This is a genomic window from Prochlorococcus sp. RS04 (assembly GCF_001989455.1).
Lineage (GTDB): Bacteria > Cyanobacteriota > Cyanobacteriia > PCC-6307 > Cyanobiaceae > Prochlorococcus_A.
In genome coordinates, this window is record NZ_CP018346.1 from 1367578 (window position 1) to 1481334 (window position 113757).

At 31.2% G+C, this 113757-nt stretch carries 135 protein-coding genes, 3 tRNA genes and 1 pseudogene (2 of these 139 cut by a window edge); 72 read left to right on the forward strand and 67 right to left on the reverse strand.

Annotation, left to right across the window (positions count from 1 at the left end):
- Both polA and BS621_RS07520 read right to left on the reverse strand, forming a co-directional pair.
- Window positions 1-954: the start of a DNA polymerase I gene (polA, locus tag BS621_RS07515; RefSeq protein ID WP_077142376.1), read on the reverse strand. The gene continues 1977 nt to the left of window position 1, outside the view; only the first 954 of its 2931 coding nucleotides appear in the window; its start codon is at window positions 952-954; the stop codon falls past the left edge of the window.
- Window positions 951-2012, reverse strand: coding sequence for an efflux RND transporter periplasmic adaptor subunit (locus tag BS621_RS07520; protein WP_025970337.1), 1062 nt, complete (start codon window positions 2010-2012; stop codon window positions 951-953). Before BS621_RS07520 ends, polA begins: the two co-directional genes overlap by 4 nt.
- Before the next feature lie 144 nt (window positions 2013-2156).
- On the opposite strand from BS621_RS07520, the gene ychF reads away from it, so the two are divergent.
- Window positions 2157-3248 carry a redox-regulated ATPase YchF gene (gene ychF / locus BS621_RS07525; protein ID WP_025941865.1) on the forward strand — a complete coding sequence of 364 codons (1092 nt, stop codon included), beginning with the start codon at window positions 2157-2159 and terminating at the stop codon, window positions 3246-3248.
- Between the two features lie 166 nt (window positions 3249-3414).
- Here ychF and BS621_RS09260 read toward each other — a convergent pair whose 3' ends face one another.
- Complete coding sequence (locus tag BS621_RS09260) at window positions 3415-3576, reverse strand: hypothetical protein (RefSeq protein WP_156858209.1); 162 nt, start codon at window positions 3574-3576, stop codon at window positions 3415-3417.
- Between the two features lie 144 nt (window positions 3577-3720).
- Here BS621_RS09260 and BS621_RS07530 point away from each other — a divergent pair, with 144 nt between their 5' ends.
- Window positions 3721-4005 (forward strand): cytochrome B, encoded by a 285-nt coding sequence (locus tag BS621_RS07530; protein ID WP_077142377.1) that lies wholly within the window; start codon window positions 3721-3723, stop codon window positions 4003-4005.
- A gap of 790 nt (window positions 4006-4795) precedes the next feature.
- Here BS621_RS07530 and BS621_RS07545 read toward each other — a convergent pair.
- The 4 genes and pseudogenes from BS621_RS07545 to BS621_RS07560 form a co-directional block, all read right to left on the reverse strand.
- Window positions 4796-4975, reverse strand: a complete 180-nt coding sequence (locus BS621_RS07545) for a hypothetical protein (protein ID WP_077142380.1) — start codon at window positions 4973-4975, stop codon at window positions 4796-4798.
- A 1-nt stretch (window position 4976) separates the two neighbouring features.
- Window positions 4977-5087 (reverse strand): annotated as a pseudogene (locus tag BS621_RS07550) (chlorophyll a/b-binding protein); the annotation flags it as partial.
- 53 nt (window positions 5088-5140) lie between these two features.
- Window positions 5141-5401: a chlorophyll a/b-binding protein gene (locus BS621_RS07555; protein ID WP_002805301.1), complete on the reverse strand. Its 261-nt coding sequence runs from the start codon at window positions 5399-5401 to the stop codon at window positions 5141-5143.
- The gene (locus BS621_RS07560) at window positions 5401-5607 is read right to left on the reverse strand and encodes a high light inducible protein (protein ID WP_011376777.1); all 207 of its coding nucleotides are present in this window, start codon (window positions 5605-5607) and stop codon (window positions 5401-5403) included. Before BS621_RS07560 ends, BS621_RS07555 begins: the two co-directional genes overlap by 1 nt.
- Before the next feature lie 304 nt (window positions 5608-5911).
- Between BS621_RS07560 and BS621_RS07565 the strand changes: the two genes are divergently transcribed.
- On the forward strand, window positions 5912-6040 hold the full coding sequence (locus BS621_RS07565; RefSeq protein WP_011863249.1) for a high light inducible protein: 129 nt from the start codon (window positions 5912-5914) through the stop codon (window positions 6038-6040).
- Between the two features lie 65 nt (window positions 6041-6105).
- On the opposite strand, the gene BS621_RS07570 is transcribed toward BS621_RS07565, so the two are convergent.
- From BS621_RS07570 to BS621_RS07580, 3 genes are all read right to left on the reverse strand, one after another.
- Window positions 6106-6843 (reverse strand): type 1 glutamine amidotransferase, encoded by a 738-nt coding sequence (locus BS621_RS07570; RefSeq protein WP_083703271.1) that lies wholly within the window; start codon window positions 6841-6843, stop codon window positions 6106-6108.
- Window positions 6840-7136, reverse strand: a complete 297-nt coding sequence (locus BS621_RS07575) for a heat-labile enterotoxin alpha chain (RefSeq protein ID WP_077142381.1) — start codon at window positions 7134-7136, stop codon at window positions 6840-6842. Before BS621_RS07575 ends, BS621_RS07570 begins: the two co-directional genes overlap by 4 nt.
- A gap of 121 nt (window positions 7137-7257) precedes the next feature.
- Window positions 7258-7527, reverse strand: a complete 270-nt coding sequence (locus BS621_RS07580; protein WP_025935229.1) for a DUF1651 domain-containing protein — start codon at window positions 7525-7527, stop codon at window positions 7258-7260.
- Window positions 7528-7676: 149 nt separating this feature from the next.
- On the opposite strand from BS621_RS07580, the gene BS621_RS07585 reads away from it, so the two are divergent.
- The 3 genes from BS621_RS07585 (at window position 7677) to BS621_RS07590 (ending at window position 8570) form a co-directional block, all read left to right on the forward strand.
- The gene (locus tag BS621_RS07585) at window positions 7677-7859 is read left to right on the forward strand and encodes a hypothetical protein (protein WP_025935228.1); all 183 of its coding nucleotides are present in this window, start codon (window positions 7677-7679) and stop codon (window positions 7857-7859) included.
- Window positions 7860-7932: 73 nt separating this feature from the next.
- Window positions 7933-8094, forward strand: a complete 162-nt coding sequence (locus BS621_RS09545) for a hypothetical protein (RefSeq protein ID WP_187151046.1) — start codon at window positions 7933-7935, stop codon at window positions 8092-8094.
- Window positions 8095-8147: 53 nt separating this feature from the next.
- Window positions 8148-8570, forward strand: coding sequence for a cupin domain-containing protein (locus tag BS621_RS07590; protein ID WP_077142382.1), 423 nt, complete (start codon window positions 8148-8150; stop codon window positions 8568-8570).
- A gap of 42 nt (window positions 8571-8612) precedes the next feature.
- On the opposite strand, the gene BS621_RS07595 is transcribed toward BS621_RS07590, so the two are convergent.
- Both BS621_RS07595 and BS621_RS07600 read right to left on the reverse strand, forming a co-directional pair.
- Complete coding sequence (locus BS621_RS07595) at window positions 8613-10316, reverse strand: protein adenylyltransferase SelO family protein (protein ID WP_077142383.1); 1704 nt, start codon at window positions 10314-10316, stop codon at window positions 8613-8615.
- Between the two features lie 380 nt (window positions 10317-10696).
- The gene (locus BS621_RS07600) at window positions 10697-12040 is read right to left on the reverse strand and encodes a sodium-dependent transporter (RefSeq protein WP_077142384.1); all 1344 of its coding nucleotides are present in this window, start codon (window positions 12038-12040) and stop codon (window positions 10697-10699) included.
- 134 nt (window positions 12041-12174) lie between these two features.
- Here BS621_RS07600 and BS621_RS07605 point away from each other — a divergent pair, with 134 nt between their 5' ends.
- The 4 genes from BS621_RS07605 to BS621_RS07620 all read left to right on the forward strand — a co-directional run bounded on the left by BS621_RS07605 (window position 12175) and on the right by BS621_RS07620 (window position 14873).
- Window positions 12175-12456 (forward strand): DUF3764 family protein, encoded by a 282-nt coding sequence (locus BS621_RS07605; protein WP_077142385.1) that lies wholly within the window; start codon window positions 12175-12177, stop codon window positions 12454-12456.
- 15 nt (window positions 12457-12471) lie between these two features.
- Window positions 12472-12771: a hypothetical protein gene (locus BS621_RS07610; RefSeq protein WP_077142386.1), complete on the forward strand. Its 300-nt coding sequence runs from the start codon at window positions 12472-12474 to the stop codon at window positions 12769-12771.
- Window positions 12772-12848: 77 nt separating this feature from the next.
- Window positions 12849-13205 carry a hypothetical protein gene (locus BS621_RS07615; RefSeq protein ID WP_077142387.1) on the forward strand — a complete coding sequence of 119 codons (357 nt, stop codon included), beginning with the start codon at window positions 12849-12851 and terminating at the stop codon, window positions 13203-13205.
- A 363-nt stretch (window positions 13206-13568) separates the two neighbouring features.
- Window positions 13569-14873 carry an NRAMP family divalent metal transporter gene (locus BS621_RS07620; RefSeq protein WP_077142388.1) on the forward strand — a complete coding sequence of 435 codons (1305 nt, stop codon included), beginning with the start codon at window positions 13569-13571 and terminating at the stop codon, window positions 14871-14873.
- A gap of 226 nt (window positions 14874-15099) precedes the next feature.
- On the opposite strand, the gene BS621_RS07625 is transcribed toward BS621_RS07620, so the two are convergent.
- A complete protein-coding gene (locus tag BS621_RS07625) occupies window positions 15100-15297 on the reverse strand; it encodes a hypothetical protein (RefSeq protein WP_011818716.1) in 198 nt (65 codons plus the stop codon).
- Window positions 15298-15376: 79 nt separating this feature from the next.
- Between BS621_RS07625 and BS621_RS07630 the strand changes: the two genes are divergently transcribed.
- From BS621_RS07630 to BS621_RS07655, 6 genes are all read left to right on the forward strand, one after another.
- Complete coding sequence (locus BS621_RS07630) at window positions 15377-15607, forward strand: hypothetical protein (protein WP_077142389.1); 231 nt, start codon at window positions 15377-15379, stop codon at window positions 15605-15607.
- On the forward strand, window positions 15583-15825 hold the full coding sequence (locus BS621_RS07635) for a DUF2839 family protein (RefSeq protein WP_011818714.1): 243 nt from the start codon (window positions 15583-15585) through the stop codon (window positions 15823-15825). The genes BS621_RS07630 and BS621_RS07635 overlap by 25 nt, the downstream gene beginning before the upstream one ends.
- 683 nt (window positions 15826-16508) lie before the next feature.
- A complete protein-coding gene (locus tag BS621_RS07640) occupies window positions 16509-16784 on the forward strand; it encodes a hypothetical protein (protein WP_077142390.1) in 276 nt (91 codons plus the stop codon).
- A 189-nt stretch (window positions 16785-16973) separates the two neighbouring features.
- Complete coding sequence (locus BS621_RS09550) at window positions 16974-17144, forward strand: hypothetical protein (protein WP_198025633.1); 171 nt, start codon at window positions 16974-16976, stop codon at window positions 17142-17144.
- 192 nt (window positions 17145-17336) lie between these two features.
- Window positions 17337-17669: a hypothetical protein gene (locus BS621_RS07645; RefSeq protein WP_077142391.1), complete on the forward strand. Its 333-nt coding sequence runs from the start codon at window positions 17337-17339 to the stop codon at window positions 17667-17669.
- Between the two features lie 365 nt (window positions 17670-18034).
- Window positions 18035-18235, forward strand: coding sequence for a DUF2839 family protein (locus tag BS621_RS07655; RefSeq protein ID WP_025924650.1), 201 nt, complete (start codon window positions 18035-18037; stop codon window positions 18233-18235).
- Window positions 18236-18271: 36 nt separating this feature from the next.
- Here BS621_RS07655 and BS621_RS07660 read toward each other — a convergent pair whose 3' ends face one another.
- From BS621_RS07660 to BS621_RS07690, 8 genes are all read right to left on the reverse strand, one after another.
- Window positions 18272-18532, reverse strand: coding sequence for a hypothetical protein (locus BS621_RS07660; protein WP_025928568.1), 261 nt, complete (start codon window positions 18530-18532; stop codon window positions 18272-18274).
- Entirely contained in the window at window positions 18533-18670 is a 138-nt protein-coding gene (locus BS621_RS07665) for a DUF3721 domain-containing protein (protein ID WP_025893438.1), read from the reverse strand.
- A gap of 105 nt (window positions 18671-18775) precedes the next feature.
- Entirely contained in the window at window positions 18776-19294 is a 519-nt protein-coding gene (locus tag BS621_RS07670; protein ID WP_077142393.1) for a DUF411 domain-containing protein, read from the reverse strand.
- Window positions 19295-19355: 61 nt separating this feature from the next.
- Complete coding sequence (locus BS621_RS07675) at window positions 19356-19808, reverse strand: MauE/DoxX family redox-associated membrane protein (protein WP_077142394.1); 453 nt, start codon at window positions 19806-19808, stop codon at window positions 19356-19358.
- A 2-nt stretch (window positions 19809-19810) separates the two neighbouring features.
- Window positions 19811-20041: a hypothetical protein gene (locus tag BS621_RS07680; protein ID WP_077142395.1), complete on the reverse strand. Its 231-nt coding sequence runs from the start codon at window positions 20039-20041 to the stop codon at window positions 19811-19813.
- A 112-nt stretch (window positions 20042-20153) separates the two neighbouring features.
- On the reverse strand, window positions 20154-20297 hold the full coding sequence (locus BS621_RS09555; protein ID WP_011818700.1) for a hypothetical protein: 144 nt from the start codon (window positions 20295-20297) through the stop codon (window positions 20154-20156).
- Between the two features lie 692 nt (window positions 20298-20989).
- Window positions 20990-21157 (reverse strand): hypothetical protein, encoded by a 168-nt coding sequence (locus tag BS621_RS09560; RefSeq protein ID WP_198025632.1) that lies wholly within the window; start codon window positions 21155-21157, stop codon window positions 20990-20992.
- A gap of 83 nt (window positions 21158-21240) precedes the next feature.
- Window positions 21241-21489 (reverse strand): DUF1651 domain-containing protein, encoded by a 249-nt coding sequence (locus BS621_RS07690; protein ID WP_077142397.1) that lies wholly within the window; start codon window positions 21487-21489, stop codon window positions 21241-21243.
- 292 nt (window positions 21490-21781) lie between these two features.
- Here BS621_RS07690 and BS621_RS07695 point away from each other — a divergent pair, with 292 nt between their 5' ends.
- Both BS621_RS07695 and BS621_RS07700 read left to right on the forward strand, forming a co-directional pair.
- Window positions 21782-22093 carry a DUF3303 domain-containing protein gene (locus tag BS621_RS07695; protein WP_011818695.1) on the forward strand — a complete coding sequence of 104 codons (312 nt, stop codon included), beginning with the start codon at window positions 21782-21784 and terminating at the stop codon, window positions 22091-22093.
- A gap of 60 nt (window positions 22094-22153) precedes the next feature.
- Window positions 22154-22321, forward strand: a complete 168-nt coding sequence (locus BS621_RS07700) for a chorismate-binding protein (RefSeq protein WP_077142398.1) — start codon at window positions 22154-22156, stop codon at window positions 22319-22321.
- A gap of 59 nt (window positions 22322-22380) precedes the next feature.
- Here the strand turns inward: BS621_RS07700 and BS621_RS09565 are convergent, their stop codons facing one another.
- The 3 genes from BS621_RS09565 to BS621_RS09570 all read right to left on the reverse strand — a co-directional run bounded on the left by BS621_RS09565 (window position 22381) and on the right by BS621_RS09570 (window position 23132).
- Window positions 22381-22545: a hypothetical protein gene (locus BS621_RS09565; protein WP_198025631.1), complete on the reverse strand. Its 165-nt coding sequence runs from the start codon at window positions 22543-22545 to the stop codon at window positions 22381-22383.
- Window positions 22546-22556: 11 nt separating this feature from the next.
- On the reverse strand, window positions 22557-22742 hold the full coding sequence (locus tag BS621_RS07705) for a hypothetical protein (RefSeq protein WP_025891023.1): 186 nt from the start codon (window positions 22740-22742) through the stop codon (window positions 22557-22559).
- Between the two features lie 246 nt (window positions 22743-22988).
- Window positions 22989-23132, reverse strand: a complete 144-nt coding sequence (locus BS621_RS09570) for a hypothetical protein (RefSeq protein ID WP_198025630.1) — start codon at window positions 23130-23132, stop codon at window positions 22989-22991.
- Between the two features lie 145 nt (window positions 23133-23277).
- Here BS621_RS09570 and BS621_RS07710 point away from each other — a divergent pair, with 145 nt between their 5' ends.
- The 3 genes from BS621_RS07710 to rluF all read left to right on the forward strand — a co-directional run bounded on the left by BS621_RS07710 (window position 23278) and on the right by rluF (window position 25067).
- Window positions 23278-23916 (forward strand): SOS response-associated peptidase, encoded by a 639-nt coding sequence (locus BS621_RS07710; protein WP_077142399.1) that lies wholly within the window; start codon window positions 23278-23280, stop codon window positions 23914-23916.
- Between the two features lie 32 nt (window positions 23917-23948).
- The gene (locus tag BS621_RS07715; RefSeq protein ID WP_077142400.1) at window positions 23949-24194 is read left to right on the forward strand and encodes a DUF1651 domain-containing protein; all 246 of its coding nucleotides are present in this window, start codon (window positions 23949-23951) and stop codon (window positions 24192-24194) included.
- A 150-nt stretch (window positions 24195-24344) separates the two neighbouring features.
- The gene (gene rluF / locus BS621_RS07720; protein WP_077142401.1) at window positions 24345-25067 is read left to right on the forward strand and encodes a 23S rRNA pseudouridine(2604) synthase RluF; all 723 of its coding nucleotides are present in this window, start codon (window positions 24345-24347) and stop codon (window positions 25065-25067) included.
- Between the two features lie 434 nt (window positions 25068-25501).
- Here the strand turns inward: rluF and BS621_RS07730 are convergent, their stop codons facing one another.
- Window positions 25502-25729 (reverse strand): hypothetical protein, encoded by a 228-nt coding sequence (locus BS621_RS07730; RefSeq protein WP_077142402.1) that lies wholly within the window; start codon window positions 25727-25729, stop codon window positions 25502-25504.
- A complete protein-coding gene (locus BS621_RS09575; RefSeq protein WP_077142403.1) occupies window positions 25730-25984 on the reverse strand; it encodes a high light inducible protein in 255 nt (84 codons plus the stop codon).
- Between the two features lie 461 nt (window positions 25985-26445).
- Here BS621_RS09575 and BS621_RS07740 point away from each other — a divergent pair, with 461 nt between their 5' ends.
- Window positions 26446-27246: a sulfotransferase domain-containing protein gene (locus tag BS621_RS07740; RefSeq protein ID WP_077142404.1), complete on the forward strand. Its 801-nt coding sequence runs from the start codon at window positions 26446-26448 to the stop codon at window positions 27244-27246.
- Between the two features lie 27 nt (window positions 27247-27273).
- Here BS621_RS07740 and BS621_RS07745 read toward each other — a convergent pair whose 3' ends face one another.
- On the reverse strand, window positions 27274-27675 hold the full coding sequence (locus BS621_RS07745; RefSeq protein ID WP_077142405.1) for a DUF6165 family protein: 402 nt from the start codon (window positions 27673-27675) through the stop codon (window positions 27274-27276).
- Between the two features lie 2 nt (window positions 27676-27677).
- Window positions 27678-29471, reverse strand: a complete 1794-nt coding sequence (locus tag BS621_RS07750; RefSeq protein ID WP_077142406.1) for a tetratricopeptide repeat protein — start codon at window positions 29469-29471, stop codon at window positions 27678-27680.
- A 198-nt stretch (window positions 29472-29669) separates the two neighbouring features.
- On the opposite strand from BS621_RS07750, the gene BS621_RS07755 reads away from it, so the two are divergent.
- From BS621_RS07755 to BS621_RS07770, 5 genes are all read left to right on the forward strand, one after another.
- Window positions 29670-29810, forward strand: coding sequence for a hypothetical protein (locus BS621_RS07755; protein WP_225866692.1), 141 nt, complete (start codon window positions 29670-29672; stop codon window positions 29808-29810).
- Between the two features lie 52 nt (window positions 29811-29862).
- A complete protein-coding gene (locus BS621_RS09580; protein ID WP_198025629.1) occupies window positions 29863-30012 on the forward strand; it encodes a hypothetical protein in 150 nt (49 codons plus the stop codon).
- Window positions 30013-30198, forward strand: coding sequence for a hypothetical protein (locus BS621_RS07760; protein ID WP_077142408.1), 186 nt, complete (start codon window positions 30013-30015; stop codon window positions 30196-30198). It abuts the gene before it with no gap.
- A 129-nt stretch (window positions 30199-30327) separates the two neighbouring features.
- On the forward strand, window positions 30328-30531 hold the full coding sequence (locus tag BS621_RS07765; protein ID WP_077142409.1) for a hypothetical protein: 204 nt from the start codon (window positions 30328-30330) through the stop codon (window positions 30529-30531).
- A 51-nt stretch (window positions 30532-30582) separates the two neighbouring features.
- Window positions 30583-30807: a hypothetical protein gene (locus BS621_RS07770; RefSeq protein ID WP_077142410.1), complete on the forward strand. Its 225-nt coding sequence runs from the start codon at window positions 30583-30585 to the stop codon at window positions 30805-30807.
- A 12-nt stretch (window positions 30808-30819) separates the two neighbouring features.
- Here BS621_RS07770 and BS621_RS07775 read toward each other — a convergent pair whose 3' ends face one another.
- The 11 genes from BS621_RS07775 to BS621_RS07820 all read right to left on the reverse strand — a co-directional run bounded on the left by BS621_RS07775 (window position 30820) and on the right by BS621_RS07820 (window position 43169).
- Window positions 30820-31083: a hypothetical protein gene (locus BS621_RS07775; protein ID WP_025932116.1), complete on the reverse strand. Its 264-nt coding sequence runs from the start codon at window positions 31081-31083 to the stop codon at window positions 30820-30822.
- A 49-nt stretch (window positions 31084-31132) separates the two neighbouring features.
- Window positions 31133-31255, reverse strand: a complete 123-nt coding sequence (locus tag BS621_RS09730; protein WP_257471681.1) for a hypothetical protein — start codon at window positions 31253-31255, stop codon at window positions 31133-31135.
- 71 nt (window positions 31256-31326) lie between these two features.
- Window positions 31327-31602, reverse strand: coding sequence for a hypothetical protein (locus BS621_RS07780; RefSeq protein WP_077142411.1), 276 nt, complete (start codon window positions 31600-31602; stop codon window positions 31327-31329).
- A 300-nt stretch (window positions 31603-31902) separates the two neighbouring features.
- Window positions 31903-32325 carry a hypothetical protein gene (locus tag BS621_RS07785; RefSeq protein ID WP_025947413.1) on the reverse strand — a complete coding sequence of 141 codons (423 nt, stop codon included), beginning with the start codon at window positions 32323-32325 and terminating at the stop codon, window positions 31903-31905.
- A gap of 233 nt (window positions 32326-32558) precedes the next feature.
- Complete coding sequence (locus tag BS621_RS07790; RefSeq protein WP_198025794.1) at window positions 32559-35498, reverse strand: M10 family metallopeptidase C-terminal domain-containing protein; 2940 nt, start codon at window positions 35496-35498, stop codon at window positions 32559-32561.
- A gap of 132 nt (window positions 35499-35630) precedes the next feature.
- Complete coding sequence (locus tag BS621_RS07795; protein ID WP_077142413.1) at window positions 35631-36641, reverse strand: HlyD family secretion protein; 1011 nt, start codon at window positions 36639-36641, stop codon at window positions 35631-35633.
- Entirely contained in the window at window positions 36638-39592 is a 2955-nt protein-coding gene (locus BS621_RS07800; RefSeq protein WP_077142414.1) for a peptidase domain-containing ABC transporter, read from the reverse strand. Before BS621_RS07800 ends, BS621_RS07795 begins: the two co-directional genes overlap by 4 nt.
- Before the next feature lie 10 nt (window positions 39593-39602).
- On the reverse strand, window positions 39603-40313 hold the full coding sequence (locus BS621_RS07805; RefSeq protein WP_077142415.1) for a peptidylprolyl isomerase: 711 nt from the start codon (window positions 40311-40313) through the stop codon (window positions 39603-39605).
- A 598-nt stretch (window positions 40314-40911) separates the two neighbouring features.
- Window positions 40912-41784, reverse strand: a complete 873-nt coding sequence (locus BS621_RS07810) for a hypothetical protein (RefSeq protein WP_077142416.1) — start codon at window positions 41782-41784, stop codon at window positions 40912-40914.
- A gap of 42 nt (window positions 41785-41826) precedes the next feature.
- On the reverse strand, window positions 41827-42942 hold the full coding sequence (locus BS621_RS07815; protein ID WP_077142417.1) for an inverse autotransporter beta domain-containing protein: 1116 nt from the start codon (window positions 42940-42942) through the stop codon (window positions 41827-41829).
- A gap of 155 nt (window positions 42943-43097) precedes the next feature.
- A tRNA-Pro gene (locus BS621_RS07820) sits at window positions 43098-43169 on the reverse strand.
- A 219-nt stretch (window positions 43170-43388) separates the two neighbouring features.
- Between BS621_RS07820 and BS621_RS07825 the strand changes: the two genes are divergently transcribed.
- The 9 genes from BS621_RS07825 (at window position 43389) to BS621_RS07865 (ending at window position 49434) form a co-directional block, all read left to right on the forward strand.
- Window positions 43389-44075 carry a hypothetical protein gene (locus BS621_RS07825; RefSeq protein ID WP_077142418.1) on the forward strand — a complete coding sequence of 229 codons (687 nt, stop codon included), beginning with the start codon at window positions 43389-43391 and terminating at the stop codon, window positions 44073-44075.
- Complete coding sequence (locus tag BS621_RS07830; protein WP_077142419.1) at window positions 44075-44815, forward strand: hypothetical protein; 741 nt, start codon at window positions 44075-44077, stop codon at window positions 44813-44815. The genes BS621_RS07825 and BS621_RS07830 overlap by 1 nt, the downstream gene beginning before the upstream one ends.
- Entirely contained in the window at window positions 44816-45265 is a 450-nt protein-coding gene (locus BS621_RS07835) for a hypothetical protein (protein ID WP_077142420.1), read from the forward strand.
- A gap of 90 nt (window positions 45266-45355) precedes the next feature.
- A complete protein-coding gene (locus BS621_RS07840) occupies window positions 45356-45721 on the forward strand; it encodes a DUF1330 domain-containing protein (protein WP_077142421.1) in 366 nt (121 codons plus the stop codon).
- A gap of 446 nt (window positions 45722-46167) precedes the next feature.
- Window positions 46168-47337 carry a hypothetical protein gene (locus BS621_RS07845; RefSeq protein WP_083703272.1) on the forward strand — a complete coding sequence of 390 codons (1170 nt, stop codon included), beginning with the start codon at window positions 46168-46170 and terminating at the stop codon, window positions 47335-47337.
- On the forward strand, window positions 47334-48089 hold the full coding sequence (locus tag BS621_RS07850; RefSeq protein WP_077142422.1) for an NAD-dependent DNA ligase: 756 nt from the start codon (window positions 47334-47336) through the stop codon (window positions 48087-48089). Before BS621_RS07845 ends, BS621_RS07850 begins: the two co-directional genes overlap by 4 nt.
- A 245-nt stretch (window positions 48090-48334) precedes the next feature.
- Window positions 48335-48640: a DUF3764 family protein gene (locus BS621_RS07855; protein ID WP_077142423.1), complete on the forward strand. Its 306-nt coding sequence runs from the start codon at window positions 48335-48337 to the stop codon at window positions 48638-48640.
- Window positions 48641-48643: 3 nt separating this feature from the next.
- Window positions 48644-49213, forward strand: a complete 570-nt coding sequence (locus tag BS621_RS07860; protein WP_075507834.1) for a S41 family peptidase — start codon at window positions 48644-48646, stop codon at window positions 49211-49213.
- An 8-nt stretch (window positions 49214-49221) separates the two neighbouring features.
- Window positions 49222-49434 carry a hypothetical protein gene (locus BS621_RS07865; RefSeq protein ID WP_075439674.1) on the forward strand — a complete coding sequence of 71 codons (213 nt, stop codon included), beginning with the start codon at window positions 49222-49224 and terminating at the stop codon, window positions 49432-49434.
- Window positions 49435-49473: 39 nt separating this feature from the next.
- Here the strand turns inward: BS621_RS07865 and BS621_RS07870 are convergent, their stop codons facing one another.
- A complete protein-coding gene (locus BS621_RS07870; RefSeq protein WP_077142424.1) occupies window positions 49474-49686 on the reverse strand; it encodes a DUF3721 domain-containing protein in 213 nt (70 codons plus the stop codon).
- 253 nt (window positions 49687-49939) lie between these two features.
- Between BS621_RS07870 and BS621_RS07875 the strand changes: the two genes are divergently transcribed.
- The 7 genes from BS621_RS07875 to BS621_RS09680 all read left to right on the forward strand — a co-directional run bounded on the left by BS621_RS07875 (window position 49940) and on the right by BS621_RS09680 (window position 57611).
- Window positions 49940-50218, forward strand: coding sequence for an RNA recognition motif domain-containing protein (locus BS621_RS07875; RefSeq protein WP_075439666.1), 279 nt, complete (start codon window positions 49940-49942; stop codon window positions 50216-50218).
- 70 nt (window positions 50219-50288) lie between these two features.
- A complete protein-coding gene (gene ggpS, locus BS621_RS07880) occupies window positions 50289-51776 on the forward strand; it encodes a glucosylglycerol-phosphate synthase (RefSeq protein ID WP_077142425.1) in 1488 nt (495 codons plus the stop codon).
- 383 nt (window positions 51777-52159) lie between these two features.
- The gene (locus BS621_RS07885) at window positions 52160-53272 is read left to right on the forward strand and encodes an aspartate/ornithine carbamoyltransferase family protein (protein WP_225866693.1); all 1113 of its coding nucleotides are present in this window, start codon (window positions 52160-52162) and stop codon (window positions 53270-53272) included.
- A gap of 4 nt (window positions 53273-53276) precedes the next feature.
- Window positions 53277-55289: an asparagine synthase (glutamine-hydrolyzing) gene (gene asnB, locus BS621_RS07890; protein ID WP_077142427.1), complete on the forward strand. Its 2013-nt coding sequence runs from the start codon at window positions 53277-53279 to the stop codon at window positions 55287-55289.
- Between the two features lie 94 nt (window positions 55290-55383).
- Window positions 55384-56661, forward strand: coding sequence for a M20 family metallo-hydrolase (locus tag BS621_RS07895; protein WP_077142428.1), 1278 nt, complete (start codon window positions 55384-55386; stop codon window positions 56659-56661).
- Window positions 56662-57348, forward strand: a complete 687-nt coding sequence (locus BS621_RS07900) for a DUF1028 domain-containing protein (protein WP_075507845.1) — start codon at window positions 56662-56664, stop codon at window positions 57346-57348.
- 128 nt (window positions 57349-57476) lie between these two features.
- A complete protein-coding gene (locus BS621_RS09680; RefSeq protein ID WP_075537598.1) occupies window positions 57477-57611 on the forward strand; it encodes a high light inducible protein in 135 nt (44 codons plus the stop codon).
- A 269-nt stretch (window positions 57612-57880) separates the two neighbouring features.
- Here BS621_RS09680 and BS621_RS09270 read toward each other — a convergent pair whose 3' ends face one another.
- Complete coding sequence (locus BS621_RS09270) at window positions 57881-58021, reverse strand: hypothetical protein (RefSeq protein ID WP_156858210.1); 141 nt, start codon at window positions 58019-58021, stop codon at window positions 57881-57883.
- A gap of 133 nt (window positions 58022-58154) precedes the next feature.
- On the opposite strand from BS621_RS09270, the gene BS621_RS07910 reads away from it, so the two are divergent.
- Together BS621_RS07910 and BS621_RS09735 are read left to right on the forward strand one after the other, a co-directional pair.
- Window positions 58155-58562: a hypothetical protein gene (locus BS621_RS07910; protein WP_077142429.1), complete on the forward strand. Its 408-nt coding sequence runs from the start codon at window positions 58155-58157 to the stop codon at window positions 58560-58562.
- A gap of 497 nt (window positions 58563-59059) precedes the next feature.
- Window positions 59060-59194 (forward strand): hypothetical protein, encoded by a 135-nt coding sequence (locus tag BS621_RS09735; protein ID WP_257787465.1) that lies wholly within the window; start codon window positions 59060-59062, stop codon window positions 59192-59194.
- Between the two features lie 92 nt (window positions 59195-59286).
- Here BS621_RS09735 and BS621_RS09275 read toward each other — a convergent pair whose 3' ends face one another.
- Window positions 59287-59433 carry a hypothetical protein gene (locus BS621_RS09275; protein WP_179850519.1) on the reverse strand — a complete coding sequence of 49 codons (147 nt, stop codon included), beginning with the start codon at window positions 59431-59433 and terminating at the stop codon, window positions 59287-59289.
- A gap of 223 nt (window positions 59434-59656) precedes the next feature.
- Between BS621_RS09275 and BS621_RS07915 the strand changes: the two genes are divergently transcribed.
- Window positions 59657-61090, forward strand: a complete 1434-nt coding sequence (locus tag BS621_RS07915) for a glycoside hydrolase family 13 protein (protein WP_077142430.1) — start codon at window positions 59657-59659, stop codon at window positions 61088-61090.
- Window positions 61091-61313: 223 nt separating this feature from the next.
- Here the strand turns inward: BS621_RS07915 and BS621_RS09280 are convergent, their stop codons facing one another.
- On the reverse strand, window positions 61314-61499 hold the full coding sequence (locus BS621_RS09280; RefSeq protein ID WP_156858211.1) for a hypothetical protein: 186 nt from the start codon (window positions 61497-61499) through the stop codon (window positions 61314-61316).
- A gap of 126 nt (window positions 61500-61625) precedes the next feature.
- On the opposite strand from BS621_RS09280, the gene BS621_RS07920 reads away from it, so the two are divergent.
- Window positions 61626-63314 (forward strand): alpha-amylase family protein, encoded by a 1689-nt coding sequence (locus tag BS621_RS07920; protein ID WP_077142431.1) that lies wholly within the window; start codon window positions 61626-61628, stop codon window positions 63312-63314.
- 5 nt (window positions 63315-63319) lie between these two features.
- Here BS621_RS07920 and BS621_RS07925 read toward each other — a convergent pair whose 3' ends face one another.
- The 8 genes from BS621_RS07925 to BS621_RS07955 all read right to left on the reverse strand — a co-directional run bounded on the left by BS621_RS07925 (window position 63320) and on the right by BS621_RS07955 (window position 69549).
- Complete coding sequence (locus BS621_RS07925) at window positions 63320-64951, reverse strand: glycerol-3-phosphate dehydrogenase/oxidase (protein WP_335681538.1); 1632 nt, start codon at window positions 64949-64951, stop codon at window positions 63320-63322.
- Window positions 64878-66383: a glycerol kinase GlpK gene (gene glpK, locus BS621_RS07930; protein WP_077142433.1), complete on the reverse strand. Its 1506-nt coding sequence runs from the start codon at window positions 66381-66383 to the stop codon at window positions 64878-64880. Before glpK ends, BS621_RS07925 begins: the two co-directional genes overlap by 74 nt.
- A 205-nt stretch (window positions 66384-66588) precedes the next feature.
- Window positions 66589-66834 (reverse strand): hypothetical protein, encoded by a 246-nt coding sequence (locus BS621_RS07935; RefSeq protein WP_077142434.1) that lies wholly within the window; start codon window positions 66832-66834, stop codon window positions 66589-66591.
- Window positions 66835-67132: 298 nt separating this feature from the next.
- Window positions 67133-68521 (reverse strand): AAA family ATPase, encoded by a 1389-nt coding sequence (locus BS621_RS07940; protein ID WP_077142435.1) that lies wholly within the window; start codon window positions 68519-68521, stop codon window positions 67133-67135.
- A complete protein-coding gene (locus BS621_RS07945; protein ID WP_077142436.1) occupies window positions 68508-68732 on the reverse strand; it encodes a hypothetical protein in 225 nt (74 codons plus the stop codon). Before BS621_RS07945 ends, BS621_RS07940 begins: the two co-directional genes overlap by 14 nt.
- Window positions 68733-68734: 2 nt before the next feature.
- Window positions 68735-69004 (reverse strand): hypothetical protein, encoded by a 270-nt coding sequence (locus tag BS621_RS07950; RefSeq protein ID WP_077142437.1) that lies wholly within the window; start codon window positions 69002-69004, stop codon window positions 68735-68737.
- Window positions 68973-69209, reverse strand: a complete 237-nt coding sequence (locus tag BS621_RS09285; protein WP_156858212.1) for a hypothetical protein — start codon at window positions 69207-69209, stop codon at window positions 68973-68975. The genes BS621_RS07950 and BS621_RS09285 overlap by 32 nt, the downstream gene beginning before the upstream one ends.
- Before the next feature lie 266 nt (window positions 69210-69475).
- Window positions 69476-69549: transfer RNA gene (locus BS621_RS07955), tRNA-Pro, on the reverse strand.
- A gap of 535 nt (window positions 69550-70084) precedes the next feature.
- On the opposite strand from BS621_RS07955, the gene BS621_RS07960 reads away from it, so the two are divergent.
- Window positions 70085-70597: an adenine phosphoribosyltransferase gene (locus BS621_RS07960; RefSeq protein ID WP_077142694.1), complete on the forward strand. Its 513-nt coding sequence runs from the start codon at window positions 70085-70087 to the stop codon at window positions 70595-70597.
- Between the two features lie 346 nt (window positions 70598-70943).
- Window positions 70944-71108, forward strand: a complete 165-nt coding sequence (locus tag BS621_RS09590) for a hypothetical protein (RefSeq protein WP_198025626.1) — start codon at window positions 70944-70946, stop codon at window positions 71106-71108.
- 107 nt (window positions 71109-71215) lie between these two features.
- Here the strand turns inward: BS621_RS09590 and BS621_RS07965 are convergent, their stop codons facing one another.
- Window positions 71216-73384 carry a tetratricopeptide repeat-containing sulfotransferase family protein gene (locus BS621_RS07965; RefSeq protein WP_077142438.1) on the reverse strand — a complete coding sequence of 723 codons (2169 nt, stop codon included), beginning with the start codon at window positions 73382-73384 and terminating at the stop codon, window positions 71216-71218.
- 353 nt (window positions 73385-73737) lie between these two features.
- Between BS621_RS07965 and BS621_RS07970 the strand changes: the two genes are divergently transcribed.
- The 3 genes from BS621_RS07970 to BS621_RS07980 all read left to right on the forward strand — a co-directional run bounded on the left by BS621_RS07970 (window position 73738) and on the right by BS621_RS07980 (window position 77965).
- Complete coding sequence (locus BS621_RS07970; protein WP_077142439.1) at window positions 73738-74814, forward strand: porin; 1077 nt, start codon at window positions 73738-73740, stop codon at window positions 74812-74814.
- 136 nt (window positions 74815-74950) lie between these two features.
- On the forward strand, window positions 74951-76768 hold the full coding sequence (locus BS621_RS07975) for a tetratricopeptide repeat-containing sulfotransferase family protein (protein WP_077142440.1): 1818 nt from the start codon (window positions 74951-74953) through the stop codon (window positions 76766-76768).
- 81 nt (window positions 76769-76849) lie between these two features.
- Entirely contained in the window at window positions 76850-77965 is a 1116-nt protein-coding gene (locus tag BS621_RS07980) for a porin (protein ID WP_077142441.1), read from the forward strand.
- 601 nt (window positions 77966-78566) lie between these two features.
- Here BS621_RS07980 and BS621_RS07985 read toward each other — a convergent pair.
- Entirely contained in the window at window positions 78567-78674 is a 108-nt protein-coding gene (locus tag BS621_RS07985) for a high light inducible protein (protein WP_011132751.1), read from the reverse strand.
- Window positions 78675-79112: 438 nt separating this feature from the next.
- A tRNA-Lys gene (locus tag BS621_RS07990) sits at window positions 79113-79184 on the reverse strand.
- A gap of 177 nt (window positions 79185-79361) precedes the next feature.
- Here BS621_RS07990 and BS621_RS07995 point away from each other — a divergent pair.
- The 4 genes from BS621_RS07995 to BS621_RS08010 are packed head-to-tail and all read left to right on the forward strand — an operon-like array spanning window position 79362 to window position 82988.
- Window positions 79362-79478 carry a photosystem II protein Y gene (locus BS621_RS07995; protein WP_002807463.1) on the forward strand — a complete coding sequence of 39 codons (117 nt, stop codon included), beginning with the start codon at window positions 79362-79364 and terminating at the stop codon, window positions 79476-79478.
- Window positions 79479-79484: 6 nt separating this feature from the next.
- Window positions 79485-80897 carry a methylenetetrahydrofolate--tRNA-(uracil(54)-C(5))-methyltransferase (FADH(2)-oxidizing) TrmFO gene (gene trmFO, locus BS621_RS08000; protein ID WP_077142442.1) on the forward strand — a complete coding sequence of 471 codons (1413 nt, stop codon included), beginning with the start codon at window positions 79485-79487 and terminating at the stop codon, window positions 80895-80897.
- 24 nt (window positions 80898-80921) lie between these two features.
- Entirely contained in the window at window positions 80922-82466 is a 1545-nt protein-coding gene (crtH, locus tag BS621_RS08005) for a carotenoid isomerase (protein WP_077142443.1), read from the forward strand.
- 15 nt (window positions 82467-82481) lie between these two features.
- On the forward strand, window positions 82482-82988 hold the full coding sequence (locus BS621_RS08010) for a hypothetical protein (protein WP_077142444.1): 507 nt from the start codon (window positions 82482-82484) through the stop codon (window positions 82986-82988).
- Here the strand turns inward: BS621_RS08010 and BS621_RS08015 are convergent.
- Window positions 82985-83722: a response regulator transcription factor gene (locus BS621_RS08015; protein ID WP_025881752.1), complete on the reverse strand. Its 738-nt coding sequence runs from the start codon at window positions 83720-83722 to the stop codon at window positions 82985-82987. The two genes, BS621_RS08010 and BS621_RS08015, sit on opposite strands and share 4 nt — an antisense overlap.
- An 86-nt stretch (window positions 83723-83808) precedes the next feature.
- Here BS621_RS08015 and BS621_RS08020 point away from each other — a divergent pair, with 86 nt between their 5' ends.
- On the forward strand, window positions 83809-84078 hold the full coding sequence (locus BS621_RS08020; protein WP_025932081.1) for a DUF6761 family protein: 270 nt from the start codon (window positions 83809-83811) through the stop codon (window positions 84076-84078).
- A gap of 48 nt (window positions 84079-84126) precedes the next feature.
- Here BS621_RS08020 and grxD read toward each other — a convergent pair whose 3' ends face one another.
- From grxD to BS621_RS08040, 4 genes are read right to left on the reverse strand one after another with little or no spacing between them, the layout of a single operon-like run.
- Window positions 84127-84450, reverse strand: coding sequence for a Grx4 family monothiol glutaredoxin (grxD, locus tag BS621_RS08025; RefSeq protein ID WP_025932080.1), 324 nt, complete (start codon window positions 84448-84450; stop codon window positions 84127-84129).
- A gap of 3 nt (window positions 84451-84453) precedes the next feature.
- A complete protein-coding gene (locus BS621_RS08030; protein ID WP_025932079.1) occupies window positions 84454-84684 on the reverse strand; it encodes a BolA/IbaG family iron-sulfur metabolism protein in 231 nt (76 codons plus the stop codon).
- A gap of 12 nt (window positions 84685-84696) precedes the next feature.
- On the reverse strand, window positions 84697-85212 hold the full coding sequence (locus tag BS621_RS08035; RefSeq protein WP_077142445.1) for a hypothetical protein: 516 nt from the start codon (window positions 85210-85212) through the stop codon (window positions 84697-84699).
- 43 nt (window positions 85213-85255) lie between these two features.
- The gene (locus BS621_RS08040; RefSeq protein WP_077142695.1) at window positions 85256-85870 is read right to left on the reverse strand and encodes a lysophospholipid acyltransferase family protein; all 615 of its coding nucleotides are present in this window, start codon (window positions 85868-85870) and stop codon (window positions 85256-85258) included.
- Between the two features lie 160 nt (window positions 85871-86030).
- Between BS621_RS08040 and BS621_RS08045 the strand changes: the two genes are divergently transcribed.
- The 9 genes from BS621_RS08045 (at window position 86031) to BS621_RS08085 (ending at window position 100102) form a co-directional block, all read left to right on the forward strand.
- Window positions 86031-86747 carry a pyridoxine 5'-phosphate synthase gene (locus tag BS621_RS08045; protein ID WP_077142446.1) on the forward strand — a complete coding sequence of 239 codons (717 nt, stop codon included), beginning with the start codon at window positions 86031-86033 and terminating at the stop codon, window positions 86745-86747.
- Window positions 86748-86756: 9 nt separating this feature from the next.
- Window positions 86757-87074, forward strand: coding sequence for an MgPME-cyclase complex family protein (locus BS621_RS08050; RefSeq protein ID WP_025881740.1), 318 nt, complete (start codon window positions 86757-86759; stop codon window positions 87072-87074).
- 17 nt (window positions 87075-87091) lie between these two features.
- A complete protein-coding gene (locus tag BS621_RS08055; RefSeq protein ID WP_077142447.1) occupies window positions 87092-90274 on the forward strand; it encodes an exodeoxyribonuclease V subunit gamma in 3183 nt (1060 codons plus the stop codon).
- Between the two features lie 3 nt (window positions 90275-90277).
- Window positions 90278-90751 carry a methyltransferase family protein gene (locus BS621_RS08060; RefSeq protein WP_077142448.1) on the forward strand — a complete coding sequence of 158 codons (474 nt, stop codon included), beginning with the start codon at window positions 90278-90280 and terminating at the stop codon, window positions 90749-90751.
- Window positions 90752-90763: 12 nt separating this feature from the next.
- The gene (locus tag BS621_RS08065; RefSeq protein WP_077142449.1) at window positions 90764-94390 is read left to right on the forward strand and encodes a UvrD-helicase domain-containing protein; all 3627 of its coding nucleotides are present in this window, start codon (window positions 90764-90766) and stop codon (window positions 94388-94390) included.
- Window position 94391: 1 nt separating this feature from the next.
- Window positions 94392-96095, forward strand: coding sequence for an AAA family ATPase (locus BS621_RS08070; RefSeq protein ID WP_077142450.1), 1704 nt, complete (start codon window positions 94392-94394; stop codon window positions 96093-96095).
- Between the two features lie 138 nt (window positions 96096-96233).
- On the forward strand, window positions 96234-98015 hold the full coding sequence (locus BS621_RS08075; protein ID WP_077142451.1) for a DEAD/DEAH box helicase: 1782 nt from the start codon (window positions 96234-96236) through the stop codon (window positions 98013-98015).
- A gap of 147 nt (window positions 98016-98162) precedes the next feature.
- A complete protein-coding gene (locus BS621_RS09685; RefSeq protein ID WP_225866694.1) occupies window positions 98163-98318 on the forward strand; it encodes a hypothetical protein in 156 nt (51 codons plus the stop codon).
- A gap of 11 nt (window positions 98319-98329) precedes the next feature.
- A complete protein-coding gene (locus BS621_RS08085; protein WP_077142453.1) occupies window positions 98330-100102 on the forward strand; it encodes an ABC transporter ATP-binding protein in 1773 nt (590 codons plus the stop codon).
- A 14-nt stretch (window positions 100103-100116) separates the two neighbouring features.
- Here BS621_RS08085 and psbP read toward each other — a convergent pair whose 3' ends face one another.
- Window positions 100117-100674 (reverse strand): photosystem II reaction center PsbP, encoded by a 558-nt coding sequence (gene psbP, locus BS621_RS08090; protein ID WP_025933705.1) that lies wholly within the window; start codon window positions 100672-100674, stop codon window positions 100117-100119.
- 103 nt (window positions 100675-100777) lie between these two features.
- Here psbP and recR point away from each other — a divergent pair, with 103 nt between their 5' ends.
- A complete protein-coding gene (gene recR / locus BS621_RS08095) occupies window positions 100778-101377 on the forward strand; it encodes a recombination mediator RecR (RefSeq protein ID WP_032524580.1) in 600 nt (199 codons plus the stop codon).
- A gap of 3 nt (window positions 101378-101380) precedes the next feature.
- Window positions 101381-102280, forward strand: a complete 900-nt coding sequence (lipA, locus tag BS621_RS08100) for a lipoyl synthase (RefSeq protein WP_077142454.1) — start codon at window positions 101381-101383, stop codon at window positions 102278-102280.
- On the opposite strand, the gene BS621_RS08105 is transcribed toward lipA, so the two are convergent.
- From BS621_RS08105 to lysA, 6 genes are read right to left on the reverse strand one after another with little or no spacing between them, the layout of a single operon-like run.
- The gene (locus tag BS621_RS08105) at window positions 102277-102777 is read right to left on the reverse strand and encodes a hypothetical protein (protein ID WP_077142455.1); all 501 of its coding nucleotides are present in this window, start codon (window positions 102775-102777) and stop codon (window positions 102277-102279) included. The genes lipA and BS621_RS08105 overlap by 4 nt on opposite strands.
- 11 nt (window positions 102778-102788) lie before the next feature.
- The gene (gene trhO / locus BS621_RS08110; protein WP_077142456.1) at window positions 102789-103721 is read right to left on the reverse strand and encodes an oxygen-dependent tRNA uridine(34) hydroxylase TrhO; all 933 of its coding nucleotides are present in this window, start codon (window positions 103719-103721) and stop codon (window positions 102789-102791) included.
- Window positions 103718-104725, reverse strand: coding sequence for a biotin synthase BioB (gene bioB, locus BS621_RS08115; RefSeq protein WP_077142457.1), 1008 nt, complete (start codon window positions 104723-104725; stop codon window positions 103718-103720). Before bioB ends, trhO begins: the two co-directional genes overlap by 4 nt.
- Window positions 104726-104730: 5 nt before the next feature.
- Window positions 104731-105534, reverse strand: coding sequence for an isoprenyl transferase (locus tag BS621_RS08120; protein WP_077142458.1), 804 nt, complete (start codon window positions 105532-105534; stop codon window positions 104731-104733).
- Between the two features lie 3 nt (window positions 105535-105537).
- Window positions 105538-106446, reverse strand: a complete 909-nt coding sequence (cdaA, locus tag BS621_RS08125; RefSeq protein ID WP_077142459.1) for a diadenylate cyclase CdaA — start codon at window positions 106444-106446, stop codon at window positions 105538-105540.
- A gap of 28 nt (window positions 106447-106474) precedes the next feature.
- Window positions 106475-107848 (reverse strand): diaminopimelate decarboxylase, encoded by a 1374-nt coding sequence (lysA, locus tag BS621_RS08130; protein WP_077142460.1) that lies wholly within the window; start codon window positions 107846-107848, stop codon window positions 106475-106477.
- Window positions 107849-107935: 87 nt separating this feature from the next.
- Between lysA and rimI the strand changes: the two genes are divergently transcribed.
- The 4 genes from rimI to BS621_RS08150 all read left to right on the forward strand — a co-directional run bounded on the left by rimI (window position 107936) and on the right by BS621_RS08150 (window position 113095).
- Window positions 107936-108376 (forward strand): ribosomal protein S18-alanine N-acetyltransferase, encoded by a 441-nt coding sequence (gene rimI, locus BS621_RS08135; protein ID WP_077142461.1) that lies wholly within the window; start codon window positions 107936-107938, stop codon window positions 108374-108376.
- A 179-nt stretch (window positions 108377-108555) separates the two neighbouring features.
- Window positions 108556-111081: an ATP-dependent Clp protease ATP-binding subunit gene (locus BS621_RS08140; protein ID WP_077142462.1), complete on the forward strand. Its 2526-nt coding sequence runs from the start codon at window positions 108556-108558 to the stop codon at window positions 111079-111081.
- Between the two features lie 15 nt (window positions 111082-111096).
- Window positions 111097-112188: an iron-containing alcohol dehydrogenase gene (locus tag BS621_RS08145; RefSeq protein WP_077142463.1), complete on the forward strand. Its 1092-nt coding sequence runs from the start codon at window positions 111097-111099 to the stop codon at window positions 112186-112188.
- Between the two features lie 7 nt (window positions 112189-112195).
- A complete protein-coding gene (locus BS621_RS08150) occupies window positions 112196-113095 on the forward strand; it encodes an alpha/beta fold hydrolase (protein WP_077142696.1) in 900 nt (299 codons plus the stop codon).
- A 12-nt stretch (window positions 113096-113107) separates the two neighbouring features.
- Here the strand turns inward: BS621_RS08150 and BS621_RS08155 are convergent, their stop codons facing one another.
- Window positions 113108-113757 carry the 3' portion of a phosphatidate cytidylyltransferase gene (locus BS621_RS08155; protein ID WP_077142464.1) on the reverse strand. The gene runs 208 nt beyond the window's last position, so 650 of the gene's 858 nt are visible here — the last part of the coding sequence; its start codon lies beyond the right edge, outside the window; its stop codon occupies window positions 113108-113110.

Here is a 113757-nt window from a genome sequence, read left to right on the forward strand (position 1 = left end):
GAAAATATCAATTTGTCTAAGTAGTGTTGATAGTTCTAATTTTTTCAGTGACTCAGAAAGTAGTTCTTGATTTATATTTTTTAATTCATAACCGTTACTTAAAATTAAAGGTACCTCAGTATTTATTTTTGCTAAATCCCTGGAAAGAAAAGCATTATGTTTATCGTTTCTGAGCTTTTCTATAACTGAACCTTTGATGAATCCTTTATATTTCTTATCGTTGTTCTGCTGAATCTTGTCCAAAGCCTGATAGATTCCATCAAGCGTATCGTTCTCTTTTAGTAGATTAATTGCAGTTTTTGGCCCTACTCCTTTAATACCTGGAATATTATCAGAACTATCACCAGTTAGGGCTTTGAGATCAACTACTCTTTCTGGCGCAACACCTAATTTTTCTTTTACTCCATTTTCATTCATAAGAGTTGGATTTCCACTTTTCGCATATGGACCACCACCCATATAAAGTACATAAATATCTTTTTGATCATCTACTAATTGAAATAAGTCCCTATCTCCAGAAAGAATATTCACGCACCATCCTTTAGAAGAAGCATCATTTGCAATTGTGCCTAGGAGATCATCTGCTTCGTATCCTGGAGATTTAAAAATTGGTAAATTAAGGCTTTCTTCTAAAATGATTTCTAGTTGTTCAATATCCTGAAAAAAAACATCTGGTGCTACATCTCTATTGGCCTTATAATTTGGATCTAATTCATGTCTGAAAGTAGGTTTTTCGGTATCAAACGTAATACAAACACCCTCAGGACTAATATTTTTACAATTATCCAGAAGGCTTTTTAGAAATCCATAAGTGACACTTGTTGGAAATCCCTCTTTGGTAGTTAAACCTCCATCAATCCCTTTGCTAAATGCATAGAAGCTTCTAAATGCAAGTGAGTGGCCATCGACTAAAAGTAAAATTGGTTTTTTAGAGTTTTCAGATTTTAAACTCATTTTCTCTTCTTAGCCCAAGGTGGAATATCAATAAAGATTTGCTCTCCAGGTTCTAATCCATTAATTACTGAAGTTTTATTTCCACTACTAATACCAATTTCGATTTTTTCAAATTTGGGAGAATTGTTTTTATCAACTTTCAAAATTCCTTTTTCACCTTTTTCAGTGACAATAGAAACTGTTGGTACTAAGATTTTTTCTTCATTACCTTCGACTCTAAATTCAAGATCTGCAGTCATTCCAATTTTAATTTCTTCAGAAATATCTTTAAAATTTAAAGTTACTTCGAATGAGGTTACATTATTATCTTTTACAGCTCTTGTAGCTATTTTTTTAACTATTGCACTATATTTTTTTGAGGGATAAGCCTCAATTCTTACTGAGGCTTCTTGACCTATTTTTATTCTGCCAATGTCACTCTCAGGAACTTTAGCAACAATTTCTAGGCCCTCTGATAGTTCAAAAATAAAGTTTTTGGTTTTAGGGTCCGAACTTAAGTTTGTACTTGGTGTGACATAAGATCCTATCTCAGCATATTTTGCAGTTATCTTTCCTCCATAAGGAGCTTTAATTAGATAGAAACTTTTTTCAGCTTTTGCATCATTAAGTTTTGCGCTACTAATGTTGTAGTTATTTTTATAACTTTCATAGTCTTCTTTACTTACTGCGCCTTCTTGATATAAATATTCCCTTCTTAAAAATTCAGATTTTTGTTTTTCTACATTTAATTCAAGTTCTTCAATTTTATAGATAAAATCTTCATCATCAAGAGAAGCTAAAACCTGATCTTTTTTTACAAGATCGCCCTCATCTACTTTGATTTCTTTTATTACGCCTTGCTTCCGAGGCCCAATATTGCTTGTCCTTATTGCTTTTACTTCACCACTAGTATTAATTGAATCTGAGAGGATTCCTTTTTCAACTTGAACTACAAAATCAGAAATATCTTTTGACTTATTTTTCTTGAAGGAATTGGTTATAAAAACGAAAAATATAGCTAGAGAAAGCAATATAATTCCACTTCTTAGATTTATATTTTTTTTTATTAAATCAAACATTTCTTTTTAAAAGCAGAATTAGAGGATATTTAGGAACTAAATAAATAATCAAGACGATTATAATTAACTTATCCAAGATTGGTTAAGTAAATACTATATTACTAGAAGATGTTTTCTTGATAATTTTTCCATAAGTTTTTTCAAATGTTAAAAGCAGGTATTATTGGATTACCAAATGTTGGAAAATCAACTCTATTTAATGCACTTGTAGAAAATGCTAAGGCCCAAGCGGCTAATTTTCCCTTTTGTACTATAGAACCTAATAAAGGCATAGTTTCAGTCCCAGATCAAAGGTTGCAAGAGTTAGGTAATTTAAGTTCTAGCCAAAATATTATCCCAACAAAAATTGAATTTGTAGATATCGCAGGACTAGTAAAAGGAGCTAGTAAAGGCGAAGGTTTGGGAAATAAATTTTTATCAAATATTAGGGAGGTTGATGCAATAGTTCATGTTGTAAGGTGCTTTGAAGATAGTGATGTAATTCATGTTTCTGGAAAGGTAGATCCCCTGGATGACATTGAGATAATTAATCTAGAATTGAATTTAGCTGATTTATCTCAACTCCAAAAAAGAAGAGAAAGAATTAAAAAACAGGTTAGAACTAGTAAAGAGGCAGCTAAAGAAGATACCTTACTAGAAAAAATTGAAGAAGAGCTAGAGAAAGGCCTTTCAGTTAGATCAATATCTTTGAATGAAGAAGAAAATTTAATAATTAAGCAATTAGGCTTCCTTACTGCTAAACCAATTATTTACGCAACTAATTTGAATGAAAATGACTTAGCTGAAGGTAATGATTTTTCATCAAAAGTTCAGAGTTTTGCAAGCAATGAAAATACAGAATGTATAAAAATATCAGCGCAAGTCGAATCTGAATTAATAGAGTTAGAACCAGAAGATAAAAAAGACTACCTTATTGGCTTAGGAGTAGAAGAAGGGGGATTAAGTTCATTAATTAGATCAACATATAAATTATTGGGATTAAAAACTTATTTCACTACCGGAGAAAAGGAGACAAAAGCTTGGACAATAAAAGATGGGATGACTGCGCCACAGGCAGCAGGAGTAATTCATACTGATTTTGAAAAAGGATTTATAAGAGCTCAGACTATTTCGTATCAAAATTTAATTGATTCAGGTTCAATTGCCAATGCAAAAACTAAAGGTCTTTTAAGAAGTGAAGGTAAGGAATATATTGTTAACGAAGGTGATGTAATGGAGTTCTTATTTAACGTTTAGTAAGTCTCTTAAGGCTTACTATTTTGCTTTTTGAATTTAAATTCAAAAAATGAAATTAATAAAATCAAGATACATCCTAAGCAACTTCCTATTAACCCAAAAACAATGGTTGTAAAACCATCATCGTAGCCATATTGTAATTGTGGTAAGTGAGGGGGTATTGGCATTATTTTTCAACAGAATTTTCAATATCTTCCAGTAAATGTTTAGTTGATCTACTAAAACCATTAGTTTTTAAATAGTTTTGAGCCTCCCTAAATTTTTCAGCTACTCTTTTTGCATAAGGAGTGTTCATGGAATTTTGAGTCATGTTCAAAATGCGACTCATTTTATAATCTGATTTAGGTAACCCCTTGATAAGTATTCAAAAATACAAGAATATAAAAATAGGATTTTTTACTCACTAAGAAATTTGTTGTGAAAAGTTCTTGATTCTCCAAAATAAAGTTTTTTCCAATTAGAAAAATTGAAAATGATAAATATACTATTAATTCTTTTTTTTGTAATTTTATTTTTATTATTTTTTTATTCAAAACGAAACAATAAGTCGGCCAAAAAAACAACAATTAGTCAAACTTATGTACCTTTCTTAAAAGAACAAGAATTTAATCCTGACATAAGTACTGATAATTGGGATATACACAAAGTTAGATTAGATAAATTTAAAAGATCACAATATAAGGGACTAACTTTCTTCGTAAGTTCAGAAAATAAAATTTACTATCTTTCGGAAGAAGGGGATAAGGTTTATTGCTAACAGTTGAAATTAATTTTATAAATAAGAAAAGCCGATAGAAATTAATAATATTAATGAAGTATTTTTTTTTATTATCAGAAAAGTTCTATAAGTTTATCGAATGGGAGTGGAATACTTTAAAAAATCTAAGAAGAACAAAAAGAAAGAATTTTTTTCTAAGAGGATCATTTGCGTTATTTAGTTTACTTTCTATTCTTTTTGTAATATTTTCTCCTCCTTTCGCTTTTGGATTGTTATTTGGAGAGGGATTGAAATTTAGTACTTTTTTTATTTGGATATGGATTTTGAATTTGAAGTTTTTTTGAAAATGTATAATTTATTTCCCGAGATTATTTAAAATTAAGAATATAAAAAATTTTTTCTATGCCAAAAATATTCAAAAAAAATAAGTTCGCTTTGTTGGGAGCAAATATATTAATAATTTTACTTTGGGTAACTATATCTTCCTTTTTGATGAATTTATTTCAAAGTGAAAATGCCCCATTTTATATGTATAAAATTTCTTTTTTAATCAGATTTCTTCCTCCTATTTGGGTTACATGGTTCCTTTGGATAAAAAGAGGTGGTTTAAAAAGATAAATTACAAAAGCATTTTTACGGATTTACTATAAAAACAAATCAGTTAAGATCTGAAAGCTTACTTGAAATTTTCATGTAAGAATTAGGTAATTAAGAGATTGTTTTTAGCTAAGAAACAATCTCTTTTTTTTTTTACAAATATTTTTTCTCATAAAAAAGTGTTTGTCAGTATCCTTATTGACAAACACTCATGACGATAATTTTTTAAAAATTAAACAGGCAATCTATTATCAATTTCAACTATTCCAGAATCCATAAGACGGCCGATTTTAATAACTAAAGCCATATCTAGTCTTGAAAATTCAGATTGATGATTAGTTATCCAATCAAGTTCTGAAAGAGTTATAACTCCCAAAGTATTTACTTTAAGAAAAAGTAAGCCTAAATTCATTTTAAAAAATTCCTGGGATTATCCAGCCGAATAAGCCATAATTTACAACTAATGCAAATAAGCCCATCATCGCCATTCTTCCATTAGTTCTCTCGGCGTTTTGCCAGTAAGTTGTTTTTGAATTTTCCATTTTTCAAATTTTTAGAATTAATAAATAGTAGGTTTTTAAACAAAACCAGGAATTATTTGACCTGTTGTTAGGTATGCTCCAACAGCAGCAATTAATCCAAGCATTGCGAATCTGCCGTTAAGAGTTTCTGCAACAACTTTTTCTTTTTCGATTGTTTTGACTTTTGTGTTTGTGTTTTTCATTTGATTAGAAGATGAATAGTTTAAATTTTCGTTTTGAAATTGCTTGGTTAAATAAGCAACGAGGATAGCTGTAAAGAATACAATTACGGCTAAAAAACCTGAAAGTGGACTCATTAAAAAATGCCAGGAATAATTTGTCCAGTTGAAACGTAAGCACCTACTAATGCAACAAGGCCAATCATTGCCCAACGACCATTAACTTTTTCTGCATTTTGTGGGTAGCTATCGTATGAAACAGACTCATCTATGTAAGGACGTGTTTCAGTAGGAAACATATTCTGTCTGCCGCCTGATTCAGTAGTAACGTTTGAATTAGCCATTGAAATTGTGTAATTGTTAACTAATGTAACACTACTATTAACAAATGTAAAGTATAAAGCCCAAATTAAGTTATTTTCAAGATATTTACTACATAACTGCTACAGAACCGTGACATGTATATATTAGTAGTTGTTTTTTAGGCTTGCTACGCTTTACAGAATGGCTCTAAAACTATTGAGAGTTCAATTTGTTGTTTAAGTATTTATTTTTAAATCCTTAGAAATATATTAATTTGGTAGAAAAAACTACATCATTCTGAAATTTGAATAATTAGTTTTTAGATATAATTTATTTCACTTTATTATGGAATTCGCAAAAAAAATCATGACCGAAAAAGCTGAAAAGCTTAATGGTAAAGCAGCAATGCTTGGAATGTTTGCTCTTGTAGGAGCCTACTATTTTACTGGTCAAATTCTTCCAGGTATTTTCTAACAAAAATCCTTTTTAAATTTTTTCAGGGGCTTTATCAAGCCCTTTTTTACTGGATTATGCCCTTTTTAATTATCTAATAATTCAAATAATTTACTTATTAAAAGCTTTCTTTTTGAAAAAGTTTTATCAATATATTTTTTATTCTCTTCTTTTAAAATTTCCTGACCATTTAAGCCTAATCCTTTAAGGACAAACTCTTTATCTTCTTTAATCCAGTTATTTATCATTCCCCCCGTCGTCTCTATATGGAATTGTAATCCGTAAGCAAAATTACCAATCCTAAAAAACTGTTCCTTACAACGTGCACTACTAGCAATGAGTACTGCTTTATTAGGTAACAAAATCCTATCTCCATGCCAATGTAGTACATGAAAAGGATCTTCAAACAGTGCTTTAAAGTCTTTATTCGATTTGTCTATAAAAATTTGAGACCATCCAATTTCTGGTAATGCTTTTGGAGGTGATCCATATTTAAGAATTTCTATATCTCCCCCAGCAGCACTCGCAAGTAACTGAGCACCTAAGCAAACACCGACTATAGGTCTCTCATTTTCTAATTCTTTTTTTATAAAATCTCTTTCTAACTTAAGCCATGGATATTTTCCGCTTCCAATATCTTTAACACCCATTGGTCCACCCATAATTAAAATTAAGTCACCTTTTTTTGTTTGCGGCAGAGCATTTTTATTATCTAAACGAATAATTTCTATTTTTAAATCTCTTTCTTTAGCAAATTGTTCAAAAAGACCAGGCCCCTCTATTTCTAAATGCTGCAAAACTAATAGGCGTTTTATTTCCTTCATTCACTTTCCATTATTTCAGCTGATTCAGAACAGACATTAACGCTAAACCAATTCATTGCCGACCAAGTATCTTCTTGATATGTACCTGCTGCAATACTTACAAAACAATCATTTTCATACCAACTCCGATAACTGGGAGTTACTCCTGTTCCTTTTAATCTATTTTCTAAGCCTTTTCCATATTTTTTAATAACAAGATTTATAGCTTCATTCTCAATTTCTCTTTGATTTTCATCAGCAAAACCTCCTAGTGGAGTAAAAAAAAGAATTGATGCAATAAGTAAACGTATCATTGAAGCTTTTTCTTTATATATAGATAATTTTATCTTGATTATTTATTTTTAAAACCGAATTCTATATTTTAGAAAACTCTTAAGCTCAAAAAACATAAAGGCTTTTTCTTATCTGAATCCTTTATCCGTAATTGTGAGATACTTCTGTCCACCCTTTTTGGTGAAGTTCGTGCCACTTTTCCCAGGCTGAATCTATATTGAGTTTTTCAGAGGATTTGTACCCTCCTGGTTCTCCAAGGTGATTTGTATAGAAAAGATGCGTATAAATTTTAAAATTAGGTTTAGGAGAATTTTTGCATTCTTCGAAAAAGATAATTCTGCTGCCTTCGGGATTTAGTAGGCATCCGTTAGGTTTGCTAGTGCTACAACCAAATGAGTACTTAGGATCCATACTTTACCTTTAATCGGCCGGTTGATTATTGATACGTTTGTACTATAAATTATATCCTCCTTGTTTTGCTGTCAATCCTTTTAAGGTTAAGTACTTATTTACTAATAATTATTTTGTTTTTTAATAAATAAGATAATTTCTTTAAGCTTATGAATTACAGAGAAGATCTAGAAATCAAACTACAAAAAGTAACACTTGCAATGCAGGAAGTTGTAGATGATATCCATAAAACTGATCCTGAGAAGCAAAGAATAATTTCCAAACTTATTGAATTTAAAGAAGCAATCATTTCAAAGGGAATTGAACTTAAAATTGAATTAGAGGCAGCCTAGAAATATTTAATATTTCATGAATGTTTAATAACTTTTAGAATAATGTTATTAACAAAGAAGGGTTATTTATCAAATGCAACCTGGTACTTTTGAATTATTGATCCTAGTATTTATCTTTTTAGGTCTTCAAGCCTGGTGGATTATCCCAATAGTTATAAAGAATAATAAATTAAATAATAGAGGTAAGGATTTAAGAGAGGAAATTAAGCAATTAGAAAAGTTATACAAAAAATAAATTAGTTTATTATTTCTGCAAAGTACCTATTATTAGTAAAACTCAAATATCTAATGAAATTAAAAAAATTTATTCCATTTTGCTTCCTTTTTATTGGGACTTTAGCTTTACCACAACCTTCTCTTGCTGAAGAAAAGATTGAAGTTATACCTATTATTCAAAGTTCAAAAGGACTAAGTGGTAAAAATTTTAATTATCTCGAGGGTAAGCCTGAATTAAGACTCTTAAAAGTAAAAATTCCAGTTGGCTTGAAAACTCCAATTCATACTCATCCTTCCCCAATGTTGATTCATGTCACAAGAGGAAGATTAAAGCATGTGAGGGGTGAAGAAATTAATTTTTTTAGAGCGGGTGATGCATTTATAGAGAGTAACAATGGTGGCGCCCACTATGTTAAAAATGTTGGGAAGAAGCCGGCCATACTTCATGTGGGAGTTATATCAGTAGTTGGAATTCCTACGGCCATAAATAAATAATATTTTTCTGTAATTTGTTCAATCTGCATGAAGATTGAACTTTTATGAAGAACAGCTGTAGTGAGATATTCCTCCATAGTTAAAATACTGGCTTGGTTTTAGTCGATTATATTTTTGATCTATTTCTGAGGGTTGTTCTATATATGGATTGCTAAAAACATCTTGTAACTCTTTTATCTTTTTGTAATTTCCCTTTTCAGCTTCTTCATATGCGGGAACGACCATCCATTCGCGCCAAGTATAGACTGGATTAAGGGATTTCATTGATGTCGATTTTTCTTTAATATTTCCCTCTTTCTTCAAGACTAATTGCCAGTTTTCAAGCCATACTTCCCACCTATTATTGAGCTCATCATTAATTGGTAAATAGAAACTCTCTTTTAAAGAATCTAAGTTATCAGGTATTTCAGAGAGTTTACGGAACAAAATTGTATAGTCTGCTTTTGAAATTGCCATGAGATTAAAAAATTCATTTATTAGAGTTTCGTTGTAATGTTCTAAACCAAGTTTGTTGGCCCACATTTTCATCAATTCCTTATTCATTAATCCAGAAAAGTCTTTTTCGATTTGATTTAACTTTTCTTGATCTTGTTTGCTTTGTGAAAGTAACGGACTAAGAGAGGAACAGAATGTTTTAAAGTTGATTGCCGCTGCAGAAGGCTGATTAAAAAATGAGAAATGTTCACCTCCACCTGTCCATGGTTGAAATCTTGGATCAAATAATTCACAGAATCCAAAGGGGCCATAATCCAAGGTATAACCTCCAGCAGCACAATTATCACTATTGAAATTACCCTGGCAATAACCAACTCTCATCCAGTTGGCTATAAGTGATATAAGTCTTGATCTGTATAAAGAAGCCAGTTTTATTACTTTACTTTCAATTGAAATCTCATATTCAATTTCATCTTTATAATTTCTATCAATTAGATGTTGAACTATCATCTTTAGTTCATTGAGGGCTTCATCATGCGCATTATTACGAACTCGTCTTGCAAAAAGTTCAATCTGGCCTACACGTAAAAAAGATGGAGCGACTCTCGTAGTAATTGCCGCTTGATTATCAATCATGATATCAGGTTCAAAATATCTTGACCCTTTGGAATACCAAGGTCTTCTAACTATTTCTGAACGTGAGACATAAAGTGTTAAAGATCTTGAGGTAGGGATTCCCAAGGCATCCATTAATTCCTGTGCGAGAAATTCTCGTACGCTAGAACGTAGTACAGCCCTGCCATCTGCTCCACGACAGTAGGGAGTTGGACCTCCTCCTTTAAGTTGCATTTCCATTCTTTTCCCATTGAATAAACCTTCAAAAACAGAAATTGCTCTGCCATCGCCATAACCATTGCCGGTGCCAAAGGGACATTGTTGGGTATATTCAGTTCCGTAAATTGATAATGCATAACCTGTTGCCCAACCAACAGTACTCATTGGATAATTAGCAACAGAAATATCACCTGAGAAAAAACGACAAAAATTCTCGTCTTTAGTAAGATCTGAGCTTAGCCCTAGTTCTTTAAAAAGTTTGTTGCTATGAGAAATATATTCTGGTTCTGGAATAGCAGTTGGCACAACTGGTACATAATGACCTGAATATATTGAACGCGGCTTGTGATCATTTCCATCTTTTGTTGATTGAGGATCTGCTTTAAGAGAATTCATAAAAGAATAGTCAGATAGTTGAGAAAATTCAGAAAAATTTTCTGTAAGCTTTCCTTTTAATGAATCAGATTTGGTTGACATCAAATTTGTTATCTATTCTTTTAGGCGCTCTAATTTCTTTAAATTAAACACCTAAATGTATCTTATATAGATTCTATTAGGGATGGTTTTTGGCGATACGTTTGAGATTAAATATAAGTTAAAAGTTAATACTTAATTAAAAAAAAAGGATCCGCGGTAAGTCATTTTTTTGGAAAAAAATTTTTTGGCTTTTAAAAAATAAAAAAGAACTTCTCCAACACATCAACTTTTTAAACAAGAACGACTGCAAATACTAATATATTGACAAGTTTTTTTTTAAGCTTGCTTTCAAATAATGTGCAAAAAGTTTTACGATTTAATTTGTTGATCGACTTATACCACCCCCCTTATTTTCGCACTATATTACTTGTAAAAATTTTCTAACTTACCCAGCCTTTGAGCAAATCAAACACACTAATAAATAGTCCAAAACCAATAATTGGGGGAGCAATCCATCTTGTCATGAATTTCAAATAACGTGTCGTTTTGATTCCAACTTTTGAATCACTAAGTTCTTCATTAAATTTTCCAGGGACTACCCATCCCATAAAGAAAGTAACCAAGAATCCACCAAAGATCAGTAATACGCCACCAAAAATCGAATCAACAGTTCCAAGAATATTTAAATTTAATGCAGAAGGAATGCCTGCTAAGAATAGGAAAAGAGTTATCAACCAAACCGATTTTTCTCTTTTAAAGCCGAATTTATCCATTAAAGAGGAAACTGGAACCTCCAATAATGAAACAGATGAAGTTATGGCTGCGATATAAGCTAGTGCAAAAAATGCAACAGCTACAATTCTTCCTGCTGCACCATATGAACCTAAACCTGTTGGAATTGAGATAAATAAAGCACCAACAGTGGATTCAGAAATAGCATCACTTAAACCGAATGTTAAAACTATTGGGAAAGTTATAAATCCAGCCATTAGTCCAACCAAAGTATCTAATGATGCAACTCCTACACTTAGTTTTGGAAGATTACTTTTTTTATTTAAATAGGATGCGTAGGTAACCATAATTCCAATCCCTAAGCTTAATGAAAAGAATGCTTGTGTAAAAGCGTTTCTTATTGTTTGAGGATTTCTCAATTCATTAAAGTCAAACTTAAGTAGAAATGTTTTATATCCTTCCCATGCCCCTGAAAGTGAAGTAGCCCAAATAGCAAGAATCACAATAATTATGAAAAGGATTGGCATGAAATATCTAGTAACCTTTTCTATACCTTTTTTTATACCTGATGAAACTATTATTGCTGTAAGTACAAGACTTAATAGGTGGCCCAACAAAACACTGCTGCCACTACTAATCGAGCCAAAGAAGGTTTCTGCTTCAGTTAAATTCTTTGGTAATCCAAAAAATAAAGAATGGAACAAGGTATCTGCAGTCCATCCCATGATCACTGAATAATATGATGCTATTCCTAAAGGGGCTATGAAGAAAAGAATTCCTAATGGATACCAATTCTTCCCTGCCAGCTTTACAGGAGCAAGCAATGTGCTTGCCATTGCGTTTCTCCCTAGAGCCATTTCAGCAACAAATACTGGAAGACATACAATTAAAACGATCAATATATATAAAAGTACAAAAGCCGCACCTCCACCCTGAGATGCTCTGTAAGCAAAACCCCAAAGGTTGCCTAGACCTACTGCACTACCAGCAGCTGCGAGAATGAATCCTAGCTTACTAGTCCATTGTTCTCTCTGAGAAATTTTTGAGTCCAAAATTAAAATCGTTTTTTATAGTTGATTTATAACTCATAAATGAAAATTAGTTAACACTTTGCTTAATAAAAACTAATTTTTTTAGATTAATTTTTTTGATAAAGATTTAGAATCAAAAAAGTTTAATTATTATTATGACTATTGAAACGACTATTTTAGATTTTCAACTAAGTAATACCTATGAGGAGTATGAATCACATATGAATGCAAAAGAACAGCAGACGATGTTTAAAGAAATGGGAGTTAAAACATTTTATATTGGTAAATCATTAGATGATCCTCAAAGGGCAACTGTTATTTTTCAAGGGCCAGAAAATGTTTTATATGATATTTTTATGAATCCCGAAACAAAACCTATAGTTGAAGCTTCAGGACATATTTATGAGGGTACAAAAATAACACGCTGGATTTCTTAAAAAAATAATTCTTTAATGAATTACCAACTTTTAATTGAATCATATTCATTTGGTTCAGCCCTTTCTGAGCAAGAAATAGAACTCTTAAGTCTTGAACTTGAAACTCAAATAATGAACATTAATATATCAACAGAATTTGGATGTTTTAAATCTGCTCCCTCTCATATTTGCGAAAGTCTTAATTTAAAAAAAGATACTTATTGGATAATGTGCCTTGCTGAAATATTAGATTTACATCAGCCCCCACAATTTGGGAAAACGAAAAGTGTGGAGGTTTTCGATTTACTTCTTGAAAAAGGACTTGTTATTGGCTAATTAATTATTTATTTGAGTATTAAAAGAATAAGTTGTTTTTTCTTTATGCTGATAAGATTAATTTATAGTTAAAAAAAATGGAAGATTCTGGTGAATTTATATTAGGAAATATTATTAAGCTAACCAGATCAAGCGAAAAGAAATTTAAACTAGGAAATTTTAAAGGAGCTTTAGACGACAAAATTAAAGCTAATGAGATATTGAAATCTAAATCTTGTGATAAAAAAATGATGGAAAAATATAAAGAAGAATTATCTAGTATGTATTCCTCAAAATTCGATCTTATATTTGATCATAAGTTTAAAATTGATGCAATTAAGAGAAATGAAATAGTACAAATGTTGGAACGTAAAAGTGAGGAAAAATTAAAAAATCATGATTACAGAGGTGCAATAAAAGCATTAAGAAGGGCAGAAAAATACATATCAAATTAAAAAAAAACTACAAAAAATTTTAAGAAGTATTGCTTATTGTGTTTTTTTTTGCTTAGTTTAAATTTGAAATAATTAGGCAATAATTTATGCAAAAACAAAATAATAAAAATCTAAAAAATGTTGAAAAAAAAGAATTAGATGTTTTAGATAGGTTTTTGAAGATTTTATGGAGAAAAGAGGTTGAATACAAAATAAATATTTGATAAAAGCATATTTGAAGGATATATCTTATGAAACTTCGAATAGGATTCTTAATTATACTTTTTATTTTTCACTCATTATCTGTTTTTGGGGTTAAAAAAAGAGTATTAAAAAATAAATTTAGAAGGGCTCAAAAAGTAAATTAAATCATTTGATTAAAACATGAATTTAACAAAAGGAATACAAAAAAGTTTAGGTCCAGGAATTGTCCTAGCTGGAGCGGCAATTGGGGGTTCTCATTTATTATCATCCACTACTGCTGGCGCAAGGTTTGGATTCTCATTAGTTGGCCTAATCCTTCTTACTAATCTTTTGAAATATCCATTCTTGTTGGTTGGGACTAGATTTACGGCATCTACTGGTAAATCATTATTAGAAGGTTTTAAAGAGAGGAATTCTTTGTATCTTCCTTTATTTCTAATAGTTAGTCTAATTACAGGTACTTTCACAATAGCTGCTGTAAGTTTTGTCTCTGGTGTCCTTTTAACTAATATTCCCTTTTTCTCAACTTTTCCAGCTATGGATTTGTCGATAGGAATCCTGATTGTTTCTGGAATGATATTAATTCTTGGTAAATATAAAGCCCTTGATAGAATTTCAAAATTTTTAGTATCTCTACTAACTTTATTAACATTATTTGCAGTTTTATCGCTTTTGTTCAAAGGGTCAATAAATGAGTCCTTAAATATGAGTTTTTTTGAACCAGAAATCAGCCCATGGAAGTTAACAAATTTAGCTTTTTTGATCCCTTTAATGGGATGGATGCCTTGCCCAGTAGAGTTATGTGTTTGGCCTTCTTTATGGATGTTTTCTCGAGCGAAAGATTCAAATTATAAGCCAAATATTAGTGAAGCAGAATTTGATTTTAATCTTGGTTACTTAATAACTGTTGTTACGGCTATTTTCTTCCTTACTCTTGGCGCAATAACAATGTATGGTACTGGTGATGGAATGCTTTCCGGAAGTGGAGTCTCCTTCGCTCAAAAGTTAATACTCCTTTACACTAAATCCATCGGGAATTGGGCTAAATGGATCATAATACCTGCAGCATTTGCCGCAATGTTTAGTACTACAATTACTTGTCTAGATGCATATCCAAGAAGTATTTCTGCTATTCAAGGTTTATTGAGAGGCACTGATTTTGGACACCTGGATTCCAAAGCAGAGCGCAATAGATTTCAAATTTGGATGATTGTACATATCTTTGCATCATTAATAGCTTTGCTGATTGCAAGGTCAGGAGGTATAGGAGTAAAAGATTTTGTATTTGCTGCAATGACTGGAAGTTTTCTAACCGCCCCTTTATTTGCTTGGATGGCAATGGATACTATAAATAGCAAATTAGTACCATTTAAAAATAGATATGGATTTTTTCTAAAAACAATAAGTTGGATAGGATTAATTTTTTTAACATTATTTAGTTTATTGTTTATTGCAAATTCATTTTTTGGGCTTGGGATTTATTAATTTGAAAATAAAAAATAATTAAAGGGTTGATTTTTCTTCAGAATTCGTTTTTGTAGAAATGTATTATTTTTGGTACTTATTATGGTTATGCCTCAATCTACTTTAGAGAGCTTATTATTTTTTTTGATACTATCTCTTGTTGCAACTTACATTGTCAATTTAAAGTATTCTTCAAAGTTAAAAATACAGAAGTAGTTTTTTATTTATCTTTTTTTTAGAATTTGATTTATTTCTTGGGATCACTCCAAGTTTCTTTGTATAACCAACTCAAAAAAGTTAGAGTAAGTATATTCCCAAATGCATAAGTAATTCCTAATAATGGGTCATAAATATTGGCAATAATCGTCGACATTATGAAGATTATTAACCCTGAAACAACCAAATCCTGAATAGGCAAATGTTTAAAATCTACCGAATTTATCATTTGATAATTGTTTTTAAAAGATTAAATTAATTATAAAACAAACAAGTTACTTATTTATTTATAAGGCAATACCAATGATATGAATAAATTTAGAATGGCAAAAATAATTATAGTTTTTTCATCATTATCTTATTTGAGTATTTCTTTTTTAAGAAATTATAATTCTCCAGAAAATATAGAAAAAAGATGTATTCTTAAATTCGAAAAAGATTTTAAAAATAATTTGGAAACATCTCATGAAGAATGGAATCAAATTTTAGATTTAGCTGATAACAATTATTTAAAATGTATGGGAATTCCTCAGTATTAATTATGGGTGAGGCAAAGAGAAGAAAAAATTTAGGTATTCCGCCTAGAGAAAAAACTGAAGATATAAAGTTGCCTCAACTTGATAAAAAAGCCATACAACAAAAAGTAAGGACTACATTGTATAAATATCCAATTATCCCTTTTCTTTTTTATGGAGCTGCAATATTGATCCTAATAGGAGGTTTATTTTATGTTTTCAAATCCTTTAATATTGCTTAATTATGATGATTCTTTATTTTGTTATTTATGATTTTTGGCATCATTAATTAAAAAAAACTTGAATGATAATAAATGAACAATTTTTTTGTGCAAATATAATTAAATAAGTAATATATAAGAATTACTTACGATTGACACCATCATATAGTGTTGTAATTTTAAATTAAATTAAAACTATTTATGAAAAAAATAAATAAAAAATATGCTGAAATTATTCGTCAAGCTGATAAGGCAGTTGGAAGAAAAGAAGTAGTAAGTTTATTAAAAAAAAGCTGCAATAATTATGTCTAAATCTGAGGAAAACTTAGCTGCTTAAATTAAAAAAAACTATTTTATTAGGATAAATAAAACACCATAAAGAATGATTGATGAGGATGCAGCCATAATGATAAATGGTAGTATCATGCCTGAGTTTAACCATCTTAAAAGTCTAATTTTTTTGTTAATTACTCTTGGCATCTTTTCTGAATCCCTTTATTGCAACCTAACTAGTAAATAAATGGTGTAAATGATTAATTAATCTTTTTAAATATCATTCTTTAGCTATTTTGGAATTTAATTTTCTAAAGAAAATTATTTTAATTTCGTACGAATTTTTATTTTGAAAGAAATTTTTAGGTAATTAATACCTTGTATTCTTCAAACTTCTTATGCAAGATTTAGAAACATTAGATTTCTAAATAATGATTGAAAATTTTAAAGAGGTCCCTGAAGAATTTAAAGAATATGATTCGGAACTGTTACTTAAAATTCTAAATAAGACATCACTGGAGAATGAAAAAAGTGATGATAAAGAACTTTATGTTGATGAAAATTGGAAAATTAATTCAAAAAATATGAGTAATATAATTCCTTCAGATAATTCAAATTTGAAAAGAATATTATCAAATATTTTCCCAAATAAAAAAATAGTGATTCAGGATAATAATGATGGGTCGCAAACAATTTTCTTATCCTAATTTAGGAAATATTAAAAACTTATTTATACTATCTATTCAATGTTTATTTTTTTGAGAAAAATTTAGTAAAAATTACTCTCGCGGAATTTTTTTAAAGATGTTAATGTTCAATAACGTTCATCCAAGTTTATATCTCTGGACGCATGAAATGGGAGTAGGGAACGGGATTCTCATTAACTGCAAAAGACCATGAATAACCTCTTACAAATAAGAGAAAAAATCAAAAGAGCCAATAGGGTATATGAAGCCCAACTTTTGGCTACTAAAAATGGAGAAGTTACTCCATACAGAAGATCCGTCTTTGAAGAAAGAATCAGGAAAACACAAAAAGAAATGAAATTGAAAGACTCAAAAAATTAAATTCTTTTTTGAAACTGATCAATTGAGAGGGGGTTTTTAGCTCTCTCTTTTTTTTTTCTATAAAAACAAAGTAATAATTAATTTATTTTTTCGATTATCGATTATTAAAAACAACATAATTTTGATGTTTTTACTATTGATTTAATTTATATAAATGGCAAATTTAATTCAGTAATTAAGAGTTAAACAAATATGTTTAAAGAGAAAAATAAACAAATTAAAACCTCACCCAATAAATCAAATTTAGATCAAGTTTTATGGTTTATAGAAAATTATTTGCCCCAAAAGAAAGATCAAGGTGTTCAAAAAAAATTGTATATGGATAATCTAGAGGAAGAGACTATTAATATATTTTCTAAATTAGCCTCTTCACGTTCTAAAACATTATTACCAACTACAAAAAATACTACAATCTCTTTTACCTTTGGTAATTGGGCCTTGCCTTATCTGAAATTGCTGAAGAAAATAGGAATAGCTAAGTATGAAAATTGTAATCCGCTAGAACTAGATTTATCCCGCAAATAAAAATAAATAAAGATTAAAAAGTCTCAAAAAGTTCTTTTTGAAATTTAAGGAGGAATACTTACTTTACATAAAAAATACAATTGCTAAGTTTAAAATAAGATATCTATTGATTATGTTTCTAAATTATCTGCCCAGTGAAATGGTTGAAGTTGTTGGTTTGACAATGATTTTTTCATTTCTAGTTGGAACTATATTAATTTTGTTATTTACATCAGATCAGGCAAATACAAAGAATCTATATTTAAAGAAGGCTAAATAAATTTTAAATAATTTTTTTTTCTATAAAGGACCTCTGTTCTTGATAAAGTTTACTCGCAGGTGTAGAACATAATTTTTAATATTGATAAATAAACAAATTTAAGATTATGGGCGAAGCTAAAAGAAGAGAAGAATTAGGATTACCACCTAGACCAAAAAAAAATGAATTAAATAAATCTGATAGATACCTTTCATGGCTTCCAATTACTAAATCAAGAATTAAGAAATACCCTTATATGGGTGTAGCAACAATGGCACTAGGAGCGATAATTTTCTTAGTAAGTGGGGGAGCAAATAGGATTAATTAATTACTTAATTTAATTTTGGCTTGGCTTAGAATATATCTAAGATTTTTTTTGTAATAGTTTAACGCCAGATATTATTGAGATTATTGAAGTTATACCTAGAAAAATCGAGTAAAAAGGTTGCAAATTAATAATGCCAAAATTACCTGTATGCCATTTTATTAACCAAAAAGCATCTATTCCTAGTGGCTGAAGAATACTATAAATAGTTCCAGATAAAATAGTAATCAGTAATGGGATTGCTGAAATTGCGGTTATTTTTCTGTGAATTTTTCTTTGATTTGCTTTTAATTTTTCCATCTATTTCCTCAAATAGATATGTAATTCTTTTTCGTTTTTGCACGGCATCCATTTATCTTGATTCTTATGTATTCCTTCGCAACCAAGTTCTAAAGATCTATTTTCGGCGTCCTCTTCAGAAAGAAATGTACCCCTCATATGTGCATGCGAATAACTATTGAAATTGAGAGATAAGGAAAATAAAAAAATAAAAAATTTAAAATTTCTAAGAAAAATATGCATTATTTCAAATAAGTATTTGTATTAAGGAGAGATTTTATCAAATATTTTTGTTTTGCCGGTTTTACTAAATGAAACTACTTTGTAGTTCTCATAATCATGAGAGTGCAATTGGTGAGAATGCATTTCCATCCCTGGAGAGCCAATTGGCATGCCCGGAACTGCTATCCCATTAATATTTGGTTTTTCTATAAAAAGTTTGTTGATTGATTCAATCGGGACATGTCCTTCAATCTTATAGTTAGCTATTTGAGCAGAGTGACATGATCTCAGATTATTGGGAATTTGATATTGGTTTTTAATTGCTGAAACATCTTCAACTATATTATCAACAACTTGTAATCCATTATCTCTTAAATGATTGATCCATTTTTTGCAACAACCACATGATGCTGATCTGTAAGAAACAACTTTTGGGATATCTATATTTTCTAACGTTTCTGCACTAATCCTATGAACGTTATTTGTATTTGCAAAAAGCATTCCAGAAGCAATTAGATAATTTAAAAATCTGGTATTTATAAATACTTTATTAATTGCCATACAAATTTAGACGATTAAATTCTATTTTTTAATTAACAATAAATGAAAATTTGTAAAAGTGCTATTTAATCAAAAGCAGGACACTCATAATTGCCATTAAAAGATTTTCGATAAAACTAATAATTCCCAAAGGAGTTTTTGCATATCCACCGATACATGCACAATTTAATTTTAATTTATCCAAATAAACGGCCTTAAATACTGAAATCATTCCAGAAATTCCTAAAACTAGAGCAATAAAAATAATTAGAGAAGGTGGAGAAGAATTAAGAAAACTTATCCCAATTATTAATTCAAAAAAAGGATAAATATATATCCAGCTATCAAATTGAGAGGAAATTAAATCATATTTCTTATAACTTGCTCCAAAAGCTTCAATATCCATAAGCTTAAGCATCGCTAAAAGACAAATTGATATCCCCATAAAAATTTGGAAACTTTTAAGCAATGTAATGGTGATAAGAAATGAAGTGCCAAAGACTGCAATTAAGGGGGTAAATGACTTAATCTTCATTTTTAACTTTTAAGGATAGAGTCACAAATACTAGATGGATTTGCTTGTTTAACTATTTTTAGTCTTTTGATAAGTTTGTCTCGATCTATTTGATGTTTTAAATATTTAATACATAAATTTTTTTCCTGATATACCATTGCTATTGGAGCAATCTTTAAAGCAATAGCAAAAGTACCAATAACTAAAAGAATGTTTGAAGCTAGTCGAATATTTGCTCGAAAATTTGATCTCATTCGTATTCTTTATTTCTGTCAATAACTTCCCTTAAATATATATCTTTTAGCTCGTCATTGTATCCATTTTCTTTTGCGGATTTCTCTAATTCCTTCAACTCTTTTTCTGTCATTAAGCAGATTTGGATATATTGTTTTTCATATCTTCAATTTGGTTGATTAATTCATCTAACCATTCTGTATTATTTTCGGATCTTTTCTGAAAATATGTAATTTTTGGTTGATTTATTTCAAGTGTCTCATAATCTCCACTCATAAATTACCCCTAGATTTATACCTTGCATAATTTATCTAGGGAGATTATGCACATCAATAGGTTCTATTACTTATTAGACATTTACCATGAGTAACAAGTCAATTTTCTATAGTATAAAACAAGAAATTTATTTCTAAAAAATATGGCAACTAATGAAGAACTAGAAAAAAGAATTGAAACTTTAGAAAAAGAAGTACAACATCTTAAAGCTGTTCTGCAATATCAAATGAGAAATAAGAAAAAGTGATTCTTATCACATAGCAATTACTTTGGGTCAGATAAGCATTTTCTTTTAGTTGTTTTAGGTAACTAATGAAAAAAGCTAAATATTAAAAATTAGTCCATAAATAATCACTTTTTGAAAAAATAACTTTAGTCATTGATATTTAGAACATATTTGTTTTTATATATATAAAACTACTTGATATGATTAACTCAATAGCTTTTACATTGTTATTATTAGGCTCTTTAGTCGCTTACAAAAGACTCAAAAGAAAGAAACGGCAATTTCACGCACCACCTACAAATCAGCTTCCTAGTTGAAGATTAAATTCCGTCTTCATCTTCTCCAAAAGGATTGTATCTAATATCCCAGATAAGAACTACTGCTATAGATAAAAGCAATAGACCAAAAATAACTTGAGGAGGTGGGAATAACATCAATGAAATTTAATATTGTTAATAAGCTTTGCTTATGAAAATTTTAAAGGATAATCAATATTCTTTGGTTCTAAATGTTTTACATAACATGCTGTTGTGCAATCTACTCCCTCACTATTGATGCTACAAGAAGTTATACATTCAAAAAAACTTTCCAAAGCATCTGAATCTTTAATATTTGAATAAATTTCATTTTTCATGTTCAATCTTCCATCCTGAAGCTTATCTAGCAATTAATTTTTAATAATGTCAAATTTTAGGTAAAGTACCTATTCACCATTTTTTAAAAAAAACTATTGAATCTATAAGTTTTTTCCCACCCTTGCTCTAAAAGTTTTTTATATTCGTTTCTCGCTTCTTCGATAGATTCAACCCTAGAGCCTTTCATAACTGGCTTACTTGATCGCTTAAAAACGCAACCATAAGAGATTAAAATTGCATTAACCATATAAGAGTTCTTAGAACTATCTTCAAAAGGTTCAAATACTTTAATCCTCGATCTCGCTTTATTGATTAAAGTAAAATTTTCCATAAAAAAAGGGCGTTAGCTTCGCCCTAATCAAAAAGCGGGATAATCCCCATCACCCAGCCTTTTTAAAATCTTAGCACTACATATGGTGTTTGTAAGTATTTAAAATTACCTATTGATGGGGTTGTTTGTTTCTGTTTAATTTGTCATTATAGGAGTCCCCATCACCTAGGCTCGTAAGAGTCTTTTTTTTTGTTTTCTTGCCCTTGGGTTAATGAGTTTTTAATTAGTGTTTAAAGACTTTTTATTTAATTTTTAAATTTGATAATTAATAATTAAAAAAATAATTTTATTCATGCAAACTTACATCGTTCACTGGCAATTTCCAGATCAAGAAAGTCATATGCAAGGGGCTGAAGCTTTTGCGGGTTTTGTGGAAGGAGGATGCGAAGGTGATGAATTTGATGGGTTTAAAGTTCTCAATCGAGTAGTAAATCCTGAGGGAGCTAATGGTTGGGCAATAGTTGAATCTTCAAACCATCAGAATATTTGGAAATGGAGTAGTATCTGGGTCGATAATTTTGGCGTAGAAATTGAAGTTACACCAGTTCTAACAGATAAAGAATTTCTCTCCGTCCATAAAGAAATTGCAGCAGCCTCTAACTAATAAATAATCTTTTTAGTGTTTGACTGTTGATTTAATATAAAAGGGTAGTACATATTTTTTATGGGAAAGTTCTCTTCTGAAGAAATTGAAAGTCAATACAATTTAATAAAAATGCTTTTAGCTGAACCTGAAAAGTATAGAGATGCCATTAATGCAATAAAAAAAGATATTGCATATATGCCTGTAGAGCTTAAAAAAAAACTTGAGGAAGAAAATATTATCTTATGAATGAATCACAAATCATAATCGTTAATTTTTAAAAATTAGTAAATAGCCATTCTCGTAAACTAACCGAGAGAGTCTAAATCTCTACGACGGTGAACTGTATTTGCGTAATCTTGTGGAACTTCCTGTTCTCTCATTAAATCTGCAATTGTTGGATAATCTTTTGGATTATCAAGATCTCTAGCCTTTTTATCTTGAATTGCGAATGGTGATCTTTTTAAATTCATAGTCAATTTCCTCAAAATTTTTGTTGGATTCTGATTACAGATCCTGGATTGTCATGTACGTAAGTGTTGAATTCTCTCGCAAGCATTAGGCAATCGTATGCATCGCGCGCGTAGAAGCCAACTTCATGTGTCTTATTTGTTGAATCTTTGTAACTCAACACATATTTATTACAAGATTTTATTGGTGTTGAAGGCATTTAATTTATCTCCGTTACCACTAAGTTCTAACTAGGGATGCTTATCAATCGACTTATAAAAATGTACGGTTTAAGGCACAAACATATACGGATAGAGGACTAACAACCTAATTTAAAAATTAATATAATAATCATTTAGATCCGCAAAGAAAGAAAATATTATCGTTAAACCTTAAGAACTATTTTCAGTATTACCCTTTTTTTGCAAGAAAGTTTTGAAGATAATGTTTTTTACAAACAAATCAACTATCTCGCTAAATAAGTTTGTTCAAGATTATAAATATATTTTTCTCCATCATCATCATCGTCATCATCATGGAAGGAAGAGATTAATACATAAACTCCTCCGAGTCCTAATAACATAGATAAATAAAGAATAGGGTCTGTCATAACTCAAGTTTGAATCATTCAAATTAAATTTGAGGAAGCTTTTCAATATCTATATTTTCTTTTAATTATTTGAGAAAACGGAAAGTAGCCCTAATATAAGTTTAATTTACTGTTTTGGTGAGTTTTAAAAATATTTTAAAAATCAATGTGCGGAAGATTTGAGCTGAAAACTAAATTTGAGAAGTTGCCAAAGGTTTTGAAACAAGACTATCCAAGTGGACTTGATTCTAAATATGAAACTCAAAGTCTAATAAGACCTAATGATCCTGTTCTTGTAATTAAAAACGAAGGAAAAATTAAAACTACTTTTATGACATGGGGTTTTATTTCTCCTTGGGCGAGAGATCCATTTGATAAAAAGAGACCAAGACCCTTTAATGCAAGATCGGAAACTGTAGAAGAAAAAAAATTATTTTGTGGAAGTTGGAAACATAAAAGGTGCCTAATACCTGCGAGCGGTTTTTTTGAAAAAAAATATCGTGTTCGAAAATCGAATTATGAGACTTTTTGGTTGGGCGGAATTTGGAGTAAGTGGACTTCACCAGATGGAGCAGAACTTGAGAGTTGCTGCGTTTTAACAACTGAACCAAATGATTTAATTAAACCTTTACATCACCGCATGCCTGTTATCGTTCCTAATGGATATGAGGAACAATGGACAGAGCAAGTCAAAGATGCAGATGAATTAAGAGGATTATTTGCAATCATGATGAGTTGGTCTCCTGGTGGTTGGCTAGTAGAGGATGTAAAGAAAAAAGAAACTGATCAAATGAGTTTGTTTTAAATGGAACACTTACTAATTCCAAGGTTAGATTAATGGCTAAATCTTATTGGTTGATTAATTCAAATAGATCAGAAGTTAAAAGATTTATGAAAAACGAGAAGAGTATTGATGGAGTTTTTGAATATATGTTTATAGATACTGGAAAAATAGTGGGGGGATTAGGAAACAAACCACCAGTAATGACAAATACAGTTTCTGTTGAAATAGATTTAGCTAGAGAAATTTATGAAAGATTACTTTCTAAGGGATGGAGGAAAATTAAAAAAAATTGGAATTAAAAAAAGAGTTAGATCTGTGCGGTATAAATTACTGATGAAAATAATCTGAAACTCAATAATGAGAATGTTAACTAAAATTGACACCCGATCTAAAATATTAGGAGATTAGTAAATTATTTTTTTAATGCAGATAAAGATGAAACATATAAAATGGCTACCAGAATAAATAAATATTTAAGTGAAGTAGGTTATTGTTCTAGGAGAGAAGCAGATAGATTAATCCTAGAAGGAAAGGTAACCATTAATGGCAAAATTCCAGAAATAGGAACTAAAGTAGAAAATAGTGACCAAGTTGAAGTTAAAGGTCAAAGAATAGAAAAATCAAAGAGACAAAAAAACATATACATAGCCTTTAATAAACCTGTAGGAATTGTTTGCACAACAGATAGGAAAGTAGAACCCAATAATGTAATAGATTTCATTAAATATCCTAAAAGAATTTTCCCCATAGGAAGATTAGATAAGCTCAGTGAAGGATTGATTTTCTTAACTAATGATGGAGATATCGTAAATAAAATACTCAGGGCAAGAAATAATCATGAAAAAGAATATATTGTAAAAGTTAATCGTCCTATTAATAGCGACTTTATTCATAGTATGAGTAATGGAGTTGAAATATTAGACACAATAACTAAAAAATGTTTCGTAAAACAATTGGGGCCAAGAAATTTTAAAATAATACTCACACAGGGACTTAACCGCCAGATTAGAAGAATGTGTGAGGCCTTAGGATATAGAGTACGATCATTAAAACGTGTAAGAATTATGAATATTAAGCTAGACGTGCCAACAGGAGAATATAGAGAACTTAGTAAAGAAGAACTCTCAGAGTTAAATGGATTACTTGAAAACTCCTCAAAAACATATGACTAATCAAAAATCAATAAAACTAATTAGGAAGTTAAAGTCAATTTTTTAGCAAAAATCCAAGATTTAAACTTTTCGACTTTGGTAGAAATAATTTAAATAGTATGAAACGCTTACTACTTGCACCGCTATTAGTTAGTAATTGAGTATTATTTGATCACCTACTAAGGATTAGCAGTCCTAGCTTTTTTTGTCCAATCTTCCTCGGTTCTTCTCCAACCCTGAGCAATTAATTTTTTCCATTATTCTCTAACTTCTTCTTTCTTAAATTTTTTTCTGGTTTTCATGACAGGTGGTTCTTTGCCCCATGTAGAAGTAACCTTTCCAGAATCAACAAAAATATATTTAAAAATTGATCTTTATTATTTGTATTTTCTATAAGCCTTTTATACTTAATGTTTTTTGAATTGACCAAATAATAAGACCTATTCATTACTTTTTTAAGGATAAAAGTCTACTTTCCAACGCATCAGGCAATAACTTAATGGGTTATATCCATTACAATTCCAGAACTTGAATATTTTTACAGCGAAATGGTGGAAATTAGCATCATTGAAAAATGCCCAACCAAAATAAATAGCAAATGCAGTTACAACAAACGCAGCATATTGAAGCCAATGTGTTCCAGAGTTGTCTACACCATTTTTGTCAAAATTAGAATTACTCATTTAAAGGATTGGATAAGCTATCCATCCAAATAAAGTGTAGTTAATAATAACAGCCATGAAACCTATCATTGCAAGCCTTCCATTTGTTCTTTCCGCAATAAACCAATAGGTATTTGGCCATTCAAAATTTTCACCCATATTGAATTTTTGATCTTCTGAAATTAAGTCCTCTTTAGAAGTATTATCTTGGTCAAGATAATAATTACTATCTGGGTAAAAACTTTCGCTTGAAAAGTTATCTTTAAACTTACTCATTATTATTTGAAAATTAATATCTATATATTAAAAAATAAAAAGGCCAAATAGGTTAAATAAGCATTTCATTATTGAATCGCTATATAATCGCTAAAAAAATTCAAGGGAAAAAATATAGCTACTTGTAATAAACACTATTTAAACGAAAAGCATTTGAATTTATTCGATCAAAAAAACTCCTTAAAAATATTGAAAGTGAATACAAAGAAAATTAATGGTGCAAATTTTTTAATATCTTTTTCAAGAAAAGCTGCTTACTAGAATCTTTGTCTTTATAAGATAGTTCGTTTGCTAAATACAAAAGGAAATGGTTTAAAAGATTGTGATAAGGAATTTAAAGGAGAATTGACGTGACATTATTTAGTGGGCTTTTTATGAATCTAAAGTTGAAATGAAATAGTTTAAATATGATTAATGTATAGACAAAATATTGCTTTTATAGCAGAAGAATTTTTTTTGAAATGGCAAATTACAAGATCAATGGTCCAAGCTTTGTAGTATCTTGTTCTGAGAAAGTAAAGATCCCATTAATGGTATGTTCTCATGAAAGAAGCGGGACTCATTTCATGATGAACTCAATTTCAGAATGTACTGAATACACTGTTAGTCCATTCTTAAACTTTGACTATATGCCTTTAGGTTCTTTTGTTAATTTTTTTTCAAAGGAAAGTATAAATAAATTTCTTTTATCTCTTCAAGACATTAGTAGAAATGAATATAGTACTAATTGTGTTAATAGTATTATAAAGTCCCATTTTCCTTTAAGTCTTTTAGATCATAATAATAATTTATGTAGAGTGATATACATTTATAGAAATCCTGAGGAGGTTTTTATTTCTTATTGGAAGTTTTTGCATAGATGGAATTGGTTGGAAGGCCCAAAGTTAAGTTCACCCTTAGAACTAATTAAAACCAATCCAAAAGGCCAGTCGCAAAGATATCAAATAGAAAATTATACGAATTATTTTGCGAGATGGGCATCACACATAATTGATGCGAAAAACGCATCAAGAAATTCATCGAATATAGTTTTAGTAAATTATTCGGAATTGAAAAATAACTTTGAAAAAACGATTGAATATATATGCCATAAACTCAAGATCAATATGTTCCAGCAACCAATAAAACCAAATAAAGAAAAATTCATTTACGGAAAAGCAATAGAGATTTGTGATCAAGAAAAAATATTAATGAAGAATTTTATTAAAGAAGAAATTAAAAAATTTCCAAATTTGCCAAATGATTTATTAAATTTGTTTTAATATTGCAAACCATATAGGTTTTAGCATTTAGTACTCTGCATATGACTTTTCTTCAGTAATTTCTGAATTAGATAATTGATTTATTCTTTTTTTTATTTCTGCACGTTTATCATTTTTAAAATAAACAGATCTGGCTAATTCAATGAAAATATTGTCGAATTCTTTGTTTTTCTCTTTTATTCTTATTTGGTCCTCAATGTTCCATAATGTTAGGTTTATCTCTTTAAGCTGGGTAAATAAATCATCAGTTATTTCTATTTGATGTTTTTCCATCAATTTTCTCAAAAAAGAAAGTTCTTTTAATACATTTTCCAATTTAGAGTTTTGTAATTTATTTGTTTTGATTTCAAGGATGGTAATTTTGTCTACTAGCTCTCCAATTGAGATTGGTGCATTAATAATTTTTTTTTTAATAGAGGAATTTTTCATATTTAATTATTTAAAAAATTATTTAGTTTTATTGAAACCCTTATCATTACTTCCCGCCAATTATTTCTCTCAATTTGGCGAAATATTTCCATGTTTTCGTACCAGAAGGTATGGTTACCTTTTAAACCCCACCTCCAATCAGGGATTTTCTGAAGTAATAGCCATGTTTTTTTTCCCATGCCAGCAGCTAAGTGAGCAATCGCAGAGTCTGAAGTAATAATTAAATCACAATTAGCAATAATTGATGATGTTTCAACAAAATCCCAGATCTCATTGACATCTTTTTGAAAATCAACAAATTTATTCTTAAATAAGCAATCTTTTAATTGTTCCTCTCCATAACCTTTTTGTAAGGATAAAAATTTGCATTTACTATTTTCAGCTAATGTTGAAAATTCGTTAAGTAATAAAGATCTACCTTTATGAATTCCTTGCTCAGTTTCAGGGTTACCTTGCCAATGAATGCCAATTATTTTCTCTTCATATTGTGAAAATAATAATTTCCATTTATTAATTAAATATTCATCAGAATTGATATAGGGAGCTTTTATTCGTTGATTACTTGGACTAATATTAAGTATTTTTGGAAGTGATAATAATGGAATCCATTTGCCTTCTGAAAATTTATTTGCTTGATTTGGAGACAGTGGATCAAAGTCTATTTTTGAATTTTTGATTACACCGTGAAGCTTTTCTTGAGCACAAAAATAAACCTTTTGATCTTTTTTTCTTAATAAAGGTAAAAATCTCATGAACTGGAGGGTATCTCCTAAACCTTGTTCTGAAACAATTAATAACTTATTAGGCCTCTCTGAATCCTCCCCACTCCAAATAGGAATGTTGGGAGATGCGTGAGGAAGGATTCTTATGTTTGTATGCTTATACCTGTATTCATAATTTTTCAACCCCTCCTTGTAATTTCCTTTAAGTAAAAAGATTTTACTTAAATTTTTTCTAGCTATTGCGTTTTTCGGATTAAGTTTTATTGCCTTAAAAAAACTTGAGGTAGCGGAATCAAAATCCTCTATTTCAAATTGAGCATAACCCAAATTATTGTAAAACTGGACTGAATTTTTATTGAGCTTAATTGCTTTTAAGTAAGATTTAATAGCTGAATGAAAATCTTCTTTTTTTTGTAAGGTTATTCCAATTTCATTGAACACCAAATCAAGGGAATTAACATTTTTGAGCTTTAATATTGTTTCGAAAGTTTCCAAAGCTTTTTCTAAATCACCTTTTTGTTGATAAATTCTTCCTAAATTAAAAAGTGTAGAAAAACTATTTGAATCTATTTTTAAGGCCTTTAAGTAGACTAATTCAGCAGCTTTAAAATTACCTGACTTTGAATATGCAATTGCAAGGTTGTTATAGATTCTCTCGTTATGGGGGGATAATTCTATCGCTTTTAAATAATAATTAATTGATGATTCTATATTTCCTTTTTTAAAAAAAGCTACTCCAAGCATATTTAGAGCATTTGAGTCTTCAGGTCTTATTTTTATTGTGTTTAAGAAAGAATGTGCAGCATTATCAAAATCCCCTTTTTTTAAATAAATAATGCCTAAATTAAAATGTCCTTCGGCGTATTTTGGGTTTAGCTTGGTTGAATACGTTAAGTATTCGAACATTTCTTCAACATTTCCTTTTTTTCCACTTAAAACTGCCAAGCTTCCATAAACAGAATAATTATTAGTTCCACTTGAGATAATTTCTCTAAATAAATTTTCTGCCTCTAGATAGTTGCCTTTTTTTAAGGCTTTAAATGCTAGTATTTCTTTTTTTATTTTCTCTTCCATCTAATATATTTTATTTGCGAAATTTACTAATGGATATAGTTAAATGATAGTAAATGAAAAGATTTTCTTTGACAGTAATTGTAACGATAAGGATTATTTATGGCTCTGGATTATTTTGGTTACTATGGCATTAATAAAGGAATAAATTGAATGACTAATAAATGGAATGACAAATCTTGGCAAAAAGATTTTTTGAACATGAAGTCACATTCTCCTGCTGATGTGAAGCTATTAATGGGATGTGTAAAAGGATTAAAAGATGCCTGGCGTTTAGGTGTTCTTCATGTTGTATACGAAAGAATGAAGAAAAAACAAATGCGACAAGAACAACAGTCTTAGCGTTCGTAAAAGATCCTGTTGGACATAAGATAGAGTTAATTGAAGGAGACTTATGAAGGAATTAGAAGAAAATACTATTGAACAAATAAGAACTCTTCTAAATTATTTAGAGCAAACAGATCTATTAACAAAAAAGGATATACTTAGGTGTTTAGATGTAATAGCAAGAGAGTATGGCGGAGAAGTAGTTGACAAAAATTAAATGGCAAATCCAGATCAAAAAACAATATTGCTAGAACAAGCTTATGACGAACTAAAGGCAATTTGCATCAAGTTCCAAGACGAATCTGGAGCTACAGATATGGAAGTAAAAACTTTACTTAGGGAACTTGCGAGGGTTTATGAGAAAGATATTGATGACAACTATGACATAGATTGGGAAGTTTAAATGAGTTTATTTGATATTCTTTTGCTATAAATTAATTGAGGCCAGACCTCGTCAGCACACTCTACGTTTGCTGCAAGACATAAATTGATTCTATATAGTTGCGAGTCGATTTAATAACCCTTTCAGTAGTTGGAATTTCTGGAAGGGTTTCTTGTTACTGATATTTATTTAGTAATCGGTTATAAATTACCAACAATACAATTACCCCCGCTATTCCATAAATTGCATGGGATGGGTCGTGATGATTCTGCCAAAGCTCTTTTAAAAATCCCTTCAAAACTTCAAGGCCATTGCCTAATGAGAATAACACCCATAAGATTTTTCATAAATTAATTTGCATAATTTCTTACAACTGGTAATTTTAGTGGGCTTCAATAAATTCAAATGCAAGATAAAAAAATTGAAAAGATAGCTGCAGTTGCAGTAAATATAACAAAGGTGCTGGTAATAATTTATTTAGGCTTCGTAGAAGTATTTAAAATTGGCAAATTACTTAGAGAGAAGTTAGATGTTGAATTTGATATTTCTCGAAAATGGGCTTCACAAAATTATTCAATTCTAAAAAAACGACTAGCGGAACGAAAAGTAGCGGGTGTTATAGAAAATTAGTAAGCGTTTTATTTACGCAACAAGTTTGATCGAATATACGGCATCCTTACAATTATTTTTTTTATCCCATTCCTTTGCGAAAGGAGATTCCATCTCTGCACCTAATTTTTCTAAGTCGGTACAGTTCATTAACAAATGAGATTTGTGTTCATTCACTTTTACAAACTCATAATCAGTTACAAACTCCTTACACATTTCATCAAGAAATAAAGTCGTTACATCATTTTTAAATTCTTCAAATGTACAGCTAAAAGTTGAGATTATGAGAGTATTCATTAAAAAAAAGGAGCTAATTACCCCTTATTTTAGATCGACTTTCAATCAATTAGTAATTAATTAATTTTCTTTTTCCATCTCTAGTTTCTACTTTATTTATTCTTAAACCTATAAAAGCAGCCCAAATAACTGCAAATAAAATTGGTAAAAAAATGATTGCAAGTTTCATCATTGTTTTAATCCTGTTATTTGCTCAAAAGAATACCCTTTAAATAAATAGGAAAAAATAGGTACTTTATCTAATTAAGCAGCATCATATTCTTCATCTTCAAGCTCTCTCATAAATCTTTTATCTAATAAGTAAGCGTCTAAAAGCTCTGCTGCCATCAGTATCTCAGGAGCATTTTTAGATACTTCTTGTTGATCTTTGTCTAATAAGTAATTGTCTAAAAGCTCTAGATTGTTATTTTCTTTAATTTCTTTATCGCTGTCTAATAGCTCTCTTATATAGGTATATACAAGCTTTTTGTCGTACCCACTTTCTCTAATTTCTTTTATCATTTCGATTGGAATTTTCATAATCGTCAATCCCTATGTGACAGTCTTTTAGAGGAAAATAAGCCTAAATAAGCCAGTAATAGAGGTATTTAGAGCAAATTAGAGCCCATAGACGCATACTTACGAAAAAATAAGGAAAAAGCAAGAGAATTACCATTAAGCAGAATTGAAGTTGTCCACTATTTGTCCATTTTAGGCGTGGACAAATTTCTCAATAAAAAAGCGAGTCTGGGAAACTCACTAGTAGGATTGGTTTTAAAGAGTCGGGGCGACAGGATTCGAACCTGCGACCTAGTGCTCCCAAAGCACCTGTGGGAAATGCTAAATAAATCTAAAAAGAATATTTTTCATAATTGGGAATAATCTAAAGCCTTTTTTTGTCTTTTCTTTTGGAAGAAGAAAATTCTTGCAATACTTATCACTATCTCCAACAAGCTTTTCTAATTCCAATTTTGATTCTTTATAGCTTTGACTTTTTTTATCACCAAGTTGATAAGTACATAAGAATTTCAATCTTTCATTTCTGATCACTGGTTGTAATTGCCTGATAAGAAAAAATATTGTGAGTGAAAGGCTTATGAAACCAGCAAAAATAATAAATGAGGAAAAAATTGATGAAGAAAAGGAATAATTAGTTTTCTTTTTTACTATCTTTCTAGGCTTGGAATGAACTTTTTTTCTTGTTGGATTTTTTCTTCCCTTAACACCATTCCGAGATAATCCTTTAGTTCTTTTTTTAAACAAACTTCTTAAGGAATATGCACATATGTTTCTTTTATCGTTTAGAAGGTAACAAAACAAGTTATGAACGCATAAAAAGTTTTATAAGGTATTTAAAAACAATTCCTAGTAAAGTTATTTATTTTTCCCAATTTTTTCCCAAGGTGGGTTTTGGCCTTCGCTGAAAAGCCAGTCGGGGCGGGGAGATTCGAACTCCCGACCTAATGCTCCCAAAGCAATTGGGTATTAACATAAAATTAATCTATAATCCCATTTTTATTAAAATCAATATTAAAAATACTTTCATATCCGTTACTTGTTGTCTGTGCATCAGTTAACCAGCCACTCCCAGTTGTCATAACACCAGAAGAATTTGTTGACCATATATAGTTATAGCCTTCTCTATACGAGCCATCGCTACCTTCAAATAAGACATCAAATCCACTGCCAGTCTGTTTTGCAGCAGTGACATCCCATAGAGAAGAACTATCGTCAGAATAAGTTCCACCTTCACTGTTTTTAAGAGTATAGATATCTGAGCTGCCAAATAATTGATAGGCAGATCCTCCAGAAATTAGTCCATCATTATTAAAATCTTTGCCAAATTTATTTTCATAACCACTGGCATGGCTTGCTGTCTGTGCATCAGTTAACCAGCCACTCCCAGTTGTCATAACACCAGAAGAATTTGTTGACCATATATAGTTATAGCCTTCTCTATACGAGCCATCGCTACCTTCAAATAAGACATCAAATCCACTGCCAGTCTGTTTTGCAGCAGTGACATCCCATAGAGAAGAACTATCGTCAGAATAAGTTCCACCTTCACTGTTTTTAAGAGTATAGATATCTGAGCTGCCAAATAATTGATAGGCAGATCCTCCAGAAATTAGTCCATCATTATTAAAATCTTTGCCAAATTTATTTTCATAACCACTGGCATGGCTTGCTGTCTGTGCATCAGTTAACCAGCCACTCCCAGTTGTCATAACACCAGAAGAATTTGTTGACCATATATAGTTATAGCCTTCTCTATACGAGCCATCGCTACCTTCAAATAAGACATCAAATCCACTGCCAGTCTGTTTTGCAGCAGTGACATCCCATAGAGAAGAACTATCGTCAGAATAAGTTCCACCTTCACTGTTTTTAAGAGTATAGATATCAGAGGTACCAATGAGTTTATAGCCATCAGAACTTAGAAAAGCTCCATTTCTTAGATTAGATGCTGTATAAGTAGTTGAGTTAAAAGTTAGATTTTCTATCGTTGTAAGAGAATCGGTTCCATCTCTATTAGAGGTATTATCTGTAATCTTTATAGTCTGATTATCTGCACTTTTCCAAACTGTGTAATTGTATATATCTGCTGAGAATTGAGCAGTATCTGTGCCTGTACCACCAGTTAAAGTATCATCACCAGAACCTCCAATTAAAGTATCGTTTCCAGAACCACCATCTAAAGTATTATTACCAGAATTTCCGGTAAGAGTATTATCTAAAGAATTACCCGTTGCATCTATATTGCTTGATCCCGTGAGAGTTAAATTTTCTACATTATTGGATGCTGTGTAGGTAACAGAAGATTGTATTAAATCTGTTCCTTCTGAAGAATTTTCTGTAACAGTATCGCTGGTACTGTCCACCAAATAAGTATCATTACCAGCTCCTCCAATTAAAGTGTCATCACCAGCGCCTCCATTAAGAAGATTATTATATTCATTCCCAACTAAAGAATCATTATTTGATCCCCCAGTTGCATTTTCGATTATACAGTTTCCTGTTGAATTGAAAGCGATTGTGTAACCAATATTCTGAGTTCCAAGTCTTGAGATAAAACCGCCTCCGCCAAGAGAGTTTTCTAATGTTGCATTTCTTAGATCAATAGTCACTGAATCTGTTTGTCCAGCTGCAGTTATAGTATCTTCACCCCCATTGTCCCAGAGGCAATTCCATCCATTCAAATTAGAGTTATCTAAGGAGTATGTATTATTTCCTGTTGATGCATTAGTATTGGCGCCATAAAGAGCTTGGGTTGCAGCAATATCAAAAGCGCCTAGTGTCTCTAAAAATCCAGATGAAGCAGAATAAGAAGAAGGGTTATAGTCATTACTACCAACTGTGTTATAACTCATAACGGTATAGGGAGACGCACTTAATCCATGATCTCCTGTATCATTACTATTCAATACACCTGGAAATACTGCAGTGTTATCGTGTGGGTGGGCAATTCCCATTGAATGGCCAAGTTCATGCATAGCCAATTCAAGTAGGAAGGTTCCTGGTGAAAATATATCTGATCTATCGGGCACTCCATCGGTAGAATATTCTGTATAATTGACAGTTGTTAAACCAGTGGGTGTGGTGGATGCATAAAGATAAGATCCTGTTGTATCGGGAGGCGAAGCCCAGCCAGCAGCACCAATACTCTCTTCCTTATTAAGAGAAGCCCAAAGAATATGAGATTCACTTGCTGTTCTTCCTTCTGAGAAAGTAATATTGGCTACTGAAGAAAATGCATTCATAGCTGAGATATATCCAGTTCTCTCCTGGGCTAGTAAAGGCCCAGCTTTAAATTGCCCCATAGTTATATCGTCGTCATAAATAAAGAACTTCAAAGCAGTTGTAGTTGTTGTTGGATTTGCACTCCCCCATTTACAACCATTACCCCATTTAAGTCCTTGCATAAATACATTAGTATGATCAATACCAGACCAAATATCCGATAAAGATAAGTCTGCATTTGGAGCAAAATCTCCAAAATCTCTTACTGTAGAGACTATTTCAGGTGTCGAATTAACAGTAGTCGTGAGACGATAACTTCCTGTGGAACTACTTAACCACGGAGCAGATTTTGCCGCCAAGAAGTATGTACCAGTATTTGATGCTGTAAAACTAATTCTTGATTCAAATAATCTTTCTCCTCCATCATCGTCTGACTTTAAAAGAGACGGTGAGTAATCAAACAGTTCGAGATATGGGTCAAATAATGTACCATGTCCAGACCCTCTTCCCGTAAGTTCAAAAGTATAACTAGCTCCTCGAATAAGTCTTATTGCAACAGCATCTTTATCTCCTGAATAGCTTATATTTCCTGAAAAAGTATCTCCTGCCGAAATGGCGTATGGAGTATTTTTACTGTAAGGAGCATCAGAAGTTTCTACAATATTTCTCAGAGAATTTGAACCAATGTAATTCAATCCCTCTTCACTATGAATATTTCGTTCACCATAACTACATAAAACACACAAGTTTCAAATTTTGTAGTAATTTTTTTTATGTTATCTAATTCTTTCTTAAGTATTTAACTAAAATGTTCAATTTTTAATAATTTATTTCCGATCTGACTTTATTCCTCGAAGTGCGTCAAATGCTTTATCAATAGTATCTGTCAATAAAGTTATTAAACGTTTTTTTCTTACGATAAAGTTAACGGAAACACTTTGGCCAGATTTTATTTCATAATTTTTTTTATTTAAATTAAAATATTGCCTTTCTAAGCTTACTAATACAGGAAATCTTGATTGAGGATTTTGTTGATCAGCGGGTAAAACTTCTTCTCCTACTAATTTTAATTTGCCTTTTATTGAACCAAATTCTGTAAAAGGAAAAGCATCAACTCTTATTTCAGCTTTCATATTTGGTGTAAGAAAACCTACATCTTTGTTAGTAAGAAAAACTTTAGCCTCTAAATCACCATCAGGAACAATTTTCAAAAGTACTTCTCCTTCGGTCACTGCATATCCTTTACTAGATGGTATTAAGTTAAATACAACGCCATCCACTGGTGATGACAATCTAGTCCTTGCATCCATCGCTTTTATTTCTTCAATTTTAGAATTAGCTTGATTTAACTTCAATTTGATATCTTGAACAGCAATTTTTTTTTCTAAATAATCTACTTTAGAAATTGCGCCCTCTTTAAAAAGCGTTTCATAGATGTCTAAAATATTTTGACTGATTTTTAGTGATTCATAAAGATTTTCAACATTTAATCTCAATCCTTGAATCTGAGCCTGATATATTGAAGAATCTAATTTGATTAAAATTTCTCCATTTTTAACCTTTTGCCCCTCATTAACTTTAATATTTTTTATGGTTCCTCCTATTGGAGATTTAATTGGTCGTTCTGAACCTTTAGCTTGTAATTCCCCTTTTGCAATTACAACTTCATCTATACGAACAATAGAAGAATATATAAATCCAACACTAACGGTACTAATAATTGACCAAAGAAGTCTTCTGTTCCATCTTTGAGAAGATTCGAATCTTGGTTCTTCATTACTGGAATTACTACTTATCCAAGATTTTAAGTTTTTGAGCTTAAATTCTTTTTTTATCATTTTAGTTCTGACTTTTGCTGTTTAAATAAAGTTGCATAACGACCATTTATTTTTATAAGTTCTTCATGAGTTCCTTGCTCTACTAGTAGACCTTTGTGCAAAACAAGAATTTTATCTGCATGTATTAAATTTGTTAGACGATGAGTAATAAATAATACAGTTTTGTTTTTAAAAAGATTTGCCAATTCATTTGTAACCTGATATTCAGTATCAACATCAAGAGAGCTAGTAGCTTCATCTAATATCAACATTTTTGGTTGTTTTAAAACCATTCTTGCAATAGCAACTCTTTGTCTCTGTCCTCCTGAAAGATTTGATCCTCTTTCACCTACTTTTGTAGAATAGCCGGAAGGTAAATCTTGAATAAAAGAATGAGCACAAGCAACTTTAGCTGCAGTTTGAATTTCTTCAAATGATGCTTCTGGACGAGCCAAAGCAATATTATCCTTAATAGATCCTTCAAATAGTAAAGAATCCTGAGGAACTACACCTATTTGAGATCGTAATGAATAAAGATCTACTTTCGATATGTCTGTTTTATCAATTTCAATAAATCCGCCTTTAGGTTCAAAAAGTCTTATTAGCATTTTTACTAATGTGCTTTTCCCGGAACCACTGCTTCCTACTATTCCAACAAATTCTCCTGGTTGAATTTCAAAATTTATATTTGAAAGTTGAGGAGGACCAGAATTATCAAATCTAAAATTTACACTTTTGTACTTAACTTGGCCTTTTATAGGAGAAAGAGGAGGAAGATTTTGGCCGGCTATCTCAATTTCTTCTTTTTGATCAACTACATCAGATAATCTCTCCAGAGAAATAATTGTTTCTTGAAAGTTTTGCCAAAGACTCACAATTCTCAACATTGGCCCAGTGACGTAACCTGATAGGATCCGAAAAGCGAATAGTTCTCCTATTGTCATTTGACCCTTTAATACGAGAGTTGCACCTGCCCAAATAACTATGAGTCCAGAAACTTGCTGTAGAAAATTACTTGCCGCCCCAGCAGAGGTGCTTGTTATTGTATTTTTAAATCCCTCTTTAATTTGACGTTCATAAAATTTCTCCCATCTCCACTCACTATATAATTCTATACCTTGCCCTTTTATTGTTTCCATTCCTGAGAGAGTTTCAACTAGATGGCTATTAACTTGAGCACTAGCATTAGCTTTTTTACGAAGCTGTTCTTTAATAATGGGAGAAATGAAATAAGAAAGAAGAATGAAAAAAGGAAGAACTGCTAAAGAGAAAAAAGTTAATCTTACAGAGTAAACCAGCATGACTCCCACATAAATTATAGAAAATGTGGCATCTAAAAAAGCTGTTAATGCAGTCCCAGTAAGAAAACCTCTTATTTTTTCTAGCTCATTAATCCTATTACTTACTTCACCAACAGGTCTGGTTGAAAAATAATTTAAAGGTAAACGCAATAAGTGATGAATAATTGTTGAACCTAAGGAAATGTCAATCCTATTAGTAGTATCTGCAAAAAGATAAGTTCTTAATGAAGATATTACTCCTTGAGCAATCGCCATAATTATTAGAAGAATCCCCAATATATTTAGGCTTGTTATGTTGCCTTGATTTATAACTGCGTCAATAATTTGCTGGATTAACAAAGGATTAAAAAGACCTAGTAATTGAGCAAAGAAACTAGCTGCTACTACTTGTAAAAGGCTAAAACGATGCTTATATATAGAAGGTAAGAACCATTTCCAACCAAAACGTACCTTTGGTGAAAAAGATGTGCGTTCAATGTATAAAACTTTAAAATCTTTTTTAGTCTTTAAATTAAAAATCTTCTCATTAGACAACCATTTATTTCCTTCTAAAGGATCACCAATAAATGATTTTGCCCCTGATTGTTCCCATATAACTATAGGTTTATTCTCCATAAAAACTAAACATGGGCAGGGGACTCTTTTTGTTAATTCTTTTTCTTTTGGAGATAGTAATGAGGATTTGAGACCAATAAATTCAGAAATTGCAGCTACCTGATGAAAATCAATTCTCTTATTTTTATTCAATTTAATTTGCTCTGAAATTACTTTCCTTAATAAGTCTTTTCTAAAAGGTAAATCATAAAATTGAGATAACATTCTTAAGCAAGCTAGTGTTTCTTCAAGAAGACCCGTGCCTCTTGAATGTGGATAATTATTATTTTTATTTAGACGGCCATACCAATCTTCAAGAGCCTCAAATTGAGGATTGCTAGCTTCTCTTTCTGAATTTCGTTTCTGATATTCTTCTTCATAAACATTTTGAGTATATTTTTCTTTAAAAGTACTTAATTTTTTTTGTAAATCTAAAGATATGGGAATTAATCTTGCCGGAATTGAGCCCTCTACGTTGTATTGCAGTGGTGAATTCAAAAAATATCCACAATTTAAATTCTCAATATTAGAGCTACTAATCATTAATCTCCCCTGATTTTGATTTAAGTAATTTTCTCCAGGGTCAGCATTTATAATTTTTATTGAATTAGAAAGTTCTTTTTCTAACAACTTTAATAAAGTTTTAGATTCAAATTTTTGAAAATCGCTATTATTTTTTAATGCGCTGTAAAACTCAATTAAATCAACTGTTAAAAAGGAGTTTAAGAAATCTTTTTCTTTTAAGATTAATTTTAAAAATTTATTTGCAGGGAAAAGCCATCCGCTTACATTATCTGAGGCGGCTATGGAATGATCTAAAACGCCTCTTAATAATTGAACCGCTCCAATATATTTACCTTCACTAAATGTTTTTAGAGTAAAAATTTCCCCGCTATTACTTTTAACTAATAAACGTAATTTCCCCTTTAAAATAAAAAATAAACCTGGAACATCTTGATTAAAATCACAGAGTTTTTCACCTGGTTCAAGGCTTAATGGTACCAAATGATCAGAAATCGATTCTAAGATTTCAATTCTTAAATTAAAATAATTTTTTAAAAATTCAGTTTTACTCAAAATTTTATCATTATTGAATATTTGTTCTTAAAGAATTTTTTTTGATGAAACTATCAATAGAATTATTCAAAAAAACTCCTCCAAGTTCTAAAGCTAATTTGTTAATTATTTCATCATTAAGTGAGGTATTTAACAATTTTTCTTTCCTAATAATAACCCACCAGTTATCAATCATTCTTGGAGAGCAGAGTTTACCTTCTTCACTTATTTGAAGTAAATGAGCTAGTAAAGGGTGAGCATTACCTAGAGGAACTGGTCCTATATGTCCATTTGTTTTCTTTTCTATCCCCTCTGAATATTTAGATGCAATATCTTCAAATGTTTCTTCTTCTTCTTTGATTCTTAGAAATAATTCATTCGCTAAATTTTGATTTTTAACTCGAATAATTGAATATTCAATCATGTCTAAATAAGATTTTCTTTCTAAATAATAATTTGATATTTTATCTTCAAAATTGTTGACGCACCAAAATGACCATTGCCATTTTCTTACAATAAAAACTTCCCATTTTTCATCTATTAGCCCATTTAAAATTTTCCAAGAATTTAAAGCTTCTTCCGATTCGATTTTATTGAAACGACACCATTGCTTTACTAAATTATTAAATTCATCTTGATTAGGTAAACGAATAGATGAAATATTTTCATCGATAATCTCTTCTGCTTTTATCTGTCTAAGCAATCCCCAAGATGCAATTTTTTTATAAAAAGAATTTTCCATTTTTAAATAATTGTGGAAAAAGAATTTTTGAATTTTAAACTATATATACTAAGTTAAACTTGTTTTAATAATTTTACTTTGAAACTATTGATTACCTAGATACCTGGGTATGAACAAATAACTAAAGAGTATATTTGTGATTAATTGCTATGGCTATCGGAGCGATAGAATTAGAACCTTCGACCTAGTGCTCCCAAAGGACTCGATCTATCAAATGAGATTCCCTTTAAATCCTAGTAATAGACAAAAATATCTACAGGTAATGGAAGTACTTTGAGACTCAATATAGGTAAATCTTCGAAGATTATAGAAGGTCTTTATAGATTCTAGATCCCCCTAGAGATCCTTTGGCTTATGAGACTGAAAGACAACAAAAAAGCGAGTTGGGAGACTAGTTAGTATAACTTGGTTTTTAAGAGTCGGGGCGACAGGATTCGAACCTGCGACCTAGTGCTCCCAAAGAACACGCACAAACAAGGCTATAATTGAGACTTATTGCTATGTCAAGACTTTAAAGAAATAAAGTGCGGACTAATTTGGACTAATATGTTTTGTTTTGGGTGTGTTTTGGGTGCATTGATATTTAAGTTTAGAAATATTAGAAGGTCTCAAAAACCGGCTTAAATGGCATAGATCCGAAATTATAGGGTTCTCCATTTACAAATTCAATGCCATATCCAATATCAGTAACTGCAAGTTGCATTTCTAAACCATTAGTTGAATTATTTATTACGACTGGGGTACCAGAATTTGTCTCAAAGACACCTATAAGTCTTTCTACTTCACCTGTATTTGTGGCTGTAGTTAAATTTGCATCAGCCGCTGTGAGAAGAGCTGATACTTTACCTCCCCCATCCATTGTCGCAGGAGCAAAGTAGGCACTAAAACTACCATCTCCAAAATCATCAAGAGTCTCAGTATGATCTTGTGCTGTACAGAAACCTGATGCTGCTGTTGTTCCTGCTGTACTATCTCCATTAGTATCTGAGCAATACTTAACTTCGTCTCCTGATCCATTTAGAATACTAACACTACCTCTTAAACCAAAAGTATTCGTAATAATAATGTATGCATGTGTATATGTATTTGATGCGGGTCTTCCATCCATTTCAGGTAAAGAAACAATATTATTAGCCAAATCAGCAGTTACTCCTGTACTTGTCATTGTTACTACACAATCATTTTTGCTAAATGTTCTTGGCGAACCTGTCTGAATTGGTTGAGCAGTACATAATCCTAATTCGTGGATTGTAATTTCAAACCTTTCAGGCGTATCACTGCAAAATGTCATTGAATTACCAATTTGTGCCGCTGTTTTTTGATATTTGCCATCAACTTTTTCCCCAATCGCAGTTGTACATTTTTGGGTGGAACTAGCTTTGGCAACATCTTGAAAAGCTGTAAAACCAAATAACCCAAATCCAATTGCAATTGAGTTGATGTTTTTTAGAAGATTTTGTTTGAATTTCATCGTGATAGTTTTTGTGGATTTTTAAAATTTAGTTTTTAAGGTTTAGACTCCTTTAGCTCTATTCTGGAAACTACCAGTTGATCTTTCTAGAAGAACATCGTACTTCCGTTTTACTGGTTGAGTCATTTGAGTGATCATATTTTTCTTATAATCTTTTTTGCCAAATGCCACTGGACTACCCGTAAGATTCACTCTTAATCCAAAGAATGTTTCATCTGTCCCTGGAAGAGAAGTGTTTACCGTGGTTGATGCAGCAGATATTTCATTGGATACATAAGCTTCTAAGCCAACATGAGGCGTAGCCTGCCAACTAACAGAACCTTCTAATCCAGAATTGTCCTGTGTATTTTTATAGTCCCAGTTGAACCCTCTTACAAAGAAAGCAAGTTGCGGATTATTAGGGAGCCTGTAACCTAGCTCAACATCCCAACCATCAACGACTCTTTCCTTGTAAGAAACACCTTTTACAGTTACATCTTTTTCATTAGTTATGGCCATATACCAGTTATTTCTAAGTTCAAAATCTTTCCAGAGATATTCTCCTCCAAGTCCAAGTCTGCTATGAGCATCACTATAATCTGTCATTCTGTAGTCCCAGAATGCATTCGCTCCTAACATTGATACATCATTGGGACGATGTCTAATCCCTAAACCAAAGTTAGTAGTGGCACCCTCTGCATTAGTTGCAGTTGCTAATCTTGCTTGAGAGAAAGCAAGTGTTTTAATATCACCCTCATCATCTTTTGCCAGTTCTCCAAGTTTCATCAAACTATTTAAAGAGAAACTTGTATCAGATTCTGTTCCTCCTCCAATTCTGACAGAGGTCTGGGCAAAAAATGGAATACTTTGAATCGAATTATTAGCTGTTGAATTTACAAAGTCATATCCGGCATCAGCTAATATTTTTTTACCATCACTAAACATCAAATCAGTATATTGACTGCCTTCTGCTCCTTGGTTCATTAAGGGCACAAACTTAGTTGAATAAGTTGCTGCTTTGATTATGTATTCGTCTAATTTATCTTTGGGTTCATAAATATTTTGCGTGTTTGCAGATTGATCAAATTTGATTTCTTCAAATTTGTATTCGTTAGCAGAAACAGAAAGAATAGAAGCAAAAGCTAAGGGGATAAGAGGTAGAGCTTTAAGTATTTTCACTAATTAAAATTTTTTTAAAAAAAATACCATACTTTGAAACTGATTTTCTACAAAAATATGGAAAATCATAAATGAATATACGTTTTTGGTGCATTTTGGGTGCAACCTTTTTTAGGTTTAATTTATTATAGGCTGAGACTTACTGCTATAACTGATCGGGGCGACAGGATTCGAACCTGCGACCTAGTGCTCCCAAAGCACCCGCTACGCAAAATGCGACAGCCCCCATGAGAAACAAGTGAGGCTATAGCTTATTAGTTGCTATTAAAAGAAAATTGATGAGTCTTAAAAAGTAGCAATATATAGCAAGGTGGTGCATAAATAAGCAAAATCTCGCTCAAATCTCGCTCACAAGCAACCTAGTGCCCTATGAGCACTAGCTCGTAGAATTTAGAAATTATTGATTGACATTCGATCTAAAATAAGGGGCAATTAGCTTTTTTTTTATGGATAAAAAGTGGAAGCAGTCTGAATTAAATAGAATTTACAGAGATCATCCAGAATTAAAACCTTTACCTGTTAAAAGCTTAGATATAGTTGTAATTGAATTTCTTAAATTACATGAAGTTGAGGTTATGCCACCGAAAAATAGTAGAGCAGGTGGAGCAATCGCAGGAGCTATAACTGGTGCATTTGGACCAGATGTTGGTGGAGATGCTTTTTTAATACAAGGACAAAACAAACAAACAAAGTTACAAGAATGGACTTCTTGGAAACAATGGGCTTTAAGTCATAAGGATTTTCCTGAATTTAAGAAGAAATTAACTGGGGGAGCCGTTGAAAAAAATGAAGAAATTGAACGAAATTTATACGAACCAGAATTTGTTAAAAAATGGACAGCTTATTTCAAGGAATATGAAGCTAAAGAATATGAAAGAAAGACTAAAGAAAATAAGAGCAGAAGTGTATCTCTTTTTATATTGTTAGCAATTTTTGTGGGAGTAATCGGCATAGCTCCAGAACTAGAAAGAAATTTCGGAAATAATAGAATGAATGAATATATTAAAAAAAATAAAGGTGATACACCAATAAGAAAAATTGATCCATCATCTTTTAATAACGAAAAAAAAGCAGGTTCCAAAAAGGTTAATTGCAATTCTCCTGTTTGGAAAAAGAAACCTATCTGTAATTAATGAAACGCTTACTACTCCCACTACTAGCAGCCCTCGCTTTACCTACTGCTGTTAATGCAAATGTAGATCCAAAAGTCGCTGAAATGTGTATGAAAGCAGTTGATTTTCAAGGTTGCGTTAATGCAATGACTGGGGTTAATAAAAATGCAAAAAATAAGGAAGAATTATTAAATGAAATTAGAAAACTTCCTTCGAGAATCTCAAATACTTCACTAAGAGATTTATCAGGAGAGACTAGATCATTTAGAGATAAATTAGCACTTAGTTCTCCAGAAGAAGTAGGTTTGGAACTCTTCGAAAATGCTAAAAAGCTTGAATCAGCTATCGATATTCTTTACAGCACATGGCAAAGAAAAATAGAGATTCAAAGTAGTGAATGGCTAAAATGGAGTCCTCAAAAAAACTATGAAACAGGACAAAGATTAAATAGAATTTTTGGAGGGTTAACTTTAGATATAAGATGTACAAGATATGGCTTTGTTATACAAGGTCAAGACATTACTTTTGCTGTAAGACTTTTAATTAATACCATTGCAAAAGAAATGGCTAATTCTGAAGGTAAATATTATATTTCTCAAGAAACCTATAAAATCCCTGCCACAGCTGAAATATTTTGTCCAGGAGATCCTAGAAGACCCGTTAAAGTTAGGAAAGAGGTAGAAGAATCTACTAAGCCCAAAAAACCGAATTGCCCTAATCCTGTATGGAAAGTTTCAGGACAAAAATATGTTTGTGAATAAATGAAACGCTTACTACTTGCACCGCTGCTAATTACTCTCTCAATTCTAAATATAGGATTTATTGGAAAGCCTAAATTGGAAGTTTTATATTGTGATCAAGAAAAATATATGAAAGCAAGTATTGAAGAAATGTGGGAAAATTTTCCTTGGATCTATGACAATAAAAATGGAAAACTTTATAAATATGATTCTTTTTTGAATGAAATAAATTTTATGGAAACCGATAAGGTTGGGGATAGTTTATATACTTTTGAGTCAAGACTTGATGGTAAGATTTTAAAAATTAAAGAAACAGAGACTAGTTACGGATATGTATTAGATGACAGGAGATATATCATTGATATTAAAGAAAAAAAATCAACTCATTACCCTGTAGATAATCCTGAGAGAAAGTATATAAACCGTTGTATTAAATTAGATTTGCCAAAAGGGGTAAAAATAAATTATTAAATGAAACGCTTACTACTTGCACCTTTAATAGTTAATAATTGACAGCCAACTAAAAGAGAATCATCTACTATTAATAAAAATTAAATTTAAATGAAAAAAACTATTTTAATTGGTTTAATTGCTGGCATTGCTGGGCTTGCAATTGGTTATAAAGTCCCAAAAGACAAGAATGCTGGTTATGTAATGATTTCTGGAAGGATTACAAATCCAGAACAAGCAGGTAAATACTTTGCAAAAGTAAATGATGTAGTTGTTAAAGGTTGTGGAGCAAAAACATTAACAGTTGATTATGAAACAGATGTTAGAGAGGGATACGATGGACCGTTTTCAGTACTCGCACAATTTCCAAGCAAAAAGGCAGCACAAGATTGCTATGAAGGTGATTATCAAAATATTATTCCTTTAAGAAAAGGAGCTATAGATATGAACTTTAGAATAGTTGAGAGAAATAGATAAAAAATAAAGCTATTTCTAGTGATACTGAGCGACATGAGGTTGCAAAGTTATGCAAGGTATAGCAAATCCTCGCTCAAAGCTCGCTCAGTCTCATTGTTCTAAAAGCAAACAATAAAAAAGAGAGTCTGGGAAACTCTCTTGTATGACTTGGTTTTTAAATGGTCGGGGCGACAGGATTCGAACCTGCGACCTAGTGCTCCCAAAGCAGTAAGACCCCTCTAGTGAGAGAAAGGGATCTAAGCTATAACTAAAGTCATACTCTGAATAAGACTGCACGAGACTGCACACTTTTGCATTTATAGGTTGTAATTCCACGGATTTCCGCAGAAAATAAAGTAGCACTAGGTTGTTTTACGGCTACTACAGAAAGTTGGGTTAAAGAGTTCAGAAAGGCTATTAAGACCAAAATTGGTTCTGGTTGGCAAGTTTCGAATGATAGAGGAAATATGCGTCTTTTAGTAGGAAATAAAAAAAACGGATTTACTTCAATAAACCTTCCTTTTGCTTGGCAAGAGAATCAATGGGTAGATGCTTATGACTTCATAAGGATTGGTGCGGAAGCATATTTGGAAAGTGATAAGAAACTACCTTTAAAAATTGCTTTTAAATTAACTAAGCAAACTGATAAGGAAATTACACTTGATTGGGAAGGTGCTTTGGTTCGATATAGAAAAACAACAACAAGAACAATAAAAGAAACAACTTGGAAGGATAAGCACTTGCCTGTTTTAGAGGGAGTTATGTTTTATATGAATAAAGCCAAGCACAAGCCACAAAACTCAAAGACACTACATAAGAAAGTTCTTAATGAATATGTTCATGGAAAATATAAACAACTAGAAGGTTGGGAGTTAGGAACAACTCAAAGAAGGCATATGAGAATAGCTTTTAATAAATTTTTGGATTATTGCTGCAACTATGAAGACTTCCCATCATATTGGCGACCTCTAGAACCAAAAGTTGCCGGAGAGAGAGATGATCTTATTGGAGAAAACAAGAGAATAGGCTATCCATTAACAGATGCACAGATTGGAAGATTGGTTGATAACTTTGGAGAGAATGACCAAGCTCAAAGATGGAAATTTGCTGCACAACTTTGTGCGGTTTATGGATTAAGACCAGAAGAAATTAATCATCTAGTTCTTCGAAACAATAAGGCAGAACTTTGGTGTACATATCAGAAGAAAAATTCTAAATTTAAAGAAAGAAAATTATTGCCTTTAGCAGTAAGGGATATTGATGGAAAACCTTTTAGTTGGTGCAAAAACTTGCTGCAAAGGTTAGCAGCGGGAGAAAAATTACCAGAAAATAAAGGGAAAGGAGGTCAGAATCTTGGAGAATACTTAAGAAGAAAAAGTATTAAAAATACTTGGTTGTCTATTTGTGCAGAAGCCGAAGCAGAAGGCTTAGAGTGTGTTCCCTATTCCTTCCGTCATAGATATGCCTATGTTGCTCACACAAGACCACTTAAAAATGGAACTATGAGAACAGTTAAGCAAATTGCTGACATGATGGGGCATGACACTGATACAAACAATAAAAATTACGCTAGATTCCAAACTAAGAATCTAGATATGGCTTCTGACTTGGAAGAATTACAGGAGGAAATAGTATGAGCAGTTATCTAGAAGAGAGAATTAGGTGGTATGACGACAATTATCGTAGTGGTAATGCTCTAATATCTGATGCCCAATTTGATCAATTAGAAAATAACTTAAAAAGAGTTAGTCCTAATTGTGATTACTTCACCAATAAAAAAGCTCTTCCACTTCCTTCACTTCCTAAAGATCAAATACAAGAATTTATAGAAGGATTACTTCCAGATACAAGATTAATTATTGAACCAAAGATTGATGGTTGTGCGATTGCTCTTCAATATAGAGATGGCATTTTAGAAAAAGCTATTAGTAGAAAAGGAACAGATTGCACTAATAAGATTTCTGCTGTTCCTGACGTTCCATCTAATATAAAAATCAAAGGTTTATTCCAAGTTAGAGGAGAACTTTTCAATCCTTCAGAATATGAAAGACCAACTTATTCTCAAAGACAGGCGGGTGGTTATCTTAGGGCTGCTGATAGCAAAAGCGATCATCTTAGCTTTTGTAGTTTCCAGATAATTAATGGAAGATTAAATCAGCATGATTCACTTAAATATTTAAAAAAATTAGGTTTTACGATTCCAGAATATAAGAGTCTAAATTTCACTTCTCAAGTTGAGATGTATAGAAAGCAATGGTCAGATAAAAAACTATTTACTAACTACCCAACAGATGGAATCGTTGTAAAAATAAATTCTAGAAAATTGCAATTAATTAGAGAAAAATCTATTGGTGTTTATCCACATTGGGCAATGGCTATTAAGTACTAAAAAATTAGATAAAGTACCTATATTTTGTTATTTATTTAAACGATATTATTTTGATCAAATAAGAGGATTAAAACAATGATGAAACTTGCAATCATTTTCTTGCCAATATTTTTTGCACTTATATGGGCTCTGTTTATTGGGTTAAGAATAAACAAAGTAGAAACTAGAGATGGAAAAAGAAAATTAATTAATTACTAATTGATTGACAGTCGATCTAAAATTAAGAGGAAACAAGCTCCTTTTTTATGTCTTGTTCAGTTACCTCCGTGTTTACTTTTAAAATTGAAAGCACTTTCGATGAATGGGCTGCAATATTTGATAGTGCAGAAGCAGATAAAAGGCATTCAGAATTTGATATCAAGCCACTTTTTAGAGGAGTAAGTAAGGAAGATCCTCAAAAAGTTATTGTTATTCATCAAGCTCCAGAAGGTAATGTTCAGAAGTTTGTCGAAGCTAATGGTGACTGGATGGCAACCCATAGAGTTGACCTTTCAACAATGGAAGAATCATCTTGGACTTCTTCAGCAAAAACGGAAACTTGTTGTGATTAACAAATGAAAAGACTTCTATTCCCACTAATATCGGCACTAACCTTATCTACTTCTGTTCAGGCTGGAATATCTGATGAATTACATAAAAAATGTTTAGAAGCACGAGATTATGCAGGTTGCGTGAATACTAATAAAAAATTTTCTCGCAAAAAAGATAAAGAAATATCTGGGATAGGAATAAGGCTCTTTCTTAATAGTGATACTGCTGAATTAACTATTCAATCTGTAATAAATGACTCTCCTGCCGCTTCCGCTGACATTCAACCAAATGATGTAATTATCAAAATAGATGGGAAATCAACTAAAGGAATGGGTATTACAGAGGCTGTTTCTCTCATAAAAGGACCAATAGATAAGCCAATTAAATTAGTCTTATTAAGAATTAATGAGTCAGGTAAAAAGGAAAAAATAAATGTTCGATTAGTAAGAGATACTTTTAAAGTCCCCAACAAAGAATATTTATATGAAGGAGATATGAGAAGGAAACTAGAGTTTTTCTTTCCAGAAAATTTAAAAGAAATTTTTCCAGAAAATGAACTTTCCCCAAATCAAAAAAGAGGAACCTCAATTTAAATTTCCGAATGAAACCCATACTCCTAGTTGAGCTTTTATTAGTTTTAATTACCATAATTTTTGTTTCTCTAAACCCAATTTCTAGAATTTATATTGCTGATTATTTAGAAAAGATATCCTTATTTTTATTTAAAACAGTAAGTGATGAAGATTTAAATCAGTGGTATGAGAAAAAAGATAAATATGAATTACTTGAGGAATCAGGAGGAGCTTCTTATTGATTGACAGTCGATCTACAATAAGGGGCATTTAGCTTTTTTTTATTGGTTATGTTTGTGCATATTGCATGGCATCCATTTATCCCCCATTTGATGAGCACCTTCACAATCAAATTTATGAGCTTCTTTTTCAGCCTGTTCTTTTGTATCAAATAACATTGGCATTTTTATTTGTTTTTCGGCTTGTTTATTGGAACAACCCAAAGTAAGAATCATCATGTAAAGAAAAGAAAGAAAAGAAAGAAAACGTTTCAAAATTAATTTATAAATAATGAGAGTTTAGTATTGAATATCTTTGGGAATATTTAAAAAGATTATTCCTTTACAAAGTTTATGAAAATTGAAGGTTAACTATTCAATAAGACGCATATAACTTATTTATTAATGGTGATGTCTTTTTAAATGAATCTCGACTATTAAGAGTTACAATAAGTAAAGTAGTATCTTGTATTGGTTTTCTATCGCTGGTCCTTGCTAACTATTCGAAAATATTACAAAAGGACAAAAAATGACTATTTTTATTGGAAATTTATCTTGGGATACTGAAGTAGAAGATCTTGAATCGCTTTTTAGTAATTATGGAGTAGTCAAGAAATGTTTTTTGCCCCTCGACAGGGAAACAGGAAGAAAAAGAGGTTTTGCATTTGTAGATTTAAATGATCAAAGTTCTGAGAAAATAGCCATTGATGATCTTCAAGATGTTGAATGGATGGGACGAGAGATAAGGGTAAATGAGGGTGAACGAAAAAAATCCCATAAAAGTCATTTCAAGAAAAATAATCTTTAGAAATTAAATACTTAATTAACATAAATTAAATTCCTCCCATGAACTCGATTAATTAAAAAGAATCTACTCAATGATATTAAAAAGAAAAAGCGATTTTATTGTTCTTTATCATAGGTCTCCTTATGACGAATCTAAAGACAAATTGGGTAAAAATAAATGGATAGATCAAAAAAGTCCCAACGGTATTATTCCCACTTTAAGGAATATTTTTAGAGATAAGGTAGATGGTACTTGGATAGCCTGGCGTGAAGTAAAAGATATTGATAATGAAGAAGATGAAATAACTAGAATCAATAAGGAAACATCATTTGACTTAGTAAGAATACCCTTAAATAAAAAAGAAATAAAGAGTTTTTATCATGTAACCTCAAAAGAGTCTTTTTGGCCTATTCTTCATACATTCCCTAAATATTTCGATGTTAACAACGCAGATTGGAAAATATTTGAGGAAGTAAATAAAAGGTTTGCAAAAACTGCTTGTAATCAAGCAGCGAAATCAGCAACAATTTGGATACACGATTACAATTTATGGCTTGCGCCTCTCTATATTCGGGAAATCAGGCCTGACATTAAAATTATTTTTTTTCACCATACTCCATTTCCTGCCAGCGATGTATTTGCGATTCTGCCTTGGAGAAATCAAATATTAGAAAGTTTACTTTCATGCGATGTGGTTGGATTTCATATTCCGAGATATGCAGAAAACTTTGCAAGAGCGGCAAGCTCTCTTTTAGGAGCAAAAAAAGATTCTAAAGAGTCTGTTAGTAAAAAATTTATTTCAGTAGGAAGTGCACTCTCAGAACCATCCTTTACTCCGTATCTACATTATGGTGGCAGAAAGATAAAAATAATCTCTTCCCCAGTTGGGACTTCTCCAGATCTAATAGCTAATCTAATAAAAAGTAAGAATGTAGAGAATCATATACAAAAGATTAAAGAAGGTACAAAAAAAGGACGTAAGCTGATTTTGTCGGCTAGTAGAGTTGACTATACAAAAGGCAATGAAGAATTGCTTTTGGCCTTCGAACGTTTATTGGAGAAAAGAAAAGACTTGCATGGAGAAATTGTATTAATGATTGCATGCGTTTCAGCTGCGAGCGGAATGAAAATATATAAGGAAACCCAAAGGGGAATAGAAGAAATTGTGGGTCGAATTAACGGAAAATTTAGTCTTATTGATTGGGTCCCAATACGCTTATCAACAAGAAGAATTCCCTATGAAGAAATGGTTGCTTGGTTTACTCAAGCAGATATTTGCTGGATTACTCCTCTTCGAGATGGACTAAATCTTGTCGCCAAAGAATATGCGGCAGCAAGAAAAGGTAACCCAGGAGTTCTTGTTTTATCAGAGTTTACAGGAGCATCCGTATTGTTAAATGGGGCAATTCTAACTAACCCTTATTCTCAAAATAAAATGGATGCATCCATTCATGAAGCAATTTCAATGCCGCTGGAAGAACAATTAGAGAGAATGGAGAGGATGACATCAGCAGTAGAATCATACACTGTGCAGGACTGGGCAGAAGAGCAAATCAAGTCTATTGATCTTCATTCGTAAAACTCTATTATCAAAAGAAAGTTCAAAAAATTATCTTTGTCTTCATGACTGAGATAATTAAGATATAAGCTTATTCTCTCGTTAATCGTAAACTCCTAAAAGCCTAAATTATGATTTTAAGTAGGTATACCTTGTCCTCACGAGTATGTGGCTGACATGTTTAGAGATATCGCAGATGCTCTTGAATTTTCTCATCATGAATCTGAAAGTAATTGTTCATGCTGTTAAATTCTGAGCCTAATTAAATATTTTCTGTATTAGTTCTATACAGAAACTGATATTAATTAGATTTTTTCTGAGATTTTTCTTTGAAATTACTTGTCTACATTGATTTTTGTTTATAAAAATGTAGTTATCGAAACAAATTTTGGAACTTTAATATTTTGGGATCATACAAAGTAAAAACCTTATATAAGGAAAAATCATTTTCTTTTTCAAGAATCGGACCTGATATTTACGGCTCCACTCATCCTCAGAATTTATTATCTGAAATAAAGGAAAGAGCAGAATTTCTATATGAGTTATTGGACAGGCATGTAATTTCCATAGACCCCTTCAGTAAAGATTGTCTTCTACAACTTTTCAGGCTGGCGGCAAAATTCGAAAGTAACCCAAACAGATATATTTCCCATAACAGTCCCCTAAAGGGAAAGATACTCATAAATGCCTTCTATGAACCAAGCACCAGAACAAGATTATCGTTTGACAGCGCATGGCACAGGCTGGGCGGCGATTCAATAAATATCACCGATAAAAGTTCCACTGGAATTGCCAAGGGAGAAACCCATCTGGATATTGCTCATATGTTTAATAATTACGGTGACTGCGTTGTCCTCAGAGAAAGTGACAATGAGGCGATCTTTGAAATGACAAAATCATTGAGAATTCCAATAATCAATGCCGGTAACGGAATCGATGAACATCCCACTCAGGCGATGTCTGATCTTTATACGATTTTTAAATGGAGACCGCATCTGGTCAACAAATCAATTGATGATAGTGAAAAAATAACCATTGGTATCATCGGAGTTCCATCACGTATGAGAACAGTCAGATCTCTTTTGAAATTATTCTGCAAGTTTCCATATTTCATAAAAAAAATTATTGTCATTTACGATGATAAATCAATTGATCAGAACGATTTATTTGATGAAGGCCAGCTTGAACAACTTATTGAATCTGATCTGAAGATTGAGCTGGAGACAGATATGGAAAAAGTATTGCCTTCCCTGGACGTTACCTATATAAATGCAATTGCATGGGTGGGAGAAAATTATGAGGTTCATGGAAGTTCATTTAAATTGCACAGTGAGTTACCATTTAAAAAAGATTCCATAATATTGCATCCACTTGCTCGTGGTCCTGAATTGTCAACATCATTGGATCAGACATCGAAAAATTGGTATTTTGCTCAGTCAAGAGGAGCGGTATTTGTAAGAATGGCATTACTTACCTGTCTGATGGATAGAACAACAAGAGTGATGGATGTCGTTTAACTAGATGTGTGGAATAGGCGGGGTTTTTAATAAATCAAAAGAGAAATCTGTTGAACCTCAGATTCTTGTAAATATGGCGGCTATTCAAAGCCATCGTGGACCTGACGGTTTTGGATATAAATTATCAGATGATGCTTCTGTAGGATTCTGTCATGCGAGATTATCGATAATAGATTTAAATGAAAATCGAGCCAGACAGCCTTTTGTCGGTGGTGCTGAAAATCATATTCTGATGGCGCATAATGGTGAATTTTATGACTTTCAGAGAATTAGGGCTAATCTTGTTGCACAGGGCGTAAGCTTTTCTTCAAAAAGTGATTCGGAAATATTGCTTAGGCTTTATGAGAAATATGGCATTGATGAGTCATTATCTTATCTGCGAGGAGAATTTGCCTTTTCATTGTTTGATGCAGAACAGGATTGTCTTTATCTTGTAAGAGATCGTTTTGGGATTAAACCTCAATACTGGATTGAGACTGATGATTCCTTAATATTTGGCTCTGAATTAAAAGTATTATTCGCCCATCCATCAGTTGAAAGAAAATTTACGGGTGAAGGACTGGTTCATCAATTGATGCAGGTAATGGTACCTGGCTCTACAGCATTCGCCGGTGTTAAGCAAGTTAAACCCGGATATATCCTTAAGGTCAAAAGAGTAAATAATAAATTTCAGATAACAGAGGAAAAATTCTGGGATATAAATTTCCCTAAGAAAAACACTTATGAAAGAGATAAAAGTGAAAAATATTTTATTGAAAATATTAGAAAAGAATTGTTGAGAGCCGTTGAATTAAGAATGGTCGCTGATGTTCCTGTCGGCTGTTATTTGTCCGGTGGAATTGATAGTTGCTCAATTTTGGGATTGGCTTCTGCCATAAGTCAAAAATCAGTAAAGGCATTCACGATTGGCTTCAGTGATGAAAGATATGATGAAACTTCGATAGCAAAAGAGATGGCTGATGCCACAAATGCAGATCATGAGATTTTAAAAATAAATGGAGATGATCTGTATGGGAATTTTGAAAAGGTTCTATGGTTTACTGAAAGATCTATTTATAACACCCTTGCAATTGCAAAGTACCTTATGAGTAAAAGAGTGAATGAGCTCAATTATAAGGTCGTTATGACAGGAGAGGGCTCAGATGAATTGTTTGGAGGCTATCCCGCTTTTAGAAAAGATATGTATACCTATGGCGTCGGAATTTCTAATTCAGAATCTGAGAATCTTAAAGAAAACCTGGAAAATTCAAATGATATTTTCAAGGGCGCGATGCTAGCTAATAAAGAAATAAGTAATAAATCTTTCAAGGAATTTTTAGGATTTACGCCAAGTTGCCTTCAACCTTGGCTTGCATGTGAAACTTATGCGAAAAGTCTAGTCTCAAGCAAATATAAAGAGATAACGGAAACTTATGATCCCGGGGCGGCAATTTTTGGAGAACTTGACCTTGAACAGTTAGAAAATAGATATGCAATTGATCAGGCTCAGTATGTTTGGATGAAGACTATGCTTGAGGGTCAAATTCTTACATGGGGTGGAGATAGAGTGGATATGTCAAATTCAATGGAAGCCAGACCTGCATTTTTAGATCATCACCTAGCTGAAGCTGCCGTTGCTGTCCCCCCTGAATTAAGGATTAAAGACAATGTCGAGAAGTATGTTTTAAGAGAAGCCATGTCAGGATTGCTGCCTGAATCACTATATAAACGTGAAAAATTTCCTTTCATGGCTCCCCCTTCCCATGCAGATAAAGATAATTTAAGTTCTATGCAGGAAATTGTGAATGAATTTTTAAGTCCTGAGAGGATAAGAGAATTTGGAATCTTGGATGAAACAGAAGTAAATGATTTGCTGAATAAATTTTTTAGTTCAGAGCTTGATGCCTCAGAAAAAGTACAATTGGATGCAATAATCAATCATCTTTTAAGTGTTCAGATCTTATATAAGATTTTTATAATTGAGGATATCCCTGATAAGGCTCAAAAGATGGCTGATAATTTGGGCTGGAAAGTTTGAATTCGTTTCTTAAATTAATTTCTGAAAAGGTGTAAACCAATACAGGTTTTATTTGAAAAATAAGAGACCTTAAATAGGTTTAAGTAATAGAAGTATGAGTTATAGCGCTGGGTTAAACATCCTAGAGCCACAGGTAATAAATAGGGAGAGAATCCAAGACTTGATAAATTCTTTTTCTTCAATCGGAGCTTCTGAGAATGGTTCTGTTTCAAGAAGAGGTTTTTCTGATGAAGATATATATGCAAGAAATTTTTTTATGAAAACCCTTAAGGAATTAGGTTTGAAAATAAGAATTGATACTGCTGGAAATATTATTGCAAGATTAGATGGGCATGATAATAATCTACCTCCCATTGTTACCGGATCTCATCTCGACACTGTTCCAAAGGGAGGTAAGTATGACGGAACTTTAGGAGTGATTGCAGGAATTGAAATTGCTTTTTTTCTTCAGGAAAATGACATTAAATTAAATAGACCATTTGAAATAATTGTCTTTGCTGATGAAGAATCGACAATGATTGGTTGTAAGGGCTTTACAGGTAATTTATCTGTTAAAGAAGAAGATTTTGTTACCAGTAATTCTTGCTCAATAATTGATAATCTTTCTCGGATTGGTGGAAATTGGCTTGAGATTAAAAGTGCGGCAAGAAGTAAAAAAGATATATTCGCTTTTCTTGAATTACATGTTGAACAGGGAAAGGTACTTGAGGATGGTGGTTTGGATATCGGAATTGTTAATGGAATAGTAGGTCAAAAAAGAATAACCGTTAGGGTTAAAGGTCAGGCAAATCATGCAGGAACTACCCCGATGTCAAATAGAAATGACGCACTTTTGGCCGCCTCTAAAATTATTGTTGGCATTGAACAGATAGCTAAAACTACTTCTGAAAGTGCAGTCGCAACTGTTGGTAAATTGAAACTACATCCCAATGCGGCAAATGTTATTCCAGGAGAGGCAGTATTCACAATAGATATGAGAGATTTGGATAAAGATGTGATTAGGAAAATGAGCTTAAGAATTGAGAATCTATGCTCAGAAATTCAAGAAGGTACTGGATGCGTAGTACAGATAGAACCTCAATTTGAAGTGATCCCCACTAAGTCATGTCCTAAATTAGTGAGCTCTTCATTTCATGAATCTGAAAAGTTGGGATTTAAAACTGGAATCTTACCAAGCAAAGCAAGTCATGACTCACAAGAAATAGGAAGGATCTGTCCTATGGTTATGATCTTTGTTCCAAGCAGAAATGGTCTGAGTCATTCCTATAAGGAATATACTTCTCTTGATCAATGTGCTAATGGTATTGAGGTTTTATTGAATACAATATTTTCCATTGATAAGAATTTTTTAGACAAGCCTCTAACGATATAAATGACATTTTCAATTATTGGTTTTGATCCTTTAAAAAATAGATTTGGTGTTGCAGTTTCTTCTTGCCATATAGCTGTTGGCTCAACAGTTTCATTCGTTAGATCACAGGTTGGTGCTGTTGCAACTCAAGGGCAAACTAATCCTTATTTAGGAATAAGAAGTCTTGAGTCACTCCAATCCTGCTCTGATTCGAAAATAGTTTTGGAAGATTTAATTAAAGAAGATTTTGGCAGGGAAAAAAGACAGGTTCACTTAATTGATAAGTACGGGAGAAGCGCATGCTGGACAGGTCAAGAATGTTTTCAGACAAGCGGACATATTAGTGGAGAAAACTTTTCTGTAGCTGGCAATTTTCTAGAGAATATTGAAGTTCTTGAGGTGATGGCTGATGTTTTCAAACAAAGTGATCCAAATATTAAATTAGGGAAAAGACTACTTGATGCTCTTAATGCAGGAGAAAGTGTAGGTGGAGATAAACGAAGCCTCCGTTCAACCTCAAGCGCTCTAAAAGTTAGTGGAGAACTAGGCTTTCCTCTTTTAGATCTGAGAGTTGATTATCATGATTCCTCTGTAGATGAACTAATTAGAATTTATAAACATAGTCAAAGTGAATGGGCCCAGAAATGGAGAGACTCAATGAATGACCTGCCTGAAATGAATATGAAACAGGAATTTAGAGTCGCGTAAGCTTTAATAAGTTCAGCTTATAGAGAATATGAGAGTAAGTAATTATACTCACACTTATAATTTTTAATTATTAGATTTGTTTCAAGATTGCATTAAGAAGCGTCTTAGCTAAACAACCAACCAAACAAATGAACGAAACAAAAGCTGTTGAGAAGGAAAAAATCGTAGCTGAGAAGCTTAACGGTAGATTTGCGATGATTGGCTTTATTGCGCTTATTGGCGCATATCTAACAACAGGACAAATTATTCCAGGATTTGTATAAATGGATTTTATATCTAAAAGACAAGGATATGTACCCCTTAAGGTGGTTCCATACATATTCTTTTTTGCAGTTGTTTTAAGCATCACAACAACAACTACAATCGTATAGTTTTTAAAAACTTGCATCGTCATGGAAGTCAGTTAGTAGGGATACGGGCTGACTTTTTTAATTGATATTGAATAAGTGATTTGGAAGAATTAAATCAAAACCAACAATTAAAAAATAGAGAATATATAGTTAAAACTTTACTTTTTTGAATCGCTATTAACTTATTTCGAATTAGTATCAAATTCAGGCCTAAATTTAGTAAGTTTAGAAATTTCTAATTCAAGTTCCTCTTCGGAATTAAAACCTAGATCTTCAAAAGATTCTAAACCTAATGAGGTTTCTCTTTTTAAAATTATTTCCATTTAGTATAAATTAATTACTTAATACTAGATTTTTATAATTTAAAGAAAATACTTAGTTGTTGATTCAACACCTTAAACCCATTTAAAGAATTGACAGTAAATATAAAATGAAAAGTAATAAGCTTATTTTAGAATGAAGTTAAAAAATATTTTAAAAACTACTGGGAGTCTTCATATCCTATTGGGATTATTAATTATTTTCCTACTAATTTTTTCTGTGGAAACTATCGCAGGCAATGCTTCAAGTGAAACATTGCTTCTTGTAAGAGGGACTGCAGATGTTGTAGCAGCTAGTAATTTAGGGATAGGATTCTTATTGATTATTTGCAGCTCTATCAAAGATAAAAAATCTTTAAAAAAAGTTTTATCAGGTGAACTAGCTTTAATGGTTTGTTTGTTAGCAGTAGCCTTATTCAATACTTTTAATGCTGGAACAATTGTTGATGGAGGTCCTCCACCTCCCTTTTGGATTGTTTTAATAGCTAATCCTCTTTTATGTATTTACGGATTAAATAAAGCCAACAAATGGAACGCTTACTAATTGCATCGATCCTTTTTTATGCCTCCAGCTCCTCCTCCAATTTAATAAAAATCGCCAACCCTTTATATGTAAGTAATAATACTTAGGTGTTGAATTAAGAACCTTGCCGTAATTAATTGCATATAAGACTTATAAGTTATATATGGATAAAGAACATTTAATTGATTTAATATCAAACAGTATGACCTGTGAGATTAATAATTTGGAAACTTATGAGAACAAATTCAATACCACTAATTACTTAAATAACCTAAACATAAATCAGTTGCGAATTATTTCTAAGGAATTTATTTTGTGATTTATGTTACAATTACCTTATCTCAGGTAGAGATAAGACTAAGCAATATTGACCAGCTAAAGAATTTTTGAAAAAGAATCCCACCTGCAAGAGTCAAATACTTTCTGCTTAACAAATTGTTTTGATCTATTCAATAGAGTAAATCCAAAGAATAAAATCACTTATTAAGCCTGTGTACATAAATTTAAAAAAGTAATTAATGAAAAAACTAAACAAAAAATATGCTGACTTAATGCGCAAAGCTCAACAAGCTACTGGAAGAAAAGAAGCAGTTGGATTAATCCATAAAGCGGCAAAGTTAAAAAGTAAATTTGATCAATATGAGATGATGTAGTTTGATATTGATTGATAGTCGAAATAAGTCGAAAAAAAAAGAATTTAAGTGTATTTGAATGGATTTTTACTTTAAATTACTAGAAATATTATTCAATTTTCACATCTTATTAAGTCTATACAGTTTGGATGATTATTTATATACTTATTAAGTTCCATTGCTAATGTTCTAGCCTCGTAAGCGTCAGAAGCATAAAAACAATTTTCTAATCTTATATTTTGAGAATCACGGTAATGCACTGTATATGGCTTCAACATATCGTTTATTTTAATTTGCTAAAAAGCAAACATTCTACATATCAACCATGCATATATTTATAAATTAAAAGTACATCTTTTGTTGTTATCAAAATATATTCAATTAATTTATGTATTTAAAGATACTTATAAAGCCTTTAAAATTTCACACTGATTATGTTTTGAATCTAATTATTTAGATTTTAAAAATTTATTACATTTAAAAATGCCTTTAAAAGATCACAATAATCCAACTTTAAAACTACCATCGTGGGTTGAAAATGCAGTTGTTTATCAGATTTTTCCAGATCGATTTAAAAGAAGTAAAACATCATATAAAAAGAATAATTTTGAATTTATGAATTGGGAAGATCCCCCAGACTTACAAGGTTTTCGGGGAGGAGATTTATTCGGCGTTATAGAAAGATTAGATTATCTAAAAGGAATTGGAATCAATTGTATTTATCTAAATCCAATTTTTTCTTCAGCAGCTAACCATCGTTACCATACCTATGATTATTTTAAAGTTGATCCTATTTTAGGAGGGGATGAGGCACTTTACTCTCTAATTGATGAGGCGCATAAAAGAGATATTTTTATTGTTTTAGATGGTGTATTTAATCATTGTGGCAGAGGTTTTTGGCCTTTTCACCACATAATTGAGAACGGTAAAAGTTCTCCCTATAAAAATTGGTTTAAGTTACATGAAACTCCATTTAAGGCGTATCCAAAGGAGAATGAAACCTGCGGTTACGATTGTTGGTGGAATGATCCTGCATTACCTAAATTTAATTTTGAAAATAAGGATGTGGAAGATTTTCTTTTATCTGTTGGGAAATACTGGGTTGAAAAAGGTATTGATGGCTGGAGATTAGATGTGGCAGAAGAGATCCCTTTTTCTTTTTGGGATAAATTTAATTATGAAATGAAAAGAATCAATTCAGAAGTTTGGGTTGTAGGAGAAATTTGGGGTGATGCTAGAAAATGGTTAAATAAAAAATATTTTGATGGGGTGATGAATTATCGAGTTGGATGGAGCACTATATCTTGGGTCGCCGATTTTAAGTTAAATTCTCCCTATAAAAATCCTTTTTACCCATTAAAAAATTTAACTTCTAAAGAATACATTAATATTTTAAAGATTACGGAATCTTGGTATTCTAACGAAATTAATAATGGAAATCTCAATTTATTAGATAGTCATGATGTGCCTAGGGCACTAAATACATTAGCTAAAGATATTAAAAGTTTAAAACTAGCACTTTTCTTACTTTTTATAAATAAAGGAGTTCCGTGCATTTATTATGGAACAGAAATTGGTTTATCTGGGGGGGCCGAACCCCATTGTAGAGAAAGTTTTCCTTGTAATAATAAATATAATGATGATATTAGAGAGTTCATAAAATCTATAATTGAATTTAGGAAAACATATAGAATTTTTATAAAAAATGGAATTAAGTGGACATCTCCAGAAAAAGATATTCTTTGCGGAAATTTTAAATCAAAAAAAAATAAAATTACAATTTACGTCAATAGAAGTAGATTGAGCGCATTCAACTTATCAAAAACTGTTTCAAAAATAATTTTCAAATCAGAAGAATTTAATTCAAGAGAAGTTTTACCTCCTCAATCTTTCATATGTTATTTAAATTCAATATAGCGGAACTAATTTTTTTCATCTGTAAAATCTTGCCAAATATTAATTATTACTTAAGAGAAATTATGGAGTAAAGGAAACGCTTATTACTGACCGATATTTTTGAGATTTAATTTCTTCATAAAAATCTGTAGATCCAGATTCGTCTTGGCATTTAGAACAAATTGATTTAACTACTTCATATGTTGGCTTTAGCAATATTTTTTTCTTGATCTGGATTAGCCATTTAATTTCTATCTACTACTTCTCCTCCATACTCCCTAGCTATTACATCTAAACACCTAAGAATATCTTTGTTCTTCAATAGTTCTGTTTGCTCTAAATAATTAAGAAGAGTTCTTATTTGTTCAATGGTATTTTCTTCTAATTCCTTCATTCGTACTTTGTTGTCATCTGCAAATAAGGATAGCAATTGTTCTTTAGCCCATTGATTCCGATCTCTCGATGTTTATTAAATTGAAGATTTTTAAAAACCAAATGGCTGACGAATTTGCAATGCTTGTTTAGCCTTTAAAAAGTGGGTAACGCGATTAGTTTTATGTCTGATAATGGGGCATGGTGGAAAGGTGCAGTTATTTACCAGCTTATCCCTCGCACCTTTGCGGATGGTAATGGAGATGGTGTTGGAGATTTACAGGGTCTGAGTAGCAAATTGAGCTATTTGAGATGGCTTGGAGTTGACGCTATTTGGCTCACACCTATTTTTCCTTCACCCTTGCAAGATGGTGGATATGACATAACAGATTTTAAAAACGTTCATCCAGAGTTGGGAGATCTTTCAGCATTTCACCGGTTTCTGACAACTGCGCATGAACATGGGTTGAAGGTTATTCTTGATTTAGTTTTGAATCACACTAGCTATCTTCATCCTTGGTTCCAAAGAGCACGCTGGGCACCGAAGGGGAGTAAAGAAAGAAATGTTTATGTTTGGACAGATGACCCTTCTCGCTACAGTCTTGCGCCTGTTTTATTTCGTAATTTTGAAGAATCCAATTGGGAGTGGGACGAGGTCGCAGAACAATATTTTTTGCATAGATTTTTGAGATGTCAACCTGATCTCAATTATGAAAATCCTTGGGTTCAGGATGAAATGCTTGGTGTGATTGATTTTTGGCTGGAGAAAGGGGTTGATGGTTTTCGCTTAGATGCTGTCCCTTTTCTATATGAGGAGGAAGGAAGTCGTTGCGAGGGACTCCCTCAGACACATTCTTTTTTGAGGAAAGTACGTAAGCGTGTTGATGCTCATGGACGAGATGTATTGCTATTGGCAGAAGCTATTCAGCCAGTGGATGAGATCTCTCCTTACATTGCAGGAAATAATGAGCTTCATGGTGCCTTTAACTTTGCTCTTACTGCACATTTATTTGCAGCTGTGGCAAGTGGTAGTTCTAAAAATCTTGAACTTTGTTTGAACGAGGCTCAAAACGCTGTTAGTGGGTGTAAATGGGCATTGCCTCTTCGTAACCATGATGAACTTTGGCTTGGTGATGGGCACTTGGTTCCTGATGAGATTATTCAAATAATCCGAACGGGATTGAGTGCTGGCCATGGACATTGGTTGAACTGGGGGATTAATAGAAGATTAGCTCCACTTCTCAAAGGAGATCCCCTTGTGAATAAACTTTTAAATTCTTTGCTTTATAGCCTTCCAGGGATGCCATGTTTGTATTACGGCGATGAGCTCGGGATGGGTGACTGGCCTGGCCTAAAAGATAGGGATCCAAATCGTACTCCTATGGCATGGACGCCTGATAGAAATGGAGGATTCTCTAATGCCCCAGAACCGTTGTTAGTCCTTCCTGCAATTACTACGCCTGGCTATAATTATCGTGTCATCAATGTTGAAGTACAAAAGCAGCTCCCAGGGTCTCTTTTGAACTGGCATCGTCAAATGCTTACTTGTAGACGGTTATTACCTGCTCTGCGGCATGGAGATTTTGAATTATTAGATTCAAACCATCCTAGTGTAATCATCTTTACTAGAAAAATCGATAGCATGACAATTTTAATAGCTGCTAATTTATCTAGTGCTGGAGCTACATTGTCGCAGGATTTGAGTAGGTGGAAAGGTGCTCGTGCTAGGGAGGTTTTATGGGGTTGTGAGTATCCTAACCTTGGACCTGATTGGTTTATTTATTTACCTCCTTACGGTTTTAATTGGTGGCTTATAAGTGAAGTTGAGACAGATGGTCTTGCTGAGGAAAAGATAGAGAAGGTCAACGCTTGAGTTTATTATTTAGACAAGTCCAAATTAGATTTTGGAAGATTTCTTTCTTCTAGTTTCTGCTGAACGATTGGGATTATTCGTTTGGCTTCATTGATGTCAATCATTGCAAGTCTATTCCTGCGGGCCAAAATATCGGTGGTGGTACGGGCATGTTCATTGTCAATTGCATGTTCAATTTCAGCTATACAAACTGGTATTACCTGACTTAGTGGTTTTCTTTTTTCAATAGGAGCTTTCAGAATTACTGAAAGAGCCTCTAGTCCAAAATTTGATTGGAGATGTTCTATTTGTTGCTGTTTACATATTGAATCTGGCAGGAATCTGCTCAATTCTTCTCGGTCTTTGAGTAGTGATAAGCGAGTTTGATGACTATCGCTCTTGCAGCCAATTAGAGGGATCCTTTTTTTATGGGATAACTTAATATCCAAGATTTTTTCAACTTCTTGAAGAGTGTCAAGTGCTATTTTTCGTGATGTAGTCCATTTCCCGCCCATAGCACTAATCAGTCCGCATGAAAGTACCTCTATTTCATGTTCCCTAACAACATCACTGCTATTCATATCATGTTTGGATGGCATTAAAAGAGGTCTGCCTCCTGACCATCGGCTGCTTATGGTTGGTTCCTTAAGATTAGGGAACCAACTATTGATGTGTCTAATTAAATAAGATTCTTCAATAGGAGAAGGCCAATTGGCCTCGTCAATATTACATCTACTATCGGTAGTCCCAATTTGTGTACGCCCAAAAAATGGTAGGACAAATAAAACTCTACCGTCATCAGTGGAAGGAATAAGAAGTCCTATACCTTCAGGACATAAATTTTGTTCGATAACCAAATGCATACCTTTACTAATGAGAATTCTTTGCTCTACATTTGGATCTGCAAGATGTCTTATCTTGTCTGATCCAATACCAGTAGCATTTACGACTGCTTTGCATTCCCATGATTGCTGGCTTCCATCAATACCCTGGCTAATCGCACCACATATTTGTCCATTTTCTCGATATTTAAACTCTAAAACTTTGCTATAGGTTTTGATATGTGCCCCTTCTCTCTCAGATGTCAGCGCTAATAATAAGTTTAATCGTGCATCATCAAAATAACCGTCTTTATATGCAACTCCTCCATCAATACTACCCCTTAATAAAGGTATAGCTTTATTAATTTCTTCTTTAGAAAGTAGCCGACTTGCTCCAATATTCGAGCTTCCTGCAAGTATGTCATATGCTTTAAGACCTAACCCATAGTAGGCCTTGTTAAAACAATTCGGGGTAGGTAAAGCTAGCTCAATACTTCTTGCTAAAAAAGGTACTTCATTCAACCAGAACCCTCTTTCGAGTAGAGCTTCTCTAACAAGCTTAAGTTGTGAAAGGTCTAGAGTCTTAAATGCCAACTCTAAATACCTGACTCCACCATGTAGAAGTTTAGTACTTCTACTACTCGTCCCACCACCAATATCCCCTGCGTCTACAAGACCTACCTTTAGGCCTCTTTGCATAGCTTCGTAAGCTACAGATGCCCCAGTAGCTCCTGCTCCAATTACAAGTAAATCAACATTTATTTTATTCATGCCAGCCAAGACTTCTTTGGACAGCTTCATTCCATTTTGAGAGCCATTTTTCTCTTTCAACCTCATTTATATTAGGCATAAACACTTCTGAATCTTTGTGCCTTTCTTTAATTAGATCTTCGATATTGTCAATTCCACCACAATGAAAGCCTGCGAGCAAGGCCGCTCCTCTTGCGGTACTTTCTAAATTAATCGGCCTTCTCACCGGTAATCCAGTTGAATTTGCTTGTGCTTCTAGCAGTGGATTGGAAGCTGCAGCACCCCCGTCCACTGCAATCTCTTTCAGCTCTTGCCCTAGAGATTTTTCAGCAGCCTTAACTAATGTTGCTACTGAAAGAGCAATTCCTTCGAGAGCAGCGCGGGCAAGATGACCTCTTTGTGTATCTCTTGTTATCCCAAGAACTATGCCACGAGCTTTAGGATCCCAATGAGGCGACCCCCAGCCAGTAAATGCAGGGACAAACATCACACCTGCGGCATTCTCTACTTCATTTGCAAGTGTATTTATTTGATCGGCACTCTTTATGATTTGAAGATTATCTCTAAGCCACTGTACAACCGTCCCAGCATTAAAAAGGCTACCTTCTAAACAGTATGTTGGGTTTCCTTTCTTATCAGTCCACCCCACCGTAGAGAGTAGCCCACATTTAGAACGATGGATTTCCTGCCCTGTATTGACTACCAAAAAGGCTCCAGTCCCATAAGTACACTTGGAACTACCTTTATCTAAACACAACTGACCTAGTGTCGCAGCTTGCTGGTCGCCTAATAAAGCTTGAATTGGCACGCCTCCAAATGGGAAGTGTGATTCAATCCTTCCAAAATCACCCTGACAAGGTACTAGATTTGGTAATGAGTTTTTATTTAAGCCTATTACCTCACAATAAGGTTCCATCCATTCCAATAGCTCAATATCAAGTAATAGAGTTCTACTTGCGTTGCTCATATCAGAAAGATGCTGTTTGCCTCCTGATAGTTGCCATAACATCCAGCTTTCTACAGTACCGAAGCAAAGATCATCCTCAAATAAAGCGGTCTTTGCTTCTTCTTCATTTTGTAAAAGCCAAGAAATTTTGCTTGCACTGAAATATGGATCTAGTACAAGGCCAGTGCTTTTGCACCATTGTTCTTCTAACCCTTCTTTCTGCCATGCTTGACAAATACCTGCTGTACGCCTGTCTTGCCATACAAGGGCAGGAGCACAAGGCTTGCTGCTGCTTCTCCTCCATAGGATAGTTGTTTCTCTCTGATTAGTAATCCCACAACTTATTACAGAACCACGTTGCTCAGGAGTTATTTTTTTCTCTAATAGCTCCATTGCTTTTAGTTGACTATTCCAAATATTATTTGCATCTTGTTCAACCCAGCCATCAGAGGGAAAGTTGATTTCTAAAGGAGAGCTTGCACTAGCTATAATCTCACCACTACAATTAAAAATTACTGCTCTTGAGCTACTAGTTCCTTGATCAAGAGAGAGGATTAGGGGCTTATCTTTCATTGTAAATCTTTTTATTTATTACTTACTATGGGCTGACCAATTCAGTGGAATGCAAAATAAGAATTTAATTCAAGAGAAGTTTTACCTCCTCAATCTTTCATATGTTATTTAAATTCAATATAGCGGAACTAATTTTTTTCATCTGTAAAATCTTGCCAAATATTAATTATTACTTAAGAGAAATTAGGAGTAAAGGAAACGCTTACTACTCGCACCTCTTGATAATATTATTTCTTCTTACTTGAATATTTGCTGCAATTTTTTCCGCTAAAGTTGGACGATTTAGTGGCTCTAATATTAAATAAACTCTTCCTGATTTTTCTAAATAAACATATTCTTCTAATAAATCTCTTTTGAGAAGTCGATAGATTGTTTTTGTGGATTTATATCCTAATTTTTTGGCTGCATAGCTAATAGTAAAGGCTTCAATTTCGAATGATTTTGGTTTCATCTTACAAAATTTACATTAGGTGAGATTAACTGCTATGCAATGATTCTAGTCCATTTACCTGATCAGGAATTTGTAAAAGTGTGTCTAATTTTTTAACCCTTTACCTAGTAGATTTTTGGGCTCCGAAATCACTCACACACTTACTCTGGAAAGGACCCAAAAGTTAATAATATCGTTTTCTTTTTTCATAAATAATTTCGAAAGTTTTTATTAAAGTTGCCTAATGTGTCTATACATCTTATGTGTCTGAAGTGTCCAATGTCTTTTAAGGATTAGACAGTTTAGTCACCTAAGACATCTAGTCAGTTAAGACAGTTGTTGGTGATATTTTAAAAACTACGCATCTACCTTTATCAGTTCTTCTGGTTTCACTAATTAATAAACCCTTTCGTTCTAATGCCCTTAATGACCTAAGAGCAGACCTATCACCAATCTTTAAAGCATTTTTAATATCACCAGAAGTTACTTCTTGAGGTCTTCTATCTTTTACCTCTTCAAACACCTCAGCTTGACTGTCTTGTAATCTTGCGATTTTCTCTTTTTCCTTCTGCTTTTCTATAACATCAGTTGCATTCCCCTCCGTTTCAAAACCATATTGAGTTTGCAAAATTATTGCCTCTAAAGACATTCCTCTACCTTCAGTTTCAAGAAGTATTCTTTTATCCTGACGATTTTCGTCTCTATTAAACCATTTTAAATTTACAACTTGAGATACTGCAGCGGGAAGAGCAGTTGAACCCCTTGAAGCCATCACAGCACCAGACCCTAAACTTTGTTTGCCACTGTGGTGGATGACAATTGTAGTTACTCCAAAAGGAGCGACAACCTCTTGAAGATCTCCAATAGGTCCAGCAAAACTTGCGTCAGCTTCTTTAACTCCAAGAGGTGCAACAACTTTCGAGTAACTATCTATTAACAATAAACATCCTTCATGCTTGCTAACCAATTCTCCAATACGAGATAATCCAGAGTCATCAAGATGCAATGATTCATTTTGAGTAAATAAGCCAACTATTGGATTTAATAATTTCCATTTATCTTTTCCTATTCGTTCTGCGAGTCCAAATCTATTTAGAAGTGGTAACCACCTTGACCTAGGCATGTCAGTCCCCACAATAAAAACTGGAGGACACTTTCCAATGAACTTTTTGCCCAAATAGGAATCTTCAACGCCTCGACTCCATTTGCCAATCAAGTCAACAACTAAAGTAGTTTTTCCAACTTTAGGAGATGCAATAAGAAGGTTTGTATCTGATTTCATTATTAAATCCTCGACTAGCCAAACCTCTTGTGGTGCATTTATTTCCATGTCTGGAGCGAGCATTGTTACAAGTCCTTTAGATCGTTTACGACCTTCCCAAATCTTTGCTCTGATTTCACTATCTCTAAGATTCAAACCAAGATTTTTTGCTTTATCCCTTAAGTAAACTATCCTGTCCTTTGGTTGGATTTCACAATTACCTTTAAAAAAGGTATCTACTTCATCGTCAAATGTATTTAAACTTTCAGTAATTGTTTTTGCTTGAGACTTTATTAAACTTTTTAATTCTTGCTCAAGTTGTTTTTCTGACACAACATAATTACTTTGCAATTTAGCTTTCCAAGCTAGCTCATCATTTTTATCTCCAGCTTCTCTTGCAAGTGCGATCTCACTAAGCAGCTCATCATAGGATTTAGGTTTTGCCATTATTACCCTCTTTCTGATATCGAATTGTTGGTTTCTTGTATCTACTTTTAGGTTTATGGTCCTTCTTATTTTTTGTTTCTTCTACATCACCTGTTATGTTCCTACGATCAGATCGTAGTTTTGGGGTGATACCTGTTCTTATCATGAACATAAGTTCATCAGCTTCAATTTCATACAATTTGTCAGGCTCTTTATAGTTATTCTTTTCCATTTTTAAAGTCCTCTACCTAATACTTCTTTTACTAGAATTTTTCTATACCTAGCTCCCTTTTGCTTCTTAGTTTCTGCGGAATGTTTAAGTAGTGCTTTTCTGCACTCCTCTAATCCATAAACACATTTCCCTTTTTCCTTTCCTTCACCTACTCGATAGAAGTGTTCTCCCGCTACAAATACATTCGCTTTTTTTAACTTATAAACAGTTCTTTCACTGCAATATAGATACTCAACTAACTTAGGAAGCTCTATCCAGTTTGTAGTAGTCATTAACCTTTGAAGGATTATTCTTCAACTCGTTATATGCAGTAAGAACAGAAGGATTCGTCATCACGAGAAATCCATTTACATTCACACCAGATTTCTCAAAGCAAATTAAATCCATTGCAATTCCAACTGAATCGTGATGAGTCAAGTTAGAAGCTTGGAGCTTCTTTCCTTTGAAAAACTTTGGTGGTCTGTTGCGTGTTCTCAATATATATGGAGTTGTTTGTTGATAATCCCCGCACTTATCGAAGGTGCATCAAATAAAGTCGAAGGTCACTACTGTGGGCTGTTTGAAGGTCGCAAATATCTGACAACTTTATTATTGCCGAGATCTGAACTAATTCAACCTAAAGATGCACACATGGTTTCGAAGTTCCGTGGCTTTTTTATTACAAATCCAACATATTCTACGGAAATTCCACGGATACTTTTGAGACTCTATTTTGGTATATCTGAGATCGACTGCTATGACTATCGGGGCGACAGGATTCGAACCTGCGACCTAGTGCTCCCAAAGCACCCGCGCTACCAAGCTGCGCCACGCCCCGTTCATAAGATCTTAGTCCATAACATGCATCTGTTAAAGACCAAATTTTAAAAATATTTATAAAAAAAAGATTTTTTAAGGAAAATTTACTAATCCTCGCTAAATTGTCGCTAATGTTTTTCCTGAATAAAGTAGGAGGCCCGCGCTTTTATTTGATCCTCACTAACTCTTACTAAATAGATTGTAATATTTTACCTTAATCTAGTTATTGCAATGCTTTTGGTTTGTATAATCGGTAACTCCCAAAGTATCCGCGCTACCAAGCTGCGCCACGCCCTGCTCATAAGATCTCAGTTCATAACAGTCATCTATAAAAGAGTAATTTCCTAAATTTTTTATAAAAAATCACTTTTGAGGCAAGAAAATGATTTTTCTAGCTATTTTGTCATTGGATATATAAGTGTTTTGTCGCTACTAGTTGCTATAAATCAGGTCGAAAAGTTTTTAAGTTTTATTTTTATCACCCTATGAAAATATCAGTTTATAAAACTCTTTTGAAGAATTATTATCATAAATAATGTTTGAATTTTGAAGGTATGAAAAATCTAGAAAGTTTGATTAAGACATACAATGATTTCCCCCAAAAAGGTATTGCTTTCAAAGATATTCTTGGAATAATGCATGATCCTGAAGTTTTTAGGGAACTAATCCTTAAGATGTCTTCAAACAAAGTAATAAAAAGTTCTGAGGCGATTATCTCAATAGAAGCAAGAGGTTTTATTTTTGGGTCGGCAATTTCTCTTCAAACATCAAAACCAATGGTAGTAGCTAGAAAGCCTGGAAAACTTCCTGGGGAACTTATAAAAGAAAACTACAACTTAGAATATGGCAAAAGTACCTTATCAATACAAAAGGAGTCTCTTGAGAAATTTAACTCGTATGTAATTATTGATGATTTACTTGCCACTGGTGGAACAATTGAATGTGTAGCTAACTTAATAAGAAAAAGCGGAAAGAAAGTAAATGGTTCAGTTACAGTTGTTGAGCTTGCCGAGCTTCATGGAAGAAGTCGATTCGATTTTCCTATTGAATCTATACTTTGTATATAGAAAAACTTTTAAGTCAAAATTATAAAATTAAATAAATTTAATGAAAATTATTGACTTAAACTATACCTAATGTTCCAGCTGTGAAACCAACTATCAAAAAAAATAAGAATTCCGTTAACTCCCTTGGCATAGAATTAACAAGTAAATTTAATTGAGTCATTTAACCTTGTGCTCCTCAGGTTTATAAATTTTTTAAAATATAACTGAATAATTTTTTTATCGAGGTAATATCAAGTATTTTTTTCTTTTTTCTAAAGATTTCCTATTTAATTTATAAAATGTTTATTGTATTAAGTATTTATTATGTATTTTGTTGTTATCATAAGGAGTATTATATTATTTATTGATGGAATATAAGAAAAAGACATTAGCAAATCTTGATATAAAAAAAGATTATGAAGAGATAGATACACGTTTAGCTTCTGGTTGGTACGTTGATGATATTTCAAAAAAGAAAATTTATAAAACAAATAAAACTTCTTTCAGAATTTCTAAAAAAATTAACTTATAAATAGAGAATTTTAGAGCCCAAAGATAAGCTTATATAATTTTTTTAATGCAAAATATTTACTCTACTTTAAGATTAGTTTTATTTTTCAAAGATTTAAAATCCTTTAACTAATATTTAAAATAACTTATCCATTTATCAAGATATTGATTCGAATGTTTAAAATACTTTTCGTAATTCTTCCACTTTTGTATTGATGATTTATAAAGTGGTTGAACAACTTGAGAAGAAGAGGGAGTATTTATTTTCCCTCTATCATGAGCAGTATTTCTATAATTTTTTATGTTTTCATCCCAACTTACGTCTAAGAAATTCAAAATCTTTAAAATATGCTTATCAAAATCCTCTATTAAGTCCTCGTATTTAGAAGTTATGTGATTTATTTTTAATTTTTCCTTGTAGTCCAACCAAATACTCATGGTCAAATCATAAATTCTAGAAGCTGATTCAATACTTCTGAAATTAGCCATTGCATTGTTAGGTTCGAATGATTGTTGGAAGCACGACAAAACTGTATCGTATGGATTTCTATGTGTGAAAATTATTTTTGAATTTGGAAATAATAAATTTATCAGAGGTAAGCAAACAGTTTGAAAAGGAAATTTATCAATCAATATTTTTGCGTTTTTATTATCACAATTATCACGCAATATTTTCAAATAGTGATTGCGTAAATAATCCAAATCTTTACTTGTTAAATGATGGAGTTTATCAAGAGAACATTTGAATTTTGATTTTATTATTTGTTCGACAGAATTAATTATTGGTTTTTCCTCTAAAACATCAATTTCAGGATGGCTTCTTAGAATTGTGTCAAGTAATGTAGTACCTGATCTAGGGAAACCTATTAGAAATACTGGCGAATCTTTAATTATTATTGTACCTTTGGTTTTTGCCAAAAAAGCATCTTTATCAATATTTTTTCTGTATGTAGTTATGTAATCTTGGAAAATTTTTGGATTTGTATTCTCATATTTTAAATTTAATTGACTTTTCTCAAAACATTTAAAGGCTTCATCATGATTTTTAACTTTTTCTTCAATAAATGCTCTAAAGGACCAAAAAAGGAGATTTGTAGAATGATCAGTATTTTTTATCCATTCATTAGAAACTTGGTCAATAAATTTTTTTGCTGTAAGGAAATCCTTCTCTCTAAAGGAGATTCTAGCTTTAAACATAAGTATCTCATTAATGATATTTTCATTTTGGTTTAAACTTTCAATTTTGTTTTTTAATTTGCTTATTTTGTTCGTTTTCTCGTAAAGTCGAAAAAGATTACTATATGCATAATTGTATTTTTCGTTAATTTCAATTGCACTAAGGAATAATTCTTCTGCCTCTTTTAACTTATCAAGATCTATCTTAATTGACCCTAAATTAACGTAAGCTAACTCAAATTTAGGATTGAAATCAATTGCTTTTTGGGTAAACTTTTCTGCCTCAATGAGATTTCCTTGCTTTGATAAAAGCGAACCGAGATTATTATACGCAATAGAAAAATCTAATTTTATTTCAATAGCTTTACGGTAGCAGAGTTCTGCCTCCTTGTTATTTTTTTTGTTGGAAAGAATGTTACCTAAATTATTTAGTGCCATTGGCGAAGATGAATTTATACTAAGTGCCTTTCTTAGGTATTGCTCTCCTTCATCAAATTTCTCTAATTCATTTAACACTGCCCCAAGATTAGTAAGTGCAGAATCAAAGCTGGGATTAATTTTAAGAGCATCTTTTAAGAATTTTTCTGCTTGCTTAGGGTTTCCTGAATCTTTCAGGACGCAGGCTAAATTGACTAGAGCATTAATATCTTTTGGGTTTATTTCTAAACTCTTTTTTAAAAAAAATTCCGCTTTTTGTAAATTACCTTCTCCTACTAATATTCCAGCCATGATGGAATAGGACCTTAAATATTTGGGATTTAATTCAATAGCTTTATTCAAAATATTTTTAGCAGTATTACTCCTACCTTTTGCCAAAAGAACATTGGCTAAGTTTGGGTATGCCTCTATACAATCTGGGAATTTTTTAATTGATTCCTCAAATAACAATATTGCTTTATCAATCTGTTTTATTTGAGAATATATAGAACCTAAGTTATTCAATATCCTTGGATCATAGATTTTATTTTGAATTAAAAGATTATATATTTCTAAGGCTTCTTTAATTTTTCCTCTAGAGTGTAAAGATAATGCTTCGGAAATAATTTTATCGTTTTGCAAACTACTAATTTTTTTTTCTATTGCCTTTTTCTTGGTTCTATCGTTGTCCCCAAATCCTTTCATGTCTTATTAATTTTAAAAATTAAGAAATTACTAGAATTAAACTTAACTTTGAATTACTAATAATGTTGATTAAAAATCAATAATTCTTATGAATTTCAACATTTTATTTTGAACTTCCTTTTCTAAGGACACAAATATTATCGTCACATCATCACATATAAATTTTACACCGTTTCTATAGCTCTCTTTAGATCTCTCTTGTATCAATAGATTTCACGTATTCAATCTATTTATTTTCCAGAAAGAATTAACAAAGACAAACTATAAGTAAAAAAAGTATCCGTTGATACTTGAAAAACTTATAAATTTTACGTTATTTTAAGGTGTCCTTTAAATTTCGTGTGAGGAAATTTATGAAGCTTTTTAAGAGCTTACTCGTAGCTCCTGCGACATTAGGCCTACTTGCGCCTATGACTGCATCTGCTAACGAAGTTACAATCAATGATTTTAATGCTGCAGAAGAAATTGCAGTAACAAACAGTCGTGTAGACGGCCTTGAAGCTAGATTCAATAACCTTGAAGCTGGTTCATTTTCAGAAACAACTACAGCATCTTTCGGTGTTGATTTTCTTGTGGGTGCTGTTGATGGTGGTACATCTGAAAAAACAGAATTTGCCTACCAAATGGGTATTGGCTTAGAAACTAGCTTTACTGGCGAAGATGCTTTAAGCGCAACTATTGACATAGGTAATGCTTCAGCTACATCATCTCTTTCTGGTACATCTGGAATGAACTTTGATGGAACAACTGATGCACTAAAGCTTGATGGTCTTACATATACATTCCCAGTAGGTGGTGCAACAGTAATGGTTGGTGATAACACTGACGTTAGCGCTGTTTACACTGGAGCTTGTGCTTACAATGCTTTCACTGACTTCATGGGTAACTGTGGTACAGGTAATTCTGTTGGTCTAGGTGGTAAAGGTGTTACTGCTGCAATGTCTTACGCTTTTGATGGCGGATTCTCACTAGCTGGTGGTTTATCTTCTGATCCTTCTGGAATCATGGCAAAGGCTGAAAATGATGCTTTCGGTATTGAAGCTGCTTACACTGCAGATTCATACGGAATAGCAGTTGCTTATTCTGACGTTGAAGGTACAACAGACACAACTTACTGGGGCGTCAATGGTATGTATGCTTTTGACTTCGCAACAATAAGTGCTGGTGTTGAATCTGAAGATCCTGTTGGTGGTTCTACTAAAACAGGTTTCTTTGTTGGTCTAAGTTTCCCTGAAGTTGGAGCTGGTACTTTTGACATAGGTTTGGCTACATCAGCTAACTATGCAAGTTCTGAAACTGAGTACTACACTTACGAAGCTTCATACTCTTATCCAATAAATGATGGTATGACAATCACTCCAGGTGTATTCATCCAAGAGGGTACAACTGACAAAACTGGTTTCGCAGTTAAAACATCATTTAGTTTCTAATTAAATTAAATTAATTATTAATTAAAACTACACACTTAAAAAGGCCTACCTAAACGGTAGGTCTTTTTTTATTGCAAACATATAGAGCGAAAACGAATGTATCATAAACTAAACCTACTATTTCTTTTGAACAAGTATGAGAGAGAATTCATCAGAAATAACAAAATATATTCATATTGCGAGAGAGAATCACAAAAAAGGAAATATATATCAAGCTAATGAAATTTATAAGAAATTAATCAATCAAAAAATTTACACATATGAGTTACTTATTTCATACGGATTATTTTGTAAAGAGATTAACAATTTAAAGATTGCAAAAAACCTATCGATTTTATCTATTAAGAAATATCCCTCAAAAATCAATTCATATATATTGTTAGCTGAAATTTTAAGAAAAGAGAATAAAGTTAATGATGCTTTAAAAACTTTATATGCAGCAAAAAAAATAGAAAAATCAAATGCTGATATTGATTATAATTTATCTATCTCATACAAAACTATTAAATCATTTGGAGAAGCAATATTATATATTGACTCTGCAATAAAGCTTCAGCCTAAAAATCTAATATATCAAATTTTAAAAGCAGATATTCTTGTTGAATTTTTTAAAAATGAAGAAGCAAAAAAATTATTAGTTAATTTAAAATTGCCCAATGATAGTCTTTTATATTTTCAGAAGGAAATTTTAATTTCGAAGATATTTATTAATCAAAAGAAATATAAATTAGCTGAAGATGTTCTTTTGGGATTAAGAAAACTATTTAGTAAAGAGAAAATTTTATTCCTTAATCTGAGTGATCTTTATTTCAAAAATAAAGAACTAGAAAAAGGAATTTTAATTTTAAAAGAGGGCATTGAAAATTTTCCAAAATACATTCCTTTGAGGTTTAATTTGGGCATTATGTACAGAAATATAGGCTTAATAGAATCATCTATTAAGACGCATTTGGAAATCTTATTAGACGATCCATTTAATTCAAATAGTTATTATGAATTATCAACTATGTATAATTTCTCAAATCATAATGAGCAATTAAAAACTCTTCTTAATGTAGAGATAGGAAATCTCTCCCCGCTGGAAAAAATATACTTTTGTTATTCAAAATCTAATGTCTACCACAATAATAAAGACTATAAAAAAAGTGCATATTATCTCAAAATAGCTAATGACGAAAAACTTAAGATTCAACCATCTGACAAACAAAGAAAGTTGAATACTGGTGAATACTTCAGGAATTTAAAAATAGATCAGAATTTAAACCTTGAGAAAGTGAAAGATAGTAATCAATATTTATTTATTGTTGGAATGCCTAGGTGTGGGAGTACATTGCTAGAAAGTATTTTAAGTCTTAATCCTGATGTTAAGGATCTTGGAGAGGTTCCCTTTTTAGAAGAATCTCTTCAGAAATCGGATGATTTGCTTGAAGTTAGAAAACTATATAAAGAAAAAGTCATGTTGGTCGATTCAAAACAGAAAACATTTACAGATAAAAATTTGTTTAACTTTTTATATTGTCCAATTATCTATAAATTTTTCCCTAATGCAAAGATTATTCACTGCATTAGAAATCCACTTGATAATATTCTGTCTATTTATAGAACAAATTTTTTAAATCAAAGTTTTTCAAGTTCATTAAATGATATTTCTGATTTATATTTATATCACTTAAAGCTTATGAATGAATATAAAAGTAAATTTGGATCAATAATTTATAGTTATGAACATGAAAAGGTAGTTCGATATCCTAAAGAAACTATTCAAGATTTATTAAATTGGCTCGATTGGGAATGGGATGAAAAATACCTCTCACCTCAAAAAAGTAAAAGAAGCGTATTTACGGCAAGCAGTGCTCAAGTTAGAAAAAAAATAAATCCAAACTCCTCTGGATGTTGGAAAAAATATGAAGATTTGCTTGAACCAATTAGTGAACTATTCCCTACGTACAATTAAATTAATGGCTTAATAGCTTTTGCAATTTATTTATAATGCACTAGTATGAGTAGATAATTTCATTCTGTGTGAGGAATTTTTATGAAGTTTTTCCAGCAATTGCTGGTGGCTCCTGCAGCTCTTGGACTTTTAGCTCCATTATCTGTAAGTGCTTCCGAAATTAATCTTGATGCTATTTCTAAATACTCTGAAGATAATTTAGAGATAGATGGAAATCTATTTAAACAAAATACTACTAACAAAACTCTACTTTCAGGTGGTGAAGGTTTAGTTGAAGGTGGCGATTTTACTGGTGGATTTTCAGAAACAACTACAGCATCTTTCGGTGTTGATTTTCTTGTGGGTGCTGTTGATGGTGGTACATCTGAAAAAACAGAATTTGCCTACCAAATGGGTATTGGCTTAGAAACTAGCTTTACTGGCGAAGATGCTTTAAGCGCAACTATTGACATAGGTAATGCTTCAGCTACATCATCTCTTTCTGGTACATCTGGAATGAACTTTGATGGAACAACTGATGCACTAAAGCTTGATGGTCTTACATATACATTCCCAGTAGGTGGTGCAACAGTAATGGTTGGTGATAACACTGACGTTAGCGCTGTTTACACTGGAGCTTGTGCTTACAATGCTTTCACTGACTTCATGGGTAACTGTGGTACAGGTAATTCTGTTGGTCTAGGTGGTAAAGGTGTTACTGCTGCAATGTCTTACGCTTTTGATGGCGGATTCTCACTAGCTGGTGGTTTATCTTCTGATCCTTCTGGAATCATGGCAAAGGCTGAAAATGATGCTTTCGGTATTGAAGCTGCTTACACTGCAGATTCATACGGAATAGCAGTTGCTTATTCTGACGTTGAAGGTACAACAGACACAACTTACTGGGGCGTCAATGGTATGTATGCTTTTGACTTCGCAACAATAAGTGCTGGTGTTGAATCTGAAGATCCTGTTGGTGGTTCTACTAAAACAGGTTTCTTTGTTGGTCTAAGTTTCCCTGAAGTTGGAGCTGGTACTTTTGACATAGGTTTGGCTACATCAGCTAACTATGCAAGTTCTGAAACTGAGTACTACACTTACGAAGCTTCATACTCTTATCCAATAAATGATGGTATGACAATCACTCCAGGTGTATTCATCCAAGAGGGTACAACTGACAAAACTGGTTTCGCAGTTAAAACATCATTTAGTTTCTAATTAAATTAAATTAATTATTAATTAAAACTACACACTTAAAAAGGCCTACCTAAACGGTAGGTTTTTTTTATTTTTTTTTTAAATTTTTAAGAAATTTTTATATCCTAAAATTAATAGAAATAAATATAGATCTTTTGATTTGATAAAATTAAAGGAATATTTATTTATAAATGACTCCAATATTTAAATGTTTGATTTGTAAAAAAGACATCGAAAGATCTACTAAAACATTTTGGAGTAAAAAAGGTCATCTATTATGTTCTACATGCTTAGATAATATAGATAAAAATAAACTTTAAATTATTAAATTTTTGAAAAATTTGATTAAAGGTATTTTTTGCAAATCATCTTTTTCTGCTAAGTAATACATAATTAATTGTTATTTTTAAAATATTTCAGTTTAAGACTTCCTTTATTTTTCAGCAATAGGTTAACATTTTTTAGCATGTAATTAATTACTAAATAATAAAAACAAAAATTCCTCATTTATTTGAAAGTTTTAATAAAATTTCAAATAATTGAGGAAGATTTAAGTAAAAAAGTTCAAAAAACTAGCATTATTAATAAATGCTAATAATTAAAGGTTATAAATTTTTGAAAATTAAAACCAACCTGGGATAATCTGGCCAGTAGTTACATATGCGCCTACTGCTGCAACAAAACCTAACATTGCTGCCCAACCATTAAAACGTTCCGCTTCTGGAGTCATGATAAAAATTAAATAATTATGTAAATCATTGTAACAGTAATTATGAAGCTTTGTAAAGTAATTTTTAGTTTTTATGAGAAATTTCATTATCTAATAGAAATTTCTCTTTGTCTTTGCAGATTTGTTACAAATATGTGATATGTAAAATCTTTGTCCAAAAAAAGTTTCAAGAAATATTTTGTCAATTCATAAATAGTTAATTTGGGTTTTTAATTGCTTGAATTTATGTAGTTCTATCTACAACCTTATTAAATTTATTATTACTTGATATTGTGAACTTTTCAAACGATACTCAATTTTTATTTTAAGGTGAATCTAATTTAAATTTAATACAAAAAAGTTTAATAACTTATAACTAAATTACTAATGTGGAATGTATTTTATATTTGGAAGTTATCGTTTTTCACTTTTAAGGAGATGAACTCAATATAAAAAATGTGGGTCGCCTGAGATTCGAACTCAGGACCAGCCGGTTAAAAGCCGGATGCTCTACCGCTGAGCTAGCGACCCATTTTGTAAAATAGAGTACATATGAAATTATCCCTTTTTAAGGTAAAAAAAACAACTTTTTATCTCAAGTTGAACAATAGAAAAACAATTCTTAACTTATGAAATAAAAAATTAAAATTTCTCTCTAAATTTACAGTTAAAAGTTAAAATAATCTAATAGTTAACAGGATTTTTAAAATGCTCAGAACAATCGTAGTTTTTGCCCCCATTATTGCTGCTTTAGCGTGGGTTGTGTTTAATATTCAAAAACCAGCAAGAGAGCAATTTAATAGGGACTTTTTGGGCAAGGATTAATTTAATTTGATAGATAAAGAAGTAATAGTTATTGGAGCTGGCCTTGCAGGATCAGAAGCTGCTTGGCAATTGGCCAATTTTGGCGTACCAGTAAAATTAATTGAAATGAGACCTGTCAAATCAACTCCAGCACATCATACTGGTGAATTTGGAGAATTGGTTTGTAGTAATAGTTTTGGAGCTTTAAGTCCTGACAGAGCAGCAGGTTTATTGCAAAAAGAACTTAGAATTTTTAAATCGTTGATAGTACAAACAGCAGACAAATTTGCGGTACCAGCAGGAGGCGCTTTAGCTGTTGACAGATCTAAATTTAGCATTGCTTTAACTGATGCTTTGTCTAATCATCCATTAATTGAAATTAAGAGATTTGAACAATTGGATCTCCCAAGCAAAGAAAATATAACGATTCTTGCGACTGGTCCATTAACGTCTGATGAATTGTCTTATAAAATTCAAGCTTTTACTGGTATCGATGCGTGTCATTTTTTTGATGCGGCTAGTCCTATTATTTACGGCGATACTATTGATCAAGAGATTGTATTTAAGGCTAGTAGGTACGACAAAGGAGATCCAGCATATCTTAATTGTCCTATGGATAAAAATGATTACATCCATTTCAGAAATGAACTGATAGAAGGAGAGCAAGCTAATTTAAAAGACTTTGAGAAAGAATCAGCTAATTTCTTTGAAGCTTGCTTACCAATTGAAGAAATTGCTAGAAGAGGAGTTGATACAATGAGATATGGACCATTGAAATCTATTGGGTTGTGGAATCCGAAATGGGGAGATTTATTTGATAAGGAAAATAGATTGAAAAAGCGACCTCATGCAGTTGTCCAATTAAGGAAAGAAGATCTAGAAGGGAAATTATTAAATATGGTAGGTTTTCAAACTAACCTCAAATGGTCTGAGCAAAAAAGAATATTTAGGATGATTCCTGGTTTAGAAAAGGCTGAATTTGTGCGCTTTGGAGTAATGCATAGAAATACTTTTTTAGAATCTCCAAAATTACTTTTACCGACATTGCAATTTATGAAAAGGGAAAATCTTTTTGCTGCGGGTCAAATAACGGGGACGGAAGGTTATGCAGCAGCAACTGCAGGGGGCTTACTTGCAGGAATAAATGCATCCTTATTAGCAAACGGTAAAAAACCAGTAAGTTTTCCTAGTGAATCAATGATTGGTTCTTTAATAAATTTTATTAGTAACAAAAATCAAATATTGTCTAATCAGAAAAAAAATAAATTCCAACCAATGCCTGCCTCATTTGGTTTGGTACCAGAACTAACTAAAAGAATAAAAGATAAAAGATTAAGGTACAAAGCTTATCAAGAAAGATCTACAGAAGCCTTGAATGACTTTAAAAATAAACTAGATTCTTGTTTTGATAAAGACCACTTACTCAGCAAAATTTACTAAGATTAATTATCAAAGATCCAAAAAATGGAATTAAATAAGGAAAATTTCGATGCAATTATTATTGGCTCAGGAATAGGAGGGTTAGTAACTGCTTCACAATTGGCGGCGAAAGGAGCTCAAGTATTAGTTCTTGAAAAATATATTATTCCAGGAGGGAGTGGAGGCTCTTTTAAGAGAAAAGGCTATACCTTTGATGTAGGGGCATCCATGATTTTTGGATTTGGAGAGAAAGGTTATACCAATTTATTAACTCGTGCTTTGAAAGATGTAAATGAAAAATGCGAAACTATTCCCGATCCTGTTCAATTGGAATATCACCTTCCACATAATTTTAATATTTGTGTAGACAAAAATTATGATCATTTTATAAGCAAATTATCAGCTAGTTTCCCCAATGAAAAAAAAGGTATCAAGAAATTCTATGATACTTGTGCAAGTGTATTTAAATGTTTAGATTCAATGCCTCTTTTATCAATAGAGGATCCAAGTTATCTTTTTAAAGTTTTCTTTAAATCTCCATTATCATGTTTAGGGTTAGCTAGATGGTTACCAGCAAATGCTGGTGATGTTGCAAGAAAGTTTATAAAAGATCCTGAACTTTTAAAATTTATCGATATTGAATGTTTTTGTTGGTCTGTAATGCCAGCTTTAAAAACCCCTATGATTAATGCGGGAATGGTATTTACAGATAGGCATGCTGGGGGGATAAATTATCCAAAAGGGGGAGTTGGAACGATAGCAGAGAAGTTTGTTTCAGGTATTGAAAAATTAGGAGGAAAAGTTAGATATAAAGCCAATGTTACTGAAATCCTCTTAAAAGATGAGAAAGCGGTAGGAGTTAAGCTCTCAAATGGGGAAGAGATATATTCAAATATTATTGTATCCAACTCCACTAGATGGGATACATTTGGATTAAAAGAGAATACTAAAGGATTAATTTCTAGCAAAAACGTGCCAAAAAGTGAATATAAGTGGTCAGAAACTTATAAACCCTCACCTTCTTTTGTTTCGATTCATCTTGGAGTAGAAAAAAATCTAATATCCGATAATTTTAATTGTCATCATATAATCGTTGAAAATTGGGATGAATTAGAAAGTGAAAAGGGAGTTATTTTTGTTTCTATACCTACTTTACTTGACCCGTCTTTGGCGCCAGAAGGTAAACATATCGTACATGCATTTACTCCTTCATCGATGAGTGAATGGGAAGGTCTATCAAGGAAAGAATATTTGCAAAAGAAAGAAAAATATTTTTCTTTTCTTGTTGAAAAAATATCAACTATTCTTCCTAATCTTGAACAAAATATTGATCACAAAGAAATTGGTACTCCCAAAACTCATAAAAAGTTTCTTGGAAGATATGAAGGTAGTTATGGACCGATTCCCAGTAAAAAGTTGCTTGGACTTTTGCCAATGCCTTTCAATACTACAAAAATTCAAAACCTTTATTGTGTAGGGGATTCATGCTTCCCTGGCCAAGGCCTAAATGCAGTTGCTTTTAGTGGATACGCATGCGCTCACAAAATAGGTGCAAAGTTAAACATAAACAGTTTTAAGTTGCCAGATTAAAAGGATCCTTCTGAAATGATAGAAAAATTTAAAACTCTTTTTTTTGTGAAAAGTTCGTTAATTTCTCTTTATTTAGCGCTTACAATTCCTTTACCATTTATTTCAATCGAAAAATTAAAAATCCCCTCTATTATAATTTTTGCTCTAGGACTTTATTTGATAATCAATATCACTAGTGATTATGTAGAAACTTGCAGTAATAAAATTTCATATAAAAGTAGCTTTATTTCTAAATTCTTAGGAAAAAAAAATTGGGAGATTTCTTGGAAAGATATTAAGTTAATCAAATCTTTGCCAACCAGTCAGGGCAGTAAAGTTTATTACTTTAATACTTTTCAAGGTGATAATTTTCTTGTCCCACAAAGATTGGAAAAATTTGAAAAATTTTTATTAATTGTTTCAAGTAATACTGGTATTGATATTAATGAAATATCTTACATATCACCACTATGGACATATAAATTACTGACATTACTATCAGTTTTAATGATTATTGGTGAGCTTTTTGCTTTTCTAAATTAAATATTATCAATACTGAATCTATAACCTTGTTGTCTAACAGTGGTTATTCCCCCACCTTCTCCCAATCCAGCCTGTTCTAATTTTCTCCGCAAAGTTAATACCTGAGTATCTACAGACCTAGGACCACCACTGAAGGGGGGCCAGGCCATCCTTAAGAGCTCTTGACGACTTCTTACCATTCCAGGAGGCATCAAAAGAGCGCAAAGCAGTGCAAACTCCCTAGGACTTAATTCTACGGGCTTTTCGCTTAGAGTGACTTGTCTTAAAAGAAGATGAACCTCTAAAGGGCCAACCTCAACTTTTTCTTGTAATCCTATCCTTCCCCTTTTTAGGAGTGTTCTGCATCGTGCTGCAAGCTCTTCAAGTCCAAAAGGTTTTCTGAGAACATCATCTGCCCCTTCATCCAATAGATTTACTAATGCTTCAACACCTGATCTTGCCGTTAAAACTATGACTGAAGACCCCAGCTGTTGAGCTAATCTCATCGCAGTATTCTGTTCGAGAATTTCTGCGCTAACTAATAAGTCAGGTGATTGTTCTCTGCATAAGTCGATTGCTTCTGCTGCAGTACCTACTGCTGCAGCTAAATGGCCGTCTTGGCGAAGCCTTTGCACAAGTACTGTTCTAAGTGTGGGGTGAGGTTCAACAACTAGAACTCTTGAGGGGGTTTGAGAGCTCGTCGGCAATTGTGAACTGCCAGGAGTTGAAGCTAAGATTTGCTCAGTTGATTGCATTCTTAATTACTATTTGGCCAGGCAATTTTTTATACTCCTTAATAAGGTATAACAAATGCAAAATAAAAATCAGAATTTATAGAATTATGACATCATTTCAAAACCCCAAAGCAATTCGTCACTTTCAGTCAATTTGTGATGGTTGCCAGGACTTAGTTACTCGTTTTCATACTCCATCTGATCTTAAATTATATAGTGATGGTTATCTCCAAGCATTGAGGAATTGCAGTAGTTTAGAGCAAAAGGATCAAGAGAAATTAGAAAGATTAATTGAAAGATGGATTTTAGATCCGTCAAGTTTTATAGATCCAGATGGAGATGGAAATAAAGGTTTTTTTGATAAAAAAAGGATTTAAAATATTAATTTTTATTAACCAATAAAGTATTTATACTCACTAATTGTCTTAAGACGCTAATTCAATTTCTATTTTTTCTTTAAGAGATCCAGAGTTATACATCTCAATAAGAATGTCTGATCCACCAAGGAATTCTCCTTTTAAGTAAACTTGAGGGATTGTTGGCCAATCTGAATATTCTTTGATACCTTCTCGTATAGCAAAATCACTTAAAACATCAAACGTATAAAATTCTACCCCTAAGGAATTTAGTATTTGAACTACATTGTTGGAAAAACCGCATTGAGGCATCAATTTTGTCCCTTTCATAAAAACCATCACTGGATTAGACTCTATGAGTTTTTGTATTTTATCTTTTGTTAGGTTGTCCATAATTCAATTAGGAGTTTCTGTTTTTAATGCCAGTGCATGGATAGCCTCTGAAGCTAATTCTTCCTTCAAAGCAGAATATACTAGCTGGTGTTGTTTAACCAATGATAATCCATTGAATTCAGATGCAATCACAGTTACTTGCAAATGATCATTTCCCTTGAGGTTTTCAACAAAAACTTGGGAACTTGGAATTTTTTCAGTGATTAATTTAATGACGTCTGTTTTTGTAATCATAATAACTTTTAGTTAACCTTTGTATTTTGTCTCAACAAATCCTAGTTGGATCAATCTTTCATAAGCTTCTTTACCTTCTGGACTATTAGGTGACATTATCCTAATTGTTTCAACAAGTAAGGGTACTGCAACCTCAGGTTTTTCAGTTTTTATATACATAGAGGCTAATCTCTCATTTGATTCTGCCAAAATTTGCAATGTTTGCTTACCTTTACTTTGCATTTCTTTTGGTATTCTCGCATCAATTCCTTTGAAGGATGAATTTAGATCAGAATAAAAAGAGGCAAGTTGCTTTGCTAATTTTCTAGCGTCTAGGTAAAAGTCCTTAGCTTTTTCAAAATCCCCGTTTTTAATATATTTATCACCTTCTTTTATAAAATATTCAACGTTTGAGATGGAAAGCTTTTTACTCTCATCTGAGAGTACTCTGAAGTCTTCTGGATTCTTTATTTCTGCATGAACTTCATTTTTGTAAGGAACATTTCCAAAAAATATAAATAAAATTGGGATTAATTTTAAGAATTTCATTTTCTTTTTCAATTATTAAAATTCATAGTAACTTATTACAGATTCATCTACCTACATTTTTTAATGCTTTTTCTTCCTCTTGAGTCATTTTTTCATTTAGAAATTTATTAAAGTCATTGATCGTAAATTTTGAGTAATCATTAATTGGGATTGGTTTTCCAAAGGATAAACAAAATTCGCCCCTAAAGTTCGGAGGTATTTTGCTGTAAGCAATTCCAATTGGAATAATAGTAATAGAGGTTGTTTTTTTGGTAGCTAATCTAGCTAATCTATATAGACCTTCTTTGAGAACTAATTTTTGCCCATATTTATTAATCTTTCCTTCGGGGAAAACAACTAGTTGTTCTCCTTTTTCTATAAGATCAATCGCATATCTTAAAGCTGATAGAGATGGCGATAATTGATTTATTGAAAAACATCCAAGTCTTTTTAAAAACCAACCTTGAATACCTCTCATTTCGGATTTAGTAACCATAAATCTACAATCCTTTTTTGTTACCCTTCTACCCATTGCCATTGTAAGTATTAAGCCGTCCCATCTTGATCTGTGGGTTGGAGCCAAAATGATAGAGGAATTTATGGGAATCGAAATACCATTTTTTAAAATTTTCTTTTTTCTAAAAAAAAATCTCAAAACAACGTCCTGAGTAACGAACATTGCAATAAATCCCAATACAGGGTTGATTTTATGCCAAATATTTAAGGAATTTTTCTTCAAGTTCTATTTACTATATATTAATAATTTAAGTGTTTGCCTTTTTTTATTAGCTATTATTGGGCGGTTACTAGATTGTCTAGAAACTAAGATTTTCAAAATTATGGCTACTTTAGGAGTAAACATTGATCATATTGCAAATGTAAGGCAAGCAAGGAAAACTGTGGAGCCTGATCCTGTGCAATTTGCTTTTTTAGCAGAATTAGGAGGGGCAGATTCCATAACAGTGCATCTAAGAGAAGATAGAAGACACATACAAGATAGGGATGTATTCCTTCTGAAAGAGACTATAAAAACAAAACTCAATTTAGAGATGGCTGCTACAGAAGAAATGTTAGAAATTGCCAAAAAAATTCTTCCCGATTATGTAACGCTTGTACCCGAGAAAAGAGAGGAAGTTACTACTGAGGGCGGGTTGGATTTAAAAAGTAATGTGCAATACCTTAAGAAGGCTGTTGGGAATTTAAAGGATTCAAATATAGAAGTAAGTGCATTTATTGATCCTCTTGGCGAACAGATAAATTATTCCAAAGAAATAGGCTTTGATTTTATAGAATTACATACTGGAAAATATGCAGAATTATCGGGATCTGAACAATATAAAGAGCTCCAAAGGATTATAGAGTCTTCACATTTAGCAAATGACCTTGGATTAGTTGTTAATGCTGGTCATGGCTTGAACTACAATAATGTTAAAAAAATTGCATCAATTAACAATATGAACGAGTTGAACATAGGTCATAGTATTGTTGCAAGGGCATTAGCGATAGGATTAGAAAAGTCTGTACGTGAAATGAAGTCCCTTATCACATCAAATTAAATTTCAAAAATGACAACATATTTTTTCGTTGCGGCAAGTGAAAAGTTTTTAACTGTTGAAGAACCACTTGATGAAATTTTGAAAGAGAGGATGAGGAACTATAAAGAAAATAATAAAGAAATAGATTTTTGGCTCTTAAAAAATCCATCATTTTTGCAAACCACCCAATTTGCTGATCTAAAAGCAAAAATTCCATCTACCCCAGCAGTTGTTTTATCGACTGATAAAAAATTTATAACTTTCTTAAAGCTTCGTTTAGAGTTTGTTGCTGTGGGGGAATTCGAATGTCCTAATGCAGAAATAATTGATCCATTTAAAGTTGAGTAATATAACCATCTAGAAAATTGCTCAATCTTTATAAGTCAAATAAAATTGAAGTAATAAGTGAGCTGTTAGCAGAGGAATTAAAAATATGTCCTCCGCCTATAAATGAGAAATTAGAAATTGTAGTCCCCAATTACTTTTTGGGGAATTGGTTACGGGAACAAATAACTATAAAAAACAAAATAAGTGCTCTTTATGAGTTAAAGACAATATCAACGTATACCGAATCTTTATTGACAAATTTTTTCCCTGCAATTGATATGAGTGCATGGAATTTTGAGTCAATTAAATGGGGAATTATAGATTCATTAGAAGAATTAAATAGCTTTAAAGAATCATTTCCGCTTAGAAATTGGACTAATAAATATTTGGAAAATGATAAAACAATTGATGGAGACATATATAATCTGACAAAAAAGATCACGAATAATTTTATTGATTATCTGATTTTTAGACCTGAAATGATAGCTCAATGGAATAGATATGAAATTAATTCATCTAATCTATTTAAGAATTTAAACTCAGATCAATTATGGCAACCTATTTTATATAAATTATTAGAGGAAAAGATATCTGAAAAGCCATCATGTTTATACATGATTGAAGTAATAAAGAATTTAAGAAAAATAAAAAACGTTCAATTTCAAATACCAAATCAAATTTATATTTTTTCAGATAATAACTTATCTAAACTACATATTAATTTTTATTCAGAACTTTCAAAATTTATTAAGGTAAATTTGTATTTATTATCTCCTGGAGAAGATTTATGGAATAGAATAAATTGTCTTGAAGGTGAGTTGGGATTTGATGATAATGAAAGTAAATTGAATTTAAATAATACAAATATAGAGAAGATATTTGGTAAATTTGGAGCAAACTTTCAGAAATTAATTGATGAAAATATTTATACAGAAGGTATAAATTTAAAAAATAATTTAATATATATTGATCCAACAACTAATTTTTATAATAAGAAAGATATTCCTCTTCTTAATCAAATACAAAAAAGACTAATTAATAATAATAGCGTTGATTTTATAGTAAGTGAAAGGGATGATTCAATATTACTTTGTGAGCATTTTAATCAGAATAGTCAATTTGAATATTTAAGAAATAAAATTATAGAAATAATAAATTCTTGCGAGACTATTAAATATAGTGATATTGCTATTTTATCTCCACAAACTAATTTAATTAAACCTTATCTAAGGTACATCTTTAATAATGAGTTAATTAATGGTGAAAAAATACCTTATTTTTTTATTGATGAGGATAATCATGACTCTTCAGGTATTTATGAATTTCTAATTGACATTACTGACTTAGCAAGTGAAAAAATTACACTTGAAAAAATAGATTATATTCTTTCGAAAAAAGTAACTCAGAACATTTTTGATTTTAATATTATTGAGAAGGATGAAATTATTTTCTTACTTACCCAAGTGGGGTTTCATTGGGGATTAGATGATAAAGAAAGATTAGGTGAAGAGAAAAACACTCTAGATTGGTGTATAAATAGAATTACTTTAGGCTTAATTTATGACAAAGAAGTAAATTTAAGTACTTTTAATTTAAAACCATTTAGCTATAAAAATACAAGTTTGGATTTGAATAAATGGGTTAAAATATTAATTCATTTAAAAAAATTTATTAATTTGATAAGGGGATCTTTTTCTTACTCGAATTGGGTTGAAAAGATAAAGTTTATATTAAAAAGTATTGCTGATTCTAATGCAAATTTCAATTTAGAAATAATTGAAATAAATAGAATTCTTGATAATCACGCAATACCTTTAATACCTAATGATCTTATCTTATTAAAAGTTTTTAGAGAAATATTAATTTCTTGCATAAATAAAATTAAATATCAAAGCAAATCACGAGTCAACAAGATCCTTGTAAGTGATATTGAGAATTCAAGGCATATCCCACATAAGGTTATCTTCCTAATAGACATGAATAGTGTTAATTATCCAAAATTACCAAAGAGTGAAAACATTAATTTATTAAAAAACAAATATCATTTGGGTGATCCATCTGTTTTTGAAAGAGAGAAATATGCATTTCTAGAGTTGTTAATTTCCTGCAGAGATAAATTTATAGTTTCTTGGGTAAAAAATGATAAAGACAATAAAAAATTAGATGTTTCTTTTCCTATAAAAGAGTTAATTTCTTTTTTTGATAGTTTATTAAACCAAAGCCAAAGAGAACTAATAATTAAAGATTATGATTTAAATAAAAATGAAATAATTGATCTTGATAAATCTAAGATTGTTAAAAGTAATTATTCTTTAATAGGAGATATAAATTGGAATGAAAAAAAATCTGATATAAAAAACTACAAATTATCAGAATTGATTTATTGGTTCAAGACTCCACAAAAATATTGGCTTAATAAAAACAATATTTCTCCCAAGGAAATATTTATTCATCATCCAGACGAGGAGTATGTAAGCAATCTGCAAAAGTCGCAGCTGCTTACAAAAATAATACAGGAGTTAGAGATTGATAAACATAATTTTATTGATGATTTAAAAAAATTGAACATTAATGATCAATTGATTGAAAATGGGATTATTATCCCTAAAAATAGTATTCTTGTAAAAGAAAAAGAAATCAAAGATTTATTAGAAAGTCTATCTACAAGTTTAAGTCAACATAATAAGATTAATAGAATTTATGTTAAATCAAATTCAAATAAAGAAGAATATTTCTTAGATGATGATACCGTAATTGAATTGATTCATGCGAAACTAAGTTTAAGGCGTTTGATAGAGGCTTGGGTAAAATTACTCTTCATTTCTTCTATAAAGAAGAATATAAAAAAGACCAAAGTAATTTATAGAATAGAAAATCATTATAAATCGCAAATTATTCAATCACCTGGAGCAACGGAATCAAATCTAATTTTGGAGGAGTATATAAATATTTTTAAAAATTATTCTGAAAAATGTTTACCTCTTCCTCCAGAAAGTGCTTATAAATATGTAGAAGCAAAAATAAAATCAAAAAATGAAAAAAAAGCTTTTATAGATAAATGGATTGGTAACAAAAATTTTTCTAAAGGAGAAAGAGATAATATCGAAATGAAAATTTGTTTTGGTAATAAAAAAGAACCAGATTTCTTTCTTGGAAATAATAATTTTGATCAATTATCATACAGATTATATGGTCCTCTAATTAAAGCATTAAAGAAATAAAAAATGTCTAAATTTCAGTTAAAAAATTTTTTTAAAGGTGCTTATGATCTAATGCTTGTTTCTTTACAGTTCATTATTATTAGTCTTCATTTTTTTCAATGGGAATTTATTCCACAAATACAAATAATTCAAGCAAGTCCTTTTTCTTATTCACTGGGGATTTTAATTATTATTATCGCTTTCATAATAATGTTAGTTTCAATTAAAGACTTAGGTAGAAATTTATCCCCTTTCCCAAGACCTAAAAACAATAGCAATCTAGTTACCAAAGGTATTTATCGATTTACTTGTCATCCTATGTATTATTCTTTAATATTTATTTCCATTGGAGTTTTTATAATAAAATTATCTATTTATTATTTATTTTTGACAATAAGTTTGGCTTTAATAATTAAATTTAAGATTACCTTGGAAGAAAAATATTTAATGAATAAATTTAAGAATTACGTACTTTATAAAAATGAGGTCAAAGTTTAATTTAATAAAGAAATGGATATTAATCAAATTAAATTAGATAATAAGTTTAAATTAGTAGAAGCAAGTGCAGGAACTGGTAAAAGTTTTACTTTGGCTCACATAGTTTTAAGAAATGTTTTGGAGAAAAAAGTTAAACCAGATGAGATACTCTTGCTAAGTTTTACCAAAAATACTTGTTCTGAATTAAGAGATAAAATACTCTCGAGATTTCATAATTTAAAATTATATTTGCAAAGTCATAATGAAAATAAGATAGATAATACTCTTAAGGATTGGTATCTAGATTTTAAGTATAAAGATAAATCTAAGGAAAAAATAATTTCCGAAATTGATAATTTTATAAATCAATTCTATAAGTTAAAAGTAACTACGTTCCATGCTTTTTGTAATAACATTATTGATGAATATAGTATTGAAATAGGGATAACTCAAGATCCATATATTGATAATAATATTGATAATTTGTATAAGGATGTAATAGATAATCTGTGGATTGATGATTTTCTGAATCTTAATTATGAGCTTATTTCAACAGTCAACAAAAAAAAAATAAGTTCTAGATTTGGAAGTAGGATCAATAAGTCATTTTTTGTAGAAATTTTAAAAAATGTAGATCAAGAAAATATTTATAAATTTCAAATAAATAATAAATATAAGACTATTGATTTAAATAATTATTTTAATGAATTTTTTTATTTAAATTGGAAAGAGTTTTGTTTTGAATGGAATAAGAAAGGTAAGGAATTATTTTTACAACTCATAGAGTTAGGAAAATTAATTAAGGAGAGTGGTGGAAAAAGTCAAATATATTCTGAAAAACCAAGAAATGATAAGTTTAATCAAATAAATTGTTGGATTGAAGATATTAACAAAAGGCTTAATTCTAAAAATGTTATTGATTTAATATGTGATATTTCTAAGGATGATCTTTTATCTAAATATTTTTACATTGAAAATATATCTAAAGAAATTAATAAACATAATCTAAAATTAGATTTTACTAAATTTAATTTATTACAAGATAAAATTTATAAAATAAAAGAAGGTTTCTTTACTGAATTTGTAAGAATATTTACCCAATTAGCTTATATAAAATTAATTGAATTAAAGAAAAGTTTTTCTATTTTCAACTTTAATGATCTTATAAAGACTGTAGAAAATACATTTCTAGATTCGGAAATTAGTAATAGTAATACTCTATCTAAAATTCAAAAAAGATTTAAATGTGTCTTAGTTGATGAGTTCCAAGATACAGATATTACTCAGTGGAATTTAATAAAAAAGTTCTTTAATACAAAAAATCATTTTTTACTTTGCGTAGGGGATCCAAAACAAGCGATTTACAAATTTAGAGGAGGAGATATTGAAACTTACTTAGATGCAAGATCTAATGCAATCGAAGTTTTTAGTCTTAAAGATAACTATAGATCCTCAAAAAAGTTAATCGATGTTCTTAATAAGCTTTATAAGAGTGGACTTAAACAATCAAAACTAAACTATAGTAAATTAACCTCAAGAATTAATGAAAATATTAATCCTGAATTTAAATTTAAGAATGTATTTGAAATTGTAGAATTTTCAAAAAAAGAGACTGATATCCAGGATCTTGTAACTCATTACATAGTTAACTTTATTTTAAATAATAAAGAAATTGATATTAATAAAATTGCGATTCTTACATTAAATAATTCGCAATGCTTAGATTTTAAAAAAAAATTAAATCAGTTTAACCTCCCATGCAAAATTCATAATAAACAAAATATTTTTGATACAGAAGCAAGTTCTCTACTATTTTTATTCATTGAATGTTTATTAAATCCGAGGTCTTTTAAAAATATAACTTTGCTTGCCACTTCAAAGTTTATTGAAATAAAATTAGAAGATTTACTTGATCATGGAATTAATAATAGTTTAGAAATTTTAATTAATAATTGCATTACTTGGTCCCAGGAACTAATAGAAAAAGGGTTTTTAAACATTGTTAATGAACTACTTATAAATTACAAGTCATCTTCGATTATTCAAGATTCAGATTTAAATTCAAATTTATTTCAACTTTCAGAAATTGTTGAAATAGAATTAATAAATAATGATTTTGATCTGAATATAGTCTTCAACTGGTATAAAAATCAGTTAGATCATATTTTACGAATTTCTAATGGAGAAGATTTTTTGACGAAAGATTATAATCTTCAAAATGGAATAAATCTTTCTACCATTCATAGTAGTAAGGGACTCGAATTTGAAATAGTCCTATGTCCATATCTCTCAATTATTTCAAATAAGTCAAATAAAATTAAAGGACCTCTTTGGAAATCAAATATTGATAGAAATATATATATTAATATTTCTAATAATTATGCGAAGGTTGAAAAACTTAAATTAATAGAGGAAGAAGATTTATTTAAGGAGAGTGAGAGGTTAATTTATGTAGCACTTACAAGGAGCAAATTTAAACTTATTGTTTTTAATGATTTAGAGGATACAAATAATATTTTAAATAATGATTTACTTAATAATTTAGAAGATATCAATATTTATAAGTCTAATTTTGAAGTAAGGATAGAAAAAGAGAAAATAAAAGAAATTTTTTCTAAGTTCCAAACCAACAGATTGAATAATAATCTTTGGAAAATTTATAACGTTAATAAAAAAATATCTAATGTATTTAATTCTGATCAATTTATTTCTTATTCAAGTTATTCTTCTTGGATAAGTAAAGATAAAAATATTGATACAGTCATTAATCAAAATAAGGATTATGAAGATAATATATCAATTATCAAAGATTCTAATTTTAAGAATTCAAAGAATTATCCTAATTATTTTTCTTATCCAAATCCCTTAAGTGAATTTCCAAAAGGAACTATTGCTGGGACTTGCCTGCACAAAATAATAGAAAGATTTGAATTTAGAAACGATAATAATCAAGAATTAATTGATTTAATTATTGAGGAATTGAACTTTCATCAAATCGAGACTTCTTTGGCTTTTAAAGTAAAAGATGCGATTTTAAGAATCATAAATATATCTTTAGGAAAAGAATTACAAAATAAGAAACTAATTGATATTCCAAATGAATACTTAATTAAGGAACTCAAATATGATTTAACCCTATCTTATGAAGGTAGAAATATTAATTCTAATGATATATCAAATTGCTTTTTTTTAGATCAGGAATATGAATTTGGTGAAGAATATGCAAATAAAATAAATGATCTTCAAATTATGAATAAAGGCTTTCATTCAGGATGTATAGATTGTGTATTCCCTGTAGGAAATAAATTAGAAGATAGTAAATGGTGGGTAATTGATTGGAAAAGTAATTTTATTGCTGGTAGTGATAATAGTGATTGTTTACCGAGAAACTATAACTATGAAAACATGAGAAATGAAATGATTAAACATCATTATCCATTGCAATCTCATCTTTATTTATTAGCATTGCATAGATTATTAAAGTGGCGACTTAAAAATTATCAACCACATAAACATCTAGGAGGATATATTTATTTGTTTTTAAAGGGATTGCCAGATTTTGAATTATTTGAAAAATCTAAGTCTGAATATTTATCTCCAGGTATTTTTATTAGCAAAGCACCTTTAAAAAGAATTAATTATTTAGATAACCTTTTTTAGAATGACTAAATTTAATACAGATATTGAAAAGTTCCAATACGATCATATATTTAATTTAATCTTAGGTATTTTCAAATTTAGTGAAAAAAAATATGGAAATTTCGTAAAAGATGTAATAAGAATTTTATTAGAGTTTGAAAAAAATGGTGAAACTATTATTGATGTTGATAATAGTTTAATAATCTTTGAATTATTTGAAGATGGCTGGCCCAATAAACATATAGATGTTCTAAAAAAAATAGGTTTGATTGGTTCCCTTCATTCTCCATTCGTATTAGTAAATAGAAAATTAACCTTATCAAAATGGTCAAAAAAGATAGAAAGAGTTATTAATTCATTTTTAAAAAAAATAGATACCGATAATTCAATGAACTCAATTATTAATAAAGATGATAATAAAATTGATCAAATTAAAAATATATTTAAATTTTCAAACTTAGTTTTCCTTCAAGGAGGACCAGGTACTGGTAAAACCACTTTAATAATAAAGTTAATACTAGAACTCCTTCAAATTGATAACTTTTTAAATATTGGTTTATCTGCTCCAACTGGTAAAGCAACAGCTCGTTTAAAAGAAGCTCTTAATGATAAAAAAAATATTTCCTTTAGCAAATTTCTAGACCAATTAGAATTTCAAACTTTACATAGATGGATTTTAAATTCTCAAAATAAATCTCTTAAGTTGAAATTTAAACTAAAAGAGCTTGATATTTTCATAATTGATGAAATGTCAATGGTTAATATCGATTTGATTGAATCAGTTTTAAATTTGCTAGCAAAGGACTGTAAGATTATTTTAGTTGGAGATAAAAATCAATTGTCTCCAGTAAATAACTGTTCTATATGGAATTATTTGTTTGAATATTCCGATAATAGCTCAATTAAATCTTGTGTAGTAAATTTAGAAAAAACTTATAGAAATAGTGGAGATATAGCATTAATTAGTAGTTTAATATTTAAAAATGATTTTTCTTTACTTAATCAAAAGATAAAAGAATTAGAAAAAGATAATAATTCAAAAGAAATTACTATTTCAAAGAGTACAGAAAAAGATATTCCAAAAGATTTATTATTTTCGATTACAAGTCATTTAAAACAGTTAAATATTTCAACTTCAAATTTAAGTAAAAAAAAATATATATTTGATAAGAGTATTGATAATTTATTGCTTAATGAAAAAGATTTAGTAGATAAGATATTTCTGGATTTACAAAGTCACTTGATTTTATGCGAAAAAAATACCGGAATATGGAGTGTTGAATATTTGAATGAAATTGTTTTTGGTCAAAAAAAACCCTTTGACCTTAAAACTCTTAAAGAGGGTGTCCCGATCATGTGTACAAAAAATAATAATGAACTTGGTTTGTCAAATGGGGATATCGGAGTACTTATAGGTTTAAAAAATAAAAGAAAATATCTTTTTAGAAAATTTAATGATAAGAACGAAGAAATTGTCGCACTAATTGATCCATCTAATTTAGAAAATGTTGTACCAGCAATAGCCATTACTATTCATAAATCTCAAGGAAGTGAATCTGAAAAAGTAAACATTTTGTGGTCCCAAAATTATAGAAGAAATCAATATGCTGTAAAAGAAAAAAAAGATAATCAAAATATCTTTTGCAGAGATAATTTTGAAAGAAGGTTATTTTATACTGCTGTTACAAGAGCAAAAAAATCTTTAAATATATATTATTTAAATTAAATTTTATTTTTGAAAAATTAGTAATATCTTAACCCCAGGATGTTAGATTAATAATTCGGCTCTGTAAGGCTAATCAACAATTTAAGTCAATTTAGATATTTGTTGAATGCCTAATCAGAAGATTATTAGGCATTTAAAATGAATTTGAAAAAAGATAGTAACTCTCTTGGTAGTGAGCAGGAAAATTCTCAGAATGAAGATTCTTTCCTACTAGAGTACAAGAACTTAGATAACAAAAAAGAAGTTGAATCTCAACTATTGGAAGTATCGAAAGGAGATGATAATGAGAATGGATTTCTCGATTTTGGGTTTAATCAGTCAATCTTAAACGCGTTAATAAATAAAGGATATAAAAATCCAACTCCCATTCAAAAAGCTGCAATTCCCGAACTAATGTTAGGGAGGGATTTGCTAGGCCAAGCACAAACAGGAACAGGAAAGACTGCAGCTTTCGCATTACCATTAATAGAAAAACTTACAGATAATAAAGAATTAAATGCCAAGGTTTTAGTTATGACTCCTACAAGAGAATTAGCAACTCAAGTGGCAGAATCTTTTAAAAGTTATAGTTCTGAATCTAGTAATTTTAAGACGGTTGCAATATATGGAGGTACCGACTATCGAAATCAAATTTCTGCATTGAAAAGAAAAGTTGATGTAGTAGTTGGTACCCCGGGCCGAATAATGGATCATATAAGGCAGGGGACTTTTAAAATTAAAGATATAAATTGTCTTGTTTTAGATGAGGCAGATGAAATGTTAAATATGGGTTTTCTTGAAGATATTGAATGGATAATAGATCAACTTCCGGAAAATAAGCAGATGGTATTGTTTTCAGCAACAATGCCTAGTGAGATAAGAAATATAGCAAAAAAATATCTAAATGATCCCGCCGAAATATTTATCAAAAGTGTCAAAAAAGAAACTCAATTAATTTCGCAAAAATTTCTATATGTTCAAAGGCATCATAAGTTAGATGCCTTAAAAAGAATACTAGAACTTAATAACGAGGGAGTTATTATTTTTGTTAGGACAAAACTACTTACTACTTCAATAGCCGAAGCTTTAGAGAATTCAGGTCATACTGTGGCAGTACTTAATGGAGATATACCTCAAAATCAAAGAGAAAATACTGTAGATAGATTGAAAAAAGGATTTATTAATATTCTTGTTGCAACTGATGTCGCAGCTAGAGGATTAGATGTTGAGAGGATAAAACTTGTTGTTAATTACGATTTTCCTTTTGACAAGGAAACATATACTCATAGAATTGGAAGAACTGGAAGGGCAGGCAGATCAGGAGAAGCAATTTTATTTGTTAATCAAAGAGAAAAACATTTTCTAAGAAACTTAGAAAACTCAACAAGAACCAAGATTGAAGAAATTAATATACCAAGTAATAAAATAATAAATGAAAAAAGGATGGAGAAACTTATTGATAATGTTAATGAGAGTTCTTTAACTAAAGATGAAAATGAAGAAAATAAAGCTTTGATTATTGATGTACTAGATAATTTAAAAGAAAAATACTCTATGGATGACTCAAATATTGCAATGGCGGCGATTAATTTAGTAATAGGTAATAAATCATTTTTTGTTAATGACGATGATTCATGGATTAATAAACAAAATAATACTGATCGAAATAGATCAAATAGAAATAGTAATAATCGTATGAGAAATTCAAATAGAAGAAATAATTATCAAAATGATTCTTTTGAAACCTACAAATTTAACTTTGGTAAATTTGATGGAGTTAGAGTTGCAAATATTATATCCTCAATCTGTAATTCAACTAATATAAATGGTAGATCCATAGGTAAGATACAGATTTTTAATGATTACAGTTTGGTAGATTTACCCAGAGATCTGCATAGAGAAACTAAAAATAAATTAAAAAAAATTAAAGTCAGAAACTAGTGATAGAGAATGAAAGCTAGCAAATATAATTTCTTTATTTTTGTGAATCTGATAATACTATTCAACTCCTTTAATAGTTATTATTTAGCTCAAACGAAACAAAATTCAATCATAAAATTATTTTGTCTTCAGAGTGTCAAAGAGGAAATGATGAATGCAAAAATGGTATATAGTGAAGAAATTGCGAATGAAACTTGTGCTTGTTACTACGAAGAATTTATGCAAACTGCAAGTCATCAAGATGCAAAAACAAAATGTAAATTAGAAACTAAAGAAAATTTAAATCACAAAAGAAAAATTTAATTATTATTTTTATGAGGTCGAAGAACAAACAAAATCCAATAATTAGACTTTATTTAAATCTGATTGAGGAAAGAAGGTTACTATTTTTTGCTTTTCTTAGTTCCATAATTAATAAAATATTAGATTTAGCTCCCCCTGTAATAATTGGTCTTGCAGTGGATATTGTTGTTAAGGAACAGAATTCTTGGATTGCTGGTTTTGGAATAAAAGAAGTTCCAGCACAATTGATTTTTCTTGCATTTGCTTCAGGAATAGTTTGGTCTGGTGAATCCTCATTTGAATATTTATATTCAATTTTGTGGAGAAATTTGGCGCAGCTATCGCAACATAAATTAAGAATAAAAGCTTATGAGCATATCCAGGAATTAGATATGGATTTTTTTGAAAATGATAATACTGGAAGGCTATTATCTATTTTGAATGATGATATAAATCAACTCGAGAGATTTCTAGACCAAGGGGCTAATCAAATTATTCAGTTATTTATAACTGTCTTGATAATTGGGGGCACTATGATTTTTGTCGCTCCAAAAATCGCTTTATTTGCTTTCTTTCCTATCCCAATTATATTTTTAGGATCAATTAAATTTCAAAGGAAGCTTGCTCCAAAATACAGAGATGTTAGAAATAAAGCTGGACTGTTGGCATCAAGGCTTAATAATAATTTAAGTGGAATTCTAACCATAAAAAGTTTTACTAAAGAAAAATGGGAACTAAATAGATTAAATAAAGAAAGTCTCGAATATCAAAGAAGTAATAAGGCTGCAATAAAATTATCTTCTGCTTTTATCCCTCTTATAAGATTTGCAATTTTATTTGCTTTTATAGCGATTCTATTAATTGGAGGTTTCCAAACTTGGAATAAGACACTTGATGTAGGTACTTATAGTTTTTTAGTGTTTATTACACAAAGACTATTATGGCCTTTAACTACTTTGGGGCATGTTTTAGATGATTTTCAGAGATCTATGGCTTCAATAGATAGAGTAATTGATCTCATAGATACGCCTATAAAAATAAAAGATGGAAAAATAAGAATTGAACCTAAAGATATCAAAGGAGAAATTATTTTTAATAATATAAATTTTAATTATCCTGGACGAGATTTAACTTTAAAAAACATAAATTTCAAAATTGAAAATAACTCAACATTAGGAATTGTTGGTTTAACAGGTTCTGGTAAAAGTACAATAATAAAACTACTACTTAGAATTTATGATAGTAATAATGGGTCAATAACCTTGGATGGGGTAACTATTAAAGAAATAAATTTGAGGGATTTAAGAAAGTGTATCTCTTTAGTAAGTCAAGAAACTTATTTATTTCATGGCAGTGTACAAGAAAATATTGCTTATGGCTCAATCAACCCAAGTCTTAAAGATATTATTAAAGCTTCAAAGATTGCGGAAGCTCATAAATTTATTGAACAATTACCAGATGGTTATAAAACTATAGTGGGAGAAAGGGGCCAAAGGCTCTCAGGCGGTCAACGTCAAAGAATTGCCTTAGCGAGAGCTGTTTTAAAGGATGCTCCAATATTAATATTAGATGAAGCTACAGCTTCAGTTGATAATGAAACAGAGGCTTTAATTCAAAAATCGTTATCTAAAATCACAAAAGAAAGAACAACTATAGTAATAGCTCATAGGTTAAGCACTATAAAAAATGCTGATAATATTGTAGTTATTGATAAAGGTAAAATAGTTGAAAGCGGAAAACATGAAAAACTATTAGATCAGAACAAAATATATGCTGATTTGTGGAATGTTCAAGTAGGAATCTAGTATGAATTTCTAAACTATATTAAGAAGTTAAATGATTCAATTACGTTACTAAACATACCGTCAACTTTATTCCACCTTTCTTCATTTGTCCCCACAGCGAAAGTGTAAAGTGTTCCTCTATCAATTACGACAGTAGCTAATTCATGTCTTGCCTGTGCATTTAAATTTAATTCATACTCTAAATCATAAAAAATATGATTGGATGCCTCCCTCTTATTGGCATTTATAAGTTTTACTTCTCTACCTGAACCTTCGGGAGCAATAACTTTATCAATTAATGTTTGACCTACTTCACTTGGGCTTCCTAATTGCTCTAATTGAACCTCTTTATTGACATCAGAAATAACTAAACTTAAGGTCTCATTACTATTTATTAAATCATGATAAATAATTTCAGGACCTCCATCGACTTTTACTCTAGTCCATCCTGTTGGATACAAAAAGGCATATCTACCATCTGGACTTTGATAAGCTTCTAATCCCGCATTTAGTCCGCCACTACAAGCACTCAGTGTTAAGCACAAAAAAACCAAAAATAAATATTTGAAAGGGTTAAATTTAATATTTTTCATTTTGTTTGAAATTACTAACTAAAAACATAATAAGACATTAAAAGCAAACAATTATGGCAATTCGGAATTTTGCGTCTAAATTATCTCTAGAAATAGTTTAATTTTGATTACTTATACCAAACCACTTTCAAAATTAATCGGTCATTTTGAGAAATTCCCAGGGATTGGTCCAAGAACAGCGCAACGATTAGCCCTGTTTATTTTAAAACAACCTGAAAGTACAATAAGAGATTTTTCAAAGGCTCTGTTAGAAGCACATAGTAATGTAGGTCGTTGCAAAAAATGTTTCAATTTGACTTCAGAAGATGAATGTGAAATTTGTAGAAATACTGAAAGAAATCAAAAACTAATTTGTGTAGTAGCAGAAACCAAAGATTTGCTTGCTTTGGAGCGTGCCAGAGAATTTAAAGGTGTTTACCATGTTATTGGTGGTTTAATATCCCCAATGGATTCTGTAGGTCCCGAACTCTTAGAAATAAGAAGCTTGGTAGAAAGAGTTAGTAAGTCTGAAATAGATGAGATCATATTGGCATTGACCCCCAGTGTTGAGGGAGATACAACAAGTCTTTATATTGGAAAATTATTAGCCCCTTTTACTAAAGTTACGAGGATTGCATATGGGCTCCCAATGGGGAGTGAACTTGAATATGTGGATGAAGTTACACTTGCAAGGGCCTTAGAAGGAAGAACAAAACTAAATTAGACAATGAGAGACAATAATCTAATCAAGAAAGAAAAAACATTAAGACTTCCCTCCTGGATAAAATTTCCTATTAGTAAAGCCTCAGAGTTCGAAAAAATACAAACTCTCATCAAAAAATCAAATATTCATACTATTTGTGAAGAAGCAAGATGTCCAAATAGAGCAGAATGTTATGCCTCAGGAACAGCCACTTTCTTACTTGGTGGATCGATATGTTCTCGTTCATGTGCTTTTTGTCAGGTAAATAAAGGTAGACCTAGTTCTATCAATCTTGATGAATGTACTCAAGTCGCTGAAGCAGTAAAAGTACTAAATTTGAATTATGTTGTTTTGACATCTGTGGCTAGAGACGATCTCCCTGATCATGGTGCAAATTTATTTATATCTACAATTGATGAGATTAGAAAAATTGATTCAACAATTAAGATAGAGGTTTTAACTCCAGATTTATGGGGTGGGGGCAAAAATTTTAATGAAACTAATAATCTTCAGACTGAGAGATTGAAGATGATATTAGAAAAAGATCCAATATGCTTTAATCATAATCTTGAAACTGTTGAAAGACTGCAAAAAGAAGTTAGGAGAGGTGCAAATTACAAAAAATCCCTAAATTTACTAAAAAAGTCAAAAGATATTGCTCCTCATATTCAAACTAAATCAGGAATTATGTTAGGTCTTGGGGAAACATTGGATGAAATAAAAAATACAATTTGCGATCTCAAAAAAATAGATTGTGATCAAATTACAATTGGCCAATATTTAAGGCCCTCTTTCAATCATTTGGCAGTTAAGAAATATTGGGATCCATCAGAGTTTGAATATTTATATCGCTTCTCTAAGGAATTAGGATTCAAGAAAGTATCTTCTGGCCCGTTAGTTAGAAGTAGTTATCATGCAGGTTAACTTTCTTCAATTAAAGAGAGTTTCTTTTCAAGTTTTTTCAATATGGAAATACATTCCCCGTTCATAAGTGTGCCTGCACCTCCCCAAACCAATCTCAATAAAAGATCTACTGGGCTAGAACCAACTTCTTTTACAATTTTAAATCCTATTAACTTGAAATACCTTACAAGTTTTTTACTATAGCCTTCACTATCAAAAATAGCTAAAAGTCTTGCTTTGTTGCTTGATTTTTTTTCAATTGCCCAAGCCATAGTTGTTGCCCATATTAATTCCGAAACAAAAGCAGGCGCTTTACTAAGTATTCTTAATGTATCAAGCTGAATACCTTGTTTATTGAAATAAGTCCAACCTTTCATTTCTGCCCAAATCTTAATGATGTTATCTTTCTGTTCTGCTATAACGATTCTAAAGAAACATAATCCGAGAGTTTCTCTAACTTGAATTTTAATTAATAATCCAATGTTACCTGCTAATTTTTCTAGTTCTTCAACCTTCATGATTTTGAAAATTAGTCCTTTTGGATTTTATGATTTTCCACTTTTAATCTATCAATCTGTTTTTGTCTCTCTTCAAACCTTTTCCTATCATCATCACTGAATTGATCTATGCAAAAATGACATTGGATACCCTTTCTATATTCTTTTCTTTCTTGATCTTTAATCGAAACTGGCATGCCACATGCATGACAAATCGAGTATGAGCCTTTTTCTAATTCTTGGTCTAAAGCAACTCTTTTATCAAAAACATAACATTCACCTTCAAATAAGTTTTTTTCTTTTGGTATATCATCAAGGTATTGAAGGATACCCCCTTGTAGGTGATATATATTTTTATAACCTTTCTTTTTAAGCAAAGTAGTAGCTTTTTCACATCTTATTCCTCCGGTACAAAACATTGCTATATTTGTAGACTCTTTATTTTCTAAAAGGGTATCTAAATGATCATCTACCCACTTGGGGAATTCGCTAAAGTTTTTTGTATTTGGGTTTATAGAGTTCTGAAATGTACCTATAGACACTTCATAATTATTTCTAGTATCAATGACTATTGTATTTTGATTTTTAATTAACTTATTCCAATTAGCTGAGTCAATATAGGTCCCATTATTTTCTAGAGGGTTTATTTCAGGGACTCCCATTGTAACTATTTCTTTCTTGATTTTTATTTTTAATTTTTTGAAGATTTTGTTTTTTGAAAAGTTTACCTTAATATTCAAGTTTCTATTATCTGCATATTTATTAAGTAAATTGATAACAATGTCAATTACATTTTTCTCAGCACAAATAGTTCCATTAATGCCCTCACTAGCAAAAATAAATAAACCTGAAAGATCGTATTCATTTTCGATTTCTAATAATTTATTTTTTAGATCAAGAATTAAGTTTTCTTGAAATGGGAAGAAAGAGTAAAGAGAAACTATTTTATAATTTTTGCCTTTCATAAAGAAGATAATGTTTTTTCACAAGTTTCAAAATCTTTGTTAAATGATACTCCAACCTCTTTAAGAAGTTTTCTATCTGATTGAAAAGATGGATTTGAAGTTGTGAGTAACTCATCTCCATAAAAAATTGAATTTGCCCCACATTGAAAACACAATATTTGTGCTTCTTTTGAAAGCTTTTCTCTCCCTGCACTTAGTCTTATTTTACTTTTAGGCATAAGAATTCTTGCTGTAGCTATCATCCTTATCATTTCAATAGAATCAATTTCTTTATTATCTTCTAAACCAGTGCCTTCAATAGCTACTAATGAATTTATAGGAACACTTTCCGGGTGCGGATTCATGTTTGAAAGCACTTCCAAAAGAGATGCTCTATCGCCATTAGTTTCCCCCAAGCCTATTATTCCTCCACAACAAACATTTATTCCTGCATTCCTTACTCTTTTGATAGTATCTAGTCTGTCTTGATAAGTTCTAGTCGTAATAATATTTTTATAATGCTCGGGACTAGTATCAAGATTGTGGTTATACGCAGTTAAACCTGCATCAGCCAGTCTTAAAGCTTGTTCTTCGGTAAGCATCCCAGCAGTAACGCATGCTTCCATCCCTAAATCTCTTACACCGCTCACCATCTCCAACATTGCATTAAAAGATTTCCCATCCCTAATTTCTCTCCACGCCCAACCCATACAAAACCTATCTGCACCCTCATTTTTTGCTACTTGAGCCCTTGCTAAAACCTCTTCAACTTGAAACTGTGGATGACTTTTGATTTCGCTGGCACTATAAATTGATTGGCTACAGTACAAACAATTTTCCTCACATCCCCCAGTTTTTACGCTGAACAATGATGCTAATTGAATATCGTATTTGTTAAATTTCCTGTGAACTGTTTGTGATTCCCACATTAAATCAATAAGAGGCATATTAAGTATTTCCAAAATCTCCTCTTTTTTCCAATCGAACCTAATTTCTTTTAATAACTGATTATTCGAATTAGCCATTTTTATTAGGAAATATATTGAGAATCTTCAAAAGATTCATTTGGTAATGATTCTATACCGCCGAAACGTCTATTTCTTGATTGGTAATCAATTATTGCTTTAAGAAATTCATGCTCATTGAACTCTGGCCAAAGTACGTCAGATATATAAATTTCTGAATATGCTAATTGCCATAATAAAAAATTACTTATCCTTTTTTCACCACTAGTTCTTATTAGTAATTCTGGATCTTTAATCCCTCTAGTTAATAACTCTGAATTAAATAATTCTTCATTAATTTCACTGGGTTTTATTTCCCCAGAAGAAGATTTTAATGCTAGTTTTTTTGCTACTTTTACTATTTCTTGTCTCCCTCCGTAATTAACACAAACATTGAATAAAAATTTATTGTTGTTTTTAGTAAGTGATTCTGAACTAGATATTATTTCTTTTAAATTTTTTGGGAAAGGAGTTAAATCTCCAATAAATTTTATTTTGGTTGATTCTTCATGTATCTCTTTAATTTCATTTTTTAGAACTTCGCTAAAAAGATTTATAAGAAAATCAACTTCTTTTGTTGGTCTTGCCCAATTCTCAGTTGAAAATGCATAAACAGTAATTACTTCACAACCTAAATTTTTTGCAGCTTTGAGAATTTTTTTTAATACACTAACGCCCTGTTTATGTCCAAATGATCGTGGCAAACCTTTTCTAGTCGCCCATCTCCCATTGCCGTCCATAATTATTGCTACATGCTTGGGTAATTTTTGCTTATCTATTTTCATTAATAAGTCAGTAATTTTATTGTCTAATGCTTTTTCTAAACTCATTAGTTAATCCTGTTTGTTAATAAAAATTTCTGGTTTTTCTGACTCTTTTTTATTAATATCATTGATGATATTATCACTCGAGCCCGCTTTTTGGGATGAAACATTTTTACTTAAAGATGCTTTATTTCCTCCCATAGAGTTTTGATTTCCAATCAAATTTGCGAGAAGTTCTTGTAACCTGCTGCTAGTAATTGGCCTTTCGAGTTTGCCTTGGTTTGCTAATGATAACGTACCTGTTTCTTCAGAAACAACAATACAAATACATCTGTCAAATCTTTCTGTAATTCCTAATGCTGCTAAATGTCTTGTGCCATATCTACTTATTCCTTGTCTTGAGAGAGGAAGTATTACGCCAGCAGAAATTATTTTATTTCCTTTCACAAGAACTGCTCCATCATGTAAAGGCGTATCTGTAGCAAAAAGATTTATTAAAAGGTCAGTTGATAATTGTGCCTCAATATTGGTTCCTGAATATAAAAAATCTTCAGGTCTTAAATCACTTCCCAAATCTACAACGATTAAAGCACCTCTTCTATTTTGAGAGAGTTTACCGGCAGTATCAACTAATTGAGTAATAGTAGTTGAAGTTGCTCTAAATTCCTTTGGTGGATTCCCAAGTAATACAGCTAGCCTCCCTGTGCCTAGTAATTCCATTAATCTTCTTAACTCTCCTTGCCAAAGGATCGCTAATGAGAGGGAGCAAGCGAGGACTAAAGCATCAATTAATTTTGTTGTTAGTGGTAAGTATGCATATCTTTGAATAAACCATGCGGATGATACTAAAAACAAATATCCTCTTAGAAGCCATAATGTCCGTTGTTCTTTTACTCTAGAGAATAATAATAGTCCGAAACCAACAGCAAATAAGACATCTAATAAAACCTTTAAATTTATAATCCCCCAGAAATTCACACTAAAAACAAAATTAATTTAAATGTACCTAATTTTGTTTGATAAAGCGATCAGGTAATACGTCATATTTTAAAAGATCCAATGGGGTTTCTCTTTTTTGAATAATTTCTGCCTCTCCATCTTTAACTAATAGAGCAGCAGGTCTTGGAATTCTGTTGTAGTTAGAACTCATTGAGTTATTATATGCACCAGTACCAAAAACACATATAAGATCTCCGGTTTTACATTCTGCGAGTTCAATTTCCTTAAACAAAACATCACCCGATTCGCAGTGCTTACCAGCAATAGTGTATTTATTTTTGGAATTAATATTTAATGGATTACTTACTAAACATGCAGAATAATTTGATTGATATGTAATTGGTCTTGGATTATCACTCATACCACCATCAACAGATAAATATGTTCTGATACCGGGAATTTCTTTAAATGCTCCAATTTTGTAAATGGTTATACCTGCTGTAGATACAATAGATCTACCAGGTTCGCACATTAATGTGGGAAAATCTAAGTTGTATTTTTTACAAGCTTCAACAACGGAAGAAGAAATTGTTTTAACCCATTCATCTATTGAAGGGGGATCATCACTTTCTGTATACCTGATACCTAAACCCCCTCCAACATTTAGTTCCTCAATATTATGACCAAATTTTTTGGCGTCTAAGATAACCTTTACCATTATTTCTCCCAGATCCTTATGAGGGTCAAGTTCAAAAATCTGTGAACCAATATGAGCATGTAAACCTTTTAATTTTAGGTATTTTGTATTGCTGATTCTGTTGAATAATATATTTAAATATTCTATTCCGAAACCAAATTTGCTATCAAATGATCCAGTTCTAATATATTCATGTGTATGACATTCTATCCCAGGAGTAAAGCGAATCATTATTTCTAAATCATGATTAAATGAATTTGAGATCTCATCTAATCTTTCTAAGTCGTAATCATTATCTACAATAACCTTAATATTATTTCTAACTGCGAATTCTAATTCTTTGTCTGATTTGTTGTTACCATGAAAAACAATTTTTTCATTTGGAACTCCACCTTTAATAGCGGTTAATAGTTCTCCTTCTGAAACAGCATCAAGTCCTAAACCTTCAGAGGAAACAAGACTACTCATGAATATGGAACTATTTGCCTTAGAAGCATATATGGGCAAGGATTTTCCTGGGTAATATTTTTCTAATGATTTTTTGTACGCTTTACAAGAATTTCTTAAAGTGATTTCATCTAAGATATAAAGAGGAGAATCATATTTTTTAACAAGTTCTTCAATAGAACATCCACCAACTGACAATTTCCCATCTCCTTCAATGAATGTTGAAATAGGAACAATATTTCTGTTAGGACTTTCCAAGTCAATTTTTTGTTTTAAAAAAGATTGTTTTTCTTCCATGGGAGAACTTTTAATAAAGCTTTGCCAAAACTGTCATATTTTATAATGACTTTAGATTTGAACTTTCTAGATATAAATACATAATAAATGATATCTATTAAACAAATAAATAAAAAAGATATTGATTTATGTTATGAATTAGATTCAAATACGATTTCGCTCTGGAGTAGAGAACAATGGTCTAACGAATTCAAAAAAGATGGTACAAAAATCTTTGGATTATTAATTGAAAATTTAGTCATTGGCATATGTGTTTTTCAAGTTGTTATTGATGAAGCTCAAATAAATTATTTTGTAGTAAATAAGAAATTTAGAAAAAAGGGATTTGGATCTTATCTTATGAGCTATTTAATAAAAAAATGTGAAAAATTAAATTTAAGGAAATTACTATTAGAAGTTTCTCAGAGCAATGTTACTGCTGAAAGATTTTATAGTCGCTTTGATTTTTCTACTGTGGGAATAAGAAAAAATTATTATAAAGATGGTTCACATGCTCTTTTAAAAGAAAAAAAATTAACAACAAAATAATGTAAAAATTTAAATGTTCGGATAACCAGAATCCTTGAAATTACTATAATTTATTGCTATATCATTAAAAAAGTTCAATTTAATTTGATAAATTATACTTTTGGGTATTCACAAAAGCTCATTCTGAACACAAAACTGACATATTACTGGTAGGTTATTAGTAGGAATTTAATCTTCTAATGTTTGAAAGATTTACAGAAAAGGCTATAAAGGTCATCATGCTTGCTCAAGAGGAAGCTAGAAGACTTGGTCATAATTTTGTTGGAACTGAACAAATTCTTTTGGGGTTAATTGGAGAAGGAACTGGGGTCGCAGCGAAAGTACTTAAATCACTAGGAGTTAATTTAAAAGACTCAAGGATAGAGGTGGAAAAGATAATAGGCAGAGGATCAGGTTTTGTAGCTGTAGAAATACCTTTTACACCTAGGGCTAAAAGAGTTTTAGAACTGTCTTTAGAAGAGGCTCGTCAACTTGGCCACAATTACATTGGTACGGAACATTTATTGTTAGGTTTAATAAGAGAAGGTGAAGGTGTAGCTGCAAGAGTTCTTGAAAATCTTAATATTGACCTTACAAAAGTTAGAACTCAAGTTATAAGGATGCTTGGTGAAACAGCCGAAGTTGGCACAGGGACTAATACAACCAAGGGCAACTTAAAAACTGCTACTCTTGATGAATTCGGAACAAATTTAACAAAATTAGCAAGTGAATCAAAATTAGATCCAGTCGTTGGACGCCATTCAGAGATAGACCGTGTAGTTCAAATACTAGGTAGGAGGACAAAAAATAATCCTGTTCTTATTGGGGAGCCAGGTGTAGGTAAAACAGCTATCGCAGAAGGTTTAGCTCAAAGAATACAAACTGGGGATATTCCAGACATACTTGAAGATAAAAGAGTTTTGACTCTTGATATAGGTCTTTTAGTAGCAGGAACAAAATATAGAGGTGAATTTGAAGAAAGGTTAAAAAAAATAATGGAAGAAATTAAATCAGCAGGTAACGTTATTCTTGTTATAGATGAAGTACATACTTTAATTGGGGCTGGTGCGGCTGAAGGGGCTATAGATGCAGCAAATATACTCAAGCCAGCATTAGCTAGAGGGGAACTTCAATGTATTGGAGCAACAACTCTTGATGAATATAGAAAACATATTGAAAGAGATGCTGCTCTAGAAAGAAGATTCCAGCCTGTAATGGTAGGTGAACCATCTATAGAAGATACAATAGAAATTTTAAAAGGTCTAAGAGAGCGTTACGAACAACATCATCGTCTAAAAATTACTGATGATGCGCTAGAAGCCGCCGCTCATTTAGGGGATCGTTATATATCTGACAGATTTTTACCGGATAAGGCCATTGACCTCATCGACGAGGCTGGAAGTAGAGTACGTTTAATAAATTCTAAACTTCCGCCTGAAGCAAAACAAATAGATAGAGAACTAAGACAAGTCCAAAAACAGAAGGAAGAATCTGTAAGAGATCAAAATTTCGATCAAGCCGGCCAATTACGTGAAAAAGAGATGGAATTGTCTGCAAAAATTAAAGAGGTATTGGATAATAAAAAAGAAACTGCGGCTGGAGATCAAACTGATGTTGATAATTCTGTAAAAAGTGATTCAAAACTTTTACAAAGCCCCCTTGTTAGTGAAGAGGATGTAGCACATATTGTTGCCTCATGGACAGGTGTTCCTGTTCAAAAATTAACAGAAACTGAATCAGTCAAGCTTCTTAATATGGAGGAAACACTTCACCAAAGGCTAATTGGGCAAGATGAAGCTGTAAAGGCTGTTTCAAGAGCTATAAGAAGAGCAAGAGTTGGATTAAAAAATCCTAATAGACCTATCGCAAGTTTTATTTTCTCTGGTCCTACTGGTGTTGGTAAAACTGAATTGACTAAATCTTTAGCTTCCTATTTCTTCGGTAGTGAAGAAGCAATGATCAGATTAGATATGTCAGAATTTATGGAAAGACATACAGTTAGTAAACTTATAGGTTCGCCTCCTGGTTATGTTGGTTTTAATGAAGGTGGTCAGCTTACTGAAGCTGTTAGAAGACGTCCTTATACCGTTGTTTTATTTGATGAGGTAGAAAAGGCTCATCCAGATGTCTTCAACTTATTATTGCAACTACTTGAAGACGGAAGATTAACTGATTCCAAAGGAAGGACTGTAGATTTTAAAAATACATTGTTAATCATGACCTCTAATATTGGTTCAAAAGTTATCGAGAAAGGAGGCGGTGGACTAGGATTCGAATTCTCAGGTGATTCAGTTGAAGATAGCCAATATAATAGAATTAAATCACTAGTTAATGAAGAACTTAAACAATACTTTAGGCCTGAATTTTTAAATAGACTTGATGAAATAATTGTTTTCAGACAACTAACTAAAAATGAAGTTAAAGAAATTGCTGAAATTATGTTGCAAGAAGTTTTTGTTAGATTACAAGATAAAGGCATTAAATTAAATGTCACCGATGCTTTCAAAGAAAGACTTGTTGAAGAAGGTTATAATCCTTCATATGGAGCAAGACCTTTGAGAAGGGCAGTTATGCGTTTACTCGAAGATAGTTTGGCTGAAGAAGTTCTTTCTGGGAGAATAAAAGATGGAGATAATGCTTTAGTTGATATAGATGATAATAAAAAAGTTACAATAAATATTTCTTCTGAAGAATCTTCTCAAGAACTAGCAGGTGCTAACTTCTAATCATTCAAATTAAATATGCAGTCAATCTCTCCAGAAACTATATATAGGGGAAATTATGCTTGGGAAGAATCTTTACCTAAGATTACTAAAATAACAAAAAGTCCATTAATTCTAGGTAGAGGGGTTCAAACGAATAATTTAAGAAATAATATTTTTAATGATTTAAAAAATCAAAATCTAAATGTTAATTCTGCTAATTTACACTTTGATTGTTGTCACGAAGATATTTCAAGAGTAAAGAATATCATTTCAAATAATAATAATGATTCTGTTATCGCAGCTGGAGGTGGAAAAGTTCTAGATTCTGGAAAATATATAGCTGATTCTCTAGATATCCCTTGTATTACAGTCCCTCTTAGCGCCTCTACATGTGCAGGTTGGACAGCTTTATCAAATATATATACTAAGCATGGTCAATTCATAAAGGATGTCGCATTAAGATCTTGTCCGAAAATACTAGTTTTTGATCATAAATTTATTCAAACAGCTCCATCAAGAACACTTGCAAGTGGCATAGCAGATGCGTTGGCAAAATGGTACGAATCTTCAATAACAAGCTCAAAAATAGATGATGGTCTTGTTCAACAAGCAATTCAGATATCAAGAGTTTTAAGAGATCAACTATTAATTGATGGAGGAAAAGCATTTAAGGGTCAATTTGAAAATAATCCATCTTGGCAAAATACTGTAGAGGCATGTGGACTTACAGCAGGATTAGTTGGCGGTATTGGTGGAGAAAAATGTAGGACTGCAGCAGCACATGCTATTCATAATGCAATTACTCAGATAATCACTCCTAATGAATTCTTACATGGTGAGATTGTTGGGGTTGGATTATTATTGCAACTAAAACTAGAAGAAATGAAAAATAATAATAAATTAGCTGATCAATTAATTAAACAATTATTTGTACTTATGAAAGAATTGAATTTGCCAACTACTATCGGACAACTTGGAATAAATGTTTTTGAAAATAATAATTTAGAGAAAATTGCTGATTTTACTTGTCGAGATAAATCGGAGATTCACTTTTTGCCTTTTGAAATTAATAAAAGAGATATAATAGAGGTTATTTCAAATTTTGAGCAACAAAAAATTAAAACATAAATATTTTTTGACTAATAATAATTTTGAACAATTAAGTGATTTAAATGCAGAATTTTTTGAAAGTGCCAAATTATCACTATTAGATCCTTTAGGTCTTTATTTGGCAAATGATGTTAAGTGGATAAAACTCAGCCAAAATTGGAACTCCTTAAAATTCCCAGTAGTTATGGGAGGAAAGGGCCAACCTATAATTCTTCTTCATGGCTTTGATAGTAGTTTTTTAGAATTCAGAAGAATATATAAATCACTAAAAAGAAATTTTCAAGTTATTATTCCTGATCTTCTGGGTTTTGGTTTTAGTCCCAGGTGCGCAACAAATGAATACAATTCCTCGAAAATAATTTCTCATTTAATTGATCTCCTTAAGACATTAAAAATAACAAAGAATCTAAAAATTATAGGTGCCTCTATGGGGGGCTCAACAGCTTTAAAACTTGCTTATGAAATTCCTGATTCTATTGATAAAATTATCCTTTTGTCCCCTGCCGGATTGTTTGGAGAACCTAAGAGTATTCCTTTTCCTCTTAACCAAATTGGCGCCTCATTTCTTGGATTGCCTCAGGTCAGAAAAAGTCTTTGTAGGCAAGCATTTGCTTTCCCAGATGAATGCGTTGGTAAGATGGAAGAGCAAATTGCTTCAATTCATTTAGGTTGTAAAGGATGGAGGAATTCACTTGCATCATTTGCAAAAAGTGGTGGGTTTGCAGGAACTCAAAAATATATTCAAAATATACCAACTAAAACATTATGTGGAGAAAATGATCGAATTCTTGGAAAAAAAGAGATTAAAAAAATAGGAAATATCGAAAAATTAAATTTTGTAGGGTTACAAAATTGCGGTCATCTTCCACATATAGATCTTCCATCATTATCTAGTAAAATTATCCAAGATTATTTTTTGGAATAAAAGATTTCTTAATTAATTTAGATACTTGAGAATTATAAAAATATAGTACAAAACAGATGGAGTAAAGATGTAACTGTCAATTCTGTCAAGAATCCCTCCATGTCCGGGTAAAAAAGTTCCGGAATCTTTTATTTTTGCGTCTCTCTTCATCATAGATTCAATTAAATCTCCAACTAATGCCATAAGAGAAATTGAAATTCCATAAATTGTTCCAACAATTAATGGATTTTCCCAATTCATTAAAAATGCGAAAAATATTGCTAGTAAAATTGAACAGGATATTCCTCCAATTAAACCTTCTATAGTTTTGCTCGGAGATATTGGAGATAGAGATGTTTTACCAAATGACTTCCCAATGAAATAAGAACCAATATCACTAGCTACAATTAAAAAACAAGAAGTTAAAGTTAAATGAAGACCTGTAGTATTTGATAAGTTTTCAAGCGACATAAAACCCTGAGTTGAATCTATTATCACTGAATCTAATCCCCTTAACTTAATCCAGTAACTGGGTAAAAAACCTAAATAGAATAATCCAAAAATAGATGCTGCAATATCTGAAATTGTCCCAGGTTTTGGTTGCAAAAGTAACCAAGTACATATTCCAACTGAACAGATAGGCAAAATTGAATTTGAGATTTCGCCTTCAAGCACACCAATGG

Coding starts and splice junctions, on each gene's coding strand:
- BS621_RS08120 (WP_077142458.1), bottom strand. CDS start 105,534: ATGAGTTTAGAAAAAGCATTAGACAATAAAATTACTGACTTATTAATG.
- BS621_RS07960 (WP_077142694.1), top strand. CDS start 70,085: ATGAAAAATCTAGAAAGTTTGATTAAGACATACAATGATTTCCCCCAA.
- BS621_RS07605 (WP_077142385.1), top strand. CDS start 12,175: ATGACTATTGAAACGACTATTTTAGATTTTCAACTAAGTAATACCTAT.
- BS621_RS07950 (WP_077142437.1), bottom strand. CDS start 69,004: ATGACTACTACAAACTGGATAGAGCTTCCTAAGTTAGTTGAGTATCTA.
- BS621_RS07840 (WP_077142421.1), top strand. CDS start 45,356: ATGAAAAAAACTATTTTAATTGGTTTAATTGCTGGCATTGCTGGGCTT.
- BS621_RS07845 (WP_083703272.1), top strand. CDS start 46,168: ATGCGTCTTTTAGTAGGAAATAAAAAAAACGGATTTACTTCAATAAAC.
- BS621_RS07615 (WP_077142387.1), top strand. CDS start 12,849: ATGGAAGATTCTGGTGAATTTATATTAGGAAATATTATTAAGCTAACC.
- BS621_RS07740 (WP_077142404.1), top strand. CDS start 26,446: ATGGCAAATTACAAGATCAATGGTCCAAGCTTTGTAGTATCTTGTTCT.
- BS621_RS07760 (WP_077142408.1), top strand. CDS start 30,013: ATGGCAAATCCAGATCAAAAAACAATATTGCTAGAACAAGCTTATGAC.
- BS621_RS08030 (WP_025932079.1), bottom strand. CDS start 84,684: ATGATTACAAAAACAGACGTCATTAAATTAATCACTGAAAAAATTCCA.
- BS621_RS07630 (WP_077142389.1), top strand. CDS start 15,377: ATGAATAAATTTAGAATGGCAAAAATAATTATAGTTTTTTCATCATTA.
- BS621_RS07590 (WP_077142382.1), top strand. CDS start 8,148: ATGAAATTAAAAAAATTTATTCCATTTTGCTTCCTTTTTATTGGGACT.
- BS621_RS09550 (WP_198025633.1), top strand. CDS start 16,974: ATGAATAACCTCTTACAAATAAGAGAAAAAATCAAAAGAGCCAATAGG.
- BS621_RS07810 (WP_077142416.1), bottom strand. CDS start 41,784: ATGAAATTCAAACAAAATCTTCTAAAAAACATCAACTCAATTGCAATT.
- asnB (WP_077142427.1), top strand. CDS start 53,277: ATGTGTGGAATAGGCGGGGTTTTTAATAAATCAAAAGAGAAATCTGTT.
- BS621_RS07860 (WP_075507834.1), top strand. CDS start 48,644: ATGAAAAGACTTCTATTCCCACTAATATCGGCACTAACCTTATCTACT.
- BS621_RS07665 (WP_025893438.1), bottom strand. CDS start 18,670: ATGAGGGGTACATTTCTTTCTGAAGAGGACGCCGAAAATAGATCTTTA.
- BS621_RS07595 (WP_077142383.1), bottom strand. CDS start 10,316: ATGTCAACCAAATCTGATTCATTAAAAGGAAAGCTTACAGAAAATTTT.
- BS621_RS07775 (WP_025932116.1), bottom strand. CDS start 31,083: ATGAATACTCTCATAATCTCAACTTTTAGCTGTACATTTGAAGAATTT.
- BS621_RS07645 (WP_077142391.1), top strand. CDS start 17,337: ATGTTTAAAGAGAAAAATAAACAAATTAAAACCTCACCCAATAAATCA.
- BS621_RS09570 (WP_198025630.1), bottom strand. CDS start 23,132: ATGACAGACCCTATTCTTTATTTATCTATGTTATTAGGACTCGGAGGA.
- BS621_RS07695 (WP_011818695.1), top strand. CDS start 21,782: ATGCAAACTTACATCGTTCACTGGCAATTTCCAGATCAAGAAAGTCAT.
- BS621_RS07975 (WP_077142440.1), top strand. CDS start 74,951: ATGAGAGAGAATTCATCAGAAATAACAAAATATATTCATATTGCGAGA.
- BS621_RS07835 (WP_077142420.1), top strand. CDS start 44,816: ATGAAACGCTTACTACTTGCACCGCTGCTAATTACTCTCTCAATTCTA.
- BS621_RS08140 (WP_077142462.1), top strand. CDS start 108,556: ATGTTTGAAAGATTTACAGAAAAGGCTATAAAGGTCATCATGCTTGCT.
- BS621_RS07750 (WP_077142406.1), bottom strand. CDS start 29,471: ATGGAAGAGAAAATAAAAAAAGAAATACTAGCATTTAAAGCCTTAAAA.
- crtH (WP_077142443.1), top strand. CDS start 80,922: ATGGAATTAAATAAGGAAAATTTCGATGCAATTATTATTGGCTCAGGA.
- BS621_RS07675 (WP_077142394.1), bottom strand. CDS start 19,808: ATGAAGATTAAGTCATTTACCCCCTTAATTGCAGTCTTTGGCACTTCA.
- BS621_RS09270 (WP_156858210.1), bottom strand. CDS start 58,021: ATGGAAATAATTTTAAAAAGAGAAACCTCATTAGGTTTAGAATCTTTT.
- BS621_RS07620 (WP_077142388.1), top strand. CDS start 13,569: ATGAATTTAACAAAAGGAATACAAAAAAGTTTAGGTCCAGGAATTGTC.
- BS621_RS07555 (WP_002805301.1), bottom strand. CDS start 5,401: ATGAGTCCACTTTCAGGTTTTTTAGCCGTAATTGTATTCTTTACAGCT.
- BS621_RS07730 (WP_077142402.1), bottom strand. CDS start 25,729: ATGAGTAATTCTAATTTTGACAAAAATGGTGTAGACAACTCTGGAACA.
- BS621_RS08015 (WP_025881752.1), bottom strand. CDS start 83,722: ATGCAATCAACTGAGCAAATCTTAGCTTCAACTCCTGGCAGTTCACAA.
- BS621_RS07655 (WP_025924650.1), top strand. CDS start 18,035: ATGGGCGAAGCTAAAAGAAGAGAAGAATTAGGATTACCACCTAGACCA.
- BS621_RS07770 (WP_077142410.1), top strand. CDS start 30,583: ATGCAAGATAAAAAAATTGAAAAGATAGCTGCAGTTGCAGTAAATATA.
- BS621_RS08085 (WP_077142453.1), top strand. CDS start 98,330: ATGAGGTCGAAGAACAAACAAAATCCAATAATTAGACTTTATTTAAAT.
- BS621_RS07980 (WP_077142441.1), top strand. CDS start 76,850: ATGAAGTTTTTCCAGCAATTGCTGGTGGCTCCTGCAGCTCTTGGACTT.
- BS621_RS08020 (WP_025932081.1), top strand. CDS start 83,809: ATGACATCATTTCAAAACCCCAAAGCAATTCGTCACTTTCAGTCAATT.
- BS621_RS07710 (WP_077142399.1), top strand. CDS start 23,278: ATGTGCGGAAGATTTGAGCTGAAAACTAAATTTGAGAAGTTGCCAAAG.
- BS621_RS07580 (WP_025935229.1), bottom strand. CDS start 7,527: ATGGATCCTAAGTACTCATTTGGTTGTAGCACTAGCAAACCTAACGGA.
- rluF (WP_077142401.1), top strand. CDS start 24,345: ATGGCTACCAGAATAAATAAATATTTAAGTGAAGTAGGTTATTGTTCT.
- BS621_RS07570 (WP_083703271.1), bottom strand. CDS start 6,843: ATGAAGGAAATAAAACGCCTATTAGTTTTGCAGCATTTAGAAATAGAG.
- BS621_RS07660 (WP_025928568.1), bottom strand. CDS start 18,532: ATGGAAAAATTAAAAGCAAATCAAAGAAAAATTCACAGAAAAATAACC.
- BS621_RS07795 (WP_077142413.1), bottom strand. CDS start 36,641: ATGATAAAAAAAGAATTTAAGCTCAAAAACTTAAAATCTTGGATAAGT.
- BS621_RS08075 (WP_077142451.1), top strand. CDS start 96,234: ATGAATTTGAAAAAAGATAGTAACTCTCTTGGTAGTGAGCAGGAAAAT.
- BS621_RS09545 (WP_187151046.1), top strand. CDS start 7,933: ATGCAACCTGGTACTTTTGAATTATTGATCCTAGTATTTATCTTTTTA.
- BS621_RS09730 (WP_257471681.1), bottom strand. CDS start 31,255: ATGATGAAACTTGCAATCATTTTTTTACCAATTTTATTTGCAGTTATT.
- BS621_RS07780 (WP_077142411.1), bottom strand. CDS start 31,602: ATGAAAATTCCAATCGAAATGATAAAAGAAATTAGAGAAAGTGGGTAC.
- glpK (WP_077142433.1), bottom strand. CDS start 66,383: ATGAAAGATAAGCCCCTAATCCTCTCTCTTGATCAAGGAACTAGTAGC.
- psbP (WP_025933705.1), bottom strand. CDS start 100,674: ATGAAAAATATTAAATTTAACCCTTTCAAATATTTATTTTTGGTTTTT.
- BS621_RS07715 (WP_077142400.1), top strand. CDS start 23,949: ATGGCTAAATCTTATTGGTTGATTAATTCAAATAGATCAGAAGTTAAA.
- ychF (WP_025941865.1), top strand. CDS start 2,157: ATGTTAAAAGCAGGTATTATTGGATTACCAAATGTTGGAAAATCAACT.
- BS621_RS07560 (WP_011376777.1), bottom strand. CDS start 5,607: ATGGCTAATTCAAACGTTACTACTGAATCAGGCGGCAGACAGAATATG.
- BS621_RS07940 (WP_077142435.1), bottom strand. CDS start 68,521: ATGGCAAAACCTAAATCCTATGATGAGCTGCTTAGTGAGATCGCACTT.
- bioB (WP_077142457.1), bottom strand. CDS start 104,725: ATGGCTAATTCGAATAATCAGTTATTAAAAGAAATTAGGTTCGATTGG.
- BS621_RS09735 (WP_257787465.1), top strand. CDS start 59,060: ATGAAAAAACTAAACAAAAAATATGCTGACTTAATGCGCAAAGCTCAA.
- BS621_RS07825 (WP_077142418.1), top strand. CDS start 43,389: ATGGATAAAAAGTGGAAGCAGTCTGAATTAAATAGAATTTACAGAGAT.
- BS621_RS07705 (WP_025891023.1), bottom strand. CDS start 22,742: ATGCCTTCAACACCAATAAAATCTTGTAATAAATATGTGTTGAGTTAC.
- BS621_RS09580 (WP_198025629.1), top strand. CDS start 29,863: ATGAAGGAATTAGAAGAAAATACTATTGAACAAATAAGAACTCTTCTA.
- BS621_RS08065 (WP_077142449.1), top strand. CDS start 90,764: ATGGATATTAATCAAATTAAATTAGATAATAAGTTTAAATTAGTAGAA.
- BS621_RS07755 (WP_225866692.1), top strand. CDS start 29,670: ATGAAGTCACATTCTCCTGCTGATGTGAAGCTATTAATGGGATGTGTA.
- BS621_RS08105 (WP_077142455.1), bottom strand. CDS start 102,777: ATGAAGGTTGAAGAACTAGAAAAATTAGCAGGTAACATTGGATTATTA.
- BS621_RS07935 (WP_077142434.1), bottom strand. CDS start 66,834: ATGAAACCAAAATCATTCGAAATTGAAGCCTTTACTATTAGCTATGCA.
- BS621_RS07680 (WP_077142395.1), bottom strand. CDS start 20,041: ATGAGATCAAATTTTCGAGCAAATATTCGACTAGCTTCAAACATTCTT.
- BS621_RS09565 (WP_198025631.1), bottom strand. CDS start 22,545: ATGAATTTAAAAAGATCACCATTCGCAATTCAAGATAAAAAGGCTAGA.
- BS621_RS08040 (WP_077142695.1), bottom strand. CDS start 85,870: ATGTTCGTTACTCAGGACGTTGTTTTGAGATTTTTTTTTAGAAAAAAG.
- BS621_RS07865 (WP_075439674.1), top strand. CDS start 49,222: ATGAAACCCATACTCCTAGTTGAGCTTTTATTAGTTTTAATTACCATA.
- BS621_RS07585 (WP_025935228.1), top strand. CDS start 7,677: ATGAATTACAGAGAAGATCTAGAAATCAAACTACAAAAAGTAACACTT.
- BS621_RS09555 (WP_011818700.1), bottom strand. CDS start 20,297: ATGAGTGGAGATTATGAGACACTTGAAATAAATCAACCAAAAATTACA.
- BS621_RS09685 (WP_225866694.1), top strand. CDS start 98,163: ATGATGAATGCAAAAATGGTATATAGTGAAGAAATTGCGAATGAAACT.
- BS621_RS09260 (WP_156858209.1), bottom strand. CDS start 3,576: ATGAGTCGCATTTTGAACATGACTCAAAATTCCATGAACACTCCTTAT.
- BS621_RS07700 (WP_077142398.1), top strand. CDS start 22,154: ATGGGAAAGTTCTCTTCTGAAGAAATTGAAAGTCAATACAATTTAATA.
- BS621_RS09680 (WP_075537598.1), top strand. CDS start 57,477: ATGAACGAAACAAAAGCTGTTGAGAAGGAAAAAATCGTAGCTGAGAAG.
- BS621_RS07745 (WP_077142405.1), bottom strand. CDS start 27,675: ATGAAAAATTCCTCTATTAAAAAAAAAATTATTAATGCACCAATCTCA.
- BS621_RS07920 (WP_077142431.1), top strand. CDS start 61,626: ATGTCTGATAATGGGGCATGGTGGAAAGGTGCAGTTATTTACCAGCTT.
- BS621_RS07895 (WP_077142428.1), top strand. CDS start 55,384: ATGAGTTATAGCGCTGGGTTAAACATCCTAGAGCCACAGGTAATAAAT.
- lysA (WP_077142460.1), bottom strand. CDS start 107,848: ATGGAAGAAAAACAATCTTTTTTAAAACAAAAAATTGACTTGGAAAGT.
- BS621_RS07910 (WP_077142429.1), top strand. CDS start 58,155: ATGAAGTTAAAAAATATTTTAAAAACTACTGGGAGTCTTCATATCCTA.
- BS621_RS07545 (WP_077142380.1), bottom strand. CDS start 4,975: ATGAATTTAGGCTTACTTTTTCTTAAAGTAAATACTTTGGGAGTTATA.
- BS621_RS07850 (WP_077142422.1), top strand. CDS start 47,334: ATGAGCAGTTATCTAGAAGAGAGAATTAGGTGGTATGACGACAATTAT.
- BS621_RS07805 (WP_077142415.1), bottom strand. CDS start 40,313: ATGGAAAATTCTTTTTATAAAAAAATTGCATCTTGGGGATTGCTTAGA.
- BS621_RS09575 (WP_077142403.1), bottom strand. CDS start 25,984: ATGAGTAAGTTTAAAGATAACTTTTCAAGCGAAAGTTTTTACCCAGAT.
- BS621_RS08145 (WP_077142463.1), top strand. CDS start 111,097: ATGCAGTCAATCTCTCCAGAAACTATATATAGGGGAAATTATGCTTGG.
- BS621_RS09560 (WP_198025632.1), bottom strand. CDS start 21,157: ATGAAAAATGAAATTTATTCAAATATTAAAGATTCAGATGCTTTGGAA.
- trhO (WP_077142456.1), bottom strand. CDS start 103,721: ATGAAAGGCAAAAATTATAAAATAGTTTCTCTTTACTCTTTCTTCCCA.
- BS621_RS07945 (WP_077142436.1), bottom strand. CDS start 68,732: ATGGAAAAGAATAACTATAAAGAGCCTGACAAATTGTATGAAATTGAA.
- BS621_RS07610 (WP_077142386.1), top strand. CDS start 12,472: ATGAATTACCAACTTTTAATTGAATCATATTCATTTGGTTCAGCCCTT.
- BS621_RS07965 (WP_077142438.1), bottom strand. CDS start 73,384: ATGAAAGGATTTGGGGACAACGATAGAACCAAGAAAAAGGCAATAGAA.
- BS621_RS07625 (WP_011818716.1), bottom strand. CDS start 15,297: ATGATAAATTCGGTAGATTTTAAACATTTGCCTATTCAGGATTTGGTT.
- BS621_RS07855 (WP_077142423.1), top strand. CDS start 48,335: ATGTCTTGTTCAGTTACCTCCGTGTTTACTTTTAAAATTGAAAGCACT.
- BS621_RS07830 (WP_077142419.1), top strand. CDS start 44,075: ATGAAACGCTTACTACTCCCACTACTAGCAGCCCTCGCTTTACCTACT.
- BS621_RS08045 (WP_077142446.1), top strand. CDS start 86,031: ATGGCTACTTTAGGAGTAAACATTGATCATATTGCAAATGTAAGGCAA.
- BS621_RS08060 (WP_077142448.1), top strand. CDS start 90,278: ATGTCTAAATTTCAGTTAAAAAATTTTTTTAAAGGTGCTTATGATCTA.
- BS621_RS08050 (WP_025881740.1), top strand. CDS start 86,757: ATGACAACATATTTTTTCGTTGCGGCAAGTGAAAAGTTTTTAACTGTT.
- BS621_RS07900 (WP_075507845.1), top strand. CDS start 56,662: ATGACATTTTCAATTATTGGTTTTGATCCTTTAAAAAATAGATTTGGT.
- lipA (WP_077142454.1), top strand. CDS start 101,381: ATGAGAGACAATAATCTAATCAAGAAAGAAAAAACATTAAGACTTCCC.
- BS621_RS07520 (WP_025970337.1), bottom strand. CDS start 2,012: ATGTTTGATTTAATAAAAAAAAATATAAATCTAAGAAGTGGAATTATA.
- BS621_RS07925 (WP_335681538.1), bottom strand. CDS start 64,951: ATGAGGTTGAAAGAGAAAAATGGCTCTCAAAATGGAATGAAGCTGTCC.
- BS621_RS07565 (WP_011863249.1), top strand. CDS start 5,912: ATGGAATTCGCAAAAAAAATCATGACCGAAAAAGCTGAAAAGCTTAAT.
- rimI (WP_077142461.1), top strand. CDS start 107,936: ATGATATCTATTAAACAAATAAATAAAAAAGATATTGATTTATGTTAT.
- BS621_RS07875 (WP_075439666.1), top strand. CDS start 49,940: ATGACTATTTTTATTGGAAATTTATCTTGGGATACTGAAGTAGAAGAT.
- BS621_RS07530 (WP_077142377.1), top strand. CDS start 3,721: ATGATAAATATACTATTAATTCTTTTTTTTGTAATTTTATTTTTATTA.
- BS621_RS07670 (WP_077142393.1), bottom strand. CDS start 19,294: ATGGCAATTAATAAAGTATTTATAAATACCAGATTTTTAAATTATCTA.
- BS621_RS07690 (WP_077142397.1), bottom strand. CDS start 21,489: ATGGAAAATTTTACTTTAATCAATAAAGCGAGATCGAGGATTAAAGTA.
- BS621_RS07970 (WP_077142439.1), top strand. CDS start 73,738: ATGAAGCTTTTTAAGAGCTTACTCGTAGCTCCTGCGACATTAGGCCTA.
- BS621_RS07915 (WP_077142430.1), top strand. CDS start 59,657: ATGCCTTTAAAAGATCACAATAATCCAACTTTAAAACTACCATCGTGG.
- BS621_RS08035 (WP_077142445.1), bottom strand. CDS start 85,212: ATGAAATTCTTAAAATTAATCCCAATTTTATTTATATTTTTTGGAAAT.
- BS621_RS07635 (WP_011818714.1), top strand. CDS start 15,583: ATGTATGGGAATTCCTCAGTATTAATTATGGGTGAGGCAAAGAGAAGA.
- BS621_RS07640 (WP_077142390.1), top strand. CDS start 16,509: ATGATTGAAAATTTTAAAGAGGTCCCTGAAGAATTTAAAGAATATGAT.
- BS621_RS09590 (WP_198025626.1), top strand. CDS start 70,944: ATGGAATATAAGAAAAAGACATTAGCAAATCTTGATATAAAAAAAGAT.
- ggpS (WP_077142425.1), top strand. CDS start 50,289: ATGATATTAAAAAGAAAAAGCGATTTTATTGTTCTTTATCATAGGTCT.
- BS621_RS08010 (WP_077142444.1), top strand. CDS start 82,482: ATGATAGAAAAATTTAAAACTCTTTTTTTTGTGAAAAGTTCGTTAATT.
- BS621_RS08070 (WP_077142450.1), top strand. CDS start 94,392: ATGACTAAATTTAATACAGATATTGAAAAGTTCCAATACGATCATATA.
- BS621_RS07985 (WP_011132751.1), bottom strand. CDS start 78,674: ATGACTCCAGAAGCGGAACGTTTTAATGGTTGGGCAGCAATGTTAGGT.
- BS621_RS07995 (WP_002807463.1), top strand. CDS start 79,362: ATGCTCAGAACAATCGTAGTTTTTGCCCCCATTATTGCTGCTTTAGCG.
- BS621_RS07575 (WP_077142381.1), bottom strand. CDS start 7,136: ATGATACGTTTACTTATTGCATCAATTCTTTTTTTTACTCCACTAGGA.
- grxD (WP_025932080.1), bottom strand. CDS start 84,450: ATGGACAACCTAACAAAAGATAAAATACAAAAACTCATAGAGTCTAAT.